Origin of the sequence: Cedecea neteri NBRC 105707 = ATCC 33855 (genome assembly GCF_001571265.1) — a bacterium.
In the GTDB taxonomy this organism is placed as follows: Bacteria; Pseudomonadota; Gammaproteobacteria; order Enterobacterales; family Enterobacteriaceae; genus Cedecea; species Cedecea neteri.
Genome location: NZ_BCTL01000003.1, coordinates 1 through 104102, shown reverse-complemented (window position 1 = coordinate 104102; position 104102 = coordinate 1). Strand labels below are relative to the sequence as shown.

General features: G+C 55.4%; 103 protein-coding genes and 1 tRNA gene. 40 read left to right on the top strand and 64 right to left on the bottom strand.

All coding sequences use genetic code 11. The annotated features are described in order from the left end of the window. Positions 1-148 precede the first annotated feature (148 nt). Genes cobB through lolC form a run of 5 tightly spaced genes read right to left on the bottom strand, consistent with a single transcriptional unit; the run spans position 149 to position 5051 of the window. On the bottom strand, positions 149-970 hold the full coding sequence (gene cobB, locus CNE01S_RS01800; protein ID WP_061272722.1) for a Sir2 family NAD+-dependent deacetylase: 822 nt from the start codon (positions 968-970) through the stop codon (positions 149-151). Between the two features lie 3 nt (positions 971-973). Beyond that, the gene (nagK, locus tag CNE01S_RS01795) at positions 974-1885 is read right to left on the bottom strand and encodes an N-acetylglucosamine kinase (protein ID WP_061272720.1); all 912 of its coding nucleotides are present in this window, start codon (positions 1883-1885) and stop codon (positions 974-976) included. A 25-nt stretch (positions 1886-1910) separates the two neighbouring features. Next, positions 1911-3155: a lipoprotein-releasing ABC transporter permease subunit LolE gene (lolE, locus tag CNE01S_RS01790; protein ID WP_061272716.1), complete on the bottom strand. Its 1245-nt coding sequence runs from the start codon at positions 3153-3155 to the stop codon at positions 1911-1913. Further along, a complete protein-coding gene (gene lolD, locus CNE01S_RS01785) occupies positions 3155-3859 on the bottom strand; it encodes a lipoprotein-releasing ABC transporter ATP-binding protein LolD (protein ID WP_038473571.1) in 705 nt (234 codons plus the stop codon). Before lolD ends, lolE begins: the two co-directional genes overlap by 1 nt. Then, on the bottom strand, positions 3852-5051 hold the full coding sequence (lolC, locus tag CNE01S_RS01780; RefSeq protein WP_061272712.1) for a lipoprotein-releasing ABC transporter permease subunit LolC: 1200 nt from the start codon (positions 5049-5051) through the stop codon (positions 3852-3854). The genes lolD and lolC overlap by 8 nt, the downstream gene beginning before the upstream one ends. 234 nt (positions 5052-5285) lie before the next feature. Here lolC and CNE01S_RS01775 point away from each other — a divergent pair, with 234 nt between their 5' ends. The 3 genes from CNE01S_RS01775 (at position 5286) to ldtC (ending at position 11096) form a co-directional block, all read left to right on the top strand. Continuing rightward, positions 5286-6350, top strand: coding sequence for an acyltransferase family protein (locus CNE01S_RS01775; protein ID WP_061272709.1), 1065 nt, complete (start codon positions 5286-5288; stop codon positions 6348-6350). A gap of 174 nt (positions 6351-6524) precedes the next feature. Then, positions 6525-9971, top strand: a complete 3447-nt coding sequence (mfd, locus tag CNE01S_RS01770; protein ID WP_061272707.1) for a transcription-repair coupling factor — start codon at positions 6525-6527, stop codon at positions 9969-9971. 150 nt (positions 9972-10121) lie between these two features. Then, positions 10122-11096, top strand: coding sequence for a L,D-transpeptidase LdtC (gene ldtC / locus CNE01S_RS01765; protein ID WP_061272703.1), 975 nt, complete (start codon positions 10122-10124; stop codon positions 11094-11096). Positions 11097-11201: 105 nt separating this feature from the next. Here ldtC and bhsA read toward each other — a convergent pair whose 3' ends face one another. Continuing rightward, the gene (gene bhsA / locus CNE01S_RS01760) at positions 11202-11459 is read right to left on the bottom strand and encodes a multiple stress resistance protein BhsA (RefSeq protein WP_045782100.1); all 258 of its coding nucleotides are present in this window, start codon (positions 11457-11459) and stop codon (positions 11202-11204) included. Positions 11460-11706: 247 nt separating this feature from the next. Here bhsA and CNE01S_RS01755 point away from each other — a divergent pair, with 247 nt between their 5' ends. Beyond that, a complete protein-coding gene (locus CNE01S_RS01755) occupies positions 11707-12342 on the top strand; it encodes a TetR/AcrR family transcriptional regulator (RefSeq protein WP_061272699.1) in 636 nt (211 codons plus the stop codon). Positions 12343-12497: 155 nt separating this feature from the next. Here the strand turns inward: CNE01S_RS01755 and CNE01S_RS01750 are convergent, their stop codons facing one another. Next, positions 12498-13388 carry a siderophore-interacting protein gene (locus tag CNE01S_RS01750; protein ID WP_061272697.1) on the bottom strand — a complete coding sequence of 297 codons (891 nt, stop codon included), beginning with the start codon at positions 13386-13388 and terminating at the stop codon, positions 12498-12500. Positions 13389-13403: 15 nt separating this feature from the next. Beyond that, positions 13404-14615, bottom strand: coding sequence for an MFS transporter (locus tag CNE01S_RS01745; protein ID WP_061272694.1), 1212 nt, complete (start codon positions 14613-14615; stop codon positions 13404-13406). A 132-nt stretch (positions 14616-14747) separates the two neighbouring features. On the opposite strand from CNE01S_RS01745, the gene iucA reads away from it, so the two are divergent. From iucA to CNE01S_RS01715, 6 genes are all read left to right on the top strand, one after another. Beyond that, on the top strand, positions 14748-16472 hold the full coding sequence (iucA, locus tag CNE01S_RS01740; RefSeq protein WP_061272731.1) for an aerobactin synthase IucA: 1725 nt from the start codon (positions 14748-14750) through the stop codon (positions 16470-16472). Then, positions 16473-17420, top strand: a complete 948-nt coding sequence (gene iucB / locus CNE01S_RS01735) for a N(6)-hydroxylysine O-acetyltransferase (RefSeq protein WP_061272690.1) — start codon at positions 16473-16475, stop codon at positions 17418-17420. It abuts the gene before it with no gap. Continuing rightward, complete coding sequence (gene iucC / locus CNE01S_RS01730) at positions 17420-19153, top strand: aerobactin synthase IucC (protein ID WP_061272687.1); 1734 nt, start codon at positions 17420-17422, stop codon at positions 19151-19153. Before iucB ends, iucC begins: the two co-directional genes overlap by 1 nt. Positions 19154-19156: 3 nt before the next feature. Further along, a complete protein-coding gene (iucD, locus tag CNE01S_RS01725) occupies positions 19157-20512 on the top strand; it encodes an NADPH-dependent L-lysine N(6)-monooxygenase (RefSeq protein ID WP_061272684.1) in 1356 nt (451 codons plus the stop codon). Between the two features lie 122 nt (positions 20513-20634). Continuing rightward, positions 20635-22836, top strand: coding sequence for a ferric aerobactin receptor IutA (gene iutA / locus CNE01S_RS01720; RefSeq protein ID WP_061272681.1), 2202 nt, complete (start codon positions 20635-20637; stop codon positions 22834-22836). A 130-nt stretch (positions 22837-22966) separates the two neighbouring features. Then, positions 22967-23986 (top strand): Gfo/Idh/MocA family oxidoreductase, encoded by a 1020-nt coding sequence (locus CNE01S_RS01715; RefSeq protein WP_061272680.1) that lies wholly within the window; start codon positions 22967-22969, stop codon positions 23984-23986. 45 nt (positions 23987-24031) lie between these two features. On the opposite strand, the gene CNE01S_RS01710 is transcribed toward CNE01S_RS01715, so the two are convergent. The 22 genes from CNE01S_RS01710 to yceD all read right to left on the bottom strand — a co-directional run bounded on the left by CNE01S_RS01710 (position 24032) and on the right by yceD (position 42678). Next, complete coding sequence (locus CNE01S_RS01710) at positions 24032-24568, bottom strand: glycine zipper 2TM domain-containing protein (RefSeq protein WP_061272677.1); 537 nt, start codon at positions 24566-24568, stop codon at positions 24032-24034. Between the two features lie 213 nt (positions 24569-24781). Then, on the bottom strand, positions 24782-26086 hold the full coding sequence (locus tag CNE01S_RS01705; RefSeq protein ID WP_061272674.1) for an NAD(P)/FAD-dependent oxidoreductase: 1305 nt from the start codon (positions 26084-26086) through the stop codon (positions 24782-24784). A 214-nt stretch (positions 26087-26300) separates the two neighbouring features. After that, a complete protein-coding gene (gene ycfP / locus CNE01S_RS01700; RefSeq protein WP_061272671.1) occupies positions 26301-26843 on the bottom strand; it encodes an alpha/beta hydrolase YcfP in 543 nt (180 codons plus the stop codon). Positions 26844-26864: 21 nt separating this feature from the next. Next, on the bottom strand, positions 26865-27890 hold the full coding sequence (gene nagZ / locus CNE01S_RS01695) for a beta-N-acetylhexosaminidase (protein WP_061272668.1): 1026 nt from the start codon (positions 27888-27890) through the stop codon (positions 26865-26867). Next, a complete protein-coding gene (thiK, locus tag CNE01S_RS01690) occupies positions 27878-28738 on the bottom strand; it encodes a thiamine kinase (RefSeq protein WP_061272665.1) in 861 nt (286 codons plus the stop codon). The genes nagZ and thiK overlap by 13 nt, the downstream gene beginning before the upstream one ends. Then, the gene (gene lpoB, locus CNE01S_RS01685; protein WP_061272662.1) at positions 28716-29357 is read right to left on the bottom strand and encodes a penicillin-binding protein activator LpoB; all 642 of its coding nucleotides are present in this window, start codon (positions 29355-29357) and stop codon (positions 28716-28718) included. The genes thiK and lpoB overlap by 23 nt, the downstream gene beginning before the upstream one ends. After that, positions 29354-29737, bottom strand: coding sequence for a YcfL family putative periplasmic lipoprotein (locus CNE01S_RS01680; RefSeq protein ID WP_061272659.1), 384 nt, complete (start codon positions 29735-29737; stop codon positions 29354-29356). Before CNE01S_RS01680 ends, lpoB begins: the two co-directional genes overlap by 4 nt. Positions 29738-29741: 4 nt before the next feature. Beyond that, positions 29742-30098, bottom strand: a complete 357-nt coding sequence (gene hinT / locus CNE01S_RS01675; protein WP_061272656.1) for a purine nucleoside phosphoramidase — start codon at positions 30096-30098, stop codon at positions 29742-29744. 332 nt (positions 30099-30430) lie between these two features. Beyond that, on the bottom strand, positions 30431-31864 hold the full coding sequence (gene ptsG, locus CNE01S_RS01670; protein ID WP_008453459.1) for a PTS glucose transporter subunit IIBC: 1434 nt from the start codon (positions 31862-31864) through the stop codon (positions 30431-30433). A gap of 301 nt (positions 31865-32165) precedes the next feature. Then, the gene (locus tag CNE01S_RS01665) at positions 32166-32960 is read right to left on the bottom strand and encodes a metal-dependent hydrolase (RefSeq protein ID WP_061272652.1); all 795 of its coding nucleotides are present in this window, start codon (positions 32958-32960) and stop codon (positions 32166-32168) included. A 10-nt stretch (positions 32961-32970) separates the two neighbouring features. Further along, positions 32971-33978: a DNA polymerase III subunit delta' gene (gene holB / locus CNE01S_RS01660; RefSeq protein WP_061272649.1), complete on the bottom strand. Its 1008-nt coding sequence runs from the start codon at positions 33976-33978 to the stop codon at positions 32971-32973. After that, a complete protein-coding gene (tmk, locus tag CNE01S_RS01655; protein ID WP_061272645.1) occupies positions 33978-34616 on the bottom strand; it encodes a dTMP kinase in 639 nt (212 codons plus the stop codon). The genes holB and tmk overlap by 1 nt, the downstream gene beginning before the upstream one ends. Beyond that, positions 34606-35628 (bottom strand): cell division protein YceG, encoded by a 1023-nt coding sequence (gene yceG, locus CNE01S_RS01650; protein ID WP_061272642.1) that lies wholly within the window; start codon positions 35626-35628, stop codon positions 34606-34608. The genes tmk and yceG overlap by 11 nt, the downstream gene beginning before the upstream one ends. A gap of 10 nt (positions 35629-35638) precedes the next feature. Beyond that, entirely contained in the window at positions 35639-36439 is an 801-nt protein-coding gene (gene pabC, locus CNE01S_RS01645) for an aminodeoxychorismate lyase (protein ID WP_061272639.1), read from the bottom strand. Between the two features lie 109 nt (positions 36440-36548). Beyond that, complete coding sequence (fabF, locus tag CNE01S_RS01640; RefSeq protein ID WP_061272636.1) at positions 36549-37790, bottom strand: beta-ketoacyl-ACP synthase II; 1242 nt, start codon at positions 37788-37790, stop codon at positions 36549-36551. A gap of 86 nt (positions 37791-37876) precedes the next feature. After that, on the bottom strand, positions 37877-38113 hold the full coding sequence (acpP, locus tag CNE01S_RS01635; RefSeq protein ID WP_004157115.1) for an acyl carrier protein: 237 nt from the start codon (positions 38111-38113) through the stop codon (positions 37877-37879). A gap of 154 nt (positions 38114-38267) precedes the next feature. Further along, on the bottom strand, positions 38268-39002 hold the full coding sequence (gene fabG, locus CNE01S_RS01630) for a 3-oxoacyl-ACP reductase FabG (protein WP_008453466.1): 735 nt from the start codon (positions 39000-39002) through the stop codon (positions 38268-38270). Between the two features lie 13 nt (positions 39003-39015). Further along, positions 39016-39945 (bottom strand): ACP S-malonyltransferase, encoded by a 930-nt coding sequence (gene fabD / locus CNE01S_RS01625; protein WP_061272633.1) that lies wholly within the window; start codon positions 39943-39945, stop codon positions 39016-39018. A gap of 17 nt (positions 39946-39962) precedes the next feature. Beyond that, positions 39963-40916: a beta-ketoacyl-ACP synthase III gene (locus CNE01S_RS01620; protein ID WP_061272630.1), complete on the bottom strand. Its 954-nt coding sequence runs from the start codon at positions 40914-40916 to the stop codon at positions 39963-39965. Positions 40917-40922: 6 nt separating this feature from the next. Then, entirely contained in the window at positions 40923-41957 is a 1035-nt protein-coding gene (gene plsX, locus CNE01S_RS01615) for a phosphate acyltransferase PlsX (protein ID WP_072279078.1), read from the bottom strand. Positions 41958-41969: 12 nt separating this feature from the next. Continuing rightward, positions 41970-42140, bottom strand: a complete 171-nt coding sequence (gene rpmF / locus CNE01S_RS01610) for a 50S ribosomal protein L32 (protein ID WP_038473647.1) — start codon at positions 42138-42140, stop codon at positions 41970-41972. 16 nt (positions 42141-42156) lie between these two features. Then, positions 42157-42678, bottom strand: a complete 522-nt coding sequence (yceD, locus tag CNE01S_RS01605) for a 23S rRNA accumulation protein YceD (RefSeq protein ID WP_061272624.1) — start codon at positions 42676-42678, stop codon at positions 42157-42159. A gap of 232 nt (positions 42679-42910) precedes the next feature. Between yceD and CNE01S_RS01600 the strand changes: the two genes are divergently transcribed. Next, positions 42911-43495: a Maf family protein gene (locus CNE01S_RS01600; RefSeq protein ID WP_061272621.1), complete on the top strand. Its 585-nt coding sequence runs from the start codon at positions 42911-42913 to the stop codon at positions 43493-43495. Positions 43496-43527: 32 nt separating this feature from the next. Here CNE01S_RS01600 and rluC read toward each other — a convergent pair whose 3' ends face one another. Further along, a complete protein-coding gene (gene rluC, locus CNE01S_RS01595; RefSeq protein WP_167549838.1) occupies positions 43528-44481 on the bottom strand; it encodes a 23S rRNA pseudouridine(955/2504/2580) synthase RluC in 954 nt (317 codons plus the stop codon). A 569-nt stretch (positions 44482-45050) separates the two neighbouring features. Between rluC and rne the strand changes: the two genes are divergently transcribed. The 4 genes from rne to CNE01S_RS01575 all read left to right on the top strand — a co-directional run bounded on the left by rne (position 45051) and on the right by CNE01S_RS01575 (position 49336). Beyond that, entirely contained in the window at positions 45051-48275 is a 3225-nt protein-coding gene (gene rne, locus CNE01S_RS01590; protein WP_061272618.1) for a ribonuclease E, read from the top strand. A 176-nt stretch (positions 48276-48451) separates the two neighbouring features. After that, positions 48452-48778, top strand: coding sequence for a TehB family protein (locus tag CNE01S_RS01585; RefSeq protein WP_061272615.1), 327 nt, complete (start codon positions 48452-48454; stop codon positions 48776-48778). Positions 48779-48797: 19 nt separating this feature from the next. Next, entirely contained in the window at positions 48798-49154 is a 357-nt protein-coding gene (locus CNE01S_RS01580) for a TehB family protein (protein ID WP_061272612.1), read from the top strand. Next, positions 49154-49336 carry a DUF1869 domain-containing protein gene (locus CNE01S_RS01575; protein WP_061272609.1) on the top strand — a complete coding sequence of 61 codons (183 nt, stop codon included), beginning with the start codon at positions 49154-49156 and terminating at the stop codon, positions 49334-49336. Before CNE01S_RS01580 ends, CNE01S_RS01575 begins: the two co-directional genes overlap by 1 nt. 88 nt (positions 49337-49424) lie before the next feature. On the opposite strand, the gene flgL is transcribed toward CNE01S_RS01575, so the two are convergent. From flgL to flgB, 11 genes are all read right to left on the bottom strand, one after another. Beyond that, on the bottom strand, positions 49425-50393 hold the full coding sequence (gene flgL / locus CNE01S_RS01570; RefSeq protein WP_061272606.1) for a flagellar hook-associated protein FlgL: 969 nt from the start codon (positions 50391-50393) through the stop codon (positions 49425-49427). Between the two features lie 14 nt (positions 50394-50407). Next, positions 50408-52063: a flagellar hook-associated protein FlgK gene (gene flgK / locus CNE01S_RS01565; protein ID WP_061272603.1), complete on the bottom strand. Its 1656-nt coding sequence runs from the start codon at positions 52061-52063 to the stop codon at positions 50408-50410. 75 nt (positions 52064-52138) lie between these two features. Further along, positions 52139-53083 carry a flagellar assembly peptidoglycan hydrolase FlgJ gene (gene flgJ / locus CNE01S_RS01560; protein ID WP_061272600.1) on the bottom strand — a complete coding sequence of 315 codons (945 nt, stop codon included), beginning with the start codon at positions 53081-53083 and terminating at the stop codon, positions 52139-52141. Next, the gene (locus CNE01S_RS01555; protein WP_061272597.1) at positions 53083-54180 is read right to left on the bottom strand and encodes a flagellar basal body P-ring protein FlgI; all 1098 of its coding nucleotides are present in this window, start codon (positions 54178-54180) and stop codon (positions 53083-53085) included. Before CNE01S_RS01555 ends, flgJ begins: the two co-directional genes overlap by 1 nt. A gap of 11 nt (positions 54181-54191) precedes the next feature. Further along, positions 54192-54887: a flagellar basal body L-ring protein FlgH gene (locus CNE01S_RS01550; protein WP_096754201.1), complete on the bottom strand. Its 696-nt coding sequence runs from the start codon at positions 54885-54887 to the stop codon at positions 54192-54194. A 55-nt stretch (positions 54888-54942) separates the two neighbouring features. After that, complete coding sequence (gene flgG, locus CNE01S_RS01545) at positions 54943-55725, bottom strand: flagellar basal-body rod protein FlgG (protein WP_039291854.1); 783 nt, start codon at positions 55723-55725, stop codon at positions 54943-54945. 30 nt (positions 55726-55755) lie between these two features. Next, the gene (locus CNE01S_RS01540) at positions 55756-56511 is read right to left on the bottom strand and encodes a flagellar basal body rod protein FlgF (RefSeq protein ID WP_061272591.1); all 756 of its coding nucleotides are present in this window, start codon (positions 56509-56511) and stop codon (positions 55756-55758) included. A 20-nt stretch (positions 56512-56531) separates the two neighbouring features. Beyond that, positions 56532-57782 carry a flagellar hook protein FlgE gene (gene flgE, locus CNE01S_RS01535; protein ID WP_061272589.1) on the bottom strand — a complete coding sequence of 417 codons (1251 nt, stop codon included), beginning with the start codon at positions 57780-57782 and terminating at the stop codon, positions 56532-56534. 26 nt (positions 57783-57808) lie between these two features. Continuing rightward, the gene (gene flgD, locus CNE01S_RS01530; RefSeq protein ID WP_045782044.1) at positions 57809-58507 is read right to left on the bottom strand and encodes a flagellar hook assembly protein FlgD; all 699 of its coding nucleotides are present in this window, start codon (positions 58505-58507) and stop codon (positions 57809-57811) included. Positions 58508-58518: 11 nt separating this feature from the next. Then, positions 58519-58923, bottom strand: a complete 405-nt coding sequence (flgC, locus tag CNE01S_RS01525) for a flagellar basal body rod protein FlgC (protein WP_061272587.1) — start codon at positions 58921-58923, stop codon at positions 58519-58521. Positions 58924-58926: 3 nt separating this feature from the next. Continuing rightward, positions 58927-59337: a flagellar basal body rod protein FlgB gene (gene flgB / locus CNE01S_RS01520; RefSeq protein WP_038473701.1), complete on the bottom strand. Its 411-nt coding sequence runs from the start codon at positions 59335-59337 to the stop codon at positions 58927-58929. A gap of 159 nt (positions 59338-59496) precedes the next feature. Between flgB and flgA the strand changes: the two genes are divergently transcribed. The 3 genes from flgA (at position 59497) to flgN (ending at position 60973) form a co-directional block, all read left to right on the top strand. Then, complete coding sequence (flgA, locus tag CNE01S_RS01515; RefSeq protein ID WP_061272584.1) at positions 59497-60156, top strand: flagellar basal body P-ring formation chaperone FlgA; 660 nt, start codon at positions 59497-59499, stop codon at positions 60154-60156. A gap of 95 nt (positions 60157-60251) precedes the next feature. Continuing rightward, positions 60252-60545 (top strand): flagellar biosynthesis anti-sigma factor FlgM, encoded by a 294-nt coding sequence (flgM, locus tag CNE01S_RS01510; RefSeq protein WP_061272581.1) that lies wholly within the window; start codon positions 60252-60254, stop codon positions 60543-60545. Positions 60546-60547: 2 nt separating this feature from the next. Further along, positions 60548-60973 carry a flagella biosynthesis chaperone FlgN gene (flgN, locus tag CNE01S_RS01505; protein ID WP_038473709.1) on the top strand — a complete coding sequence of 142 codons (426 nt, stop codon included), beginning with the start codon at positions 60548-60550 and terminating at the stop codon, positions 60971-60973. A 54-nt stretch (positions 60974-61027) separates the two neighbouring features. On the opposite strand, the gene CNE01S_RS01500 is transcribed toward flgN, so the two are convergent. The 5 genes from CNE01S_RS01500 to rimJ all read right to left on the bottom strand — a co-directional run bounded on the left by CNE01S_RS01500 (position 61028) and on the right by rimJ (position 65404). Further along, positions 61028-61510, bottom strand: coding sequence for a cold-shock protein (locus CNE01S_RS01500; RefSeq protein ID WP_039291841.1), 483 nt, complete (start codon positions 61508-61510; stop codon positions 61028-61030). A 77-nt stretch (positions 61511-61587) separates the two neighbouring features. Next, a complete protein-coding gene (gene murJ / locus CNE01S_RS01495; protein WP_061272578.1) occupies positions 61588-63123 on the bottom strand; it encodes a murein biosynthesis integral membrane protein MurJ in 1536 nt (511 codons plus the stop codon). Positions 63124-63236: 113 nt separating this feature from the next. After that, positions 63237-64160: a Gfo/Idh/MocA family protein gene (locus CNE01S_RS01490; RefSeq protein ID WP_061272575.1), complete on the bottom strand. Its 924-nt coding sequence runs from the start codon at positions 64158-64160 to the stop codon at positions 63237-63239. 2 nt (positions 64161-64162) lie between these two features. Beyond that, positions 64163-64810, bottom strand: a complete 648-nt coding sequence (locus CNE01S_RS01485; RefSeq protein ID WP_061272572.1) for a YceH family protein — start codon at positions 64808-64810, stop codon at positions 64163-64165. 3 nt (positions 64811-64813) lie between these two features. Then, positions 64814-65404, bottom strand: coding sequence for a ribosomal protein S5-alanine N-acetyltransferase (gene rimJ / locus CNE01S_RS01480; RefSeq protein ID WP_061272569.1), 591 nt, complete (start codon positions 65402-65404; stop codon positions 64814-64816). Positions 65405-65633: 229 nt separating this feature from the next. Here rimJ and mdtH point away from each other — a divergent pair, with 229 nt between their 5' ends. The 9 genes from mdtH (at position 65634) to CNE01S_RS01440 (ending at position 72407) form a co-directional block, all read left to right on the top strand. Continuing rightward, complete coding sequence (mdtH, locus tag CNE01S_RS01475; RefSeq protein WP_061272566.1) at positions 65634-66848, top strand: multidrug efflux MFS transporter MdtH; 1215 nt, start codon at positions 65634-65636, stop codon at positions 66846-66848. Positions 66849-66946: 98 nt separating this feature from the next. Further along, a complete protein-coding gene (locus CNE01S_RS01470; protein ID WP_061272563.1) occupies positions 66947-67507 on the top strand; it encodes a lipoprotein in 561 nt (186 codons plus the stop codon). Positions 67508-67659: 152 nt separating this feature from the next. Next, positions 67660-68706, top strand: a complete 1047-nt coding sequence (gene pyrC / locus CNE01S_RS01465) for a dihydroorotase (protein ID WP_061272560.1) — start codon at positions 67660-67662, stop codon at positions 68704-68706. Positions 68707-68781: 75 nt separating this feature from the next. After that, positions 68782-69027: a DNA damage-inducible protein I gene (gene dinI, locus CNE01S_RS01460; RefSeq protein ID WP_038473733.1), complete on the top strand. Its 246-nt coding sequence runs from the start codon at positions 68782-68784 to the stop codon at positions 69025-69027. Positions 69028-69334: 307 nt separating this feature from the next. Continuing rightward, entirely contained in the window at positions 69335-69589 is a 255-nt protein-coding gene (gene bssS, locus CNE01S_RS01455) for a biofilm formation regulator BssS (protein ID WP_061272558.1), read from the top strand. 129 nt (positions 69590-69718) lie between these two features. Further along, positions 69719-70840 carry an N-methyl-L-tryptophan oxidase gene (gene solA / locus CNE01S_RS01450; RefSeq protein ID WP_061272556.1) on the top strand — a complete coding sequence of 374 codons (1122 nt, stop codon included), beginning with the start codon at positions 69719-69721 and terminating at the stop codon, positions 70838-70840. Positions 70841-70886: 46 nt separating this feature from the next. Beyond that, positions 70887-71000, top strand: coding sequence for a DUF2770 family protein (locus CNE01S_RS24230; protein ID WP_072279077.1), 114 nt, complete (start codon positions 70887-70889; stop codon positions 70998-71000). A gap of 264 nt (positions 71001-71264) precedes the next feature. After that, complete coding sequence (locus tag CNE01S_RS01445; RefSeq protein ID WP_061272554.1) at positions 71265-71819, top strand: cytochrome b; 555 nt, start codon at positions 71265-71267, stop codon at positions 71817-71819. Positions 71820-71834: 15 nt separating this feature from the next. Then, a complete protein-coding gene (locus tag CNE01S_RS01440; RefSeq protein WP_061272552.1) occupies positions 71835-72407 on the top strand; it encodes a YceI family protein in 573 nt (190 codons plus the stop codon). A 33-nt stretch (positions 72408-72440) separates the two neighbouring features. Here the strand turns inward: CNE01S_RS01440 and trhO are convergent, their stop codons facing one another. Further along, positions 72441-73493: an oxygen-dependent tRNA uridine(34) hydroxylase TrhO gene (trhO, locus tag CNE01S_RS01435; RefSeq protein WP_061272550.1), complete on the bottom strand. Its 1053-nt coding sequence runs from the start codon at positions 73491-73493 to the stop codon at positions 72441-72443. A gap of 224 nt (positions 73494-73717) precedes the next feature. Here trhO and CNE01S_RS01430 point away from each other — a divergent pair, with 224 nt between their 5' ends. The 3 genes from CNE01S_RS01430 to CNE01S_RS01420 all read left to right on the top strand — a co-directional run bounded on the left by CNE01S_RS01430 (position 73718) and on the right by CNE01S_RS01420 (position 76487). Beyond that, positions 73718-74641, top strand: coding sequence for a Kdo(2)-lipid IV(A) acyltransferase (locus tag CNE01S_RS01430; RefSeq protein ID WP_061272548.1), 924 nt, complete (start codon positions 73718-73720; stop codon positions 74639-74641). A 150-nt stretch (positions 74642-74791) separates the two neighbouring features. Further along, on the top strand, positions 74792-76018 hold the full coding sequence (gene mdtG, locus CNE01S_RS01425) for a multidrug efflux MFS transporter MdtG (RefSeq protein WP_061272546.1): 1227 nt from the start codon (positions 74792-74794) through the stop codon (positions 76016-76018). A 94-nt stretch (positions 76019-76112) separates the two neighbouring features. After that, positions 76113-76487 carry a MysB family protein gene (locus tag CNE01S_RS01420; RefSeq protein ID WP_008453535.1) on the top strand — a complete coding sequence of 125 codons (375 nt, stop codon included), beginning with the start codon at positions 76113-76115 and terminating at the stop codon, positions 76485-76487. Between the two features lie 3 nt (positions 76488-76490). Here CNE01S_RS01420 and CNE01S_RS01415 read toward each other — a convergent pair whose 3' ends face one another. The 3 genes from CNE01S_RS01415 to mdoG form a co-directional block, all read right to left on the bottom strand. Continuing rightward, positions 76491-76712, bottom strand: a complete 222-nt coding sequence (locus CNE01S_RS01415) for a YceK/YidQ family lipoprotein (protein ID WP_409450381.1) — start codon at positions 76710-76712, stop codon at positions 76491-76493. Positions 76713-76818: 106 nt separating this feature from the next. Further along, positions 76819-79350, bottom strand: a complete 2532-nt coding sequence (mdoH, locus tag CNE01S_RS01410; RefSeq protein ID WP_061272544.1) for a glucans biosynthesis glucosyltransferase MdoH — start codon at positions 79348-79350, stop codon at positions 76819-76821. Next, positions 79343-80878 carry a glucans biosynthesis protein MdoG gene (gene mdoG / locus CNE01S_RS01405; RefSeq protein ID WP_096754202.1) on the bottom strand — a complete coding sequence of 512 codons (1536 nt, stop codon included), beginning with the start codon at positions 80876-80878 and terminating at the stop codon, positions 79343-79345. The genes mdoH and mdoG overlap by 8 nt, the downstream gene beginning before the upstream one ends. 295 nt (positions 80879-81173) lie before the next feature. Here mdoG and mdoC point away from each other — a divergent pair, with 295 nt between their 5' ends. Continuing rightward, positions 81174-82334 carry a glucans biosynthesis protein MdoC gene (gene mdoC, locus CNE01S_RS01400; protein WP_061272542.1) on the top strand — a complete coding sequence of 387 codons (1161 nt, stop codon included), beginning with the start codon at positions 81174-81176 and terminating at the stop codon, positions 82332-82334. 94 nt (positions 82335-82428) lie between these two features. Here mdoC and ymdB read toward each other — a convergent pair whose 3' ends face one another. The 9 genes from ymdB to csgB all read right to left on the bottom strand — a co-directional run bounded on the left by ymdB (position 82429) and on the right by csgB (position 90876). Further along, positions 82429-82959, bottom strand: coding sequence for an O-acetyl-ADP-ribose deacetylase (gene ymdB / locus CNE01S_RS01395; protein ID WP_061272540.1), 531 nt, complete (start codon positions 82957-82959; stop codon positions 82429-82431). 150 nt (positions 82960-83109) lie between these two features. Next, the gene (locus CNE01S_RS01390) at positions 83110-85326 is read right to left on the bottom strand and encodes a TonB-dependent receptor (RefSeq protein WP_061272538.1); all 2217 of its coding nucleotides are present in this window, start codon (positions 85324-85326) and stop codon (positions 83110-83112) included. Positions 85327-85515: 189 nt separating this feature from the next. Next, positions 85516-87453, bottom strand: a complete 1938-nt coding sequence (fhuB, locus tag CNE01S_RS01385; protein ID WP_082763178.1) for a Fe(3+)-hydroxamate ABC transporter permease FhuB — start codon at positions 87451-87453, stop codon at positions 85516-85518. Further along, on the bottom strand, positions 87444-88325 hold the full coding sequence (gene fhuD, locus CNE01S_RS01380) for a Fe(3+)-hydroxamate ABC transporter substrate-binding protein FhuD (RefSeq protein WP_061272534.1): 882 nt from the start codon (positions 88323-88325) through the stop codon (positions 87444-87446). Before fhuD ends, fhuB begins: the two co-directional genes overlap by 10 nt. Positions 88326-88438: 113 nt before the next feature. Then, entirely contained in the window at positions 88439-89044 is a 606-nt protein-coding gene (locus tag CNE01S_RS01375) for an outer membrane lipoprotein carrier protein LolA (RefSeq protein WP_061272532.1), read from the bottom strand. Positions 89045-89148: 104 nt separating this feature from the next. Next, positions 89149-89463: a YmdA family protein gene (locus CNE01S_RS01370; RefSeq protein ID WP_255212409.1), complete on the bottom strand. Its 315-nt coding sequence runs from the start codon at positions 89461-89463 to the stop codon at positions 89149-89151. Positions 89464-89577: 114 nt separating this feature from the next. Further along, positions 89578-89907, bottom strand: a complete 330-nt coding sequence (gene csgC, locus CNE01S_RS01365) for a curli assembly chaperone CsgC (protein WP_061272530.1) — start codon at positions 89905-89907, stop codon at positions 89578-89580. 57 nt (positions 89908-89964) lie between these two features. Beyond that, positions 89965-90378 carry a curli major subunit CsgA gene (gene csgA / locus CNE01S_RS01360; protein WP_061272528.1) on the bottom strand — a complete coding sequence of 138 codons (414 nt, stop codon included), beginning with the start codon at positions 90376-90378 and terminating at the stop codon, positions 89965-89967. Positions 90379-90423: 45 nt separating this feature from the next. Continuing rightward, positions 90424-90876, bottom strand: coding sequence for a curli minor subunit CsgB (gene csgB / locus CNE01S_RS01355; RefSeq protein ID WP_061272526.1), 453 nt, complete (start codon positions 90874-90876; stop codon positions 90424-90426). 777 nt (positions 90877-91653) lie between these two features. On the opposite strand from csgB, the gene csgD reads away from it, so the two are divergent. Genes csgD through csgG form a run of 4 tightly spaced genes read left to right on the top strand, consistent with a single transcriptional unit; the run spans position 91654 to position 93994 of the window. Next, entirely contained in the window at positions 91654-92304 is a 651-nt protein-coding gene (gene csgD, locus CNE01S_RS01350) for a biofilm master transcriptional regulator CsgD (RefSeq protein WP_061272524.1), read from the top strand. A gap of 5 nt (positions 92305-92309) precedes the next feature. After that, a complete protein-coding gene (csgE, locus tag CNE01S_RS01345; RefSeq protein ID WP_061272521.1) occupies positions 92310-92696 on the top strand; it encodes a curli production assembly/transport protein CsgE in 387 nt (128 codons plus the stop codon). A 9-nt stretch (positions 92697-92705) separates the two neighbouring features. Continuing rightward, positions 92706-93122 carry a curli production assembly/transport protein CsgF gene (csgF, locus tag CNE01S_RS01340; protein WP_008453564.1) on the top strand — a complete coding sequence of 139 codons (417 nt, stop codon included), beginning with the start codon at positions 92706-92708 and terminating at the stop codon, positions 93120-93122. A gap of 38 nt (positions 93123-93160) precedes the next feature. Beyond that, positions 93161-93994, top strand: coding sequence for a curli production assembly/transport protein CsgG (csgG, locus tag CNE01S_RS01335; RefSeq protein WP_061272519.1), 834 nt, complete (start codon positions 93161-93163; stop codon positions 93992-93994). Between the two features lie 44 nt (positions 93995-94038). Here the strand turns inward: csgG and CNE01S_RS01330 are convergent, their stop codons facing one another. The 4 genes from CNE01S_RS01330 to ghrA form a co-directional block, all read right to left on the bottom strand. Further along, positions 94039-94527 (bottom strand): DUF1097 domain-containing protein, encoded by a 489-nt coding sequence (locus tag CNE01S_RS01330; protein WP_061272517.1) that lies wholly within the window; start codon positions 94525-94527, stop codon positions 94039-94041. Positions 94528-94630: 103 nt separating this feature from the next. Next, positions 94631-95185 carry a TorD/DmsD family molecular chaperone gene (locus CNE01S_RS01325; protein ID WP_061272515.1) on the bottom strand — a complete coding sequence of 185 codons (555 nt, stop codon included), beginning with the start codon at positions 95183-95185 and terminating at the stop codon, positions 94631-94633. Between the two features lie 28 nt (positions 95186-95213). Next, positions 95214-95951, bottom strand: coding sequence for a phosphatase (locus tag CNE01S_RS01320; RefSeq protein ID WP_008453572.1), 738 nt, complete (start codon positions 95949-95951; stop codon positions 95214-95216). Positions 95952-96054: 103 nt separating this feature from the next. Then, positions 96055-96996 (bottom strand): glyoxylate/hydroxypyruvate reductase GhrA, encoded by a 942-nt coding sequence (gene ghrA / locus CNE01S_RS01315; protein ID WP_061272513.1) that lies wholly within the window; start codon positions 96994-96996, stop codon positions 96055-96057. Positions 96997-97199: 203 nt separating this feature from the next. Here ghrA and CNE01S_RS01310 point away from each other — a divergent pair. The 5 genes from CNE01S_RS01310 (at position 97200) to CNE01S_RS01290 (ending at position 103912) form a co-directional block, all read left to right on the top strand. After that, a tRNA-Ser gene (locus CNE01S_RS01310) sits at positions 97200-97287 on the top strand. Between the two features lie 322 nt (positions 97288-97609). After that, the gene (locus CNE01S_RS01305) at positions 97610-98179 is read left to right on the top strand and encodes a TetR/AcrR family transcriptional regulator (protein ID WP_061272510.1); all 570 of its coding nucleotides are present in this window, start codon (positions 97610-97612) and stop codon (positions 98177-98179) included. Positions 98180-98315: 136 nt separating this feature from the next. Further along, positions 98316-99437: an efflux RND transporter periplasmic adaptor subunit gene (locus CNE01S_RS01300; RefSeq protein ID WP_061272508.1), complete on the top strand. Its 1122-nt coding sequence runs from the start codon at positions 98316-98318 to the stop codon at positions 99435-99437. Further along, the gene (locus CNE01S_RS01295; protein WP_061272506.1) at positions 99437-102544 is read left to right on the top strand and encodes an efflux RND transporter permease subunit; all 3108 of its coding nucleotides are present in this window, start codon (positions 99437-99439) and stop codon (positions 102542-102544) included. Before CNE01S_RS01300 ends, CNE01S_RS01295 begins: the two co-directional genes overlap by 1 nt. 3 nt (positions 102545-102547) lie before the next feature. Then, positions 102548-103912, top strand: coding sequence for an efflux transporter outer membrane subunit (locus tag CNE01S_RS01290; RefSeq protein WP_061272503.1), 1365 nt, complete (start codon positions 102548-102550; stop codon positions 103910-103912). Positions 103913-104102 lie beyond the last annotated feature (190 nt).

Below are 104102 nucleotides of genomic sequence, written 5' to 3'. Positions count from 1 at the left end.
AAGTCACGGTGACTTCCCCGAGTCGTTCACCGGTGCAGTGGTGACATATGAAACAGGACAGGAAGTGAACGGAACCTTAGCCAGCCCTGCATAATAGTAGGCGTGTTTACTACCACACAGCTTCTTTTCGGAGTGAGGGGCTCCCCCACTACAACCCCTTCAAAAGCTTATCCACAAACTCCGGCACCACCTGGCTCGCCAGCCCGTAGTGCTTCTCTTCAAACTCGCTGCCGACCTGGCTTGGCTCCAGGTTCAGCTCCACGGTGTGCGCCCCCTGCAAACGCGCTTCGTGCACAAAGCCCGCCGCCGGGTAAACGTGCCCGGAAGTACCAATGGCAATGAAGTAATCTGCGGTGGCGATCGCCTGATAAATTTCGTCCATGCCCAGCGGCATTTCGCCGAACCAAACGATGTGCGGGCGTAGCGCGGAAGAGATCTGGCAGCAGTGGCAGCGATCTTCCGGCGTAATATCGCCCGTCCAGTCCAGCACCTGGCCGCTGCTGGCGCAGCGAACCTTCAGCAGCTCGCCGTGCATGTGAATCACGTTTTTACTGCCCGCACGTTCGTGGAGGTTGTCGATGTTCTGGGTGACCAGCACGAAGTGGTCCCCCAGCGCCTCTTCCAGCTTCGCCAGCGCCAGGTGTGCGGCGTTGGGCTGAATTTCAGGCTGCTGCAGCTGGTGGCGGCGCTCGTTATAAAAACGCTGCACCAGCGCCGGGTCGCGGGCAAAACCTTCCGGCGTTGCCACGTCTTCGACTCGGTGCTCTTCCCACAGCCCGTCGGCGGCTCTGAAGGTGCGAATGCCTGATTCGGCGGAGATCCCCGCCCCGGTCAGTACTACCACTCTTGGTCTGTCCATCGCTTCCGGCCCTATCCTGTCTCTGAAAAAGATGCGCTGACGCAAACGTTGGCGCAGCAGGCGTTTATTCTTCCGAAACCGGCTGAGCCGGTGCTGGCGACGAGAAAGCATGACTTACTCCGTGTAGTGGAGGAATGCCGCGCCACGCATACCGCCTGCGTCACCGTGGCGTGCCTGTTCAATACGCGGCACTGCGGCAACCGGCAGCAGGTACTTCGGCAAGCGCTCCGGCAGTTGGGCGTAGATATCGCTAAAGTTAGACAATCCTCCGCCAATCACCACCAGATGTGGGTCAATTGAGGTCAATAAGTTGCCGAGGCAGGCGGCCAGCAGCTCCAGGAAGCGATCCACGTGCTCGATGGCCTGCTCGTCGCCCTGGCGGTAGCGGGCAATGATCTCTTTCGCGTCCAGCGGCTCCTGGTAGAAGTGCTGCCACAGCCAGGCAAAGCCACGCCCGGAGAGGTAGTTTTCGATGCAGCCGTTTTTACCGCAGCCGCAGCGGGTGAAGGGAATGTCGCGCCCGAGAATTTCCAGCGCGTCCACCGGCAGGCGGGTATGGCCGAATTCGCCGGTGATGTAGCTGCGGCCGGTGACTGATTTGCCGTTGACGATGATACCGCCGCCGACGCCGGTGCCGAGGATCAGGCCCATCACCACCGGATAGTTAAGGAATTCGTCGTCCCAGGCTTCGGAAAGCGTAAAGCAGTTGGCGTCGTTGTCGATGCGCACGTCGCGATCGAGCATGGCGCTCAGGTCTGCACGAAGCGGTTTGCCGCTGGCGGCGGGAACGTTTGCGGCGTAAAGCGTGCCGTCGTCGGTTTCCGGCATGCCAGGAATGCCAATGCCGACCGAACCGCGGCAGTTAAACTTCTCGTCTGCCTGCGCCACCAGCCCGGCTACCGCGCCGAGGAAATTTTCGTAAGTGTCATGAGGAGTAGCAACCCGGGCTTCCCAAAGTAAACGCCGCTGCTGGTCGTAAACGCCGAGTGCAATCTTAGTGCCGCCGATATCAAATCCGTAATACATCGCTGCTCCCAAAAGTTAATTAATATTATTGTCCGCTTAGCACCCTTGCTGGATCGATATTGCTTGCGCGCCGGGCCGGGTACCAGCTCGCCAGAAGGCTAAGGACCAGCGCCGTCACCAGGACGTAAACCACGTCCAGCCAGTGCAGCTCAGAAGGTAAGAAATCAATGAAATAAATATCCCCGGACAGGAAATGGTGCCCGATGAGTTTTTCAATCGCGCCGATAATGTTGGTCAGTTGCCATGAGGCCAGCACGCCGACCACCACGCCGCTGACGCTGCCCAGCAGCCCGGCCAGCAGGCCGTACCAGACAAAGATCGCGCGGATCAGGCCGTCTTTAGCGCCGAGCGTACGCAGCACCGCGATGTCGCTGCTCTTGTCTTTCACCGCCATCACCAGCGTGGAAACGATGTTAAAGCAGGCGACGCCGATCACCAGCACCATCGCCAGGTACATGATGGCGCGGATCATCTGAATATCGCGATACATATAGCCGTAGGTATCAATCCAGCTGCTGATACGCACGTAAGAATTGGTTGCCAGTCCCGCGTCGCGCACCAGCTGCCGGGCGTTAAACACGTCATTCACCTTGATAGCTATCCCGGTGACGCTATCGCCCATATCCAGGTAGCCCTGGGCATCCTGCAGCGGCACCATCGCAAGGCTGTGATCCAGCTGGCCGCTCAGGGACAGAATACCGGCGATTTGCAGCCTGACGCGCTTCGGCTGCATCAGTTTGGTGCCGCCGTCGTTGTTGGGGATCATGATAGACACCCAGTCGCCCTGCTTCACCTTGAGCGCGTCCGCCACGCCTTTACCCATGATGATTTGCTGCTGCCCGGCCTTGAAGTTCGCCCAGGCATTGTTCTGGACGTATTGTGGCAGCGCGCTCAGCTGCGTTTCCTGCACGGGATCCACGCCCTTCACTTCAACGGCGCGCAGGTTTGCCCCGCTTTCCACCAGCCCGGTAAAACGAATATAAGGCGCGGCGGCCACGATGCCTTTGACGCCCTCCACCTCGGGCAACGCCCGCTGCCAGTTAGTAAAGGGCTGGTTCACCGGTTCAATGTCACCGTGGGGTACCACGGCAAGAATACGGTTTTTCAGCTCGCGCTCGAAGCCGTTCATCGCGCTCAGGCCGACGATCAGTACCGCCACGCCCAGCGCGATGCCGAGCGTGGAGATCACCGAAATCAGCGAAACCATGCCGCTGCGGCGTCGCCCGCGGCTAAAACGCAGGCCAATCAATAAAGAAAGCGGGGAAGCCATTACTGCGCTCCCATCAAGGTTAGCTCGTGGGTCAGGCGGCCATCGCGCATTTCCAGCTGGCGGGACATACGCTTAGCAAGCTGCAGGTCATGGGTGACAACCAGGAAAGCGGTGCCCTGGCGCACATTCAGCTCGCCCAGCAGCTCAAAAATACTGTCGGCGTTGCGAGCGTCCAGGTTACCGGTTGGCTCATCGGCCAGCACCAGGCGCGGGTTGTTCACCAGCGCACGGGCAATCGCCACGCGCTGACGTTCGCCGCCAGACAGTTCAGAAGGACGGTGGCTGCTGCGGTGATCCAGCCCAACGGCGGCCAGCATCTCCAGCGCGCGCTGCTGCACTTCTTCCGGCTTTTTCTTGCCGATAAGCAGCGGCATCGCCACGTTTTCCAGCGCGGTGAAGTCCGGCAGCAGGTGGTGGAACTGGTAAATAAAGCCCAGCTCGCGGTTACGCAATTCCGCCTTCGCCGCCGACGAGAGTTTGCTCATCGCCTGGCCGTTGAATACCACGTCGCCGGAGGTAGGCGTATCCAGCCCGCCCAGCAGATGCAGCAAGGTACTTTTGCCGGAGCCAGAGCTGCCGACAATCGCCATCAGTTCACCCGCGTTGATGCTGAAGCTGACATCGTGCAGCACATCCGTTTGCACTTTGCCTTCCTGATAGCGTTTGCACAGGTTGTCACACTGCAACAGGACAGAATTACTCATAACGTAAAGCCTCAGCGGGTTGGGTCGCGGCGGCGCGCCACGAAGGGTAAAGCGTGGACAGCAGAGCAATGGCCATCGCCACAATGGCAATCACCACGACCTGTAAAGGCTCGATAGCCACCGGCAGGGCCGCGCCATCGAGCAGGATGCCGATTACCGGCATTAAATTATTCAGCTGGCTGGCAAGCAGCGCCCCAAGCAAGGCTCCGAGCAGCGCGCCAATGACGCCTGCGCCCGCGCCCTGAACCATAAACACCGCCATGATCTGGCGGCGGGTCAGCCCCTGGGTTTGCAGAATCGCTACTTCGCCCTGCTTTTCCATCACCAGCAGACCGAGTGAGGTAATGATGTTAAACGCGGCGACGGCGACGATCAGGCTCAGCAGCAGGCCCATCATGTTTTTCTCCATGCGCACGGCCTGGAACAGCTCGCCTTTACGCTCGCGCCAGTCTTTCCATTCGGTGCCCTGCGGCAGCGTTTGCTGGCTCAGCACATCGACTTTGAGCGGCTCGGCAAGCCACAGGCGCCAGCCGGTGATATTGCCCGCCGGGTAACGCATCAGGCGCGAAGCATCCTGCTGGTTAACCAGCATCTGGTAGCCGTCGACTTCGCTGCTTGCCGCGAAGGTGCCAATCACGGTGAACAGACGCTGGCTCGGCAAACGTCCCATCGGCGTGAACTGGCTGGCGGACGGCACCATAATGCGGATGGTTTCCCCGCGCTTAACGCCCAGCGAACCGGCAAGCTGCTCGCCAAGAATGACGTTGTACTGCCCGGCCACCAGGTCAGCCTGCTTGACGTTGACCAGGAACGGAGAAAGAGGGTCTTTTTCGTCCGGCTGCACGCCCAGCATCACGCCCACGCCGACGCTGCGGGCGCTTTGCAGCACCACGTCACCGGTGGTCAGCGGCGCAATACGCGTCACGCCCTGAAGCTTCAGGGAATCAGCGGGAAGTTGTTGAGGATTGATGGAGCCGGACGGCGAGGTGATCAACGCCTGCGGCATTAGCCCCAGGATGTTGTTTTGCAGCTCGCGCTCGAAGCCATTCATTACCGAAAGGACCGTGACCAGCGCCATCACCCCGAGGGTGATGCCAATCGTCGACAGCCAGGAGACGAAGCGACCGAAGCGGTCCGCTGCTCGCCCACGCATGTAGCGCAGGCCTATAAATAACGCGACAGGTTGATACATGAAATCCGTCTTGTTGCGGGTTGCCTAAGCAAAGATCCGGGAAGTATACGACAGCTACCCGGCCAAATGAATTCCGTCGACTAAATTATTCCCGTTACATCTCAAGTGCCTGCACCTTTTCCTAAATTTACCAAATCAGCGCCAAAAACAGACAATTGGGGTCGAGATCGCGTCGATTTGACACCAGGATAACAGGCCAATCTTTACTGGAGCCCGTAACGACGTGGATATGGCATGAAGAAAAAGCAACTCTGGATCAACCAAATCAAAGGATTATGCATTTGCCTGGTGGTTATCTACCATTCGGTGATTACGTTCTACCCTCACCTCACTTCCCTCGGGCCAGGCCCGAATCAGTATGTCGCCAAGCTGTGGGTTTACCTCAATCTCTACCTCGCCCCCTTCCGCATGCCGGTGTTTTTCTTTATTTCCGGTTACCTGATAACCCGCTATATCCACGAAGTGAAATGGCGAGACAGCGTAGACAAACGCCTGTGGAGCATTTTCTACGTGCTGCTGCTGTGGGGCCTGATTCAGTGGGTCGCGCTGACGCACCTCAACCAGTGGCTGGCGCCAGATCTTGAGCGCAACCCGGCGTCGAACGCCGCCTATGCCGACTCACTCGGGCAGTTCGCTATCAGTATGGCAAAGGCCAGCACCAGCCTGTGGTATCTCTACGCCTTGCTGGTTTACTTTGTGATGTTTAAAGCGCTGCGCCGCTACCGCATACCGGTGCTGCTGGTGCTGATGGGCATTAACGTGGTCATCGCCTTTGTGCCGCTGCCGTGGTGGGGTCTGAACAGCGTGGTGCGTAATATGGTTTATTACGGCCTCGGCGCGTGGTTTGGCCCTTTGCTGATGGCCTGGATGAAGGACTTCCGCTTTTCGCAACACCCGTTTGTCTGCGCAGGCGTAGCCCTGGGATCGCTGGCGCTTTACTTTGTGAACGTGCCGCTGGTGATTTCGCTGGTGTCGATAGTGGCTATCCTGCGCGTGTTCTACCTGCTGAACGGCTGGCGCGAAGCACGTGAAGACGGCTTCCTGAATGTGGTTGGCTCCAATACGATTGCCATTTACACCACGCACCGCATTTTGATCGAAGCAATAAGCCTGCTCGTACTGGCGAAAATCAACAACGGTGCGTTTTCTGACACGCTGGTGCTGGCGATTCTGCTGGTCTATCCGTTTGTCAGCCTTGGCATTTGTACGCTGGTTGGCCTCGGCTTTCGCAAGCTTTCCGTGGCGCTGTTCGGCGACCTGTTTTTCTCGCCCCCCGCAAAAATTGCCGCCAGCCGGTAAACACCCGAGTAACCCGCCTGAGCGGGTTGCTTTTCTGGATCAGCGCCCCTATTTCGGTGATTCGGTTGCTTATACAAAGCGATCGGGGATAATAATATCCAACTGCTTATCAATGGCTCGCGCACCGTTTGCCCTCAGGCCGACGGCACAACCTACGAGATCCTGACGCTTTCTATGCCTGAACACTATCGCTATTCCTTACCCGTAAAAGCCGCAGAACAACGCCTGCTGGGCGAGCTGACCGGTTCGGCCTGCGCTACCGAAGTCGCCGAAATCGTTGAACGCCATAGCGGCCCGGTGATACTGATTGCTCCGGACATGCAGAACGCGCTGCGCCTGCACGATGAAATCACCCAGTTCACCGACAACCTGGTGGTCAATCTCGCCGACTGGGAAACGCTGCCTTACGACAGTTTCTCGCCGCATCAGGAAATCATCTCGTCGCGCCTGTCCACGCTTTATCAACTGCCGACCATGCAGCGCGGCGTGCTGATCATGCCGGTGAATACGCTGATGCAGCGCGTTTGCCCGCACAGCTTCCTGCACGGCCACGCGCTGGTGATGAAAAAAGGCCAGCGCCTTTCGCGGGATAACCTGCGCGCGCAGCTCGAACAGGCCGGGTATCGCAGCGTCGATCAGGTAATGGAGCACGGCGAGTTCGCCACCCGTGGCGCCCTGCTAGACCTCTACCCAATGGGCAGCGACCAGCCGTACCGCATTGACTTCTTTGACGATGAAATCGACAGCCTGCGCGTCTTCGACGTCGATTCCCAGCGCACGCTGGAAGAAGTTGACGCCATCAACCTGCTGCCGGCACATGAATTCCCAACCGACAAAAATGCCATTGAACTGTTCCGCAGCCAGTGGCGCGACAAATTCGACGTTAAGCGTGACGCCGAGCATATCTATCAGCAGGTCAGTAAAGGCACGCTGCCTGCCGGGATCGAATACTGGCAGCCGCTGTTCTTCAGCGAACCGCTGCCAACGCTGTTTAGCTATTTCCCGGCCAACACGCTACTGGTGAATACCGGCGATCTGGAAGCCAGCGCCGAACGCTTCTGGCTGGACGCGAACGCCCGCTTTGAGAATCGCGGCGTGGACCCGATGCGCCCTCTTCTGCCGCCGGAAGATCTGTGGCTGAAAACCGATTCGCTGTTTAGCGAGCTGAAAGCCTGGCCGCGCGTGCAGCTTAAAACGGACTCGCTGGCGAAAAAGGCCGCCAACGTGAACCTGGGTTACCAGGCGCTGCCGGATCTGGCCGTTCAGGCACAGCAAAAAGCCCCGCTGGACAGCCTGCGTAAGTTCCTCGAGTCCTTTACCGGGCCGGTGATTTTCTCGGTCGAAAGCGAAGGCCGCCGCGAGGCTTTGGGCGAACTGCTCGGGCGCATTAAAGTCGCGCCAAAACGCATTTACCGCCTGGAAGAAGCCGAAGGCACCGGCCGCTATCTGACGATCGGCGCCAGCGAGCACGGCTTTATCGATACCCTGCGCAACCGGGCGCTGATCTGCGAAAGCGACCTGCTGGGCGAACGCGTCAGCCGTCGCCGTCAGGACAGCCGCCGCACGATTAACCCGGACACGCTGATCCGCAACCTGGCCGAACTGCATGCTGGCCAGCCGGTGGTTCACCTGGAACACGGAGTGGGCCGCTACGCCGGGCTCACCACGCTGGAAGCCGGGGGCATTACCGCCGAATACCTGATGCTGACCTACGCGGGCGACGCCAAACTCTACGTCCCGGTTTCGTCTCTGCACCTGATTAGCCGTTACGCCGGTGGCGCCGACGACAACGCGCCGCTGCATAAACTCGGCAGCGATGCCTGGTCCCGCGCCCGGCAGAAGGCGGCGGAGAAAGTCCGCGACGTCGCCGCCGAACTGCTGGATATCTATGCGATGCGTGCCGCCAAAGAAGGCTTTGCCTTTAAGCACGACCGCGAGCAGTACCAGCTGTTCTGCGACAGCTTCCCGTTTGAAACTACGCCGGATCAGGCCCAGGCCATCAACGCCGTGCTGAGCGATATGTGTCGCCCGCTGGCGATGGACAGGCTGGTATGTGGTGACGTCGGCTTCGGCAAAACCGAAGTGGCGATGCGCGCTGCGTTCCTGGCGGTGGAGAACAACAAGCAGGTGGCGGTCCTGGTGCCGACAACGCTGCTGGCTCAGCAGCACTACGACAATTTCCGCGACCGCTTCGCCAACTGGCCGGTGCGCATTGAGATGCTCTCCCGCTTCCGCAGCGCTAAAGAACAAACGCAAATTCTGGAACAAGCCAGCGAAGGGAAAATCGACATTCTGATCGGCACCCACAAGCTGCTGCAGGCCGACGTGAAATGGCGTGATCTGGGGCTGCTTATCGTCGATGAAGAGCACCGCTTCGGCGTGCGCCACAAAGAGCGCATTAAAGCCATGCGTGCCGATGTGGATATCCTGACGCTGACCGCGACGCCAATTCCGCGCACCCTGAATATGGCGATGAGCGGCATGCGGGACCTGTCGATTATCGCCACGCCTCCGGCCCGTCGCCTGGCGGTAAAAACCTTCGTGCGCGAGTACGACAGCCTGGTGGTACGCGAGGCCATCCTGCGTGAAGTGCTGCGCGGCGGCCAGGTTTACTACCTCTTCAACGACGTCGAAAACATTCAGAAAGCCGCCGACAAGCTGGCCGAACTGGTGCCGGAAGCGCGGGTTGCCATCGGCCACGGTCAGATGCGCGAGCGCGAGCTGGAACGGGTGATGAACGACTTCCACCACCAGCGTTTTAACGTGCTGGTGTGTACCACCATCATCGAAACCGGGATCGACATTCCGACCGCTAACACCATTATCATCGAGCGGGCCGACCACTTTGGCCTCGCGCAGCTACACCAGCTCCGTGGCCGCGTCGGGCGCTCGCACCACCAGGCCTATGCCTGGCTGCTGACGCCGCATCCAAAATCCATGACCACCGACGCGCAAAAACGCCTGGAGGCCATTGCCTCGCTGGAAGATTTAGGTGCCGGGTTCGCGCTGGCTACCCACGACCTTGAAATTCGTGGTGCGGGTGAACTGCTGGGCGAAGATCAGAGCGGGCAAATGGAAACTATCGGCTTCTCGCTGTACATGGAGCTGCTGGAAAACGCCGTTGACGCGCTGAAAGAGGGCCGCGAGCCGTCGCTGGAAGATCTCACCAACAGCCAGACGGAAGTCGAGCTGCGTATGCCCGCCCTGCTGCCGGATGATTTCATTCCTGACGTGAATACTCGCCTGTCGTTCTACAAGCGCATCGCCAGCGCCAAAGGTGAGCACGAGCTGGACGAGCTGAAAGTTGAGCTTATCGATAGATTTGGCCTTCTGCCGGATGCAGCTCGTAATCTGCTGGATATCGCCGCGCTGCGCCAGCAGGCACAGAAGCTTGGCGTACGTAAGATTGAGGGCAATGAAAAAGGCGGCACCATCGAATTTGCGGAGAAAAACCACGTCGATCCGGTGTGGCTGATTGGCCTGCTGCAGAAACAGCCGCAGCATTACCGGCTTGACGGCCCGACCCGCCTGAAGTTCTTCCAGGAGCTTGAGGACAGGAAAACGCGCATGGACTGGGTGCGTAACTTTATGAACAGCCTGGCAGAAAACGCCGCGGCCTGATACCTCTGCGCCTTACCACCCGGTAAGGCGCAACGTTCTGTGACATTTACACATTCTTTGCAATCCCCAGGACTTCCCGACACGCTGCTCAGCGATAATTGGCGTTTGTCTGCCTCAAAAATTAGCCATTAAAATCGCAGGGTTTAAGCTATGTTTGCATCGCGTACTTTGTCTTTCCGCCGCTGGTTTACCGCCGCAGCCTTACTGGGCGCTGTCGTTATGGCGCTGCCCGCCAGCGCTAACGATTATCCGCTTCCCGCCGCCAACAGCCGCCTGATTGGCAAAAACCTGTTCCACCAGGTTGCCAACGACGGCGGATCGCTGGAGGCCATTGCGAAAAAATATAACGTCGGCTTCCTGGCTTTATTACAGGCTAACCCCGGCGTCGATCCTTACGTGCCGCGCGCCGGGAGCGTACTGACGATTCCACGCCAGATGCTGCTGCCGGACGTCCCACGCGAGGGCATCGTGATTAACCTCGCCGAGCTGCGCCTGTATTACTTCCCGGCTGGGAAAAATAGCGTCACCGTTTATCCGATTGGCATTGGCCAGCTGGGCGGCGACACGCTAACGCCAACAATGGTGACAAAAATTTCCGACAAGCGAGCGAACCCAACCTGGACGCCGACGGCCAATATTCGTGCGCGCTACCTGGCGCAGGGCGTAAAACTTCCGGCAGTCGTCCCTGCCGGGCCGGATAATCCGATGGGCCACCATGCAATTCGTCTGGCGGCGTTCGGCGGCGTTTACTTGCTGCACGGCACCAACGCCGACTTCGGCATCGGCATGCGCGTCAGCTCCGGCTGTATCCGCCTGCGCGACGGCGATATCAAAGCGCTGTTTAATACGGTGCCGGTTGGCACTTCGGTGCGGATTATCAACACGCCAATCAAAGCCTCCGTTGAGCCAGACGGCTCACGCCTGGTTGAAGTCCACCAGCCGCTGTCCAAAGCGATTGATGACGATCCTAAAGTCCTGCCGATTGTGCTGAATGAGCAGATGACCAAGTTCCGCAACGCGCCGCAGACCGATGCGCAGGTGATGGAACAGGCCATGGAGCATCGCTCCGGGATGCCGGTCAACGTCAATGCTCATACGGCTGAGCAGCCAGCAAACGAAATCTAGATTCAGGATTGATGCGTAAAAAAAGGCCCTGTCTCGCGACGGGGCCTTTTGCTTGCAGTGGCATATAACGAATAAGGTCAAACGTATTGAGGGTTAACGTCTGGCTTATTTATAGATGACGGCAGTACCGTGCAGGGTGTTCGGACCGTTAACGGAGGTAATACGGAACGATTTAGCGCCCATTGCATCGGCCTTCGCGGCCAACTGTTCTTCCAGGGAAGAGAGGTTGCTGCCCGCATCGGCGCTGATGTTGCCGACTTTTTGCTGGCCGGCAGGCGTAGCGGAAACTTCAACCGCCGCAAAGCTTGCGAATGAGAGTGAGCTAATAACGGCGGCAGCGAACAGCGTAGTTAAGGTTTTCATGATTTATGTCCTAAGCAGGTGATTGTTAGGTCGTTAAACTTAATTAGTTAACGATCGATAAATAAATCATAAACGTGATCTACATCACGCGTCAACACATTTTAATAACGATCGTTAATTAATTAAAAAAAGCGCTATTTTTCATCGTGATAAGAAATAATTATTTTTCATAACGTGGCGCTGGCTACCGCCGCCGATTATTTTTATAATAAGTGTTCACTAATTAGACAGAGGTTAAACGGCAGGTATGGCAACCGAGACATTAAGTTGCAGCAAAAAAAGCCGTGGCCGTCCAAAGGTGTTTGACAGGGAAGCAGCACTCGACAAGGCCATGACACTCTTCTGGCAGCATGGCTATGAAGCAACATCCATGGCGCATCTGGTAGAAGCCACCGGGGCAAAAGCCCCAACGCTCTATGCGGAGTTCAGCAACAAAGAAGGGTTGTTCCGCGCGGTGCTGGATCGCTACATCGCGCGTTTTGCGGCTAAGCACGAAGCCTGCCTGTTCTGTGAAGAGCAGACCATGGAGGCCGCACTGGAGAATTATCTCTCTGCGGTCGCGCAGTGCTTTACCGACAAAAGTACCCCATCGGGCTGCTTTATCATCTGTACCTCATCGGTGCTGGCCGCGTCGTCGGAAGACATTGCCGCGACGATAAAAGCCCGGCATGCCGTGCAGGAACAAACGCTGGTGCGTTTCCTTGAAATACGCCAGCAAAAAGGTGAGATCCCGGCAGAGCGCAATATCCGCTGCCTGGCGAAGTACCTGTGCTGCATCATTCAGGGGATGTCGGTCAGCGCCCGTGAGAACGCCAGCTATGAAGAGTTAATGCAGATTGTGAAAACCACGGTGATGTTAATGCCGCAGTTGAAGAAGATCTGATTCTGGGGCGGCCAATGGCCGCCTTATTTATACTTTAAATAATTCGAGTTGCAGGAAGGCGTCAAGACTGGGAATCCTCAGGAACATAGCTAACTATGTGACTGAGGTGAGCAGGTGCAGGCAACGCACCTGCAGCTTGAAGTATGACGAGTATATTAGCGAACGCGCCCTTTCGCCCAATAGGCCATAAAGTTGATGGCCTCATGCTCAACGCCGCGCTCGCCGATCAAATGGCGGCGCAGGAGCTTAACCACCGTCGACTCCGCCGCCACCCAGCCGTAAAACTCGTTACTGCCGGTGGTGGCTTTATCCCATAGCAGCTCGCCTTCCGCCTCTTCCTGGACGGCTTCATGATGGCCGCTTTCCGGCACCCTCGCCTGCATTTTTACTGCCTGAATCAGGCATTCACCGTGCGTCGCGGAGACGGTTTTGCGCGGCAGCCAGTTGATCTCAGCGAAGCCATAAGCGCTTAAGTCCACGCAGTCGCCCTCTTCCGGGACTTCAAAGAAAGCCTGCACCTTCGGAGGATGTGCCTGATGCGCGAGCATTTCCAGAATGCCGCGCGCGGCAGGCAGCGCGGTTTCATCGGCAACAATCAGCGCGTTACGCAACCCGGCAGGCGGCGTCCACTCATAGCCACCGCTGTCTTCCGGATGAGCTGCGTTAGGCGCCACGATCTGAATCGCATCGCCGGGCACCGAATTGATCGCCCATGCAGAAGCCGGGCCTTCGGTGCCATGGCTGACAAACTCCACGGTCACTTCCTGGCGGGCAGGATCAACATGGCGCAGCGTATAGGTGCGAATAATCGGGCGCTTCTCTTTCGGCATCCCCAGGGAAATTTGATACCACTGTCCCTCGGCGGGCAGCGACGGCGGCGTCCCGTCTTCGGAAGGAAACAGCATTTTAATGCGCTGATCCGGTGAGTCACATTTCATCTGTGCTACCTCCGGCCCGCTAAACACCAGGCTCAATAGCGAAGGCGACACGGCCGTTTTCCGCGCCAGTTGAACGTTGAACAGACGATAGCCCTGAACTCCAGCCATAACTTTTCCTTACGCTTAAATTGCAGAATGACGTGAACGGTGACGGCTGCGCCAGATAACGCCAGACACCACGGTAAATAACACGGCGGCCAAAAAGGCCACCATAATCAGCGCCGCGTCGGCCCCGGTTTTTGACACCAGCGGCACCAGCATGGCGCAAAGCCCGTAGCCGAGCGTGTGGCTGGTCGCAACCCAGCCCGCCCCGGCTCCGTCGGCAAGCTTGTCGTTCAGCAGCAGCTGATACGCAGGCGTCGCCAGCGCGGCCCCGAACGACAGCACCGCACAGCCAACATAAAACAGCCACAGCTGACCAGAAATCATCATTGCCAGACCGACGATCATCAGCAGTCCGGCGCTTAACAGCAGCGCCATCGGCGTCAGGTGCTGTGGCCGGAGAACACCAAACTGCGCGGAGAGCGAGGCCACCGCCGCCAGGCTAAGCAGCCACGCCACCTGGTGACTAATCGCTGCGGTATCCGTTGCAAACTGGCGGGCGAGCGCCGGAGAAAGCCCCAGCTGCATCAGGCTGACCGAGGCCGAAAGCAGCAAGGCACACAGCAGATAAGGCAGGCAATCCGGGCGAAGGCGAGCGCTTTTACGTTCGGCGACGGGCTGCGGCGGTGTACCCGGTAAACGCAACAGCATTACCAGCGCCAGCAGAGGCGCCACCATCAGAAGTCCCAGCGGGGCCAGTGGATGAATCGCCAGCATGCCGGCGGCGCAAAGCGGCCCAAACAGGCGGCCGCTGCTCAGCCCGGAGCTTATCGTCGCCAGCGCGGCCATGCGTTTGCCTTCCCCTGCACGCTGAAGCGCCCAGACCTGGCAGGCCGGTACCATCGCCGACACGGTCAGGCCGTAGATAACCCGCGCCACAATCAATATGCCAAGCCCGACGACGCCCGTTACGGCATTCGTTGCCAGCAGCAGGCTTCCCAGCCCCAGCAGCATAAAGCTTGCGCCATATCCTCCCAACGCCCAGAGCACCACCGGCTTACTGCCCAGGCGCGCAATCTGTTTCCCCCACCACGGCGAGGACGGCAAAAACAGCATCGACCCCAGGGTAAGCAGCGCCGCCCAGACGGACAGGCTCAAATGTGTCTGCATCACCAGCACCGGGATCGCAACCAGCAGGCCATTTTGCCCGACGCCAAGCAGCCCGGCGCTCAGCGCAAGTGGCCAGCAGGAAAGGGATTTTTGCGGCGAATCCGCCAGTTCAAGAGATGTCACAATGTTACTAACCCGTGGATTGATTGTGCGTATTTGTAAAATTTATTTTAGCGATTCTAACAATTGTTATTGATAATGAGAAACGTTATCGGCAGAATTCGCATTATCATAACGCGTGGAAACTGTTTGATGATGACTTTGCCAAATAAAACTCTGGCCTGGGATGTGGCCGCACAGTGCTTTCTTAATTCCCTTGTCCGTGAAACCAGCGACTGGCGACTGACCGACAGCCACCCAGCCGAACTCATTATCCCCCTGGGAGAACAGCAGGCGCTCCACTTCAAAGTGGCCTATTTCTCCCCCACCCAGCATCACCGCTTCGAATTCCCGGCTCGCCTGGTCAACGCCACCGGCAGTCAGCCGATTGACTTCGCCACCCTTTCCCAGCTGATTATTGACAAGCTCCAGCACCAACAAATGCTGCCGGCCACCGGCTGCGAGGCGTTTTATCAGCGCGTAATGGAAAGCCATGCCCACACGCAGCAGGCGATTGAAGCCCGTCATGACTGGAACGGGCTGCGCGAAAAAGCGCTGAATTTTGGTGAAGCCGAGCAGGCATTGCTGGTGGGACACGCCTTCCACCCGGCGCCGAAATCCCACGAGCCGTTTAACCAGCAGGAAGCCGAGCGCTACCTGCCCGACTTCGCCCCGCATTTCCCGCTCCGCTGGTTTGCCGTAGATAAAAGCTACCTGGCGGGTGAAAGTCTGCATCTCAATTTGCAGCAGCGCCTGACGCGCTTTGCCGCTGAAAATGCGCCGCAGCTGCTGAGCGAACTCAGCGACAATCAATGGCTGTTTCCGCTGCATCCCTGGCAGGCAGGCTATCTGCTGGAGCAGGACTGGTGCCAGCAGCTGGTCGCTAAAGGACTGGTGAAAGACTTAGGAGAGGCTGGAGCCCCGTGGCTACCGACCACTTCATCACGCTCGCTGTACTGCGCCACCAGCCGCGACATGATCAAATTCTCTCTGAGCGTGCGCCTGACCAACTCCGTGCGCACGCTGTCGGTAAAAGAAGTTAAACGCGGCATGCGCCTGGCACGACTCGCGCAAACTGACCGCTGGCAGACGATGCAGGCCCGCTTCCCAACCTTCCGCGTGATGCAGGAAGACGGCTGGGCCGGGCTGCGCGATCTGCACGGCAATATCATGGAAGAAAGCCTGTTTGCCCTGCGTGAGAACCTGCTGGTTGAGCAACCACAGAGCCAGACTAACGTGCTGGTCTCCCTGACGCAGTCTGCTCCCGACGGTGGTGATTCGCTGCTGGTTGCCGCGGTTAATCGCCTGAGCAGCCGCCTGGGGATTACGCCCAAACAGGCCGCACACGCCTGGGTCGAGGCGTATTGCCAGCAGGTGCTGAAGCCGCTGTTTACCGCCGAAGCGGATTACGGCCTGGTTTTACTGGCTCACCAGCAAAACATTCTGGTGGAGATGCAGCAGGATCTGCCGGTCGGGCTTATCTACCGCGACTGCCAGGGCAGCGCCTTTATGCCGCATGCTGCGGGCTGGCTAGACATGATAGGCGAAGCACAGGCGGAGAACGTCTTCACCCGCGAACAGCTTCTGCGCTACTTCCCTTATTACCTGCTGGTGAACTCTACGTTCGCCGTGACCGCCGCGCTCGGCGCCGCGGGCCTGGATAGCGAAGTGAACCTGATGGGCCGTGTACGCAGTGCGCTTAGCGCCGTGCGCGATGAGGTTACCCATAAAACCTGCCTCGACTACGTGCTGGAAAGCCCGCACTGGAACGTGAAGGGTAACTTCTTCTGCTACCTGCACGACCATAACGAAAACACCATCGTCGATCCTTCGGTGATTTATTTCGACTTTGTGAACCCGCTGCAGGCTCAGGAGGGCTGAATGTTTCAGGCATCTATTGTTCACGGCGGGCACGGGCTGCGCTGTGAAAAGCTCGATAAGCCTCTGAGTCTTGGCTGGGGCCAGGACGGCGGCGCGGTCTTGCACTGGCCGGGCGAACTGCCTGCAGGCTGGCTGCGTGATGCGCTGGATCAGATGTTCGTTGCGGCGCCGCAGCTTACTTCTATCGTGCTGCCTTATGCCGAATGGCGGGAAGAGCCGCAGGCGCTGGTGCTATTCGATTTGCTTAAAAGCGACATCGTTCACCGCGCGACCTTTTGGCAGCTGCCGCTGTGGCTGAGTGCTCCGGCTAATCAGGCTTCCGGCGAGATGGTGTTTGACGCTGAACGCGAAATCTATTTCCCGCTGCGCCCCGCTCGTCCGACGGGGGAAGTTTATCGCCGCTACGATCCGCGCGTTCGCAAAACGCTAAGCTTCCGCGTGGCCGATCCGGCGCAGGATGCAGAGCAATTTACCCGCTGGATGAACGATCCGCGCGTGGACTATTTCTGGGAGCAAAGCGGCTCGCTGGAGGTACAAACCGCGTACCTGGCGCGCCAGCTTACCGGCAAACATGCGTTTCCACTGATCGGCTGCTTTGACGACCAGCCGTTCAGCTACTTCGAAATTTACTGGGCAGCGGAAGATCGCATCGGCCGCCATTATCCGTGGCAGCCGTTTGACCGCGGCCTGCATCTGCTGGTGGGCGAGCAGCAGTGGCGCGGCGCGCACTATGTGCAAAGCTGGCTGCGCGGGCTGACTCACTACCTGCTGCTGGACGAGCCGCGCACGCAGCATACCGTGCTGGAGCCGCGCGCCGACAATCAGCGCCTGTTCAAGCATCTGGATGCTGCGGGCTATGTGACGATCAAAGAGTTTGATTTCCCGCATAAGCGCTCGCGCCTGGTCATGGCTAACCGCCACAACTTCTTTAGCGAGGTAGGCCTGTAATGAATCGCAAGGATTGGGATTTTGTTAACCGCCAGCTGGTGGCAAAAATGCTGGCCGAGCTGGAGTACGAACAGGTTTTTCAGGCCGAATCGCTGGGCGAAAATCGCTACTGCATCAGCTTAGCCGGTGCCGAATGGCACTTTAACGCCGAGCGCGGCATCTGGGGCTGGCTGTGGATTGATGCACAGACGCTGCGCTGCGCGGACGAGCCTGTGTTAGCCCAAACGCTGCTAATGCAGCTCAAGCCGGTGCTGTCGATGAGCGACGCTACCGTGGCCGAGCACATGCAGGATCTGTACGCCACCCTGCTGGGCGACCTGCAACTGCTGAACGCACGTCGTGGCATGAGCGCAGATAACCTTATCGATCTGGACGCTGACCACCTACAGTGCCTGCTCAGCGGCCATCCGAAGTTCGCCTTTAACAAGGGCCGCCGTGGCTGGGGCAAAGAGGCGCTGGAGCGCTATGCGCCGGAGTATGCCAACACTTTCCGCCTACACTGGCTGGCGGTGAAGCGCGAGCATATGGTCTGGCGCTGCGACAGCGAGCTGGATATCCAGCAGCTCATCGCCGCGGCGATGGACGAGCAGGAACTGGCCCGCTTTACGCAGGCGTGGCAGGCCAGCGGCCTGGATGACGGCTGGCTTCCGCTGCCGGTGCATCCGTGGCAGTGGCAGCAGAAAATCGCGCTGGATTTCGTGGCCGATCTCGCCGAAGGCAAGATGGTTTCTCTCGGCGAATTTGGCGACCAGTGGCTGGCCCAGCAGTCGCTGCGCACGCTCACTAACGCCAGCCGCCAGGGCGGTTTAGACGTCAAGCTGCCGCTGACGATTTACAACACTTCCTGCTATCGCGGCATTCCGGGCAAATACATTGCCGCCGGGCCGCTCGCCTCCCGCTGGCTGCAAAACGTGTTCACCACGGACAGCACGCTGGTGAAAACCGGGGCGGTTATCCTCGGCGAACCGGCTGCGGGCTATGTTTCTCATGAAGGCTACGCCGCGCTTGCCCAGGCACCTTATCGCTACCAGGAGATGCTCGGCGTTATCTGGCGCGAGAATCCGAGCCGCTGGCTGCTGCCGGACGAAACGCCGATTCTGATGGCAACCCTGATGGAGTGCGATGAAAACAATCGGCCGCTGATTGGGGCCTATATCGCCCGCTCGGGCCTGGACGCGGAAGCCTGGCTCACGCAGATGTTCCGCGTGGTGGTGGTGCCGCTGTATCACCTGCTCTGCCGCTACGGCGTGGCGCTGATCGCCCACGGACAAAATATTACGCTCGCCATGAAAGACGGCGTGCCGCAGCGCGTGCTGCTGAAGGATTTCCAGGGCGACATGCGTCTGGTGAAGGATGAGTTCCCGGAGATGGACTCCCTGCCTCAGGAAGTGCGGGACGTCACCGCCCGCCTGAGCGCCGACTATTTAATTCATGATTTGCAGACCGGTCATTTCGTGACGGTGCTGCGCTTTGTTTCGCCGCTCATGGCCCGCCTTGGCGTGCCGGAGAGACGCTTTTATCAGCTGCTGGCCGCAGTGTTGAGTGATTACATGCAGGAACACCCGCAAATGTCGGCGCGTTTTGCGCTTTTCTCACTCTTTAAGCCACAAATCATCCGCGTTGTGCTGAACCCGGTAAAACTGACCTGGCCCGATCAGGACGGCGGCAGCCGCATGCTGCCGAATTACCTCGAGGATCTGCAAAACCCGCTGTGGCTGGTAACCAGGGATTGAATTATGACAAACACTGTTGATTTTATTGGCGTAGGTATCGGCCCGTTTAACCTTAGCATTGCGGCGCTGTCTCACGAAGCAGAGGGATTTAGCAGCCAGTTTTTTGACAGCCGCCCTGACTTTGCGTGGCATCCGGGTATGTTAGTGCCGGACTGCCATATGCAGACCATGTTCCTGAAAGATTTGGTCAGCGCCGTGGCCCCCACCAGCCCGTTCAGCTTTGTGAACTACCTGGTGAAGCGCAAAAAATTCTACCGCTTTCTGACCACCGAGCTGCGTACCGTTTCGCGTGATGAGTTTTCGGACTACCTGCGCTGGGCCGCAGAAGGCATGGACAACCTGAAGTTTAACCAGACGGTTGAACGCGTTGATTTCGACGAGCAGCGCAAGCTGTTTGTGGTGCAGACCGGCGAGGGTGAAACGCTCGCGCGCAATATTTGCCTCGGCATTGGCAAACAACCTCACCTGCCGCCGTGCGTAAAAACCGCCACGCCGACCTGCTTCCACGCCAGCGAAATGAGCCTGCGCCTGCCGAATCTGGCCGGGAAACGCGTCACGGTTGTTGGCGGCGGGCAAAGCGGCGCAGACTTGTTCCTTAACGCATTCCGTGGCGCATGGGGCGAAGTTGCCGAAGTGAATTGGGTTTCACGCCGGAACAACTTTAACGCGCTGGATGAAGCCGCGTTTGCCAACGAATACTTCACGCCGGAATACGTCACTGGCTTTGTGGGCCTGAATGAAGACGCGCGGCAGAAAATGCTCGATGAGCAGAAGATGACCTCCGACGGCATTACCGCTGATTCGTTGCTGACTATCTACCGCGAGCTGTATCACCGCTTTGAAGTGCTGGGGCTGCCGCGCAATGCGCGCCTGCTGCCGAGCCGCTCGGTCACCGGCCTTGAAAGCCGTGGCCAGGGCTGGCAGCTGCTGCTGGAGCACCATCTGGACAAGGGCTATGACACGCTGGACAGCGACGTGGTGATTTTTGCCACCGGCTACCGCCCAACGCTGCCGCAAATGCTTTCGCCGCTGATGCCGCGCATGACGATGCTCGACGAGTGTAATTTCAAGGTGCGCGATGACTTTACGCTGGAGTGGAACGGCCCGGCCGGCAATAACATTTTCGCGGTCAACGCCAGCATGCAAACCCACGGGATTGCCGAGCCGCAGCTGAGCCTGATGGCGTGGCGCTCCGCCAAAATTCTGAATCGCGCGCTGGGGCGTGATTTGTTCGATCTCAGTACGCCGCCCGCGCTGATTCAGTGGCGCAGCGGCAGCCGGGAAAAACCGCAGCATACCGCTGCGTCCTTAACTCACTACTCCTCAAAATCATTCGAAATGCAGCCCGGCGCTAACTGAGTTTATCCCCCGGAACGCAGGCCGCTGCGGGACGGGGGTAACCGTTAACCCCGCGTCAAATTGAAGAATGACGAGGACACAGCATATTTGGGCCGATGTTTGTCAGCCCGTGTGAAGGAACAATGATGATAACCAAAAAGCAAACGCTTTGGGCGCTCAACCCGTTACTGCTCGCCATGATGGCGCCGGCAGTGGCACAGCAAGCCAGTGACGAGACGATGGTGGTTTCCGCCAACCGCAGCAACCGCACCGTCGCCGAAATGGCCCAAACCACCTGGGTGATTGAACAGGCCGAACTGGAGCAGCAGATCCAGGGCGGCAAAGAGTTTAAAGACGCGCTGGCCCAGCTGATCCCCGGCCTTGACGTCAGCAGCCAGGCCCGCACCAACTACGGCATGAACCTGCGTGGTCGCCCGCTGGTCGTCTTGGTTGACGGGGTGCGCCTCAACTCTTCCCGTATCGACAGCCGCCAACTGGACGCCATCGACCCGTTCAATATTGACCATATCGAAGTTATTTCCGGGGCGACCTCCCTGTACGGCGGCGGCAGTACCGGCGGGCTTATTAATATCGTGACCAAAAAAGGCCAGAAAGATACGCAGGTAGAGTTTGAGACCGGTATCAAGAGTGGGTTTAACAGCAGCAAAGACCACGATGAACGCGTCGCCAGCGCCATTTCCGGTGGGAACGACCATATTTCTGGCCGCGCCTCGATTGCCTATCAAAAATTCGGTGGATGGTATGACGGCAAGGGTGATGCCACTCTGCTGGACAATACCCAGACCGGATTGCAGTATTCCGACCGCCTGGACGTGATGGGCACCGGGACGCTGAACATCGATGAAAATCAGCAGCTGCAGTTAGTCACCCAATATTATAAAAGTCAGGGCGATGACGATTACGGCCTGGACCTTGGGAAAAATTTCTCAGCCATCAGCGGCGCGAGCACCCCTTACGTTAGCAAAGGCCTGAACTCGGATCGAGTCCCGGGCACCGAGCGCCACCTGCTCAGCATGCAGTATTCCAACAGCGATTTCCTCGGTCAGGAACTGGTGGGCCAGGTTTACTACCGCGATGAGTCGCTGCTGTTCTATCCGTTCCCGACGGTCAATGCCAGCAAGAAAGTCACGGCATTCTCCTCTTCACAGCAGGACACTAAGCAGTACGGCGCTAAGCTGACGATGAACAGCAAGCCTCTCGACGGCTGGCAGTTGACCTACGGCCTGGACGCGGACCACGAGCGCTTCACCTCTAACCAGATGTTCTTCGATCTGGCGCAGGCCAGTGCCTCCGGCGGCCTGAACAACCAGAAAATCTATACCACCGGCCGCTACCCGGCGTATGACATTAGCAACATGGCGGCGTTCCTGCAGTCCAGCTATGACATCAACGAGATCTTTACCCTCAGCGGCGGCGTGCGTTACCAGTACACCAAGAATGAAGTCGATGATTTCATCGGCTACGCGCAGCAGCAGCAAATTGCCTCTGGTAAAGTAAAATCCGCCGATGCTATCCCTGGCGGCTCCACCAACTACGACAACTACCTGTTCAATGCCGGCCTGCTGGTGCACCTCACCGAGCGCCAGCAAACGTGGCTGAACTTCTCCCAGGGCGTCGAGTTGCCGGATCCAGGTAAATACTACGGCCGTGGTACCTATGGCGCGGCGGTTAACGGCCACCTGCCGCTGACCAACAGCGTCAACGTAGGCGCCAGCAAACTGCAGGGCGTGAAGGTTGACTCCTACGAGCTGGGCTGGCGCTACACCGGCGACAACCTGCGCACGCAGATTGCCACCTACTACTCCCTGTCCAACAAAGAAGTGGTCCCCAATACCGACTTGACCATTAGCGTGAAGGACAATAAACGCCGGGTTTATGGCGTCGAAGGTGCGGTGGATTACTTTATCCCTGACACCGACTGGAGTACCGGGGCTAACTTCAACGTCTTAAAAACCGAGTCAAAAGTGAATGGCAGCTGGGAGAAGGTTACCGTTAAAAACGCCAGCCCATCGAAAGCCACCGCCTATATTGGCTGGGCACCGGACCCGTGGAGCCTTCGCGTACAGAGCACAACGTCGTTTGACGTCAGCGATAACGAAGGGAATGAACTCAAGGGTTACACTACGCTAGATTTGCTCGGCAGCTACCAGCTTCCGGTGGGCAAACTCAGCTTCAGCGTTGAGAACCTGCTGGACCGCGACTACACCACACTTTGGGGCCAGCGTGCGCCTCTGAATTACAGCCCGGGCTATGGCCCTGCTTCGCTGTATGACTACAAAGGCCGTGGCCGCACCTTCGGCATGAACTACTCCGTGCTGTTCTAAGCCTCTTCCTTGCCCGGCACCTGCCGGGCAAGTTCACACGCTTACCCTTCCTAACAGTTTATCCCTCGACCCGCGCAAAATAGTCTTTTAAAAATAAGGGATATTTACCTCTCTTATGACCGGAGACGATATGCAAATTGGGTTTATTGGCGTGGGCAGCGTAATAGAAACGGCCTACCTCCCAGCGATTCAGCGGCTTTCCCGGCGGGATGTGGTTTGCTACGGGTTTGATCCTGCGCCGCGTTATCATTCCGAATCCATTACGCTTTTACCGTCTTTGCCGCAGCTGTTGGCCCTGCCGCTGGATCTGGTGTTTATCACCACCTCGTCGCTCCAGCATCTGCCAATGCTTAAAAGCGTGCTGCAGCAAAGCCCGGTGCCCGTCGTGGTGGAAAAACCTGTCGCGGCCACGCTGCAGCAGCTTGATGAACTTGACGCCCTGCTATGCGACCCGGCCGTTGCCGCCAGGGTTCTTGCCCTGGATCACTGGATGGTGAGAACCGATGCGGCACGTTTTATTGAGCGCCTGGAAGATATCGACCGTATTGAGGGCTTTTTACTTGAGCCTAGCGGCTTTAATGCCGCCGGAGAGCCCGTCGCGCTCAATTTTGCCACCGGCGAGCCCGATACTCGCGAGCTGCGCCACCCGGACGGCGTTATCGTGGATATCGGCACGCACGTGCTGGCGATGATGCGGGAAACGCTGGTCCAGGCAGGTGCCGACGAGTCGCTGGCGCTTGAATTGTTGCTGGCCAAAGACCGGCTCGGCAACGGCATTTTGCCCGGCGACTTCACCACCGCTGAAGGCCAGGCGCTGCTGCGCGGGCAAATTGGCGGTATCCCCTGTGTGCTGCAGCTGAACAAATATGCCGGGCCAGCCGGCGGGCAAAAAGGAATAAATATCGTACTGAAAGACGGCAGAGTGATTGCCGTCGACCGGCGTGGCACAAAGGAAACGCTGACCGTAAACGGCGAACCCGAGCTGGATATGAGCGGGCCGCTTTACGACCGCTGCCTGGGAGAGGTTATTTTTGCGGGTAAAACGCTGTTTGAGCAGGCTCCGGAGGTAATCCCCGCCTTAACCCGGCGCAGGATCCAGGAAGTTAGGGCGCTGCTTACGCTGCAACAAACGCTACGTGGCGAGCACTAAAAACGCAAAACCCGCCGGATGGCGGGTTTTCTTTGAGGCTGGATATCAGGCTTTGTTCAGCACCAGCTGCCCTTTGTTGTCCAAAGGGATCTGAGTGCCGGGGTCTTTATCCATGCGGATTTTGCCCTGCTGATCGCCAATTTTGTAGGTCACATCATAGCCGAGCATTTTTTCTGATTTGTCATACACGGTCTTACAGCGCTGCTGGGAGGTGGTATAAGTATCCCCCTCCTGCATCGCGCCCTGCACCTGGTTCCCGGCATAACCGCCGCCGAGCGCCCCGACAACCGTGGCAACATCTTTCCCGCGACCACCGCCAAACTGATGGCCCAGTACGCCACCGGCCACCGCGCCCAGGGCAGAACCCAAAATACGGTTCTCATCCTGAACCGGTTTACGGTGCGTCACGGCCACGTTTCGGCACTCCTGACGCGGCGTTTTTACCGTTTCCTTGATTGGCGTCGCTGACACTACCTGTGCATACTGGGGACCACGGTCAAACACATTCAAACTGGCTACCGCAGCCACGCCCAGCGCAGCGGCCACGCCAATACCAATACCCGCTAACATTGATTTATTCACAGGACATCCTCCTGACCTTGTTGTTAACCTAATTTTGCACTGCGGTGACAGCTTTGAGAAATCAGACAACGGATCAAAAGTGCGGGATTGTGTGGTGATAAGACGTGTTTAAGACAACTCTGAGCCACCACTTAGGAATATGCCGAGTTTTATGCTGCTTGCGGGCAATAAAAAACCCGGCACGGTGGCCGGGTTGCGGAAGAAAGAGAGAACTTAGTGCAGCTTCAGGCGCGGGCGGATCACCCGGTTGATGCTGCCCACCAGCATCATCAGGCCGGTTTTGAAGTAGCCGTGCAGCGCAATCTGGTGCATACGGTACAGGGAGATGTACACGAAGCGGGCGATACGACCTTCTACCATCATCGAGCCGCGCATCAGGTTACCCATCAGGCTGCCGACGGTGGAGAATTTAGACAGCGAAACCAGCGAGCCGTGATCTTTGTAGCTGTAGGCTTTCAGCGGCTGGCCTTTCATCTGCGCCAGAATATTGGTCAATGCGCGGGAAGCCATCTGGTGCGCGGCCTGAGCGCGCGGCGGTACAAAGCCACCTTCAGGACGAGCGCAGGAAGCACAGTCGCCAATAGCGTAGATATCCGGGTCGCGCGTGGTCTGCAGCGTCGGCTCAACCACCAGCTGGTTAATGCGGTTAGTCTCAAGACCACCGATGTCTTTCATGAAGTCTGGCGCTTTAATCCCCGCCGCCCAGACCATCAGATCCGCTTCGATAAACTCGCCGTCTTTGGTGTTCAGGCCATGCGCTTCGGCGCTGGTGACCATGGTTTGCGTCAGCACGCGAACGCCAAGCTTGGTCAGCTCGCTGTGCGCGGCGGCGGAAATACGCGGCGGCAACGCAGGCAGAATACGCTCCCCGGCTTCCACCAGCGTGACGTTCAGCGCTTCGTTGGTCAGCCCTTTGTAGCCGTAGCTGTGCAGCTGTTTCACGGCGTTATGCAGCTCAGCGGACAGCTCAACGCCCGTCGCACCACCGCCGACGATAGCGATGTTAACTTTGCCGCTCGCGCCGAGGTTTGAGGAGTACTTCAGGAACAGATTCAGCATCTCAGAATGGAAACGACGCGCCTGGTGCGGGTTGTCGAGGAAGATGCAGTTTTCTTTTACGCCCGGGGTGTTGAAGTCGTTGGAGGTACTCCCCAGCGCCATCACCAGCGTGTCATAAGGCAGTTTGCGCTCAGGGACCAGCAGCTCGCCCTTCTCATCGCGCAGCTCGGCGATGGTCAGCGTTTTACTTTCACGGTTGATGTCCACCACGGAGCCCAGCTGGAACTGGAAATTGTGGTTGCGCGCGTGCGCCAGGTAGCTCAGTGCGTCCACGCCCTCATCCAGCGAACCGGTCGCCACTTCATGCAGTAGCGGCTTCCACAGGTGGCTGTGGTTACGGTCTACCAGGGTGATTTTGGCTTTTTTGCCGCGACCCAGTTTTTTACCCAGCTGAGTCGCCAGCTCCAGACCACCAGCCCCACCGCCGACAATCACTATTTTTTTCAATGGTGTAGTCAACTTGACCCCCTAAAATATTAACCAATTGTTAATTAAAAGTTATCTAAATAGCCTTTAATTAACAAAGGGTTACTGCACGTTTAACGCTTAACTTTATCGAGAATAACATGAAGGGTGCATTGGTCATACCAAAATTGATATACATCAATTTTTATGCCGAAAAGATAAACAAAAGGCCAGCACGAGGCTGGCCTGTTTTAGTGCGCGGGAAAAATCAGCCCAAAGTTTTAAAGGCCTTAATACGCTGTAGATGCGTGGAAATATTTTTGAATTTATGCGTCTGCTGCTCGTCCCAGACGATTTCGTAATAGTGATGCAGCGCTTCTGCCGTGCGACGGTTGTCCAGCGCTTCGTCGTTGCGGGAGAGGATAGCCAGGCAGCGATCGCGGTTCTTCTCGCGGAAGTTCTGCACGCACTTGGTGGTGATATCGGCGTACTCTTCCGGCCTGTTGATTTTCCCTTCCATGTTTTCATGGGGGTAAAGGTTCGGGTTGAAGATGACCTGCCGCATATCGCAGAGAAAACCGATACGTTCCGCCCAGAATCCGCCCAGCCCCACGCCGCAAATCAGCGGCCGTTCGTCGTCGGTGAGCTGCTGCATCTTGTCGACTTCTTTCAGCAGATGCTGCATGTCGTGCTTCGGATGCAGCGTGCTGTAGCTGATGAGCCTCACGTCGGGATCGATAAACTGAAGCTGCAGCACTTTTTCATGGTTACCGGGACTGTTTGAGTCAAAACCGTGTAAATAGATAATCATTGCACCCTCACGACCTGAATATTAGACGCCCGCCTTCTGAGCCTGCCACTGTTCGTGCAGCGCTTCCAGCTGCTGGTTCACCTGCTTCCAGCGATCGGATGAACGCAGCTCCTGGCGGGTAAATGAACCTTTATGATACAAACCTGTAACACGCTCTGCTTTGACCGGCGACAGGTTATCCAACACGCTCACCGCCCCTTTACGATTATTACAGACGAGGATCATATCGCAACCCGCATCCAGCGATGCCTGGCCGCGTTCGGCGTAGCTGCCCATGATAGCCGCGCCTTCCATCGACAAATCGTCGGAGAAAATCACCCCGTTAAAGCCCAGCTCTCCGCGCAGGACCGTTTTCAGCCAATACTCAGAGCCGCTCGCGGGACGCGGGTCAACTTCATCGTAGATAACGTGGGCAGGCATAATGGCATCCAGCTTGTTCTCGCTAATCAGCGAGGCAAAAATGCGCATGTCATGCTCGCGGATTTCCGCTTTAGGCCGTGGGTCGTGCGGCGTTTCTTTGTGGGAATCTGCCGTAACCGCGCCGTGCCCCGGGAAGTGTTTGCCGGTGGTTTTCATGCCAGCAGCATGCATCCCGTCGATAAAACGGGTTGCCATCGCCAGCGCTTTGGACGGATCTTCATGGTAAGAGCGCTCGCCAATCGCCGCGCTGATATGCCCGATATCCAGCACCGGCGCGAAGCTGATGTCGATATCCATGGCGATCATTTCGCTCGCCATTAGCCAACCAGCCTCTGCCGCCAGCTTGCCGCCCTCTTCCAGGCCGCGAAGTGCGGCAAAAGATTGTGCGGCTGGCAGGCGAGTGAACCCTTCCCGGAAGCGCTGCACGCGCCCGCCTTCCTGATCGACGGCCACAACCAGACGATTGCGTGAAGCTTCACGGATCTGGCGCACCAGCTCACGAAGCTGTTCCGGATCGTGGTAGTTGCGGGTAAAAAGAATCAAACCACCTACCAGCGGGTGCTGCAAAATTTCACGCTCTTCAGCATCCAGCTCGAAGCCGGCCACATCCAACATTACTGGGCCCAAAGTACTCTCTCCTGATGTTTGCTCGCCCGCAGCGCGCGCCATGCGTCGTCTGCCAGCGTAATAAAATGTTGCTCCCCGGTTTGCCGCCAGCGGCATTCATACCAGGACGCCATAAGTAACGTTATCCACGGTCGCCAGCGCGCAACCTGGCGACGAAGGGCAGCGACGCTGAGTGAAGAGCGGGCAGCATACAGAGCCAGCAGCGCTTCACCGTCGACTGCGTTCGCAGCCAGCACGGCGGCCAGCTCCAGCGCAATATCGCCATCCCCGGCGTACTCCCAGTCGATGAGCCCCAGGCGATTACCCGGTTGCCGCACCAGATTCCCCGCGTGAACATCCATATGTAGAGGTGCCAGCCGAAGAGGCCGGGGCTCCTTGCCGCGCTTCAGACGCTTTAATTCACGCAGCCAGGCCAGAGTTCGCCTGTTTGGGTCGCTTTCCTGCCAGTAAAACTCAAGCAGCGGGACCAGACTTATCCGCCAGCCAAAGCGCGGCTGCCGGTGAAGATAATACAATAAGCCCGTTAATTCAGTGAGCGGGGCCAGGTTCGGCAAAACCTCGCCGTCAAGCCAGCGGGTAAACAGCCAGCCTTCCGCCAGACACCAGGGCTCGGGTGCGATGCCGGCAGGCAACTGCCTGAGCGCGCGATGATGCCGTCGAAGGGAAATCCCCGGCAAGCGCTGTTCGGGCAGCTTTCTTGCCGTAAAGCTGCCTGCCACCGTCTCCACGCGATAACTTGTCCCGCTCAGCCCCTCAAGGGCAGAAACACAACCGGCGGCCTGAGCCGCCGGAAGATATCGAGTCACTACTGCATCGAGCGATGCTTTAGTTGGTTTGCTGAACAGCACCGCTACCCGACCAAATGATTTCGCCGGTTTGCACCAGCATCAGCTGCATTTTCAGCGTTGGCGTGTTCACGTTGCCGCTGGCGTTGGTGTAAAGCACGTACTGGGCGCCGGTGTTACGCGCAATGCCCATAGCCTTGCTTCGCGAGCCTAAGCTGTCCTGCGGAGAAAGCCCAAGCTGCTGTTTAGCCATTGAGAGCTGTTGCGCAGAGACCAGCGTAAACTTGTTGTTGTTGGCCAGCGCACCGCGTAAGGCTTCCGTCGCGCTGCTGGTTTGCAGGCTGCCGTTGGTGCGGTTGTTGACGCTGTCCACCAGCAACACGCTACCCGGCGTCACGCCATCAGCCTGCAGCATTTTACCAACCATGGGCTGCATGGCGCTGTTCCAGTCGTAGGTGCGAACCTTAGGCTGAGCCGGAATAGTGGGCTCTGGTTGTTCAACAGGGCCAGGCTGCGTCGGCACGGTCGGTACCGTTGGCACGGTAGGTTCCGGCTGTGCAGGTTGCTCTACGCCAGGTTTAGCCTCTTCTACCGGGGCAGGCTGTTCGCCACGATTAATACACCCGGTCAGGATCAGCGCCACCGCGGTGACGGCCAGATAACGATGAAGTCCCCTAATCAAAATTCGCTCCTTACAGAGAGAGAAAGACGTACTTTTTTGGCTCCCGGCCAGGCTGCAGTCGAGTCAATGCGCTGCGAAGACTGCCCCGGGAGGGTAACGGTACGCACTTTTTCAAGCGGGTGGATTTCCAGCCCTTTTGCATCGTACCAGTAGAAACGGTAGTACAGCGTGACCGGCTTATGCTGCTCATTATACAGCGATGATTCGGCCACCGTGGCACCGTTGCGCTGAGAGATATCCGGTTTTTCCGCGCTAATCCCGGCCGCCAACACCGCAGATTCCATGACCAGGGTTTGGTCGTTGTTCACCGGAATGGCAGGGCGAGAGCTACAGCCCGCCACCAGCAGCATCGCTAACAGACTCAGGGAAAAGCGCGACATAGGATCAGTCCTTATGCGCCAGCATTGGGCCAAGCGGACGGCCACCAAGCAGGTGCATGTGAATATGGTACACCTCCTGCCCACCGTGACGGTTGCAGTTCACGATCAGGCGGTAGCCGTCAGCGGCGATGCCTTCCTGTTCTGCAATTTTAGCTGCAACGGTCATCATGCGCCCCAGCGCAAGCTCGTGTTCAGCTTTTACGTCATTGGCGGTAGGAATAAGCACATTTGGAATGATGAGGATGTGGGTCGGTGCCTGAGGGGAAATATCACGAAACGCGGTGACCAGTTCATCCTGGTACACCACATCCGCCGGAATTTCACGACGAATAATTTTACTGAAAATAGTTTCTTCGGCCATGAGCTGTTCCTTGAAGGAGAAAACGGTGTTGGGAGTATGAGCGAGGCGCTCAATTGACTCAACCTTCTGCGCGCTTTTCTTTCGTTAAGTGCTGGCCTTTAAAACAAATTCGTCTTTTGTCAGCAACAAAAAAGGGAGGCTTTCGCCTCCCTCCGGGCGACTGACAACCCGCCGTCGAAAGAAGAAATACCAGACGGCTTGTTAAAAAACCGGAAAATCAATGCGTTGATTTTCGGCTGATAACCACAAAGAGGGAAAAACCACGCTTTTTCCCTCTTTGTCAGCAACAAAAAAGGGAGGCTTTCGCCTCCCTTATCGCTCCCCGAACAAACTTAGTTGTTACGGATCCACTCATCCATTTCGGTTTTCAGGTTATCGGACTTGGTGCCGAAAATAGCCTGAACGCCGGAACCTGCGACAACCACACCTGCTGCGCCCAGTTTTTTCAGGCCAGCCTGGTCAACTTTAGCCACGTCGGCCACGCTAACGCGCAGACGGGTGATACAAGCGTCGAGGTTAGTGATGTTTTCTTTACCGCCGAACGCGCTAACCAGAGCAGGTGCCATTTCGCTGGTGACGCCAGCGGTGGTTTCTGCGGTGGCGTCTTCACGACCCGGGGTTTTCAGATCCAGTGCCTTAATCAGTACGCGGAAGATGGTGTAGTACACGATCGCGTAGCAGATACCGACAATTGGGAACAGCCACAGCTTGCTGCTGTTACCGCTCAGCACGATGAAGTCAATCAGACCGTGAGAGAAGGACGTCCCGTCACGCATACCCAGCAGAATACAGATTGGGAATGCCAGACCCGCCAGAATGGCGTGAATGATGTACAGGATCGGTGCCACGAACATGAAGGAGAATTCGATTGGCTCGGTGATACCGGTCAGGAACGAAGTCAGTGCCGCGGAGATCATGATCCCGCCCACTTTTGCACGGTTCTCTGGTTTAGCAGAGTGCCAGATAGCAATTGCCGCAGCCGGCAGACCGTACATTTTGAACAGGAAGCCACCGGACAGTTTACCCGCAGTTGGGTCGCCTGCCATGTAGCGAGGAATGTCACCGTGGAACACCTGGCCCGCAGCGTTGGTGTATTCACCGATCTGCATCTGGAATGGAACGTTCCAGATATGGTGCAGACCAAACGGTACCAGGCAGCGCTCGATGAAGCCATAGATACCGAAGGCAACAACCGGGTTCTGGTATGCAGCCCACTGAGAGAAGGTCTGGATAGCGGTACCGATTGGTGGCCAGATGAAGGACAACACTACGCCAGTGAAGATAGCCGCCAGACCGGAGATGATCGGTACAAAGCGTTTACCGGCGAAGAAGCCCAGATACTCAGGCAGCTTGATGCGGTAGAAACGGTTGAACATGTAGGCCGCAATTGCACCGGAGATAATACCGCCAAGCACGCCGGTATCCGCCAGGTGTTTAGCTGCAATTTCTTCCGCAGGCAGATGCAGGACCAGAGGTGCCACCACGGCCATGGTTTTCACCATGATGCCATAGGCAACAACCGAAGCCAGGGCAGATACGCCATCGTTGTTAGTGAAGCCCAGCGCCACACCGATAGCGAAGATAAGCGGCATGTTGGCGAAGACTGAACCGCCCGCTTCCGCCATAACGTGAGAGACAACAACCGGCAGCCAGCTGAAGTTTGCAGACCCGACGCCCAGCAGGATACCTGCGATAGGCAGTACGGAGACTGGCAGCATCAGCGATTTACCCACCTTTTGCAGGTTAGCAAATGCATTCTTAAACATAATAGAGAGTGCTCCTGAGTATTTGTGCTTTTTTTGTACGCATTTACGCATCGAACCGGGGGGAGAACCGGTTCATAAACAGGACATCTAAGTGTCCTTTTATTTATTACGCAGAGTAAAATAAATAACGAAAACTTTGTTTGACGGCTATCACGTTTCTCAGCCAGTCGAGCGAAAAACTTTCATTAATTTACATAACACGCGTACAAATGGTTCAAAACGAGCGTGCACCGCTCATTTTATGGCGGTGCACTTTACTCGCTTAGGCTATTAATTACGAGCTTTAAAATAACTATGAATTTCAGAGAGATTGCAGGCGGGACAAGGGTATGTGGAACAAATCAGCAAAGTTCTGCGTAGTAGCGATGGCCAGTTCTTCCAGCGAAACGCCCTTCAATACGGCCATATATTCGGCAACATCACGCGTCATGGCCGGCTGATTTTCTTTACCGCGATGCGGCACCGGCGCAAGATACGGCGAGTCCGTTTCCACCAGCATTCTGTCCAGCGGGACATAACGCGCGGCGTCACGCAGCTGCTCGGCATTCCGGAAGGTAACTATCCCGGAAAAAGAGATGTAAAACCCCATATCCAACAGTTTCCCCGCCGTTTCTCTGTCTTCCGTGAAACAGTGTAGTACCCCACCGCACTCTGTCACTTTTTCTTCCTGCAGAATGCTCAGCGTATCGGCGCGGGCATCACGGGTGTGGACGATCACCGGTTTGTTAAGCTCGCGGCCAATACGGATATGGTTGCGGAATGACTCTTGCTGGCGCGGTTTGGTTTCCGGCGTATAGAAGTAATCCAGACCTGTTTCCCCCATCGCGATAACGCCAGGTTCGGCGGCAAGGCGACGAAGCTCTTCCACGTCGTACTCTTCGTCCTGGTTCAGCGGATGTACGCCACACGAGAAGGCCACGTTGTCACGATCCCCCACCAGCTCGCGCATTCCCCGATAACCGTCAAGGGTAGTAGCCACAGCCAGGCAAAACTTCACGTCCCTGGAGGCCGCTTTTTCCAGAACGTCATCAACGTTTTTATGCAGGGATTGATAATCCAGGCCATCGAGATGGCAGTGTGAGTCAACCAGAAACATAGTAATACTCTTAGAGATGATGTGAGTGAAGCAGTGCGCCGGGCTGGGCCTGACGCTCCCACGTAAGAAGACTTTCCGTGAGCAACAGCTCACGGTTAACACCCACCACGTTGAGCAGCGCTTCGCGACAGGTGAATAAATGATGTAAAAGGCCCTGCAATACGGCAGAAGAATACCGGGCGCTCAGGCCAGCGATTAACGGCTGCATATCAGCGTTTGTTAACCAGGCCCCTGCCCCCTGCTGCCACTTGAGGGCATCAACCAGAAGCGCGCACAGCCAGTGTACGCGGCGAGCAGCATCCTCATGATTTAATGCCGGCAAAAGCACCAGCATGTTGTTCGCTTCCCCTGCCTGACTGAGCTTCTCGCAAAGCTGCTGGCGGGCCTTCCACTGTTCGGGCTGTAAAAGAGCCAGCGCGGCGGCAGGTGCCCCGGAGCTAAGCCGTAACGCGGCCTGAAGTTCTTCTGCAGAAGCTGTTATCTCGCGTCCCAGCCACGCCAAAGCAAAACGCTCGTCCGGTGGCGCAAGGTGCCAGTAGAGGCAGCGGCTGCGCAACGTCGCGGGCAGGTGCGCGGGTTCGCGGCTGCTCAGAAAGAACCAGGTATTTTTGGGCGGCTCTTCCAGCGTTTTCAGCAACGCGTTCGCCGCGGCTTCGGTCAGCAGATCGGCATCTTTAAGCCAGACAACTTTTGCCCCGCCCTGCTGAGCGTAGCCGTAAAGCTTCTCGGTGATGCCACGCACGGCATCAATCCCGAGACTGGATTTGCCTTTTTCTACTTCAAGGGCGTAGCTGTCGGGGTGCGTCCCCGCCTGCATCAGCTGGCAGCTATGGCAATGGCCGCAGCTTTTATTGCCTTCCGGGCTTTGGCACATCAGCCAGCGGCACAGGGCGTAGATTAAGGCATCGTCCCCAAGGCCTGGCAGAGCATGAACCAGCAGCGCATGATGCCCGCGGCCGGCCTGATACTGGCCGATGAGCTGCTCAAACGCGCCGCGTAGCCACGGATACCATTTCACTATTGTTGCTCCCGGAACCAGCTCAGCACGGCCTCACGCACGGCCAGCGAGACGTCATCCAGCGGCCGCGTTGCATCGATGGTTTTGATGCGGCTGTCGCTGCCCGCCAGTTCCAGATAGCGATCGCGAGTGCGGTTAAAGAAGTCGATAGATTCCTGTTCAATACGATCAAGCTCGCCCCGGGCGCGAGCACGGCTCAGCCCGACTTCCGGCGTCACGTCGAGATAAATCGTCAGATCGGGATAAAAATCACCCAGCACGGTGTTACGCAGGGCCATCAGCAGGTTCTGGTCAATCTGACGTCCGCCGCCCTGATAGGCCTGGGTGGACAGATCGTGGCGATCGCCAATGACCCAACTGCCACGCGCCAGAGCGGGTTTGATCACCGTCTCTACCAGCTGAATGCGCGCCGCGTAGAACATCAGCACTTCAGCTTTATCGGTCACCTTTTCATCACCGATCCCGGCATTGTTGAGCGTCAATTCTCGCAGGCGCTCGGCAAGCGGCGTGCCGCCGGGTTCACGAGTGAAAGTCAGCTCACGGATACCCAGCTCTTTTAAGGTTGCGACGACCACGTTGTGAGCATTGGTTTTTCCCGCGCCTTCCAGGCCTTCGATGACGATAAATTTACTGTCCATTTTTATCCTTGAGAGCTTTGATATACACCTGCACCGCCTTGTTATGGCTGGCGAGGTTGGTGCTAAAGGTATGGCCACCCTTACCATCAGCAACAAAATAGAGATATGGCGTTTTCGCCGGATGCGCGGCCGCCTGCAAAGACGCCTCGCTCGGCACCGCAATCGGCCCCGGCGGCAGGCCGCTAATCACATAGGTGTTATACGGCGTGGCTGTCTCGAGGTCTTTGCGCGTTAGCTTACCATTATAGCTGTCGCCCATCCCGTAGATAACGGTAGGGTCAGTCTGCAGGCGCATACCAATACGCAGGCGGTTAATAAAGACCGATGCCACCTGGTCGCGTTCTGCGGCTACGGCAGTCTCTTTCTCGATGATCGAGGCCATGGCCACCAGATCGTTTTCGGTTTTATAGGGCAAGCCATCCACTTTGCTTTCCCAGGCTTTCTCCACCGCTTTGACCATTTTTTGATGCACGCGCTTAAGCAGAGCGACATCCGTGGTGTGGGCGGTGTACATCCAGGTATCCGGATAGAACCAGCCTTCAACCCATTCAGGGTGCTCAAATTTCAGCGTTTCTGCCACGGTGGCATAGCTGTCGTCTTTTAGCGTGTGCTGGATGTATGGGGCATCTCGCAGCTGCTCAAGTAAATCGCTCAGGCGCATACCCTCCACAAAACGCAGCGGGAACTGTGCCTCTTTTCCACTGGCCAGCAGGGTGAGCATGTCGGTAACCGTCATCCCGGGCGTGAGGCGGTATGTGCCAGCCTTAAATTTCGCCAACTCCGGCTCAACGCGCAGCAGCCACTGGAAAACACGCGGGCGTGTAATCAGTTTTTCTTCATAAAGCTGAGTGCCCAGAGCTAAACGTCCGGTGCCCTGCTTCAGGGTGAAAATGGTTTCCTGTTTGATCGGCAACGGCGCTTTTGCCAGCTGGCGCACCTTCCATATGCCTGCACCGGCGGCGATGCCAAGCACAATCAGCAAAACCATAAAGAAACGAAACATCTTTTTCATCGGTAATCGGTTACTCACAAAGTGGGGCTAAAAAACAGTAAAGTTCACGCGATGTGTAGTGCCAGTCCTGAGCCTGGTTCACCGGTACAACCGGCATTAGCGCATTGCAAACTATCACCTCATCCGCATCGGCCAGCGTTTCCGGGCCTTCACTGACCTCATGCAGCCGCCAGGGGGAACCGTTGAGGCAGGCAATAATGCGCTGACGCATCGTGCCATTCACGCCCGCGCCGTGAATACGCGGTGTGTAAACGTCATCGCCTTTGCGCCAGAATAAATTAGCCGCACAGCATTCCACCAGGCTCCCCTGACTGTCAAGAACCAGCGCCTCCTGGGCAGTCGTCTGTTCAAGATGCGTACGAATAAGAACTTGTTCAAGCCGGTTAAGATGCTTAAGACCCGCCAGGGAAGGATTAATGCCTATTCTCACCGGGCTGAGCGCCAGTCTAATCCCCTGCTCGCGCCAGGCGGAATAAAAGGCAGGGTAAGGCGAAAGAGAAAGCATTCGCGTAGGCTGCGTGCAGTTCGAAGCACTGTAACCACGCCCCCCCGTACCGCGAGAAATGATCACCTTGAGTACGGCGCTGGTTTCAGAGGCCGCGAGCATGCTCATCTCATCGTTGAGCCTGTCCCAGTCAACCGGCGCTATCATCAGCACCTCGCAGGCCTGCTGCAGGCGGCGAAGATGGTCAGCCTGAAAGCGAACGGCGCCGTCGATGACGCTTGCCGTGGTAAAACAGCCATCACCAAACTGAATCGCCCGGTCGTTTGCCGGGAGCGCGTCCTGCCACTGGCCATTAATAAGAAACATAGGGATTCCTCAGGAGACGGAAACGTAAGGTTGCCAGAGGGATTCGTGGACGACAAGAGGGGAATTCTGAACAGCAAAAGGGCCCGCAAGCGGGCCCTTTCAGAAACGGTTAGATCTTCTTGAAGATCAGAGAACCGTTAGTACCACCGAAACCGAAGGAGTTACACAGGGTGTACTCCATACCGCTAACCTGGCGTGCTTCGTGCGGCACAAAATCGAGGTCGCAGCCAACATCCGGGTTATCGAGGTTGATGGTTGGCGGAACGGCCTGATCGCGCAGCGCAAGGATTGAGTAGATGGACTCTACTGCACCCGCCGCGCCTAACAGGTGGCCGGTCATCGATTTGGTTGAGCTCACCATTACGCGGCTTGCATCAGCACCAAAGATAGACTTAACCGCCTGCGTTTCGGCTTTATCGCCTGCTGGCGTTGAGGTTCCGTGGGCGTTGACGTAGCCAACCTGCCCTGCGGAGATCCCTGCATCGCGCAGTGCGTTTTCCATCGCCAGCGCAGCACCTGCACCGCTTTCTGGTGGAGAAGTCATGTGGTAGGCATCGCTGCTCATACCAAAGCCAACAACTTCTGCATAAATTTTCGCGCCGCGTTTTTTCGCGTGTTCGTACTCTTCCAGTACGATGACGCCTGCGCCGTCGCCCAGTACGAAGCCGTCACGATCTTTATCCCACGGGCGGCTTGCCGCTTGCGGGTTGTCGTTACGGGTAGACAGTGCGCGCGCAGCACCAAAGCCACCTACGCCCAGTGGGCTACTGGCTTTTTCTGCACCACCTGCCAGCATTGCGTCAGCATCACCATAGGCAATGATACGTGCCGCATGGCCGATATTGTGTACGCCAGAGGTACAAGCCGTGGCAATGGAAATGCTCGGACCACGCAGACCCAGCATGATGGTCAGGTGACCTGCCACCATATTGACGATGGTTGAAGGCACAAAGAACGGGCTGATCTTACGAGGGCCACCGTTAACTAACGAGGCGTGGTTCTCTTCGATAAGCGTCAGACCACCAATACCAGAGCCAATTGCAGCGCCGATACGAGTCGCATTTTCTTCCGTTACTTCGAGGCCAGAATCCTGCATGGCCTGAATGCCAGCAACAATTCCATATTGAATGAATTCATCCATCTTGCGCTGATCTTTGCGCGAGATAATGTCTTCACAGTTAAAATCCTTTACTAAGCCAGCAAATTTCGTTGCATAGGCGCTAGTATCGAAATGGTCGATCAGGCTGATGCCACTCTGACCGGCAAGGAGAGCTTTCCAGGTAGACTCTACGGTATTGCCGACAGGAGACAACATGCCCAGTCCGGTCACAACTACACGACGCTTAGACACGTTTGTCCTCCAGGGAGGGAAAAAAATACTAGTGGGACAATTCAGATAAAACTCAGGCGGTCGAATGACCGCCTGGAGATGTTCACTTACGCCTGGTGACCGTTGATGTAATCAATGGCAGCCTGAACGGTGGTGATTTTCTCAGCTTCTTCGTCCGGAATCTCAGTATCAAACTCTTCTTCCAGAGCCATTACCAGCTCAACGGTGTCAAGAGAATCAGCGCCCAGGTCCTCAACGAAGGAAGCGGTGTTCACTACTTCTTCTTGCTTAACGCCCAGTTGTTCGCCAATGATTTTCTTAACGCGTTCTTCGATAGTGCTCATACTCTTAAATTTCCTATCAAAACTCGCTTTCGCGATGGTTTTCGTAGTGTATAAAATGTTGAAAAAGATGCAACCAAATCCCGGCTGGTCAAACCACGATTTTACGCTATTTTGCGGGCATTCGCCCAAATAACGCAAATATTTTTCACCGTGATTAAACCATATACATTCCGCCGTTGACGTGCAGGGTCTCACCAGAGATGTACCCAGCTTCGTCAGAGGCTAAAAATGCTACAGCACTGGCGATTTCATTTGCGTCGCCTAAGCGACCCGCAGGAACCTGCGCCAGAATACCCGCACGCTGTTCATCAGAGAGCGCACGCGTCATGTCCGTTTCAATAAAGCCCGGAGCAACAACGTTCACAGTAATACCGCGAGACGCAACTTCACGCGCCAGCGATTTACTGAAGCCAATCAAACCAGCCTTCGCCGCAGCGTAGTTAGCCTGACCAGCATTTCCCATGGTACCAACCACAGAACCGATAGTGATAATACGCCCATGACGCTTTTTCATCATAGCTCGCATTACCGCTTTTGACAGACGGAAAACAGATGACAGGTTGGTTTCGACAATGTCGTTCCACTCGTCCTCTTTCATGCGCATTAGCAGGTTATCGCGAGTGATGCCGGCGTTGTTCACCAGAATATCCACTTCGCCAAACTCTTTGCGAATGCTGTCCAGCACGGCTTCAATGGAAGCCGGGTCGGTCACGTTCAGCATGAAGCCTTTGCCGTTTTCGCCCAGATAATCGCTGATGGCCTGCGCGCCGCTTTCGCTGGTCGCAGTACCGATAACTTTTGCACCGCGAGCCACTAAGGTCTCGGCGATGGCACGGCCGATACCGCGGCTAGCGCCGGTAACCAGCGCAATTTTTCCTTCAAAACTCATGGTTTTCCTCGTTTTATTGTTCAAGCGCCGCTGACAGCGTTGCAGGCTCATTAATGGCCGTTGCCGTCATGGTGTCAACAATACGTTTGGTCAGCCCGGTCAAGACTTTACCTGGGCCCACTTCAAGCAGTTGGGAAACGCCCTGCGCCGCCATAAATTCTACGGATTTAGTCCACTGGACCGGGCTGTAGAGCTGACGTACCAGTGCGCTGCGGATAGCTTCCGGCGAGGTTTCGCACTTCACGTCAACGTTGTTCACGACCGGAATTGCCGGTGCGTTAAAGGTAATGTTTTCCAGCGCTGCCGCCAGCTTATCCGCCGCAGGCTTCATCAATGCGCAGTGGGACGGCACGCTAACCGGCAATGGCAGCGCACGTTTTGCGCCCGCGGCTTTACACGCAGCCCCTGCTCGCTCAACGGCTTCTTTGTTACCGGCGATCACCACCTGCCCCGGAGAGTTAAAGTTCACCGGAGAGACAACCTGCCCCTGTGCTGACTCTTCACAGGCTTTTGCAATAGAAGCATCGTCAAGTCCGATAATGGCAGACATCGCGCCAGTCCCTTCCGGGACGGCATCCTGCATCAGCTTGCCGCGCAGCTCAACCAGACGAACAGCATCGGCGAAATCAATCACGCCAGCACAAACCAACGCGGAATATTCGCCCAGGCTGTGGCCTGCTAACAGCGCAGGCGCTTTACCGCCCTGTTGCTGCCAAACGCGCCACAAGGCGACAGAAGCCGTCAACAGCGCAGGCTGAGTCTGCCAGGTTTTGTTCAGCTCTTCCGCAGGCCCCTGCTGGGTCAGCGCCCACAGGTCATAGCCCAGCGCGTCAGATGCTTCACGGAACGTCGCTTCAATCACCGGATAGCTTGCCGCGAGATCGGCCAGCATGCCAACGGACTGGGAACCCTGTCCCGGAAACACCATAGCAAATTGCGTCATGTCGAAAATTCCTTTAATCAAAAACGAACCAGTGCAGAGCCCCAGGTGAAGCCGCCGCCGAATGCTTCTAGCAATACCAGCTGACCGCGTTTAATACGGCCATCGCGTACCGCTTCATCCAGTGCAGCCGGGACAGAGGCAGCAGAGGTGTTGCCATGACGATCCAGGGTCACGACGACATTATCCATCGGCATACCGAGTTTCTTCGCGGTCGCACTGATGATGCGCAGGTTAGCCTGATGCGGCACCAGCCAGTCGAGCGCGGTGCGATCGAGGTTATTCGCGGCCAGGGTTTCGTCGACGATATGAGCCAGCTCGGTCACCGCAACTTTAAACACTTCGTTCCCGGCCATCGTCAGGTGAATTGAATTTTCAGGATTCACGCGATCGACGTTCGGGAGCGTCAGCAGATCGCCATAGCTACCGTCTGCGTGCAGATGAGTAGAAATGATGCCAGGCTCTTCGGACGCCCCCAACACAACGGCACCTGCGCCGTCGCCAAAAATAATGATGGTACTGCGATCTTCAGGATCGCAGGTACGAGCCAGCACATCAGCCCCGATCACCAGCGCGTTTTTCACCGCGCCAGATTTCACGTACTGATCGGCAATGCTTAACGCATAGGTAAAGCCGGCACATGCCGCCGCAACATCAAACGCCGGGCAGCCTTTAATCCCAAGCATCGCCTGGATTTGGCAAGCCGCGCTTGGGAAAGCGTGCGTGGAAGAGGTTGTCGCCACAACAATCAGGCCGATATCATTTTTATCAATGCCGGCCATGTCCAGTGCACGGAGCGCAGCTTCGTAACCCATGGTTGAAACAGTTTCATTCGGGCCCGCAATACGGCGCTCGCGGATACCTGTGCGGGTGACAATCCACTCGTCAGACGTATCAACCATTTTTTCCAGGTCAGCGTTAGTACGCACTTGTTCAGGCAGGAAGCTGCCGGTACCAATAATCTTCGTATGCATTTACGCTCAGTCACTCTTGGGTAATACAGATTCCAGGCGGGCAGCAATTCTGGTGGGAACTTGCCGCCGCACCGCCTGCACTGCCTGTTCAATCGCGACAGCAAACGCTCGCTGATTGGCCGCACCGTGGCTCTTAATCACCGTGCCGCGCAATCCTAACAGACAGGCGCCATTATACTGGTCGGGGTTGAGGTGACTGAATCGCCTTGTCAGGCGCTTTTGTAGCCACTTCTTCAATATAATCAGCCACCACGACCTTTTTTTTCCTTCCCCCTGCGATTTGAGCAGTGAAAGGAACATTCTGACAACACCTTCCATCGTCTTGAGTGTGACGTTGCCGACAAAACCGTCACAGACCAGAACGTCCGTCTTACCGGTGAGCAATTCGTTGGCCTCAAGGTATCCAATATAGTTCATTGAAGGCATTGTTTTTAATAATGCAGAGGCATCGCGGATGCTGTCCAGCCCCTTAGTCTCTTCTTCGCCGATATTCAGCAACGCAACGCGCGGACGAGGAATACCCAACACCTCTTCGGCCATTACGGAGCCCATAATGGCAAACTGCACCAGCATCGTGCTGTCGCAGTCAACGTTGGCGCCAAGGTCCAACACCACCGTTTTGCCTTTTTGCTGATGGGGTAAAACCGTCATCAGCGCAGGGCGCTCAATACCGTCTATCGGCTTAAGCAGTAATTTCGCAAGCCCCATCAGCGCGCCGGTATTTCCGGCACTGATACAGGCTTCTGCCCGCCCTTCTTTAACCAGCTCCAGCGCAACGCGCATTGACGACCCACGACTGGCACGGATCGCCTGAGAAGGTCTCGCATCACTGGCAATAACCGATTCCGCAGGAATAATCTGCAGACGCGAGCGTTGCTCGAAATCAGCTTTGGCAAGTAATGGCGTGATTGCGTCGGGATTGCCGACTAAAAGAAGATTAAGCGAAGAGTTAGAGTCCAGTGCCTGCAAAGCTGCAGGCACTGTCACGGAAGGACCGAAGTCCCCACCCATGGCATCTAACGCTAGGGTTAGACGTCTCAAGGTTGCGCCAGATTACTTGACGATAACCTTGCGGCCGCGGTAGAAACCGTCGGCAGTGATGTGGTGACGCAGATGAGTTTCGCCAGAAACTTTGTCCACGGACAGGGTGGCGGTGGTCAGCGCGTCATGGGAACGACGCATGCCACGTTTGGAACGGGTTGGTTTATTCTGTTGTACGGCCATGGACCTTACTCCTCAATTACTTACGCTTTAAACTGGCTAATACGGCAAATGGGTTTGGTTTTCCCGCCTCTGGAGGCAGTTCGCCAAAGACCATGTCCGCCTCGGACACTTCACAGTGTTCAGAATCATGCACCGGAACTACAGGCAGGCAGAGGATAACTTCATCTTCCACCAGCGCCCGCAGATCGATTTCACCGAATTCGTTAACCTCAATCGGCTCATACGCTTCCGGGAGTGCTTCAGCCTGTTCGTCAGAGCGGACCGGACTGAAACAATACGTTGTGTGAACATGATGCACGAACGGTTTCCCGCAACGCTGGCATTCGAGCGTTACCGTGACCTTTGCATCGCCGGTCAAGACCGCGAGGCGCTGGTTATCGATAGCGAATCTCATGGAGCATTCTACATCAGTGTCCACACTGACTACAGACTCGGCGATACGCTCAACCTGATCGGAAGCATACACTCCTTCGTAATCAAGGCGTTTTTGAGCCGTACGAACCGGATCAAGAGTCAGGGGTAATTTTACCTTTTGCATAGGGCGCGCATATTAACTTTGTAACGTCATAGAGTCAAAGAAAAAGGCCTGGAAACAGCGCCTTTTGCCATTTCTACCCTAAATAGTTTAAGTTGCAGGCAGACGCCCGGCTCAGGTAAGTGAGCACGGGTAACGGCTTTGCGGCTTAAAATATGACGGGTATATTCGCACACATTGCGGTGGCACAGTTTAAAATGCCTTCATCCAATTCGCTATCTTTAATGAAAAAAATATGAAACCTATTGTTCTGGCTTCCACCTCCCCTTTCCGCCGCGGCCTGCTTGAGAAACTCGGCATGCCTTTTATCACCGCCGCTCCGGAAGTCGATGAGACGCCGATCCCGGGGGAAGATGCCCGACACTTAGTGACTCGCCTCGCCCAGGCCAAAGCGCAGGCCTTAAGAGAACGTTTTCCCGATCACCTCATTATCGGCTCCGATCAGGTTTGCGTACTTAACAACCAAATAGCGGGGAAACCACACACGGAAGAGAAGGCCGTACAGCAGCTGTTGCTGGCCCGGGGCACTATTGTGACCTTTTATACCGGGCTGGCGCTTTATAATTCGGCCAACGGGCAGCTACAAACGCTGTGCGAGCCTTTTGACGTTCATTTCCGTCATTTAACCGAGGAAGAAATTCGCCGCTACGTGCAAAAGGAGCAGCCGCTGAACTGTGCCGGAAGTTTTAAAAGCGAAGGGTTGGGCATCACGCTGTTTGAAAGGCTGGAGGGAAAAGATCCGAATGCGCTAATCGGACTGCCGCTCATCAGCCTGTGTGAAATGCTGCGTAACGAAGGCTGTAATCCGCTGTTGGCGTAAAAAAATGCTCCGGCAATGCGGAGCATTTTTCTTTATTTGGCGTTGCGTAAAACCTGCAGGCAACGCTTTAGATTATTGTCCAACGGCGCTTCGATACGAATCACCTCCCCGGTATTCGGGTGGGTAAACTTTAGCGCGGCGGCATGCAGGAACAGGCGATTTAACCCGGTGCCCGCAAGCTGCTTATCAAACTCGCGGTCGCCATAACGGTCGTCAAAGGCAATAGGATGCCCGGCGTGGAGAGTATGCACACGAATTTGGTGCGTGCGCCCGGTGACGGGGCTGCAGCGAACCAGCGTCGCGAACTCGTAACGCTCTTCAACCTTAAAGCGCGTCTCAGAAGGCTTGCCTTCGCTATTCACCCTGACGATGCGCTCCCCGCTTTGCAGAATATTTTTCAACAGCGGCGCCTGCACTACTTTTACGTGCGACTGCCATTGTCCCCGCACCAGCGCAAGATAATCCTTCTGCATCCCTTTCTCACGCAGTTGCTCATGAAGAGAACGCAGCGCCGAGCGTTTTTTAGCAACCAGCAAAACGCCGGATGTATCGCGGTCAAGGCGGTGCACAAGCTCAAGGAAGCGGGCTTCCGGACGCAGGGCTCGCAGCCCTTCAATCACACCGAAACTCAGTCCGCTGCCGCCGTGAACCGCCGTACCGGAAGGTTTATTTAATACAAGGATGTGGTCATCTTCATAAAGAATGACGTCGCTCAGCGCGGCGACTTTTTGCAGATGTGGAGAAACGGCCTCTTCCTCGCGCTCAGCCACGCGCACCGGAGGGATACGTACCTCATCCCCGGCTTCCAGCTTGTACTCAGGCTTGATGCGTTTTTTATTTACCCGCACCTCGCCCTTACGCACGATGCGATAAATCATGCTTTTTGGCACGCCTTTCAGGCGGGCGAGCAAAAAGTTGTCGATACGCTGCCCGGCCTCATCGGCCGAAATTGCAACGATTTTTACTGATGGAGTCTCTGTTTTCATGGTCGGCGATTCTAAATAGCCCACGCGCATAGCGCCACTCATTTTTATGTGCTTAACTGACAATCTGTTCTGTTTTAAACCGTCCAGGCCGCCTTTTCTCATGCCCTTTGTGGCAAGGTTAAAATAGCGGTTAAAAAACTGTAAGAAACAGGACGCTAATAGCAAAAGTCATCTTGCTATAACAAGGTTAGCAGTGGAATAATGTTGCGGTTTTCCGTGTTGAATCTTGTTAGAGCAAGAAAGTTTGCGGAATACCCATTTTGCCTGAACGTCCATCCACGCAGCAATGGCGTAAGACGTATTGTACTTTCAGGCAGTTAGCGGGCTGCGGGTTGCAGCCTGACCGGTAATATGGAATCAACTCTTAAGAAATATTCTAAGGTTATTCCCACGATAATTGCGCTGTATTTCCGTATGAAATACAGGCAACCGACACTTTGCGCCTCTCAGCAAACGACAACCGTGAGGTTGGCGACACGCGTTTAGTCACGAGGCCATCGGTTCACTCCCGGTTAGCGTCACCATGCCCGCAGCTCTGTCGCCAATGTAAGAATAATGAGTAAGTTACGATGAAAAGAATGTTAATTAACGCAACTCAGCAAGAAGAGTTGCGTGTCGCCCTTGTAGATGGGCAACGTCTGTACGATCTGGACATTGAAAGCCCGGGACACGAACAGAAAAAAGCAAACATCTATAAAGGCAAAATCACCCGTATTGAACCAAGTCTGGAAGCGGCGTTTGTTGATTATGGCGCAGAAAGACACGGTTTCCTTCCTCTCAAAGAGATCGCTCGCGAATACTTCCCTTCGAACTACTCTTCCCACGGTCGCCCGAACATTAAAGACGTTCTGCGCGAAGGCCAGGAAGTGATCGTCCAGATTGATAAAGAAGAGCGCGGCAACAAAGGCGCGGCCTTAACCACCTTTATCAGCCTTGCGGGCAGCTATCTGGTGCTAATGCCAAACAACCCTCGCGCCGGCGGTATTTCTCGTCGTATCGAAGGTGATGACCGTACCGAATTAAAAGAAGCGCTTTCTTCCCTTGAACTGCCGGACGGTATGGGTCTTATCGTACGTACCGCAGGCGTGGGCAAATCTGCCGAAGCGCTGCAGTGGGATCTGAGCTTCCGCCTGAAGCACTGGGAAGCCATTCAGAAAGCCGCTGAGAACCGCCCTGCTCCTTTCCTGATTCACCAGGAGAGCAACGTTATCGTTCGCGCCTTCCGCGATTACCTGCGCCAGGACATCGGCGAAATCCTGATCGACAACCCGAAAGTGCTTGAGCTGGCTCGCCAGCACATTGCCGCGCTGGGTCGTCCGGATTTCAGCAGCAAAATTAAGCTCTACACCGGTGAAATTCCGCTGTTCAGCCACTATCAGATTGAGTCGCAGATTGAGTCCGCCTTCCAGCGTGAAGTCCGTCTGCCGTCCGGTGGTTCTATCGTTATTGATACCACCGAAGCCCTGACCGCCATCGACATCAACTCCGCGCGTGCAACCCGCGGCGGGGATATCGAAGAAACCGCTTTCAACACTAACCTTGAAGCGGCCGATGAAATTGCCCGTCAGCTGCGCCTGCGCGACCTTGGCGGCCTGATCGTTATCGACTTCATCGACATGACACCGGTTCGCCACCAGCGCGCGGTTGAAAACCGCCTGCGTGAAGCGGTACGCCAGGACAGAGCACGCATCCAGATCAGCCATATCTCGCGCTTTGGCCTGCTGGAAATGTCTCGTCAGCGTCTGAGCCCGTCTCTCGGCGAGTCCAGCCACCACGTTTGCCCTCGCTGTAGCGGTACCGGCACCATTCGTGATAACGAATCCCTGTCGCTCTCCATTCTGCGCCTGATCGAAGAAGAAGCGCTTAAGGAGAACACCAAAGAAGTTCACGCCATCGTGCCTGTGCCAATTGCCTCTTACCTACTGAACGAAAAACGTGATGCAGTAAGCGCCATTGAAAAACGCCAGGGTGGCGTACGCGCGATTATCGTGCCAAACGATCAGATGGAAACGCCGCATTACTCCGTCCTGCGCGTGCGTAAAGGCGAAGAAACCCAGACGCTGAGCTACATGCTGCCTAAGCTGCATGAAGAAGAGATGGCGATGCCATCCGATGAAGAGTACACCGAGCGTAAGCGCCCTGAGCAACCGGCCCTGGCCACCTTCGTGATGCCAGAAGTGCCACCGGCACCGCAGGAAGCTCCTGCGGATAAACCTGCCGCTGTGGCAGTGAAGCCAGTCGCTCAGCCAAAAGCCGATGCCGCTGCACAGCCAGGTCTGGTTAGCCGCTTCTTCTCTGCACTGAAAAAACTCTTCGCCGGCGATAGCGCTGCCGCTGAAGTGAAAGAAGTGAAGGAAGAGAAAGCGACCGGCTCTGATGCCCAGCGTCAGGATCGCCGTAACAATAACCGCCGTCAAAACAATCGCCGCGATCGTAATGAGCGCGGTGACCGTAACAACCGCGATCGTGATAATCGCGACAATCGCAATAACCGCGATGACCGCAATAATGAAACCCGTGAAGCTCGCGAACCGCGTGAAGGTCGTGACGAAAACCGTCGCAATCGTCGTAACGGCCAGCAGCAGAATGCGGAGTCCCGCGAAGTTCGTCAGAACGCTGTAGCCGCCGTTGACGATGCAGAAAAACAGCAGAAGTCCCGTGACGAGCAACAGCCTCGTCGCGAGCGCAACCGCCGTCGCTCTGATGAAAAACGTCAGGCGCAGCAGGAAGTCAAAGCCCTGCAGCAGGACAACGTTGTTGAACAAGATGCCGAGCAGGAAGAACGTACCCAGGTTATGCAGCGCCGTAAACCGCGCCAGCTGAGCCAGAAAGTTCGCTTCGAATCTGCTGATGCACCTGTAGTAGAAGAAACTCAGGCTGCACAGGTCATCACCGAGCAGACACCGATTGCACTGCCAGCGGTTGTTGAAGCTCCGGTTAATGCAGACCAGCAGGATGAAAACGGTGAAAACCGCGAAACCGCAGGTATGCCGCGCCGTTCACGTCGCTCCCCTCGTCACCTACGCGTAAGCGGCCAGCGTCGTCGTCGCTATCGTGATGAGCGTTACCCGGCGGTTTCTCCAATGCCACTGGCCGCGGCATGTGCCTCTCCAGAGCTGGCATCCGGGAAAGTGTTCATCACCTACCCTGTTGCTCGTCCACAGGATCAGCTTGCTCAGGAAGAGGCCTTCCAGGCTCACGAAGAGGTCCAGCACGTCAACGTTGCTGAGGCTGCAGCAGTAGAAGCCGTTGCCCCTGTAGAAGAAGCTCAGGTTATCGAGCCGGTGAAAGCGGTGGAAACCGTTACTGAACCTGCAGTGGTGGAAACAGCCCAGCCAGAAGTCATTGAAGCACCGGTGGCTGAACAGCCTCAGCCGGTTGCCGAAGTGGATGAAGCGCCTGCCACAGAAACCGTAGAACACGTTACAGCTGCGCAGGAAGAAACTGTTCAAGCTGTTGCAGAAGTCAGCGAACCAGCGCCGGTGACTGCAGAAGCTCCAGCGGTTGAAGAAGCGCCGGTTGCGGTGGTTGAAGAGGCAAAACCGATTGTGGAAGCAGCGCCAGCGGTAGAAGCCGCACCTGTGACGCAAGAGGTTAATGCCGAACCTGTTGCCGTTAAGCACGCTACAGCGCCAATGACCCGTGCCCCTGCTCCGGAATATACTCCGGAAGCACCGCGCCAAAGCGACTGGGTTCGCCCGGACTTTGGCTTCAGCGGGAAAGGCTCTGCCGGCGGTCACAGCGCCAGCCATCAGGCCACGGCGCCAGCCACTCGCCCACAAAGCGTGGAGTAATCTCCAGCGCTAAGTAAAAAGCCGGTCACCTGACCGGCTTTTTTATTTCCCCCGCTCAGACTGATAGGTGGAAGAAGTGCCAACCAATAAGGTGCATTTGAAATGCACTTTATGACAAAAACAAAAACTAATTGTATGATGTAATGCTTGCAGAACTTGTTGAGAAGGAACACTCCATGCTCCCTGTACCGCAAAACTGCATTCATACCCGCTCCTCTCCCTTCTGGGATAAAGACACGGCCCCCAGAGGCCTTTTTCACCGGCATCTCGATAAAGGCACTCGCCCCGGCGTATACCCCCGCCTGAGCGTCATGCAAGGAAAGGTTCGCTACCTGGGTTATGCCGATGCCACCACGCCCGAGCCGGAAACAGAACTGATCGTTGAAGCTGGCCACTTCGGCGTATTCCCGCCTGAGAAATGGCATCACCTCGAACTGCTCACCGATGATGTCATCTTCAACATCGACTTTTTTGTCGCCCCGGAAGTGCTCCGCTCAATGTAATGACAGAAGGAGTTTGATTATGCTGACTATTCCCAAAAACTATGTACATACCCGCGCCACACCGTTCTGGAGCAAAGAAACCGCTCCTGCCGCTTTATTCACTCACCACAACACAAAGGCAGGCGTTTTTGGTCGCCTTTCCGTGATGCAGGGCGCGGTAAAATATTTCGGATTTCCCGACGCGGAGGCAACCACTCCCGACGTGGAAATCGTGATTGAGGCCGGAGCTTTTGCTATTTCCCCGCCGCAGAAGTGGCACCGCATTGAGCTTCTCACCGACGACACTTATTTCAATATCGACTTTTTCGCCTCCCCTGAAGCGAAACTGGAAGGCAACGGCCTGGGTAAAGTGGTCAACAGCCAGAGGCACTTATGATGGGCAAAGCAACCTATACCGTCAGCGTTACCAACAACAGCAACGGCGTCTCGGTGGACTATGAGACCGAAAGCCCAATGACGCTGCTGATCCCGGACGTCGCCGCCGAAGTCGTCAAAGATCTGGTCAACACCGTCCGCGCCTATGACACGGAAGACGAACACGACGTTTGCGGCTGGTGAAATTTACACAAAAAAAAGCCCGCTCCGGGGTGCGGAAGCGGGCATATAAAGCGCGTTCAGTTTCATAACGCGCCCAAAACGTTGAAGACTATCGGCTATTAAGCTGGAAAAGCGACATGCCTTGCAAATCGGTGAAGACTTTATAAGAAGCCTGTAGCGCAGCCTGCTGCTGAACATAGTTAGACACGGTTGCCGTATAGTCCGCCCCAACCAGTTGACTCATCTGGTCAGTTTGCGCCAGCGCCCGTTCGCTACCCAGGTCATCCAGCTTGCTCAGCTCATTCAGTTGGGTCCCTAACTCAGCGCGCACGGTGGACACATTGCTCAGGGCATTGCCCAGGCCGCGGTTTGTTTTCGCGACGGCATCATCAAGGGCTTTCTTACCCGCATCATCCAACCCGGCCGCAGGAGTTTTCAAGGCTGCGATAGCGGAGTCCAGCATATTAAAGATGTTAGTCTCGCTCGGTGCACCATTGGGCTCCGGCGTGGCGTTACTGGAAATACGATTGAAGACATCATTGCCGGTATGGCCAATTGTCATGGTCCGGGCTGAGTCAACCTGCTGGGTAATCGGGAGCGTTCCGCCCTGATAAGTGATGCTACCTGCACCACCGCTAAACGGGGCCGCTTCGGTTTTATAACCAGCAAAAATATATCGACCATTCCCGTCGGTGCTGTTAGCCAGGTTCAGTATTTGGTTACGAATACCTTCGAGATCGGTTGCCAGTGAGGCACGGTCGTCATCACTCAACGTCCCGCTGCTGCCGGCATAAACAATCTTTTCCTGCGCATTTTGTATTGAAGAGACGGTTTGCTGCAAAACGCTCTCTTCCAGCGAAACCTTCTGGGTAGCAAAAGTACGCGCCAGTTTGTACTGGTCATTCATGGACTGGGCCTGGGAAAGCACCACCGCCTGAGACGCAGCGATAGGGTCGTCTGATGGCCGGTTAACGCGGTTACCGGTGCTCATCTGTTCGCCATAACTCAGCCATAAACTCTGCGCGTCGCTAATGCCGCGCATGTTCTGGTCATATAACATTTGGGTACTGATACGCATGATGCAGGCTCCCGTTAGCGAATGTTCAGCAACGCATCAAACAGCGTTGATGCAGTCTGAAGGACCTGGGCGTTAGCCATGTAGTACTGCTGGTAACGCTGCAGGTTGCCATACTCTTCATCGAGGTTAACGCCCGAGATAGATTGCTGCTGCTTGGTAAGCTGCGTCACTACGTTCCCCTGTGTCGTGCTGGTCACTTTCAGGCTTGCCGTCTTGTTACCCACGTCGCTGACCAAGGTCGCATACGCATCGTTGAACGACTTGTTGCCTTCGACCTGCTTGGAGTTCTGCAGATCCAACATCGCCTGGGCGTTGCGGTTATCGCTCTTGCCCGCGGCAGGATCGCTTGCCAGCGCCAGTTTCGCCTCATCTTTCACGGCCAGGCTCATGTTCACTACCGCATCGGATACAGGTTTAACGGTGAAGCTTTCGTTGTTGGCAGGCGTGCCGCTCACGCCAACTTTCAGTCCGTCAAAGTTCAGGCTAACGTTGCCGCCTGCATCCGTTGTCGTGCCTGGATTAATGTTGGCGTTGTCCGACAGACGGGTCACTTTCCAGTTCCCCCCCACAAATTCAACCTTGTAATCGCTGGCCTGAATCTGCTTGCTGTCGGTGGGAGTGGCGGTGAGCTGAGTGCCGCTGGTGTTGTGGCTATTGCTCACTACGGTTGGGCCACCGATAGTAAACAGATTAGTCCCTTTATCGCCGTTGGCATCATAGCCCTGCGTGTGCTGGCTGTTCATTGCCGTGGCAAAGGCTTGTGCCATCTGGCCCAGGCGGTTACGGGCGCTGTCCAGATCCTGAGTACGGAAGGTGAACAGCCCGCCCAGAGAACCGGTGTTCAGCTGGCTTTCTGGAATTTCTACTTTACCGGCAAGCGGGTCGACAAATGCCACCGTCGTGCGGGAAGGATCTGCGCTGGAGTTAACGGCCGCCAGTTGGTTAGCCGTGTCGCCCTGCACCAGGGTAATACCGTTGCCGATAGAGACGTTATAGGTGCCGCTATCTTGCACGCTCACGTCAACGCCAACGATCTGGTTTAGCTGGCTAACCAGCTGATCGCGCTGATCCAGCAAATCATTTGGCGCAGAGCCACCGCTGACGCCTTTCAGGCGAGAAATCTGGTCGTTGAGGTTCGCAATTTGCTTAGCGTAGGTGTTGATTTGGTCCACGCTGCTGCTGATAGAAAGGTTAACCTGCTTATCCTGATCGCGCAGGTACTGGTCGGTAACCTTAAACTGGTTTACCAGGCCATCCGCTTTCCCCAGCAACGCCTGACGAGCCGCCGGATCCTGAGCATTGCTGGTCAGGGTCTGCAAGCCGGAGAAGAAATCCTGCATGGTTTTTGACAACGAGTTGGTCGTCCCGGACAGAATGTTGTCAATTTTTGACATCTGCTGGTACTGGGTTGTCAGCCCGCTGCTTTGCGTCTGGGCCGCACGCAGCTGGTTAGTAATAAATGAATCGTACTCACGCTGCACGCCGTTAACATACACGCCATTGCCAATATAGCCGCCCCCGGTCAGGGTGCTTTTTGACTGGGACAGAATCGTCGTCTGGCGGGTATAACCGCTTACGTTATAGTTAGAAATGTTATTGCCGACGGTGCTTAATGCCGCCTGGGCAGCACTCAGGCCACTCATGGCGCTGTTAATCAGGCTATTGGACATGAAGGTTCCTTGATAGCGTGTGGTCAAAGGTTCTGCTACCTATTATCGGCAGCAGGCCACGGGACTTGAGTCTCTTCAGAACAAATTCGACAAATCAGTGCTGTAGGCTTTGGAGACCTTGTCGCTCATGGCTTTCAGCTGCTGGATCATGCCGGTCAATTTACGGGCGTAGTTCGGATCCGTCGCGTAACCGGCGTTTTGCAGCGCCTGAGCGCCCTGCTCTGCTGAAGGTGCATTGGTCACGGCAGCATAGCGCGGGTTTTTCGACAGTAAGCCAACGTAGTCAGAAAGCGCTTCAAGGTACGAGCTGTAAACGCGGAACTTCGCTTTCACCTTCTTCGCCTCACCGTTTTCAAATTCGGTGGTGGTGATTTCCGTGGTCGGCCCCTTCCAGCCCGGCGTCGCCTTAACGCCGAACAGGTTGAAGCTCGGCTCGCCTTTTTCGGTACGGATCTGACGCTGCCCCCAACCGGACTCCAGCGCGGCCTGCGCCAGAATCAGGTGGTGCGGAATACCGCTGGCTTCACTGGCTAAGCGCGCCGGCAGCGAGAGCTGCGCCAGGAAGTCTTTGCTGTCTCCGCTCATCGGTTCTTCGTTAGAAGGGGCACGAGGCACAGCCTGGCGTACCATTTGCGTTAGTGTCTGGTTCTGGTAGCTGGTGACCGTTTGCGGGTCGAGTTTCATCGGCACCTGGCCTGCGGTTTCCGACGGATCAACCTGCTCGTTGCTCATTTGCTTAACCATCGCATCCGCCAGCCCCAACCCTTTCGCACTCAGCTGCTGGGCTATCTGCTGGTCATACATGCTGGTATACATGCGCGTGGACTCGCTGCTGAAAATCCCGTCTTTCGGCAGCGCCTCACGCATGCTTTTTAGCATCATCTGCACGAACATCCCCTCCACCTGATGAGCCACCTCTTTCAGGTGCCCTTTCGGGTCTTGTCCGGCCTTCGCCTTTAAATCATTGAGCGAGTTAGCGTCAAACGCGGCATTAGCAAGTGAACGGGCATCGGTCAGCATTAGATGATTTCCAGTTTCGCACGCAGGCAGCCTGCGCTTTGCATGGATTGCAGGATAGACATCAGGTCGATAGGCGTTGCACCCAGCGCGTTCAGCGCACGCACCACGTTATTCAGGTTCGCGCTGGAATTAACGCGCTGTACCGAACCGCCGCTCTGGCGTAAATCAATCTGGGTTTGTGGCGTCACGACGGTCTGGCCACCGCCAAATGGCGTATTCGGCTGACTGACCTGATTTTGGCGATTTACGGTCACCGACAGGTTGCCCTGAGCAACGGCACAATTATCCAGCGTCACTTCGCGGTTCATCACCACGGACCCCGTGCGAGAGTTGATCACCACGCGCGCATCCTGCACCGGCATGCTCACTTCAAGGTTCTGGATATCCGCCAGCAGACGAACCTGAGAGCTACCGCCGCTTGGCACGCGGATTTGGATCGTGCGGCCGTCCAGCGCCGTTGCGCTGCCAAAGCCACGGGAACGGTTAATAGTGTCGGTGATCCGCTGGGCCAGGCTGAAGTCATCATCGTTCAGCTGCAGGTTGAGGGTGTTGCCGTTGCCGAAAGTACCGGCCAGTTCGCGTTCAATGACCGCGCCGCCGGTGATACGCCCGCCGTTAAGCTGGTTTACCTGGACGCTACTGCCGCCCGCTGCCGCGCCCGCGCCGCCTACCAGCACGTTACCCTGCGCCAGGGCATAAACCTGGTTATCCACGCCTTTGAGCGGCGTCATCAGCAGCGTACCGCCGCGCAGGCTCTTCGCGTTACCCATAGAGGACACCACAACATCAATGTTTTGCCCTGCCCGCGCGAAGGCCGGGTATTTTGCCGTCACCATCACCGCCGCCACGTTTTTCAGCTGCATATTGGTGCCGGTCGGCACGGTAATGCCCAACTGGGAAAGCATGTTGTTCAAACTTTGGGTGGTAAACGGCGTTTGCGTCGTCTGGTCACCGGTCCCGTCCAGCCCTACCACCAGGCCATAGCCAATCAGGGAGTTTTCACGCACGCCCTGCACGGTCGTCAGGTCACGAATGCGGTCAGCTGATGCATAAGCCGCGGTCAGCAGCACAACCAACCCGAATAAATATTTAACCATGGTACCCTCGCTTACATCGGCGATACGTTAAGGAAGAAGCGCTGCAGCCAGCCCATATTCTGCGCTTCATTAATGTAGCCGTTACCGACATACTCAATTCGGGCATCCGCCACCTGGGTCGACGCAACGGTGTTGCTGCCGCTGATGGTGCGCGGGTTCACTACGCCAGAGAAGCGGATAAATTCCGTCCCCTGGTTGATGGCAATCTGTTTTTCACCTACGACGTGCAGGTTTCCGTTGGCCAGCACCTGATCGACGGTCACCGTCAACGTGCCGCTGAAGGTGTTACTGGCGTTGGCGCCGCCTTTACCGTTAAAGCCATTGCTGCCGGAGGCATTCAGGTCAGCTTTCCCATCTCCCAACAGCCCCGCCGCAAAGGTCGGCACGGTCGCAAAACCAAGCGCTGACTTACCGTCACGGCTGGCATTCGCCGAAGAACTTTTACTGGCGCTAACATTTTCCTGAAGCTGGATGGTTAAGGTGTCGCCGATATTACGCGGACGACGGTCTTCAAACAGCGGCTGATAGCCGTAGTTCATCGGCTGTGCGGTCTGGAAAATCGAGCCGTTGATCGCTGGCGCAGGGCCAGGAACCGGCTGGGCAGATGTCGCCCCCTCAACCAGCGGTTTAGTAGGCACAAGGGCGCAGCCGCTTACGGCAAACACCAGACTCAGGACAACAGGACGGAGCACCATTGGGTTTTGCATTGCTTTCATCTTCAGGTCACGGCAGCCGACGCGCTTTCACGCGCCGGCACACGCCTTACATTTGCGTCAGTTTTTGCAGCATCTGGTCGGTCGTGCTGACCGCTTTGCTGTTGATTTCGTAGGCGCGCTGAACCTGGATCATGTTCACCAGCTCTTCAGCAACGTTTACGTTTGAGGTCTCAACATAGCCCTGATAGAGCAGGCCTGCGCCGTTCAATCCCGGCGTGGAATCGTTTGGCGCACCGGATGCCTGAGTTTCGGTGTAAAGGTTCTCACCGATACTTTCCAGGCCGGTATCGTTCATAAAGGTCGTCAGGTTCAGCTGCCCGACCTGTACCGGCGCGGTCTGCCCCTGTAAGGTTGCGCTCACCACACCGTCACGGCCGATAGTCAGGCTCAGCGCGTTAGCCGGCACGGTAATCGCAGGCTGCACCTGGAAACCGCCCGCCGTTACCAGCTGACCATTCTGGTCAACCTGGAAGGAACCGTCGCGCGTATAGGCCGCGGTGCCGTCCGGCAGCAGAACCTGGAAGAAGCCTTCGCCTTTGATGGCCACATCTTTGCTGTTGTCCGTTTTAGATAGGTTGCCCTGGCTGTGCAGACGTTCGGTGGCTACCGGGCGAACACCGGTCCCGATCTGTAAACCCGACGGCAGCGTCGTTTGCTCTGAAGACTGAGCCCCCGGCTGGCGAATGGTTTGATAAAGTAAATCTTCAAACACGGCGCGTTGACGCTTAAAACCGTTGGTGGAGACGTTTGCCAGGTTGTTGGCAATCACATCCATATTGGTTTGCTGTGCATCAAGACCCGTTTTGGCGATCCATAAAGAATTGATCATGTTTGAATCCTGTAATAAGTAAGCCGGGCGTTAGGTCATTTGCAGCAGCGTGTTAGCGCGCTGTTCGTTTTCATCAACGTTGGCGATAACTTTCATCTGCATCTCAAAACGGCGGGCGTTGGCGATCATGTCCGCCATTGCCTCTGCCGGTTTGACGTTGCTGCCTTCCAGTACGCCGGACATCACCTTAATGGTTGGATCGGCCTGCGCGATGGCACCGCGTGTCGCCTGAGCGGCGGGATTTAAACGAAACAGCCCGTCATCACCGCGCACCACCTCCTGCTGCGTGGCTTTCACCAGCTTCAGTCGGCCAATGGGCGCCACGGTATTCGGTGGGTCGCCCGGGTTCAGCGCGGAGATAGTCCCGTCCGCAGCAATGGTAAGCTGCGAACCTTCCGGCACCGCAATTGGGCCACCCTCGCCGATAACGGGCCGGCCACCGATGGTCAACTGACCGGCAGGGCTGACCTGAATGTTACCGTTGCGGGTATAACCTTCTCCGCCGTCCTGCGTCTGCACCGCCAGCCAGCCATCCTGCTGCAAAGCCACGTCCATCGGGCGCGAGGTGTAGTCCAGCTGGCCTGGCGTCATATCGGCCCCTGGCGTTGAGGCAACGACCAGGGTACGGGTTGGCAGAGAAAGCCCTTCAACCGGGACAGCACGCAAAGCGTTAAGCTGCGCGCGGAAACCCGGTGTCGAAGCGTTTGCCATGTTGCTCGCCGTGACTGACTGTTGATTCAGCGTCTGGCTGGCAGCGCCCATGGCGGTGTAGATTGCATGATCCATTAAGCCGTCCCTTCAGGCGCTTAGCGCAGGTTAACCAGGGTGTTGAGGATCTGGTCCTGGGTTTTGATGGTCTGCGCGTTCGACTGATAGTTACGCTGCGCGACGATCATGTTGACCAGTTCTTTACTCAGATCCACGTTCGAAGACTCCAGCGCTCCGCTGGTCAGGGTCCCGAAGTTCCCCGTGCCCGCGAGGCCCAGCAGCGCAACGCCGGAAGAGTTGCTCGCGGTCCAGACGTTATCGCCCTGGGACTGCAAACCTTCAGGGTTAGCGAAGTTGGACAGCACGATTTGCCCCAGCAGCTGGGTCTGCTCGTTGGAGTAGTTCCCGACCACGGTGCCATCGTCGTTAATCTGGTAAGACGTCAGGTCACCCGGCTTATAGCCGTTCTGGTTGGTCGCTACGATGTTGTTAGACCCGGTGTTCTGCTGCATGGAGTTCTGGAAACTCAGCGCGAAAGTAGCAGCCGTCGCGCCATTGGTGACGCCGGTCGTCACGTTAATGCTGTTTGGCAGCGTATTCGGGTTTGGAATCGGATCGGCGGCATTGGCAGTAATCCCCTGCAGGTTGCCGTTATTGTCGAAACGCATAAACCCTTGTGAGTTGAACGTGGAACCCGCAACGGAGGAGTCTTTGGTGTAGACCTGCCAGGTATTGTCTGCGGTCTTCACGTAGTACACGTCCATGCCGTGGGCGTTACCCTGGCTGTCGTAAACGGTTACCGTGCCCTTCTTGTTGTAGCTGTTGGCATTGGTTGGATCGAACGTCGCCACTGTTGGCAATTTGTCGGTGGAGTTCAGGTTGATCTGCTGGGACGCGGTAGTGGTGGTTTTCGCCGCCATCAGCGTGTTTGGCACGGACAGACCTACCGGGTTGGCGCCCTGCTGAATGGTTGGCGGCGTACCGGTTGCCGGGTAGCCAGTCAGCTGCAGGCCCTGCATGTTCACCAGGTTACGGTTTTCGTCCAGCTTGAACTGCCCGTTACGGCTGTAGAACACGGAACCGGAGCTGTCGACCAGGCGGAAGAAGCCGTTCTGGCTGATAGCCACGTCCAGGCCACGGCCGGTGTTGGTGGTAGTACCGTCGCCAAAGTTCTGGGTCACGCCCGCGACTTTAACGCCCAGGCCCACTTTAGAGCCTGCAAACATATCGGCAAAAGAGACCGAGCCGGATTTAAAACCGTAGGTGGCGGAGTTGGCAATGTTGTTACCAATCACGTCCAGGTTGGTGGCCGCAGCATTTAAGCCGCTGACCGCTTGAGAAAACGCCATGTCTTACTCCTGCTTAGGTTATAGGCTTAAATAATTTGCCTGATTGCATCGAGGGTCGTAGAACCGTAGGTCCCGAGATCCAGTTTGAGGCCATCTTTGCCGTTGATAACACCGCTCACCATGGCGAAGTTCAGCGGCTGAGCCACCAGCTGTGTCCCACCGTTCGTGGCATTGATCGCCACGGTGTAAGAGCCGTCCGGCACGTTGGTGCCGTCGTTGGCGCTGCCGTCCCAGGTAAAGGTATGCACCCCGGCACTCAGCCCACCGATCTCGATAGTACGAACCACTTTGCCGTCTTTATCGGAGATAGTGGCCGTGACTTTGTCCGCCGCCTGCTGCAGCTCAACGCCAAACGGCGTGGTGCTGATGGTGTTGGTTTTTGAATCGGTCCCCGCCAGAATTTTGTTGCCCGGGATCATCACGCCATGGCCAATCAGGGCGCTGGCCTGCAGAGACTGGTTCTGATTGATCTGACCGGAAACCGATCCCAGCGTGGTATTGAGTTTTTCGATACCGCTAACGGTACTGATCTGCGCCAGCTGCGTAGTCAGTTCGTTGTTCTGCATAGGGTTGGTCGGATCCTGGTTTTTTAACTGCGCAACCAGCAGGGTCAAAAAGCTCCCCTGCAGGTCGGCAGCGCTATTGCCCGTCAGGCTGTTTTTGGATGCGCCAGCCGTAGGATCAACATTGTTAGTCGGATCGTTCATTTTGACTGCAATGGACATATAGGCTCCTGTTACTGACCGAGAGTGAGCGTTTTCATCATCATGCCCTTCACGGTGTTGAGCACTTCGACGTTGGCCTGATAACTGCGGGAGGCGGACATGCTGTTGACCATCTCCCCGACCACATCAACGTTAGGCATACGCACATAGCCGCGTGCATCCGCGAGCGGGTTACCCGGCTGGAACACCAGCTTGTCCGGCGCGTCGCTCTCAATCACATTGGTCACTTTAACGCCACCGGTCGCCGCGCCAGGTGCAGCATCCACCTGGAAAACGACCTGTTTTGCGCGGTAAGGCTGGCCGTCAGGTCCGGTGACGCTGTCGGCGTTAGCAAGGTTACTTGCCGCCACGTTCATGCGCTTGGACTGGGCCGTCATAGCCGAACCGGCGATGTCGAAAATATTGAGTAAGGCCATCGATTATCCCTGTAGCACCGACATCATGCTTTTGATTTGCCCGCCAAGCACCGTAAGGTTTGTTTGGTAATTCAGGCTGTTATCGGCAAACTGCGTACGTTCACGGTCCATATCGACGGTGTTACCGTCCATGGCGGGCTGGTCAGGTACGCGGTAGAGGAGATCGAGCGACGGAGTGGAGTGGGTTTGTGCCGGGATATGGCGTGCCGAAGTGAGCGCCAGAGACATGCCGCCTCCTTCAACGCGTCCGCGCTCCATCACTTTTTTCATTTCACTGGCAAAGTCGATATCGCGCGCCTGAAAGCCCGGCGTGTCGGCATTGGCGATATTCGCGGCCAGAATCTCTTGGCGCTGGGCACGCAAATTAAGCGCTTCTTGCTGAAATCGCAGTGCGGCGTCCAGTTTATCGAGCATGCTTCCTCCATAGTCCATAGAATTAGGAATCGTCCGAAAGCTTAAAGCGCCTTACGCGTACGCGATGGGTGGAATAAACGCAAAATACGTCGCTATTTATCGCCTTGATCAAAACGGCTCGCGGTTAAAATCACCGCAATCTGAATACGGAGAAGCGCGATGAGAAGCCTGAAAATCTTGAGCGGCATAGCCAGTTTACTGGTCAGTCAGTTGGCCCTGGCGAGCGCACTTGATGGGCCGCTGACTGAGTATTTCCAACAGCGGCTGGCCGGGATCAGCAATGACGTTAGCGTCAAGGTGAAAACGCCGGATGCTCAGCTTCCCGCCTGCCCTCAGCCAGAATTCTCAACGCCCGGAAATGCCAAACTGTGGGGCAACGTCAGCGTCATGGCTCGCTGCGGCAGCGACAAACGTTTTATCCAGGTTCAGGTGATGGCCACGGGTCAGTATGTGGTTGCCAGTCGCCCCATTGCCCGCGGGGCAAGAATCGATGCCAATAGCGTGCAGTTAACACAGGGACGCCTTGACCAACTGCCGCCACGCACTATGCTGGATCTCGGCCAGGCGACGGACGCGGTTTCGCTCCGGGATATTGCGCCCGGGCAGCCGGTCATTCAGACGATGGTGCGCCAGGCCTGGCGGGTGAAAGCCGGCCAGCAGGTTCAGGTGATTGCCTCCGGCGAAGGCTTTAGCGTCAACGGTGAAGGCAAGGCGCTGAATAACGCCGCCGTCGCGCAAAATGCCCGCGTTCGCATGTCTTCAGGGCAGGTGGTGAGCGGGACGGTGGATGCTGATGGGAATATTCTGATTAATCTATAATCTTTTTAAAGATTCCGCGGCGACTGCCGATAGTACTATCAACAAATGATACTGACTGGCTCTTACGCCGCGAGCCCCTCGATGAGGAGAGAACAATGAGCATTGATCGCACGTCGCCACTGAAACCGGTAAGCACCGTACAACCGCGTGAAACCAGCGATCCACAGACGCTGAAAAGCCGTCTTGAAAAATCTGCAACCGCCAACAGCACCAGCGTAAAGTTGAGCGATGCGCAGGCCAAACTGATGCAGCCTGGCACCGGCGATATCAACATGGAACGCGTTGAAGCGCTGAAGACGGCTATTCGTAACGGCGACCTGAAGATGGATACCGGCAAAATCGCCGATGCGCTGATCCAGGAAGCCCAAAGCTATTTGTCGAGTAAATAACGGTGAGTCGTCTGTTAGAAGTGCTGGACCAAATGACCGCAGTGTTGAATTCACTGAAAGAAGTGATGGATGCTGAACAGCTGCAGCTTTCCGCAGGCCAGATAAATAGCAACGCGCTGCAACGTATAACTGAAGATAAAAGCTCGCTGCTGGCTACGCTGGATTACCTGGAGCAGCAGCGTCGCGCAGAGCAAAATGCCGGGGCGGTAACCAGCCTGGATGTCAGCCAGCGCTGGCAGACGATTACGCAAAAAACCCTGCATTTGCGGGACATTAACCAGCACAACGGTTGGTTACTGGAAGACCAGATGGCGCGCAATGAGCAGGCTATTGCCGTGTTAAAACCGCATCAGGCACCGGATTTCTATGGCGCCGACGGGCAGGCAACGTCGCAGGGCAACCGCGGCGGTAAAAAAATCACTATCTGATTTTCCCACCAGATGAAAACTGCTGGTCAACACTCTCCTTGACCAGCAGCTTGTTTATTTCAGCGATTTCAAGACTTTTACCGTAGCCTCAATATCAATCTCATCCTCTGAGAAGAGATGCGTTTCGCCCTGGAAAGTGGTCACGGCCAGTTTTTTCACCGTACGCATTTCCCCTTCTTTTTTCTCTGCCTTTGGGCGAATGCTGTTCATCAGCAGGCCAACCGACAGCACCGCATTTTCTTTATCAATCTTCCCGTCCGCAGGTTCTTCTTCGCTGTACACCACGAAAGATTTGATCGAGGTGATTTTAAGCCGCTCGCCCGCAATAAACAGATGCTTGCTCTCGGGCTCCACTTTCACGGCAAACGCCGACAGCCCTTTATTATTGGTCCCCGGCTCGAAGGTCACCGACGCGTCCTTTTTGATAAGCTCCGGGTTGGCGACTTTAATCACATGGAAATAACGGTTTTCGCCGTTTTCATCTTTAATAAATCCGAAGCCCTTGTCTTCGAACCAGGTTGTGATTATTCCTCTCATCGCTCTGTCACCTAATTAACCTTTCAACATATAAAGAATAGGGTGGCGTGACGAAACCGTCATCCACCCAGAAAAAATCAAAGCGTGCGGCGGGCGAAATCTTTCAGCCTGAAGCCCAACAGCAACAGCGTCGCAAAATAAGCGACAACGCCGGCTACCACAACCGCCATCAGCCGCAGCAGACGATAAGGCATATTGCCTAAATCCCAGGCAGGCATGACGTACATCAGCCCAACCAGTACCGCCGACATCACCACCACCGCTGCTACCAGGCGCAGCAGGAACGGCGTCCAGCCCGCCTGCGGCTTGAAGATATCCTGTTTACGCAACTGCCAGTAAAGCAGCGAGGCGTTAATACAGGCCCCCAGACCAATCGACAGCGAAAGCCCGGCATGTTTCAGCGGGCCGATAAACACCAGGTTCATCAGCTGGGTCAAAATCAGCGTCACGATGGCTATCTTCACCGGCGTTTTAATGTCCTGCCGGGAATAGAAGCCCGGCGCCAGCACTTTCACCACGATAAGCCCCATCAAGCCAACCGAGTACGCGACCAGCGCGCGCTGGGTCATCAGGGCATCAAAAGCAGAGAATTTGCCGTACTGGAACAAAGACACGGTCAGCGGTTTGGCCAGGATACCCAGCGCCACGGCGCTCGGCAGCGCTAGCAGGAAGCAAAGACGCAGCCCCCAGTCCATCAGGCGAGAATACTCATCGTGGTTGCCGGTGGCAAAGCTCTTCGCCAGCGACGGCAGCAAAATTGTGCCTAACGCCACGCCTAAAACACCGGATGGGAACTCCATCAGGCGGTCAGCATAATACATCCATGAAACCGAACCGGACACCAGGAACGAAGCAAAGATGGTGTTGATGATCAGTGAAATCTGGCTGACGGAAACGCCGAGGATCGCCGGGCCCATCTGCTTGATAACCCGCATAGCGCCGGCGTCTTTAAAGCTGATACGCGGCAGCACCAGCATGCCAATCTTCTTCAGATGCGGCAGCTGATAGGCCAGCTGTAATACCCCCCCTACCGTTACCGCCCAGGCCAGCGCCAGAATCGGCGGGTTAAAGTGCGGGGCAGCAAACAACGCAAAGCCAATCATGCTGAGGTTAAGGAACGTCGGGGCGAACGCTGGCACAGAGAAGCGGTTCCAGGTATTGAGAATCGCCCCCACCAGCGACGCCAGTGAAATCAATAAAATGTACGGGAAGGTAATGCGCAGCAGGCTTGAGGTCAGCGCGAATTTATCCGCCGTGTCGGCAAAGCCCGGGGCGGTAACCAAAATAACCCACGGCGCGGCAAGCATGCCGAGTACGGTGACCAGCGCCAGCGCAAGGGTCAGCAGCCCTGAGACGTAGGAGACAAAAACGCGGGTAGCGTCTTCACCCTGTTTACTCTTGTATTCGGCAAGAATCGGCACAAACGCCTGGGAGAAAGCGCCCTCGGCAAAGATACGCCGCAGCAGGTTCGGCAGCTTAAATGCCACGAAGAAGGCGTCCGTCGCCATTCCTGCCCCAAATACCCTCGCCACAATAGCGTCTCGCGCAAAGCCAAGCACGCGTGAAAACATGGTCATCGAGCTGACGGCCGCCAGCGATTTTAATAGGTTCATTTATTCTGTTATTCCACAAACATTAACGCCTGCGGCGCAGGCGTTAATGGATGATGACAAGTCGGCATAGTCTACCGATACGGGGCCGAATTGCTACCGTGATATGTTACAGCTTATTCGCTAATTGCCTCGCGCCAGAGCTTCTCCACGACGCGCTGCGCCAGCAGAGCCTGCTCGCCGGAGGTTTCCGGAACCGTCTGATTCGCCACGCAGTCGATAAAGTGACGCGCACACCCCGCAAAGCCGCGCTGTTCCAGCGTAGTTTGCCAACTAGGAATCGGCTGTTCCACCACGCCAGCGCCGCATTCTTCACGCCACTGACGCATGTCTGTCACCTCATACAGCCCGCCGTCCGTCACCGCCTGAACCCACTCACGCTGGCTTCCGGCACGGCGATGCATGCTGGTGGTCACGCTCAGGTTGCCCTGGCTGAAATGGTGTTCGGCGTACAGCATTTGTCCCGACTCGTTGGTTTGCAACGTCCCGCTTTGCAACTGAGCAGCACCGCCCCCAAGCCAGAGCGCGGTATCCACCACGTGAAGATAGTCATCAAGCAGCGTGAAGCGCAGATCGCCCGGGCCGACGCTGTCGCTGCGGTGTTTATCCATGCGCAAAGACGCCCCGGCAGAGAGCTTTGCTTTTAACTGCTGGTAGCGTGGGGCAAAACGGCGATTAAAGCCCACCATCAGGGTACGCTTTTTGCGCTCGGCAAGTTCCACCAGCTTTTCAGCATCGGCGAGGTTTTCCGCCAGAGGCTTATCCACGCAGACGCTGACGCCGGCGTTGAGCAACTCATTCACTACCGCGTAGTGGGAGCTGGTAGCGCTATGCACAAAAACAGCGTCGCACTGCGCCGCCAGATCGCTGAGTGACTCGATATACGGCATGCGCCAGGTTTCGCACACTGGTAATGCTTTCGCTTTGGTCGGCGAAAATGCGCCCACCAGCGACCAGTCGTTGGATGCGCCAAGAACCGGCAGCCAGGCTTTCTGCGCGATCCCCCCCAGCCCAACCACACCAATACGTAATTTCGTCATCCTTAATCCCCCAGGTGTGCCAGCAATGAATCCAGACGCTGTTTAAGTTCGGCGACTTCAGCTTCCAGCGAGTCCACTCGCGCGCTGAGATCGTCCGAAACCGGGCTGACGCTTTGCCCGGCAACCGCATGAGCTTCAACCTCACCGCTAAAAAGATGCATATAGCGGCTTTCGCGTTTGCCGGGCTCTCGCGGCAGGCGCACAACAAATGGCCCGTCTTCACGGCCCGCCAGCCCTTCCAGCGTGGCTTCTACCTGCGCCATATCGGTGAACTCGAACATTCTTCCGGCACGGCTGCGAAGCTCACCCGGCGTTTGCGCTCCGCGCAGCAGCAAAGTCGTGACCACCGCCACTTCTGCTGGCGTCAGCTTTAAATTACCAAACTCTGAGTTGCAAAAACGCTGCTCGTATTTCGTCACGCGGTTGCCAAACCCGCTGACGGTTCGCAAATAATGGTTTTTGACCAGCCCGTCCAGCGTGTCCTGGACGTCGTGCTCTTTCAGATCCATCACCGGTTCACGGTTTGTTTTCTGATTACAGGCGGTGACCACGCCGTTGACGGACATTGGATATTGCTCTGGCGTAGTGAGCTGTTTTTCCAGCAGGCTGCCGATGATGCGGGCTTCAATCGCCGTTAACTGATATTTCATCTTTTAAACTCCACGACCTGGGGTCCAGTCTTGATTAACCAGCGCGGTGAGAACGTGATCCCGCCATACGCCGTCAATCAGCAAATAATCCTTTGCGTAGCCCTCTTTTTCGAAGCCCAGACGCGCCAGAAGATCGCCGCTGCGCTGATTATGCGGCATATAGTTGGCCATAATGCGGTGCACGTTCTGGCTACGTTGCATGTAGCGAATAGCGCTGGTCAGCGCCTCATGCATTAACCCCTGCCCCTGCCATTTTTCGGCGATGGAGTAACCGAGGTAGCAGGCGTGGAACGAGCCGCGCACGACGTTGGAAAAGTTAGCCACGCCAATGACCTCTTTTTCTTCCGGGTCGAGCAGCGCAAAGTAGTACGCGCTGCCCTGTTTGTGCATTTCTCCGATCATGCCCAGCCTTGCCTGCCAGCCCGAAGGATAGCAGTAGCTTTCATCCCGAATGGGTTCCCAGGGTTTCAGAAATTGGCGATTTTCGGTGTAGTAATCTGCCATACGCCAGGCATCTCGCTCATGGACCAGACGCACCACCAGTCGGTCAGTCACCAGGCGAACTTTTGGTGCGTTACTGCGGTAGCCAAACATGTTTATTCCACTCCTTCATCCCGGTTGACGGGGCACATCTTGTTACTATACCTGTGCCTGGCCGTCGTGTGAAAACAACAACATGACGCAACATCACTTTTTTCGATGAAAGCCTTGAATCAAACTCGTTGCACGATAAAAAAATATTGTCCTGCATCAGGTATTAAAAGCCCGGAGGGCAAGCGAGAATAAGTGCTTATCGCGTTTAATTAAGTTCCCTGGAGGGGAGATGTCGCGGGTGGCGCAGGCAAGGAGCCTGGGTAAATATTTCCTGCTGCTTGATAACATGTTAGTGGTATTGGGCTTTTTCGTTGTCTTCCCTTTGATTTCCATCCGCTTCGTTGACCAGTTAGGCTGGGCCGCTTTGATGGTCGGGATTGCCCTGGGCCTACGCCAGTTTATCCAGCAGGGGCTGGGCGTCTTCGGCGGCGCAATTGCCGACAGACTGGGTGCCAAGCCGATGATTGTCACCGGTATGCTGCTGCGCGCCGCGGGTTTTGCCACCATGGGCATCGCCACTGAACCCTGGATGCTGTGGCTTTCCTGTCTGCTCTCCGCCATTGGCGGGACGCTGTTCGACCCGCCCCGTTCGGCGCTGGTCGTCAAACTGGTTCGCCCTCAACACCGGGGCCGCTTCTTCTCAATCCTGATGATGCAGGACAGCGCGGGCGCGGTGATCGGCGCTCTGCTGGGTAGCTGGCTGTTGCAGTATGATTTTCGTCTGGTGTGCGCCGTCGGTGCCGTAATGTTTGTCCTGTGCGCGGCGCTTAACGCCTGGCTGCTGCCGGCCTATAAGCTTTCAACTATTCGTACCCCAATGCGCGAAGGCATGGGCCGCGTGTTCCGGGATAAACGCTTTATTACCTACGTCCTTACGCTCACCGGTTATTACATGCTGGCGGTGCAGGTCATGCTGATGCTGCCGCTGATGGTCAACGACATTGCCGGTACCGCGTCGGCGGTGAAATGGATGTACGCCATTGAAGCCGCGCTTTCGCTGACGCTGCTCTACCCTATCGCTCGCTGGAGTGAAAGGCGCTTCCGCCTGGAGCAACGCTTAATGGCAGGCCTGGTGCTGATGACGGTAAGCCTGATGCCTATTGGGCTTACGTCCAACTTACAGCAGCTTTTCGCCCTGATTTGTACCTTCTACATCGGCTCAATCATCGCCGAGCCCGCCCGGGAAACGCTGAGCGCCTCGCTGGCGGATGCCCGCGCTCGCGGCAGCTACATGGGGTTTAGCCGTTTAGGGCTGTCGCTGGGCGGCGCGCTGGGCTATACCGGCGGCGGCTGGCTGTTTGACGCGGGGAAAGCGCTGCAGCAGCCGGAGCTGCCCTGGGCGATGCTCGGGATTATCGGCTGTATTACCCTTGCCGCCCTGTGGTGGCAGTTCAGCCTCAAACCGGTGGAACCGACGATGTTCGAGCCTGGTGGCCAGGGGTAAATCCTCCTTTCATCTTTTTCCTGTAGCCGCTAACGCCGTGCCGCATTATGCTGATTAACGCAAGGCACGGCATTGGAGCCGCTATTTTGAGGAAGCCTATGAAGAAGATTGTTTTTGCCGCAGCATTGATGCTTAGCGGCCTGCTCTCCGGATGCAACCAGTTAACGCAGTACAGCGTGAGTGAACAGGAAATCAACCAGTCGCTGGAAAAACACAATAACTTCTCGAAGAACATTGGCCTGCCCGGCGTGGCTGAAGCCCATGTGGTGTTAACCCATTTAGTCAGCCAGATTGGACGGGAAGAGCCGAATAAAATTACCCTGACCGGCGATGCCAATCTCGACATGACCTCGTTGTTTGGTAACCAGAAAGCCATTCTGAAGCTCAAGCTGAAAGCGCTGCCGGTGTTCAATAAAGAGCAAGGTGCCATCTACCTGCAGGAAATGGAGGTCGTTGACGCTCAGGTCGAACCGCAAAAAATGCAGAGCGTGCTGCAGACCATGATCCCTTACCTTAACCAGTCCCTGCGCAGCTACTTTAATCAGCAACCTGCTTACATCCTGAGCGAAGACCGCAGCACCGGCGAGTCGCTGGCGAAGAAATATGCCAAAGGCATTGAAGTGAAACCCGGTGAAATAATCATTCCGTTAACGGAATAGCCCCCGCCCCTCAGAGCCGTTATGCGCTCTGAGGGTTTTGTGCAACATGTGCAACATAAGGGGTGCAAACGATAACGTTTCCCCTTATCCTTAGTGCCCGGCATAAAACCAGCCCTTGATGACTGATTTCCCTCTCACGCCGGAGCACATTGATGACCGCATTACCTCAGGTATTAAAAATCCGCCGCCCAGATGACTGGCATATTCACCTTCGTGACGGTGAGATGCTGAAAACCGTGGTGCCTTACACCAGCCAGATCTATGGCCGTGCGATTGTCATGCCCAATCTTGTGCCTCCTGTTACCAGCGTGGACGCCGCTATCGCTTATCGTCAGCGCATTCTTGATGCGGTTCCGGCCGGGCAAAAGTTTGAACCGCTGATGACCTGCTATCTGACCGACACATTGGATCCCAACGAAATCGAACGCGGTTTCAATGAAGGCGTGTTTACCGCCGCCAAGCTTTACCCGGCGAACGCCACAACCAACTCCGCTCACGGCGTAACCAGCACCGCAGCGATCCTGCCAGTGCTTGAACGTATGCAGAAAATTGGCATGCCGCTGCTGGTTCACGGCGAAGTCACCCATGCTGACATCGATATTTTCGATCGCGAAGCGCGCTTTATTGAAACCGTCATGGAGCCGCTGCGTCGCCAGTTGCCTGAGCTGAAAGTGGTGTTTGAACATATCACCACCAAAGATGCCGCCCAGTATGTGAAAGAAGGCAACTCGCTGATTGGCGCGACTATCACGCCTCAGCACCTGATGTTTAACCGTAACCACATGCTGGTGGGCGGAATTCGTCCGCACCTTTATTGCCTGCCGATTCTGAAACGCAGCGTCCACCAGGAAGCACTGCGCGAGCTGGTCGCGAGCGGCTGCGATCGCGTGTTCCTCGGCACCGACTCTGCGCCACATGCACGTCACCGCAAAGAAGCCAGCTGCGGCTGCGCAGGCTGCTTTAACGCGCCTTCCGCGCTGGGTGCCTATGCAACGGTATTCGAAGAAATGAACGCGCTGCAGCATTTTGAAGCTTTCGCTTCGCTGAACGGCCCGCGCTTCTACGGCCTGCCGGTCAATGAAGAACACATCGAGCTGGTCCGCGTGGCTGAGAAAATGCCGGAGCTGATTGAAGCCGGTGACGACAGCATTGTGCCGTTCCTGGCGGGTGAAGACGTGGTCTGGTCAGTTAAAGGCTAAATTTTTCAACGCCCCCTGTTGCTTACTGGAAATTTAACCTGTATAAATATCCAGTATATTGTACAGGGGGTTGTTATGCGTATTGAAGTGACTATAGCCAAAACCACACCGTTGCCAGCCGGGGCCATCGACGCCCTTGCCAATGAGCTTTCCCGCCGTATCAATCAACATTTTCCCGACACCAGCAGCGAAGTGCAGGTACGTTATGCCTCAGGCAATAACCTGTCCGTGCTGGGCGGTGCCAAAGAAGATAAAACGCGAATCAGCGAGATCCTCCAGGAAACCTGGGAAAGCGCTGACGATTGGTTCTCTGCCGACTAATACCCTCAATTATGTTGGTACTTTTTTTGCCGGGTGTCGCCATCCGGTTTTTTTTATTCCTTGCCTTACCTTGATTTGCTTATTTTTTAAACTCCCCTCCAAGCCTTTCTTATCTTTCTTTTAGATAATCTCAGAATAGCCTGTCGATTTATTGTTCGTTTTTTCTGAATAATGCGGAAAAAGTGTTACCAGGTAATTATTTCATCCCCATGAAGGCCGTAGTATTGATATACTTAAGTCGCTTCACGATAAATCACGCATGAACCTCACTAGTCGTTGTCTTTAAACACGTATAAAAGGGGTTATGATGGAAAAAAATAGTGATGTTATTCAGACTCATCCCCTCGTCGGATGGGATATCAGCACCGTCGATAGCTACGACGCCATGATGCTGCGCCTGCATTACCTGACATCCAATACTCAGAAGCACGATGAAACAGAGATAGGCCAGACGCTCTGGCTGACCACCGATGTCGCCCGGCAATTTATTTCCATCCTTGAGGCCGGGATAGCCAAAATTGAATCCAGTGATTACCAGGAAAGCGATTATCGCAAGCATTGACGACACATGCTTAACAATAGCTACAGGCACCCAACAGGGTGCCTTTTTTATTTTAAGCACCACCGTCAATTGCATCGTTCCGGTGAATTAATTACCCTGCTACAGATAATTTTCCACAGAGAAAAGCTTATGAACTACGACCTCATCATTGTCGGCAGCGGTTCCGTCGGTGCCGCCGCAGGCTGCTATGCAACACACTCGGGCCTGAAAGTCCTGATGATTGACAGCGGCCACCCGCCTCACGATCAGGGCAGCCACCACGGCGATACCCGCCTGATGCGTCATGCTTATGGCGAAGGTGAAAAATATGTCCCATTGGTTCTGCGAGCGCAAAAGCTGTGGGATGCCCTGGCTGAAGCCAGCGGCGAGAAGCTCTTTCATCGCACCGGGGTCATTAACCTGGGGCCGACTGATTCGCCATTTATTCGCAATGTTGCCGCCAGCGCAGAAAAATTCTCCCTGCAGGTTGAAACGCTGGACGCCGCCGCCATTTCCGCCCGCTGGCCGGAGATTGCGGTGCCTGAAAACTACGTTGGCCTGTTTGAACCGGACTCCGGCGTATTGAAAAGTGAACTTGCCATCGAGACCTACATCAACCTTGCTAAACAAGGTGGTAGCGCTCAGCTGTTTAACTGCAAGGTCACGGATATCCGCCACGGCGACGACGGCGTGACGGTCGTGACCGAAGAAGGTGAATATCATGGGAACAAGCTGCTGGTCAGCGCCGGTACATGGGTGACCAAACTGCTGCCTGACCTGCCGGTCAAGTCGGTACGCAAAATCTTTGCCTGGCACCAGGCCGATGGCCGCTACAGCGAGAACAACAAATTCCCGGCGTTTGCCGCAGAAACACCGAACGGCGATCAATATTATGGCTTCCCGGCGGAAGACAACGAGCTGAAACTGGGCAAGCATAACGGCGGGCAGCTGATTGACTCGCCCGAGCAGCGTAAACCCTTTGGTGCCGTCGCCAGCGATGGGTCTGAAGTGTTTCCTTTCCTGCGCGAATTTTTACCCGGCATCGGCTGCTGCCTGCACGGTAAAGCCTGCACCTATGACAATTCGCCGGATGAAGATTTCATCATCGATACCCTCCCCGGCCATGACAACACGCTGATCATTACCGGGTTGAGCGGGCACGGGTTCAAATTTGCCTCCGTTTTAGGCGAAATTGCCTGCCAGTTTGCTTTGGGTCAAAAACCCACCTTTGATTTATCTCCGTTCGTACTTTCTCGCTTCAAAACAGCGTAGAATCCCCGAGTGGCGGGCACTTCCGCCACTTTTACCCGGGGCCATCATGATTCGCTTTATTCAATTTTTAACCAACAATATTCGCGAACACTTTATTCTGTATCTTATTCTCTGGGCAACGCTTGCACTTCTCGACCTGGCTTATATTTATTTCTTTTGACTATTCACGCTCAGGTTATATTGACAAATGTTGACGTAAAATTAATAAAATATAGTTTCACGGCAAATAATTCACTGCCAACTAATATCCACTCCAATCAAAACGATTATATTCATTCGACTCTACTGAACGCCTTCCGCAAGTGTCATTCAAAAAAAACAGACATACAATAAATATATATCGAAATAAGAATATTTATGTTGATCTGCTGTTAACGGAACGCCTATGTTTTAACTTCTTTAGAAAACACATGGACGCATAAATATGCAATGGCGAAACTCATCCGAACGCTACGGACATTTTTCGGTTCTGCTTCACTGGCTTGTCGCCGCCACGGTTTACGGCATGTTTGCGCTCGGACTGTGGATGGTTACGCTGGGCTATTACGACGTCTGGTACCATAAAGCACCAGAAATACATAAGAGCATCGGCATCTTGTTAATGTCTGCTCTGGTGATTCGTCTTCTCTGGCGTTTTATATCGCCGCCGCCGCCACCGTTAAAAAGTTATTCACGCCTGACGCGTATCAGCGCGCTTACTGCACATATTTTGCTGTATGCATTATTGTTCGCCATTTTGCTGAGCGGGTATCTGATTTCAACGGCTGACGGTAAACCTATTAGCGTTTTTGGCTGGTTTGATGTGCCCGCCACGCTGACGGACTTCGGGGCACAGGCCGACCTTGCCGGGACAATTCATCTCTGGCTGGCGTGGACCGTGGTGATTGTTTCTCTGCTCCATGCCCTCGCGGCCCTGAAGCACCATTTTCTAGATAAAGATGCCACCCTCAAGCGCATGCTGGGGAAAGCATCCCGTTAACTATGGAGTAAGACAATGAAGAAAATCCTGCTGGGAGCCACCTTAAGCGCTCTGTTATTCACCACCGGTTCTGCCGTTGCTGCTGATTACAAAATTGATAAACAGGGTCAGCATGCGTTTGTGAACTTCCGCATTCAGCATCTCGGCTACAGCTGGCTGTACGGCACCTTCCGTGATTTTGACGGCAGCTTTACCTTTGACGAAAAAAATCCTGCGGCGGATAAAGTGAACGTCACCATCAACACCACCAGCGTTGATACTAACCATGCCGAACGTGACAAACACCTGCGTAGCGCTGAGTTCCTCAACGTCACGAAGTTCCCGCAGGCCACCTTCACCTCAACGGAAGTGAAGAAGGACGGCGAGACGCTGGATATTACCGGCAACTTGACGCTGAACGGCGTGACAAAGCCGGTCACGCTGAAAGCGAAGCTGATTGGCCAGGGTGACGATCCGTGGGGCGGCGTGCGCGCGGGGTTTGAAGCCGAAGGTAAAATTAAGCTGAAGGAATTCAATATCACTCAGGATCTGGGCCCTGCGTCACAGGAAGTTGACCTGATTATTTCTGTCGAAGGCGTGCGCCAGTAAAAACACATCCCCCGGCGAACCGGGGGATTTTTATTACTTCTCCGGATCAGGAATACCCAGGGTGGTATTCAACATCCCACGAGATTTATTGAAGATCTTATTCCCGTTTTCGCGGCCAGCCCGGCGGCGGCGCTGTTCTTCGGGAGACAACGCCAGCTCATCACGGCAAATTTCACTGCAACAGCCAGAGAATTTCTCAGCGCAGGCCGGACACTGAATAAACAGCAGGTGGCAGCCGTCATTCTTGCAGTTGGTGTGGCTATCACACGGCGTCCCGCATTGATGGCAATGAGCGATCACATCGTCAGAAATACGCTCGCCCATGCGCTCATCGAAAACAAAGTTTTTCCCAACAAAGCGCACCGGTAAACCTTGCTCACGCGCACGACGCGCATATTCAATAATCCCGCCTTCAATGTGATACACATTTTGGAAGCCGTTATGGCGCATCCAGGCGCTGGCTTTTTCGCAGCGAATGCCGCCGGTGCAATACATGACAATTTTCTTCTCTTTGTCATTCTGCATCATATCCACGGCTTTCGGCAGCTGTTCACGGAAGGTGTCGGCCGGAATTTCGACGGCATCCTCGAAGTGCCCCACTTCATATTCGTAGTGGTTACGCATATCGATAAATACCGCGCTCGGATCGTCAAGCATGGCGTTCACATCTGCGGCTTTCAGATATTCACCCACATCGCTTGCATCAAACGTAGGATCATCAATACCGTCAGCAACAATACGGTCACGCACTTTCATGCGCAGCACCCAAAAGGATTTGCCGTCATCTTCAAGCGCAATATTCAGGCGCAGATTATTTAATGCCGGATGGAAGGCGTAAATCGCCTCGCGGAAGGCATCAACGCGGCTTTCCGGAACGCTAATCTGAGCGTTGATCCCTTCATGCGCCAGATAGACACGTCCAAACACGTTGAGGCTCAAAAACAGCTGATAAAGCGCATCACGCGTGGCCTGCGGCGCTTCAATAGTGAAATATTTGTAGAATGAGATGGTCGTGCGCGGCTCGGTTTCGGCAAGCATGCGCTCGCGCAGCTCCTCATTCGATACGCGGTTGTGTAACACTGGCATGGTGTTCGCTCGCAATCGTTGGAAAAAAGTGGGCTGCATCATAAAGCAAATAACGCTTATTTACATCCCCACGTTTTACGCTACATTTTGCTCACTCAACGACATTCGCGGCAACAATAGATGAAATATCAGTCACTCTGACGCCGCTTATTTTGGCTCTGCGCCAAAAAATGTCACAATGGAATGATTAGAAGATCCGGCAATTGCCGTCACAAAGGTTTTACATGACGAACTTACCGCAATTCTCTCGTGCGTTGTTGCACCCGCGCTATTGGCTCACCTGGCTGGGTATTGGCTTTTTATACCTACTGGTACAACTCCCCTACCCGGTACTTTACCGCATCGGCTGCGGGCTGGGCCGGCTGGCAAAACGCCTGATGAAACGCCGCGCGAAAATAGCCTACCGCAACCTTGAGCTCTGTTTCCCGGAAATGAGCGAGGAAAAACGCGAGCAAATGGTGGTCGCCAACTTCGAGTCCGTCGGCATGGGGCTGATTGAGACGGGTATGGCCTGGTTCTGGTCCACCGAGCGCATCAATAAATGGTGCCACTACGAAGGTGTCGATATTGTTAAAGGCATCGAAAAAACGGGCCAGGGTATTTTGCTGATTGGCATTCACTTCCTGACGCTGGAACTTGGCGCTCGAATTTTCGGCATTAAAACGCCGGGCATCGGCGTCTATCGCCCCAATGACAATCCGCTGCTGGACTGGCTGCAGACCTGGGGACGCATGCGTTCCAATAAGAGCATGATTGACCGTAAAGATCTGAAAGGCATGATCCGCGCGCTGAAAAATGGCGACATCATTTGGTACGCGCCGGACCACGATTACGGTCCAAGAGGCAGCGAGTTTGTGCCGTTCTTCGCCGTTGAACAAGCGGCCACCACCACGGGAACCTACACGCTGGCTAAACTCTCCGGCGCCTGCGCTGTCCCCTTTGTTCCGCGCCGCCTGCCTGACGGCAAAGGCTACGAGCTGACGATTATACAGCCAGAACTCAACCCGCCGCTTGAAAGTCCAGAACAGACCGCGCGCTGGATGAACAAAATCGTCGAGAAGTGCATCCTGATGGCACCGGAGCAGTATATGTGGCTGCATCGCCGCTTTAAGACGCGCCCGGAAGGGATGCCCGACCGCTACAAATAACGCCTAAAAGCCGCCTTTTCAGGCGGCTATTTTTTGCCGATCGTTTGATCGAAAAAGCCCTTTGATTTGCCAGCCCAATGCCAACAGGCGCATAATTAGCAGAGTAATAATTCCCTCTCTTTTCTTTGGCACTGGCAACTTCGGAGCGGTATGACTCCCCCTGACAGCACTATCAACTGGAAGCGTAATCTGGCCGTCGTCTGGGTTGGCTGCTTCCTGACCGGCGCAGCCTTCAGCCTGGTCATGCCGTTCCTTCCGCTTTACGTTGAGCAACTCGGGGTCACCGGCCACAGCCAGCTGAACATGTGGTCCGGGCTGGTCTTCAGCATTACTTTTCTGTTTTCTGCCGTGGCATCCCCTTTCTGGGGCGGGCTTGCCGACCGTAAAGGCCGAAAACTCATGCTGCTGCGTTCCGCGCTCGGGATGTCTATCGTGATGCTGTTTATGGGACTGGCGCAGAATATCTGGCAATTCCTGGCGCTACGGGCTCTGCTCGGCCTGCTCGGTGGGTTTGTGCCTAATGCCAACGCTCTGATAGCCACCCAGATACCGCGCCATAAAAGCGGCTGGGCGCTCGGCACGCTTTCTACGGGTGCGGTCAGCGGTGCGTTGTTAGGCCCGCTGATGGGCGGTCTGATGGCTGACAGCTACGGGCTTCGCTCGGTGTTCTTTATCACCTCGCTGGTGTTGTTTATCTGCTTTGTGATGACGCTATTCTTTATCCGTGAGTCGTTCACGCCGGTGTCGAAAAAAGATATGCTGCACGCCCGCCAGGTGCTGACCTCATTAAAAAATCCCCGCCTGGTGCTGAGCCTGTTTGTCACCACGATGATCATACAAGTTGCCACTGGCTCTATCGCGCCGATTTTAACGCTCTACGTGCGCGATCTGGCCGGTAACGTCAGCAATCTGGCGTTTATTAGCGGGATGATTGCATCTGTGCCTGGCGTCGCGGCATTGATCAGTGCTCCAAGACTCGGCAAGCTAGGCGATCGCATCGGCCCGGAAAAGATCCTGATTGGCGCGCTGCTGATCTCCGTTCTGCTGCTCATCCCTATGTCGCTGGTACAAAACCCGTGGCAGCTCGGGATCTTACGCTTCTTGTTAGGTGCCGCCGACGGCGCGCTGCTCCCCGCCGTGCAAACGCTGCTGGTTTACAACTCTTCGAACCAAATCTCAGGCCGGATTTTCAGCTATAACCAGTCCTTCCGCGATATTGGCAACGTCACCGGCCCGCTGCTCGGGGCCGCCGTTTCCGCCAGCTACGGCTTCCGCACCGTGTTTCTGGTCACCGCCAGCGTGGTGCTGTTTAACGCCCTTTACTCGTGGATGACGCTACGTCAACCCGCCGAACGAGTCCGTATTCCGGGAGAGTGAATCTCAGACTTGCAGATTTGCCAACAGCGTCAACAATTAACTGGAAATCGTAACGGAGCAGCCGCTCCCCGACCTTTGCCACAAGGAGATGCCCATGAGCATGTATGCAACCCTGGAAGAAGCCATTGATGCCGCGCGGGAACAATATCTTGCCGATAACCCGAGCGTGGATGAAGAGAGCGCCAGCGTCGAGCAGTTCAATTTCCAGAAGTACGTTTTACAGGATGGCGACATCATGTGGCAGGCCGAGTTCTTTACCGACGACAGCGAGGAAGGCGAATGCCTGCCAATGCTCAGCGGTGAAGCAGCGCAAAGCGTGTTTGACGGTGATTTCGATGAGATTGAGCTGCGCCAGGAGTGGCTGGAAGAGAATACGCTGCACGAATGGGACGAAGGTGAATTTCAGCTTGAGCCGCCGCTGGACACCGAAGAGGGGCGCACGGCGGCAGACGAGTGGGATGAGCGCTAGTCGCTATTCATAAGGCCCGTGGCTGGCGTCAATCGGCAAGAGCAAAGTGTCAAAGATCAGCGAAAACGGCAGGTCGAGCACGGTGATATAACGCCATGCGCCTTCGCGTACATCCCAGCGCACGCCGGGGTAATATTGGTTTCCGTGCCCCTGCCCCGGCACCGTCCGGCTAATAATGCTGCCGCAGCCGCTCAGCAGAAACGCCATCATCAGTACCGCAATTATTCTACCCACACACGCTCTCCTGTTCGGAAGCGCTGAGTATAACCATCGCCGGATAAAAGGCAAAAAAATGCCGACCCTGAGGTCGGCATTGTCACTTAGCTGCGGCTTACTTTGACGTCAGCGCCAGCGGGTTAAGCTGCAGCTTCCTGTAGCTGTCAACCCAGGAGGAATAGCGCTCCGGGTTCGCCCACACGCGATAATGCAAACGCGACATGGTCATCGGGTCGCTCAGCAGCACCAGGCGGCGGTCGCGATTGAGTTTGTCCGGCGTTTCGTTCAGCGCCTGCTCAACGTGACGGTCACGGGCAATCTCCAGCACCAGACTCTTACGGTGGCGAGCCGTTGCCATCGCCGTGCTCAGGGCGTTAAACGACGGGTTAAACACCGCGTGCATAAAGCCATCGTCCAGCGTGCGGCTGCGGTTCAGCTCCAGATAGTTCTCGGTGTCCACCAGCACCTGCGGCGGAGAATACTCTTCCGGGATCAGGAACAGCTTCCAGCGCTTGGTGCGCAGGCCGAGGGTCGCCCGGCTCGAGAGCACGGAAACGAACGGCGACAGGATCAGTGAGAAGACAATCGGTGCCAGCCAGAACAGGAAACGCAGATCCAGCCAGGCCATGCCCACCGCCCAGACCAGACCCAGCAGCAGTTGAGAACCGTGGCGCATGAAGGCTTCACCCCAAGGCGTGGAGTCATCGTCACGCTGCGGTGAGTTCCAGACCACTTCCCAACCCAGGAACGCGCTGACCACAAACACGGTGTGGAACAGCATACGCACCGGCGCCAGCAGCACGGAGAACAGCACTTCAAGCAGCAGTGAACAAGTCACACGCAGGAAGCCGCCATACTCTTTAGAGCCTTTGCACCAGATAAGAATAATGCTCAGCAGCTTAGGCAGGAACAGCAGAACCATGGTCGAGGCAAACAGCGCAATCGCCAGTTCAGGACGCCACTGCGGCCAGACCGGGAACAGCTGCCGCGGCTGGAGGAAGTACTGCGGCTCAGTCAGTGCGTGGACAACCTGCAGGGCGGTAGACAGCGCCAGGAACATAAACCACAGCGGGGCAGACAGATAGGACATGACGCCAGTCAGGAACACTGCACGGTGAACCGGGTGCATGCCCTTAACCAGGAACAGACGGAAGTTCATCAGGTTGCCCTGGCACCAGCGGCGATCGCGTTTCAGCTCGTCCAGCAGGTTCGGCGGCAGTTCTTCGTATGAACCAGGCAGATCGTAAGCAATCCACACGCCCCAGCCGGCACGGCGCATCAGCGCAGCTTCAACGAAGTCATGGGAAAGAATTGATCCGGCAAAGTTACCTTCACCCGGCAGCGGCGCCAGCGCACAGTGTTCAATGAACGGCTTCACGCGAATAATGGCGTTGTGGCCCCAGTAGTGGGATTCCCCCAACTGCCAGAAGTGCAGGCCCGCAGTGAAGAGCGGCCCGTAAACGCGGGTGGCGAACTGCTGGCAGCGCGCGTACAGCGTATCCATGCCGGAGGCTTTTGGCGAAGACTGAATAATACCGGCCTTCGGGTTCGCTTCCATCAGGCGCACGAGGTTAGTCAGGCAATCACCGCTCATGACGGAGTCGGCGTCCAGCACCACCATGTAGCTGTACTGGTTACCCCAACGGCGGCAGAAGTCATCGATGTTGCCGCTTTTACGCTTCACACGACGACGACGACGGCGGTAGAAGATCTGCCCTTCGCCCTGCACTTCCGCAATCAGCTCCATCCAGGCTTTTTGCTCCGCAACGCAGATATCCGGGTTGTAACTGTCGCTCAGGATATACACGTCGAAGTGCGCCTGCTGCCCGGTGGCTTTGACGGATTCCCACGTCGCCCGCAGGCCAGCAAACACGCGATCTACGTCTTCATTACAAATCGGCATGATAAGCGCGGTACGGTGTTCAGGGTTGATGGGCTCATCCCCCACCGTGGACGCAGAAATGCTGTATTTATCTTTGCCCATCAGCAACTGCAGGAAGCCCATCAGCGCGGTCCAGAAACCGGCAGAGACCCAGCAGAACAGCACGGCAAACAGAATAAGGATGCCGCTTTGCAGGATGTACGGCAGCAGTTGCATGAAGGAGACCCACAGATCCTGGCCCCCCATGTCCGCCGGGTTAATCAGCGCCCAGCCCTGATACGGAAGAATCGTCTTCATATACCAGGTCGCGACCACGGTTTGCGCCAGCGTGAGGATCAGCAGGATGTAGCGTCGAATAGTGCCGACGGTACGCCATTTCTGCTCAGAGGCCTCTTCTTCTTTAGACGAGAACTTAGACTTCGTTTCACGTCCAAGCAGGCGATCCCAGAAGCGGCCAATCGGGTTGGTACGCCACGGGTCCGGGAACATAGAAGCTCGCGTCGCTTTCGGCATGGCCTGAAGCTGAGTGCGCCCTTCATCATCGGTAATCAGCTGTTCGCCGCCGAGGGAACCCGGCCAGCTCGCCTCAAGACGCGCTTTTACCGAAGCCAGGGGGGAATCATCCGCACGTTCAAAAGGGTGATGCTGCGCATCAAGCGCCTCATGCACCGCCTGAAGGTCAGATGTCGGCAAAGCCGCCTTCTGCTCAGCAGAAAGCGGGAGTGCTTCGATGTAGTCGTGCGAGAATTCAGTAGACTTATTCATTGGCAGGCAGCTGGTAGCTCCAGGTTTCACTCAATGTCTGCTCGCCGTTAACCAGCGCAGCACGCATTTCCGTCGTCTTCTTCTCGTCTTTCAGCTTCACGCGCAGCGTTAAACGCCAGCCTTTGTTGACCGGGTTATAGCGCACCTGGCTGTCAACGATTTCACCGTTATCGCCAATGCTGGTCTGTGCGGTGACCGGCGTATCGGCTGGCAGTTTTTTCATGTCTGCCCCGGTAAAGTCCACCACAAACGCGATGGTGCCGTCCGGCTGGCGGATCAGGTTAGACTGCTTCACATCCCCGGTAGAACGGCGAGTTTGCAGCACATACGCGTTATCCGGCGCATGCATTTTGTCTTCGTCGCGGCTAAAGGTGATGGTGTACTTAAAGTTCATCTCTTTGCCAGGATCCGGCAGCTGGTCTGGCGTCCAGTAAGCAACGATGTTGTCATTCGTTTCGTCGTTGGTTGGGATTTCAACCAGCTCTACGCGACCTTTGCCCCAATCCCCGACCGGCGCAACCCACGCACTAGGGCGCTGATCGTAGCGATCGTCTAAATCTTCAAAGCGAGAGAACTGACGGCCACGTTGCAGCAGGCCAAAACCAACCGGGTTTTCCGTGGCGTAAGAACTGACGGCCAGGTGTTTCGGGTTGTTCAGCGGACGCCAGATCCATTCGCCGTTACCGGCATGAATAGACAGGCCGTTAGAGTCATGCAGCTCCGGACGGAAGTTAGTCGTTGGGGACGGCTGATTTGGCCCGAACAGGAACATACTGGTCAGCGGCGCGACGCCCAGTTTGCCCACTTTGTCACGCAGGTAAACTTTCGACTGTACGTTCACCACGGTATCGCGCCCTGGGGTGATAACAAAACGGTAAGCCCCGGTCGCTCGTGGGGAATCAAGCAGTGCATACAGGGTTAACGTTTTATCCGTTGGTTTCGGACGTTCAATCCAGTATTCGCGGAAACGAGGGAACTCTTCGCCAGAAGGCAAAGCGGTATCAATCGCCAGACCACGGGCGGACAGGCCATACACCTGGCCGGCGCCAATTACGCGGAAGTAACTCGCTCCGAGCATGCTGACAATTTCGTCGTTCTTATCTTTGCTGTTGATCGGATAGAGCACTTTGAACCCGGCAAAACCGAGATCTTTTACGGTGTCTTTATCGTGCTTTACATCACCGAAGTTAAAATAGTCCGGGTTGTATTTGATCTGATGCACCGCGGTGGCGGTCACTTCGTTAATGGTTACCGGCGAGTCGAAGTACATACCCTGATGGTAGAACTCGAGCTTGAATGGGGTCTTGATGTTGTTCCAGTAAGCTTTATCGTGATTAAACTGGATCTGCTGGTAGTCCGCGTATTTCATCTCACGGAATTGCGAAGGCAGGTTGCTTTTCGGTGCTTCGTAGCTCTTGCCCGCTAAGGTTTTCGCCTGTTTTGCGACATCGTCGATAGTGAACGCCCAAACCGAGGTGGTATAAAGGGACAACATTACCGCAGCGCCAAGCCAGGACACTTTCATCATATTTGCTTTATGTTTCATATTAACCAGCACATCCCCCTTTGTGTGCTTAAATCAATCTATCCATTTTAATGGAAAGTTTTGCTTTCCGACAACCAAATCACCGCTTTGTTCAGCGTACTGGCTCAGGGTTTAAGCAAAATAAAGACAACTGCTTACGCTTTAAGAGTTCATCCTGGCGACAGGATGACATGCTTAGTGTAGGGTTGCCACGAATATGTAGACTGAACTGGACTTTTAGCCTGATGGGATAGGGTCTTAAGGATAAGACGAATAGTCTGAAAATGTCTGGAGTATTATGAGTAACGCACCGCAACAACGTGAGTTTTTCCTGGATTCTATCCGGGCATGGTTGATGCTATTGGGCATCCCGTTCCACATTTCGCTTATCTATTCGAGCCACCACTGGCACGTGAATAGTGCGATGCCCTCTGCGAGCCTGACGCTATTTAATGACTTTATTCACGCGTTTCGTATGCAGGTTTTCTTCGTTATTTCCGGCTATTTTTCCTACATGCTATTTCTACGCTACCCGCTGAAACGCTGGTGGACCGTGCGCGTAGAGCGGGTCGGCATCCCGATGCTCACCGCGATACCGCTGCTGACGCTGCCTCAGTTCATGATGCTGCAATACATCAACGATAAAGCCGGCTTGTGGCATACGCTCACCGGTTATCAAAAATACAATACGCTGGTGTGGGAGCTTGTGTCTCACCTGTGGTTTTTACTGGTCCTGGTGATATTAACGACCCTGGGCATGGTTTTGTTTCAAAAAATTAATAATTTTATAATTCGAAACGAAAAGAATAATAATTCACCAATTACCCTGGGAAAACTCTCACTTTTATTTCTTGGCTTCGGCATTTTATATGCCGCTATTCGCCGAACTATTTTTATTATCCACGCGCCGTTATTAAGCGACGGGCTGTTTAATTTCGTGGTAATGCAAACGCTGTTCTATCTGCCGTTCTTTATGCTCGGCGCGCTGACGTTCAAACGCGAGTCGCTGAAAATCCTGTTCACCACGCCTTCACGCTGGAGCCAGGTGGGCGCGGTCTTTGCGTTTGCTGCTTACTTATTAAACCAGCGCTACGGCAGCGGCGATGCCTGGATGTACGAAACAGAAAGCGTGATCACCATGCTGATGGGGCTATGGATGGTCAACGTGGTGTTTTCGCTGGGCTATAAAATGCTGAATTTTAAATCTGCGCGAGTGACCTATTTCGTTAATGCATCGCTATTTATTTATCTGGTACACCATCCGCTCACGCTGTTCTTCGGCGCGTTTATCACGCCGCACATCACGTCCAATATTTTAGGCTTCTTCAGCGGGCTGGTCTTTGTGGTTGGCATTGCGCTGCTGCTCTATGAGCTGCACCTGCGCATTCCCCTGCTTCGCTTCCTGTTTTCAGGCAAGCCGAAGGAGAAAGCGGCTACGCCACAATCATTTGCGGGATAACACACGAAAGGCCGGTCATTAACACCGGCCTTTGTTATCTCTGCGCCAGGAATCTTAGCCGCCGTAGATTGAAGTTTTATGAAACTGTTGTGATTTATTTATGACACTCAGCTGCAATCTGCTGATAAATCTGCGTGTTTTCATCATCAAAGCAGACAAATACCACACGCTCCGGCAGCGGCCGCTGGCCAATGTATTTGTAAACAACATCCCATGCTATCCGCGCGGCTTGAGCCTTTGGGAAGCCGTACACGCCGGTGCTGATTGCAGGGAAAGCAATTGATCGATAGCCGTTAGCGGCGGCCAAATCCAGACTATTGCGGTAGGCCAGTTCCAAAAGCTCAGCTTCGTTCTGCTCTCCACCGTGCCAGACCGGCCCTACGGCGTGAATCACCGCTTTTACCGCAATGTTCCCGGCTTCAGTGATCACCGCATGGCCAGGGGCGCATTCGCCCTGCAGCTGGCGTACCGCTTTACAGGCTTCCAATAGCGCAGGCCCGGCGGCGCGATGAATCGCCCCATCCACTCCCCCACCGCCCATCAGCGAAGGGTTTGCCGCGTTGACGATCACATCGACCTCAATCTGCGTGATGTCACCCTGGATTACCTGTATGCGTTCACTCATTAACCATTCTCCAACTGTACTTTGCCGTAGTCTATTCTCGTCAGACGGGGCGCGTACATGACTATTATCGTTTCCGGACATTTCAACTGTTGAAAATGTCCGGATATCAGTCACAAAAAACCCCGCCTTAACGGGGCATTTGTTATTGGATTAGAAATCAACAGTCATAGAAAGTTTCAGCGTGCGTGGGTCACTTTGCGTAATATACGATCCGCTGTCGTCGATAGAGGCCCAGTATTTCTCGTTGGTGACATTTTCGACGTTGGCGCGCCAGGTCAGCGTCTGCTCGTTAACCTTCATGCTGTAACGCACACCAAGATCGAGCCTTGTCCAGCCGTTCAGCCTGAGGCTATTGTCGACGTTGGCGTATTGTGAGCCGGTACGGAGCAGCGTCCCCGTCGCAGTCAGGTTCTGCACCCACGGCAGATCCCACTCCCCGCCCACGGACCAGGAGTAGCGCGGTACGCCAATCGCGTCCTTACCGTCGTTTGTCCCGCCGTTAGTCTTCACCATTTCTGGCTCAAGCCACAGGGCACTTCCCAGCAGCCGCACGCCATATACCGGCTCGCCAAAAACATTCAGCTCCATACCGCGGCTGCGCTGCTCGCCATACAGGCCGTAAACATTGTTGCTGTCGATCATTCCCACCGGCTTTTTGATCTCAAACAGCGCCAGGCTGCCGCCCACGCGGCCAAAGTCCATCTTCACGCCGACCTCGTTCTGCTTCGACTGCACAACCCCGACCACGTTACCGGCATTGGTTGCTTTAGACGTTGCCGTAGGCCCAGGCTGCAGCGCTTCGATGTGGTTGGCGTAGAAAGAGACTGGCTCCCACGGCTTCACCACCAGGCCATACACCGGCGTAACCTTGAAAGCGTCAAAGCGCGATTTCTGATCTTCTACCCCCGTATAGCTGTAGTTGCGGACCCGTACTTCCTGGCGACGAGCGCCCACGGTTAACAGCACCTTATCGTCCAGCGCGGAAAGCGTATCTGAAAGCGAAACGCCGCTAGTTATGGTGCGGCTCCGCTGGGTTGGATCGTCCATATTGCTGCCAGAAGCGACGGTCGGAAAACGGCTGAGGTCGAGATAAGACGGATCGTAGATATTATTCCCGACGGCGGTCTTACCGGATGACATGGTGTAGGCCGCGCGGGTTTTACGATAAACGCCGGAATAGCCGAGGTTCACGCTGTGGCCGATAAAGCCGGTATCGAATTTCCCCCGCACGCCGCCCATGCCGGAGAAAGCGTCGGCGATGTAGCGCGTAGAAAGACGGGTCTGGCTGGTGTTGCCCTTGTTATCAACAAACTTAGGCACGCTGTAATTACCGCGCTCGTCGGTTTCGCTGGTGCCCAGCGCGCCATAAAGCGTCCAGTTGTCCTGCAGATCATACTCGCTGTGCAGGGCGGCAAAACGGCTGTTCATATCCGAATAAACCCACGGCTGCCCGTAGTTTGTACGGTTATCCGGCACGTCAGGCATCTCCGTAATCGCCCCAACGCCAACGCCGATACGCCCATTATGCACCGTCATTTTCTGATAGCCACCGTCAAAGGAAGTCCGCAGCTTATCGCCTTTGTAATCCAGCCCGACGCTTGCCAGCGACGTTCTGTCCTTCTGGCCATGAACTTCGCTTTCGCCCTCGCGGTGAAGCAGGTTAACGCGGGCACCAAACTGATCGTTATCGCCAAATCTGCGGCCGGTATCCAGCGTGCCGCCTACCTGCGAGCGCCCGGTATAATCCACGCCAAGCTGGGTATGCGGTTCACTTCCCGCACGCTTAGGCTCGATATTGATAGCCCCACCCACGCCAGATCCGCCCGGCGGCACGCCGTTTAGGAAAGCCGTGGAACCTTTAATAACCTCCACGCGCTCCGCAATAGCCGTGCTCGTTATCTGACGTGGCAGCACGCCGTAAAGTCCGCCGTATGAAATATCGTCGCCGTCGAGCAAGAAACCACGAATGCGGTAGGATTCGCCGAAGTTACCGTAGCTACGCACGGGCTGAATAGTCGCGTCATTGCGGATAATGTCGCTGATAGTATTGGCCTGCTTGTCCTCAATCATTTTGGAGGTATAACCGATGACGTTAAACGGCACGTTGCGAGCATCCTGCTCACCGAGCATGCCCAGACGGCCGCCGTTGGCCACCTGCCCTTCCAGATAAGCAGGCACCAGCTCGTTACCGCCCGCGCTGAACTGAGTCTCCGGGGTCGCAGTAACGGTAATGGTCTCTTCTTTGACTAAAGCTTTTTGCTGAGGATTTTCCTGTGGGGCAGCGGCAACAGGCATGCAGGCGGCAGCGATCAACGCCGCAATCAGGCGAGGTTTAAACCCGGCCTGATGAGAAGGTTGGTGAGGCATCGAAATTTCCTGGTAAAATAAAAACAATTAATGAGAACGATTATGATTTTGATCGTGATTATCGTTTCATCATTAAAAATTGCAAGAAAAATGCCCGGAGAGACGTTGGCCAGCATAAACGCCTGGCCACGTAAATCGATGAGAATTAAAAAGCAGCTACGCCCGGAACAAGCCTGCTTTTAGTGCCAATCACGCTTTGCGCAATAGCCAGATAAAATACGGCGCACCACACAACGTGGCTAACAACCCCGCCGGGATCTGGAACGGGAAGATAAGACTTCGGCCCAGCCAGTCGGCCACCAGCATCAGTCCGGCCCCGATGGCTATCGCCACGATAAGCTGGGGCATTGCACGGCGAAAGCCGAGCATCCTCGCCATGTGCGGTGCCATCAAGCCAACAAAACTTAGCGGCCCAACACACAGCGTTGCCGTAGCGACTAATCCGGCAGCCAGAACCAGAATGCTGATACGCGAACGGCTCAGGGCCACGCCCAGCGCCTGCGCAGCTTCGCCTCCCAGCGGCAGAATAGTCAGCCAGCGACGCACCAGCGGCGTAAGCCCTATGAGTACCAGCGCCATGCCGCCGCTCACCAAAGCCTGTTGCCCGGTGACTTTCCAGGTGGAGCCAGATAGCCACGTCAGTACCGCGCCGCTACGAGGATCTCCGCTGGCCAGATACAGCGTGAGCAGCGTGGCAAAGACGGTACTCAGCGCAACGCCGGTCAGCAGCAACCGGCCCGGTGCCAGCCCCGTTCGGGCTAAAACGAGCATCGCCAGCAGCGTGAGCGCCGCGCCTGCAAACCCTGCCGGCAGCTGCCATGCGCTGACGTCGCCGGGCACCAGAAATATCAGTAACACGATGGCGCAGGCCGCGCCTGAACTCACGCCCAACACCTCAGGACTTGCCATAGGATTACCGGTCATTTTTTGCACCAGCGTACCCGCCGCCGCGAGCATTGCGCCCGCGGCAATCGCCGACAGCACTCTCGGCCAGCGCCACTGCCACATTTCCTGTATGCCGATAAACCAGCCTGCGCTCTCCCGCCCAACGCCCAGCGCCAGTAAGGCCATCAGCGCCAAAACAACAGTAATCAGTAACGCCGTACGAGGGGAAAGCCGGCGTTCCGCAGCCGCACTGGCATCATCAGAAGCCGCCAGACGCTGATGGCGCAGGCGAGGCAATAGCCACAGCATTAAAGGCGCGCCAACCAACGCCGTCACGGCTCCGGTCGGCAACTCTTGCCAATAGCTTTCAACCCAAATAACCAGCTGATCGCTCAGCAACAGCAGCAGTGCCCCCGTCGCCATCGAAGCCAGAAGCTTAGGCAGCAGGCGCCTTACGCCAAACATCCCGGCCAGAACCGGTGCAAACAGGCCAATAAAGCCGATCACACCCACCACGCTGACCAGCATCGAACTCAGCAGCAGCGCCAGAAACAGCCCGCCAACTCTAACCAAAGCCAGCTTCATACCCAGCCCACGCAATACCGTGTCGTCCAGGGCCAGCATGCCCAGCGGACGAATCATCGAGACGATGAGCACCAGCACGGCCAGCAGCCTTGGCCAGAGAAACTCCACGCCAGCCCAGTCGTACTGGTTCAGCATCCCGCTGCTCCAGATAAACAGGTTTTGCAGGCGTTCATGGTTGAACAGCACGAGGAAACTTTTCACTGCCCCGCAATACAGTCCCAGCACAAGTCCGGCAAGGATCAGCGTGACCGGCGACATGCGTTTACCCCAAGCGGCACCCAGCACAATGCTGCCTACGGCCATTGCGCCAGCCAGCGCCGCAAGCTGTTTGCCGGTTTCCCCTGCTCCCGCCAAAAACAGCGTCGCAAGCGTCAGCCCCAGCTGCGCCCCGGCCGCGACGCCAAGGGTTGCCGGCTCGGCCAGAGGATTGCGCAAAATATGCTGAAACAGACAGCCGGCCAGCGCCAGTCCGGCACCGGTGAGCAGCGCCAGCGTTGTTCGCGGCAGCAGGCTGTAATGAAAAAGCATCTGCGAAACATCCGTGACCTGCGGCAGGGTTATCGCCTGCCACCAAAGGCCTGCGGGCAACATTTGCTGGAAGTTGTAGCCGGTCAAAAACAGCGTGAAGGCACAGAGTAAAAGCAGGATTATGCGCACAATGCCTCCGGCAGGAGCTGGCAAAAACGCAGCGCCGAAAAACTACCGCCGTAAAACCATACCGCGGGCAGCAGGTGCAACTGGCCCTCGCGCACGAAGGGCATCACCTGCCATAGCGCAGATTTGGCCACCGTTTTGACCGGATCGTCATCACCGTGCATAAAACACAGCGCCGTGACGTTCTCCAGCCTGACCAGAGTTTCAATGCCCACCACGGCACTCCCCCAGGCATTGGTTTTCCCGTCCCAGGCGTTCCGCATTCCCAGCCGCTCCAGCAGGTCGTTAAACAAACTGTTGTGGCCAAAGATCATCACCCGACGGCTATCAAGAAATGAAAACATCACCAGCGGCTTAGGCTGACCCGGCAGCTTTTCGCGGGTGGCGGCAATCTGTTGGTGAAAATGAGTCAGATGCTCCGTGGCCTGCTGCTCCCGCCCTAAAAACTGCCCGAGCCTCAACAGATCTTTTTCCAGCAGTGCCAGCGGGCGGCCAGAGGCATCATTAAAGGCCGTCGACCAGCAGGGGGCAATAGATGTTAAATCTGACTCTGCCGGACCGAAGCCTTTAGAAATCAAAAAGAGAGAAGGATTGAGACGCTGCATCAGCTCGCGGTTGGGTTCATTTCGCAGCCCAACATCGACGACGGTATCAGGCAGCTTGGGCTCCCCTACCCAGCGGTGATAATTACGCTTATCGGCAATGGCCATCGGCACGATCCCGAGCGCCAGCAACATTTCGACCGGGCGCCATTCCAGGGCAATAATACGTGCAACATCAAAGCGGCGCGCTTCAGCCTGGCAGGGAAGAACTGCCGACAGAGGCAGCAAGGAAGCAAACGCCAGCAGGCGTCGACGGCTGAGAGAAACATCCATATAAATAGCAATAGTTATCGTTCTAATTAAGTTTTACACATTATGCCGCTGCTCACCGACAACGCAATCAAAAACTCAGCCAGCGGCCCATGTCCCACCGCCGGTGGCATTAATTAAAAGACAAAGCGTTTGCGCTCATCCTGACTCAGCGTACGGGGTTCAAACTGATAATGCGTGAGCGTTATCTCCGTAGAGTTACCCTCCACATCATTAAGCTCAATCCGGTCAATCGACTTCTCGCCATACAGCGTAATGGAACGGAACAAGCCACTGAGCGTTTCCCCAAAAGGAATTAATACCAGCCGCCATTTCCCCTCTCCCTGGTCGGAAAATTCGCTGATGAAATCTTTCTCAAGCGTTTTTCGGTCGATATAGAACAACCGGCGCAACAGTTGGTTGAACTGGAACATCTGGGGGTTACTTTCCGCGGTCACGGCCTGAGGCGGCTGATTGCCCATCACCTGAATCATCCGATTTGCCCCCACAACCAGCTTCATCGGGAAAGGCTGACGCTGCTGCCACCACAGCCCTTTATGCTTAGAGACCACAATCCGCCCGCTGGAATGCAGCGGCTGCGCCATGCCTTTTATCTGGCGCTCCTGCTCGAACTGCGCCCGCATTACCGGGACGGCGGCAAATCGCTTCTGAATGTCATCCAGCGTCACCGCTCCGGCCGCCTGCGCCGCCAGCAGAAGACAAAGAAACAAACTTTTTATCACAGCAGTAACCCTATACGTTCAACCTAAATCGTTCCGTATTAGTTTACTCTGCCAGGTGGCCTGAAACCAAAAATACGCGGCCCGTTTTAACACGGGCCGTAAAGTTATTGATAGGTAACGTACAGCACGGCTGTTTTGTGCTGCGGGTCGAGGTATTGCACGCGGGTTTGCATCGTACTGTCATTATGAAGGGTTACGCCATCCAGGGCGCTGAGGGCAACGGTCTGAGTGACGGGCTTGCCTTTTTCGGTGCAGGTCATGGCGATATTGGTACTGGCAGGTGTCCACTGGCAGCCGCCTTCTACTATTTCACCTCGAAAATGGATAATGCCTGAGGATGCGGCCTGAGAAACCGGTGAAACCGCGATGCCCAGCGCCAGACAAAGCAAATACTTCTTAAAACTTGCTTTCACGTTCATTACTCCTCGATTGCTGTCGTCCCTGAAGGTTATCGGCAGAAAATCAAAGATAATTAAACAGTGATCCATGTTTTTTGTTCTTGCAATACCTCTGTCACATATATTTGTTGGCCGTCAAGGATTGCCCGATTTATGCCACTGTTGCTCAAGGTGAAAGGCTTTACCGTCACTCAATGTCACGGTGACCGTGACGCTGTCGCCGGGGTCAATATTCAAACTTAGCTGCGACAGATCAACGGCCTCATGCGCTTTAATAAACAGTTCACTGCTTTGATGGCTGGAGCTTTGCCCCGACGAGCCCGTTTTGTTTGCCACCAGCGTCATTGTGCATTGGCAATCCGCCGCCAGCGTGGCGACAGGCGTTATCGTGTATATGTTTTCCTGCTGCCGGGTATTAAACGTCAGCTGACTCGAGAGCGCGGCAAGCAATACCAGGGTATGCATACAACCTCCAAAGAAAAACAGGGCCCGGGGCCCTGTTTTCGCGATAACCAGGTCGCTTTAGTACTGAGAAGCCGTGGCGTGATTGCCGTTGCCGAACTGGGTGACGGCCACCAGAGAGCTTGATGCCGTCTGGTTAACCACAGCCCCGTTGTTGGTCCCGAACTGCTGAACATCAATCTGTGCGTTTTTACCGTTCCACTGGCTCAGGGTGGCATTGTTACCGTAGCCGTCCTGCAGCAATTTAATATCGCTGCTGTCAGAGCCCTGGCCAACTTTTGCACCATTAACCGTGCCCAACTGTTTAATTTCGGTCTTCGAATAGAAAGCATTCGACTGCAGTGCTGTGGCATTATTTCCGTTACCTTGCTGATATATTTTCAAGGTCGAGTGCTGAGCCTGTTGCGGATAGGTAGCCATTGCCCCTGCAGAAACAACCAATGCTGCTAATGCTGCCACTTTGAAAAGATTCATACTAAAACCCCCATCGTATTGATAGTTTCAGCCCAAATGTTTTGCTTATCGCTGAATAATGCGAACCGCCATTTGTGACTGGTTTTGCACAACAACTGCTGACTTCTGGGTACCGTATTGGGTAATGTTCGCTTTATTACCAGCACCTCGCTGAATAATCAGCGCTGCATTACCAAATGAATCCTGTTTTATACTCGCATCGTTGGCGACGCCCTCTTGCGAGATATAAGCAAGGTTATAACTACCTGATTGATCGATGTTTGCCCGGTTTCCCGAACCGTTCTGTACTATCTCAGATAATTGCCGCTGACCTCGCTGAGTCACCGCCGCATTATTATTACTGCCGTACTGGCCAACAATCGTTGTTTGATTAAATTGAGGATTGCTCAATTCATTAACAGCAAAATTGTATTCGGAGGAAGCAAGATCGTTACCCTGTGCCAGGCAGTAATGAGACAGCCCCATAAACAACATCGTTAAAACCCAATGTATTTTCATTTGTCACCCTGAACCTAATAATGCCGGAACATTATGACGCGTAAGGCAGTAAAATTATTCATAACGAACCAACCATAATTTGTTATTGCTCCGTTACGAAAATGAGTATGTTACGGCAGGCATTTTAAATATCTCATGCATGGGTGGTATTTTGCATTATCAAATTCACACCAAAGTATTAATACGGAATAAAATAGACCAAATCACTCGTTGCAACTACCTGATCCAGGGATCGGATAATCATTAGCACCCTTATTTAAAGTCACCTTTTATGTCACTGACTTAGCAAGACTTAGGTGATACTTAGCCAGTTTATGCAAAATCATCGTCACCAGACATAGATTTCTTAAGCGGAACGGCTAAAAACCAGGAACGCTGTTTTTAAAAATATGAATGACGTTAAACAAACAAAAACACAAAAAATAAAATACTTTAAATACAATCATTTATCTTTTGATCCGAAGAAACATTGACTGTACATGCAATTCTAAGAGTACAACTTTCGCCTTAAATCTAAATAGATAAAAAACCAAAAAGAAACATTTTAATATCTATAGTAACATTTGGTTACATAGTTAACACTTGCTTTAATATATCGAATCGCTAAATTGAAAACAGATAGTAACTCTTTCGTAAAAAATCCCTTTGCGACCGGAAATGATTATTTCGGCGATTAAAAACATTTAACATACAGCACTGTCGCGAATCTCGATATCTCAGGGAGAATTAATTTCCATTAATTCAAACGGTAGCGACAAAACCAGGTGGAGTTTCATCATGTATAATGAAGTCCATGCCCTAAAGGGCCCCACGTTATTGTTAATTACGAAACCCTCTCTTCAGGCTTCAGCTTTATTACAGCATCTCCGCGCTTCGTTAGAAATAAATGGGCGAGTTCACAACATTCAACGTCCACTGGATGACTTCGCCAGTAATGTTCTGATTTTATTTGATATGGCGGAAACAGACAAAAAGACCATTCTGTTTTGGCAGGAAAAACTCAGCCGTAAAAACAGTCAGATAAAATTATTGTTGCTCAACACGCCGGAAGAATATCCCTTCAGAGAGATCGAAAACTGGCCACATATCAACGGCGTGTTTTACTTTGCGACTGAAGAACCCAAAGTCGTTGAGGGGCTGCGCGGGGTATTGGAAGGAGAATGCTATTTCTCTCAGAAGCTTGCCAGCTATCTCATCAGCCATTCCGGGAATTATCGTTTTAATAGCACTGAGTCCTCACGCTTAACGCAGCGTGAAAAGGAAATTCTGAACAAGCTGCGCGTAGGCTCCTCCAACGTTGAAATCGCCCGCTCGCTGTTTATCAGTGAGAACACGGTCAAAACACATCTGTATAACCTGTTCAGAAAGATAGCCGTCAAAAACCGCACCCAGGCAGTGTCCTGGGCGAACGATAACCTTCGGCGATAAACACCATGAAACGCTCAGCCATTTTTGTCCTGGCGGCCTGCTGGTGCGCAATGAGCAGCGTTCACGCCGAAGAAGTCGAGATCCCTGGGCTGTTGACGGACCATACCGTCACTTCGGTGGGCCACAGTTTCTATCGCGCCTTCAGCGATAAATGGGAAAGCAATTATACCGGCAATTTAACCATCAACGAACGCCCCAGCGCCCGCTGGGGGAGCTGGATAACCATTACCGCCGGTCAGGACGTTGTTTATCAAGCATTTCTTTTCCCCACAAAACGCGATTTCGACAAAAACGTTGAAGTTGCACTGGTCCATACCGATGAGGCGCTTAAACGCAGGTTGATCGATAAGCAATTATTGAGTACCAGCGATTTAACCCACGATGAATTCTAGGAGACGATGATGCGTATTTATCATGCCGTACTGCCCGTGCTGCTATTTACGCCGCTGGCCTGGGGCGGAAATATGGTGTTCCAGTTTGTTAACCCCAATTTTGGCGGCAACCCCAATAACGGCGCCTATTTGTTAAATTCAGCCCAGGCGCAAAACTCTTATAAAGATCCCAGCTACAGCAGCGATCTCGGCATTCAAATGCCCAGTGCGCTGGATAATTTCACCCAGGCGCTGCAGTCACAGGTGCTGGGCGGCCTGTTAACCAATATCAATACCGGGAAGCCGGGGCGCATGGTCACCAATGATTTCATCGTTGATATTGCCAATACCGACGGGCAGCTTCAGCTCAACGTCACCGACCGAAAAACCGGCAAAACATCAACCATTCAGGTATCCGGCCTGCAGGCAAACTCCACGAATTTTTAGTGGCTTAAAATCATAAAACCTCTCCAAGGATCAACATTATGCAGCGCTTACTTCTGATTGTGGCGGTGTGCTTATTAAGTGGTTGTTTAACGGCCCCGCCAAAAGAGGCCGCCAAACCAACGCTATTACCGCGCGCGCAAAGCTACCTCGACCTGACGCATTTGCCCGAAGCAAAAGGGAAGCTTTATGTCTCGGTCTATAACATTCAGGATGAAACGGGCCAGTTCAAACCCTACCCTGCCAGCAACTTTTCTACCGCCGTGCCGCAAAGCGCAACGTCCATGCTGGTGACCGCGCTGAAAGATTCTCGCTGGTTCATCCCGCTTGAACGGCAGGGGCTGCAAAACTTGCTTAACGAACGCAAAATTATTCGCGCCGCACAGGAAAACGGCACCGTTGCCGATAACAACCGCGCTCCGCTGCACTCGCTGATGGCGGCCAATGTGATGATCGAAGGGTCTATCATTGGCTACGAGAGCAACGTGAAGTCAGGTGGCGCGGGCGCTCGTTACTTTGGTATTGGGGCAGACACGCAGTACCAGCTGGATCAGATTGCCGTTAACCTGCGGGTGGTGGACGTCAGCACTGGCGAAGTCCTGTCGTCAGTCAACACAAGCAAAACGATTCTGTCATACGAAGTGCAGGCTGGGGTCTTCCGGTTTATTGATTACCAGCGCCTGCTGGAAGGTGAAATAGGCTATACCAGCAACGAGCCGGTCATGCTATGCCTGATGTCCGCCATTGAAACCGGCGTTATCTATCTGGTTAATGATGGCATCGACCGTGGGCTGTGGGACCTGCAAAACCCCGCTGATATTAACAACCCGGTGCTGGTGAAGTATAAAGAGCTCTCTACTCCGCCGGCCTCCTGATGGCCGGTTTCGTTGAATAAAAAAACCAGCTTTCGCTGGTTTTTTTATTCGCTAAGCAATGAGCCTGTTTTAGGTTTTAGCTTCTCTCGCCTTGCGGCAAGCCACAGCCCGCTGTTTTTCATGGCAAAGCCAAACACCAGACCTAAAAGCAGCGAAGGCACAACGTTGTGCCACTCGCCCTGGTTGGCAAACGTTGCACAGGCCCCGATAAACGTCCCAGGTACAAACGACAGCAGAATATGGCGCGCCTGGATACACATCAGGAAGGCCACCACGCCGGTCATGATATAGCCCAGGATTTCAGCATGCGGCGCCAGCGCGCTGCCGTGAATAATCACCAGCGCCCAAAGCACGCCGCTGCACAGGGTACACAGAGAAATAAAAAGCCCCTTCATACCGCCCTGCGGACAGGCAAAATAGGCGGTACAGCCGAGGAAACCGGCCCAGCCTAACAGGCCGAGACTCACCGCAACCCAGCCCCAAAGGCCAGAGAGAATACCGGTGGTAATTGCAAGTGGAATAAGTGTCTTCATGGCGCCGTATCATAGCAGAGGCTTAGCCCCTCACTACGATCTGGCGCACATTTTTTGTAAATCAGAAATCAGCGTTGCATTTTAATTGTGATTTAAATCACAATTATTCCTCTTCTGATTCCTGTAACTCATCGCGCATGGCCTGCAGCGCCTCACGGCTGATCGCCGCCAAAGTACGGTAGAATGCCGTTGTCGCATGGGCTTCAACTTTGCCAAGGAAAGTCCCGCACCACGGCATCAGATAGTCATCAAACAGCGTCACCTGCGCTTCAAATTCATCTTCCTGAGACTGATCTTCAAGCCACGAGGCCGCCAGTAATAGCGTTCCAAAATGATCGGCCGGCGACTCGCCCAGCGGCATGCCACGCTGCTTCAGGAACTGACGCACTTCGCCTTCATCACTGCCCTCTTCCCAGGCGGAACGGAACGGCGGCACGCTGCACTTTTCCCCGACAAACAGCGCATTAAAGTCGGCCGCCAGTAGCTGCGGATCGCAGCTGTTTTGCAGTCGGCCCAACAGTTCATCCTGCTCCAGTGGCCAGCTTGCCGCCAGCTTCCCTTCACGGATCAGCGTAAAAAGAGGCACCAGCAGGGGATCCTGCGGCTGGCGATAAAATAACGATCCGAGTACGCGGCAAATAATTGAAAACTCATTCATGACTGGCTCTATCCATTACGGGTGTTAATTACAGTGTGGCAAATTCAGCAATTGGCGCCATCCCACGAGCTTCCAGGAAGCCCAGCAGGCGCTGCGGAGAAACGTTAAGGATCCGCTCTTCCGGGAAATTGATTTCATCAAGAATTTTACGGCATTCGGTAAAGTCCCCCAGCGTAAAAGCAGTGTGGGAGTCAGATCCTAACGCCAGCCAGCCACCGGCATCGCGCACGGCTTCGGCAATGGCGCGGCAGTTCGGGCCGCTACCAATGCGGGAGTGGGTAAACGAAGAGTTGTTCAGCTCAAGCGCGACATTGTACTTCGCCGCCGCCGCCGCAACCGCCGGAATATCGATTTCGAATTTAGGGTTACCCGGATGGCTGATGATATGGACGTCACCGTTTGCCATCGTCGCGATCATCGCTTCGGTGTGGGTGGCTTTATCTTTTGGCGGGAACACTGGCTCATGGAAGCCCGCGATAATTAAATCCAGCGCGTCCAGCATCGGGCCGGTGCAGTCGATTTCCCCGGCGGTGTTTTTAATGTTCGACTCAATACCGCGCAAAATACCGACGCCATCGACCAGCCGTGGCCAGATACGCATATTAATAAAGTGCCAGTAATGCGGCGCATCCGCCATATCCGGACCGTGGTCGGTAATAGCGAACAGCTTGATACCTTTGGCTTTAGCAACGGCAATATAGTCGTGGAGGGTACTGTAGGCGTGGGTGCTGGCAACGGTATGCATATGCAGGTCAACGGGATACATGGCTTTCTCCTTTTCTATTTTGACTTAAGGATACCAGCAATCCATGACAATTTTTAGCCTGCTTCTGGAAGGTTATCAGCCCGACCAAAGCCGGGCTTTATGCTTAATAACCGTGCTGCAGTGATACTTCGCCGGAGACGGCTTCACCGTTTTCCAGTTGAGTAATCGTTTTTGCAATATAGGTAATCGCCTCATCAGGACGAGTTACCGCTGCAACATGCGGCGTAATCGCAACGCGGGGATGCGCCCATAGCAGGTTATTTTCCGGCAGCGGCTCTTTAGAGAAGACATCCAGCATTGCGCCTTTGAGCTGCCCGGTATCCAGCGCCGCAAGCAGATCGGCCTCGACCAGGTGAACGCCGCGCGCGAGATTTATCACGTAAGCATCTTTAGCCAGTTGGCTCAACAATTCACGATTGATGATGCCGACGGTTTGCGGCGTATTAGGCAGCAAGTTGATCAACACGCGGGTTCCGCCTAAGAAGGCAGGCAGCGCTTCAGCACCGGCAAAACTCTCTACGCCAGGGAAATCTTTCTTGCTGCGGCTCCAGCAGCGAACCGGGAAGCCCCAGGCCACAAGACTTTCCGCCACTTTCCCACCCAGCACGCCAGCGCCAAGGATCCCGATAGTGAAATCCTCACGACGATAATCGTCCAGTGGCTGCCATTGCCCCTGCTGTTTTTGTCTTTGGTAATCGTCAAAACGTCGGAACCAGTGCAGCACCTGGCTGACCGCATATTCCTGCATCTGCAGCCCCATCCCCGTGTCTTCGAGGCGGAACAGCGGCACGCCGTCGGGCAGCATGTCAGGATGAGCCTGAAGTTTACTGAGAATAGCGTCAACTCCTGCCCCCAGCGCAAATACGCCTTTAAGCCCTTTGCGGCCGCTAAGCATTTCCACTGGAGGATGCCAGACAAGGGCATAATCTGCGGGCTGCTGGTCCCCCTGCTTCCATTGGCGAACGCGCGCGCCAGGTAAAGCCTGCTGAAGGCGATTCAGCCAGTACTCGGTGTCAAAAGTGGGGTGATGAAAAATAATGTCCATACTGCCTCCTTTTTTTCTTAGGCTTACGCGAATTGGGATGCCATGCAAGCCCTAATGCAATAAAAAGCAGCATCTTGTGATGGTTTAAGAATCAAGTTGGATGAAGTTTGGCTAAACGCACCAAAAACATGAAATTAGCATTGACGGCGAAGGCCATTTTCCCTAAATTAGCGCCCGTTCCAGCAGCGCTGGAGCGACAATATGGTGAGGTGTCCGAGTGGCTGAAGGAGCACGCCTGGAAAGTGTGTATACGGCAACGTATCGAGGGTTCGAATCCCTCCCTCACCGCCATATTTAAAGAAGAGCTCGCATGCAAATGCGGGCTTTTTTTTCGCATATACATCGCCTTCTCACCTCTATCTCCTCTATCTCCTCGCCCTATTAACCTTGTTATTTACCAGCCTACTTTTAATCATTTCAGCAGACAAACCATTATTAAATTAAAGGTTAATGGCTCTGTATTCCCCTTTAGCATTGCTCGCCAAAAAATTACCTCGATTAAAAACAGCCAGTTATAAACAAACTAAAAAAAATCTTTCCAACACTTCATTGCGACGTATAATTAACACAAATGAGAACGATCACTCTCATAAATTAAAATACGGAGTCAGCAATGAGCAGCAAGCTTGAAGCCCGGCACAAAGCCCGCCAAAACGACATTATTGCCGCCGCCAGGCGCTGCTTCACCAGCAGCGGTTTTCACTCGGCCAGCATGTCGCAAATTGCCACGGAGGCACAGTTAAGCGTCGGGCAAATTTATCGCTACTTCAGCAATAAAGACGCCATCATTGAAGCGATTATTCACCGTATTATCGATAAACGTATAGCCGACATGTCGGATAAGAGTCCGACGGATATTATTCCTAATCTTCTCGCCAGCCGAATTAGCCTCAATGAAGAAGATGACACTTTAATGCTTGAGATCTCGGCCGAAGCCACGCGCAACCCGCAGGTAGCCGCCTGGCTTAAAGAAGCCGATGAACGTATTTTCAAAACCGCTTGTTTACACCTTAAAAAAGATCACCCGCATTTAACCGAAGAGCGCGTGCGCTGCAGCGTTGAAGTCACGGCTGTGATGATGGAGGGCACGATTTATCGCCGCCTAACGTCGCAGAAAGTTGAACCCCAGGCCATGGAAAAAGTGTATCGCGAAATCATTAATATGCTGATTGGCATTAACTAGTTTTATTTAAACCAACACCAGGGGAATAACACCGCCCCTAACTTTATTTTTTCCGAATATTCGGAGAGAGACGAGTGCCTGAAACTTTATTCCTTGCGCAATTGCGAGGCGGACATCCTTCACCCTGAGAAAAGAGATGAAATATATTCAAACATCTGTAGTCACATTATTTCTCCTGAGCGGATGTAATAATGAAGATATATCGGCACCGGCACTTCCCTTCCCGGAAGTGGGGATTACGACATTGGCCAGCCAGCCTGTTTCCGTTATTAGCGAGCTTACCGGGCGAACCGCGGCCGCAATGAGCGCAGAGGTTCGCCCGCAGGTCACCGGCATTATCCAGAAGCGGCTGTTTAATGAAGGGGATAACGTTAAAGCTGGCCAGCCGCTTTACCAGATTGATCCTGCCAGCTTCCAGGCCGCTTACAACGAAGCCGCCGCCTCACTAAAACAGGCACAGGCGTTGGTTGTTGCCGATTGCCAGAAAGCCCGGCGCTATGGGCAATTAGTGAAAGAAAACGGCGTCTCCCGACAGGATGCTGACGATGCGCAGTCCGCATGTAATCAGGACAAGGCCAGCGTGGAATCGAAAAAAGCCACGCTGGAAAGTGCGCGAATCAACCTCAACTGGACAACGGTCACTTCCCCCATCGCCGGGCGAATCGGGATATCCTCCGTTACGCCAGGTGCGCTGGTCTCGGCTGAGCAGGAAAGCGCCCTGGCCACCGTTCGCGGGCTAGACACCATTTACGTGGATCTCACCCGCTCCAGCGTGGATTTGCTGCGTCTGCGCAAGCAAACGCTGGCGACAAACGCCAACACACTGAGCGTCTCTTTGCTGCTAGAAGATGGCAGCACCTACGCGCAAAAAGGTCGCCTTGCACTGACGGAAGTTGCCGTGGATGAATCAACCGGTTCCGTCACCCTGCGGGCCGCTTTCGCCAACCCTCAGCAGCAGCTTCTGCCCGGCATGTTTGTCCGTGCCCGGGTTGATGAAGGCATCATGAATAACGCAATCCTTGCCCCGCAGCAGGGCATTACCCGCGATGCCAAAGGCAATGCCACCGCGCTGGTTGTTGATGCGGAAAATAAAGTCGAGCAGCGGACGCTGGAAACTGGCTCTACCTACGGTGATAAATGGCTAGTGCTCAGCGGGCTGAACAACGGCGACAGGCTAATCGTTGAAGGCACCGGCAAAGTGAGCGCCGGGCAACAGGTCAAGCCCGTTGAAATAACCCAAGACGGAGGTAAAGCCTGATGTTCTCCACCTTCTTCGTCCGTCGTCCGGTTTTTGCCTGGGTTATTGCGATTCTCATTATGCTGGCCGGGATGCTGGCTATTCGCACCCTGCCGGTCGCCCAGTATCCCGATGTGGCCCCTCCCGCCATTAAAATTTCCGCCACCTACACCGGCGCCTCGGCTGAAACGCTGGAAAACAGCGTGACTCAGGTCATAGAACAACAGCTGACCGGGCTGGATAACCTGCTCTATTTCAGCTCCACCAGCAGCTCGGACGGCTCCGTTAGTATTACCGTCACCTTTGAACAGGGCACCGATCCCGATACTGCCCAGGTTCAGGTGCAAAACAAAGTGCAGCAGGCCGAGTCCCGCCTGCCAAGCGAAGTGCAGCAATCCGGCGTGACGGTAGTGAAGTCCCAAAGCAGCTTCCTGATGATCATGGGCGTTTACGACGAGCAGGATAAAGCCAACAGTTCGGATATCGCCGACTGGCTGGTCAGCAACGTTCAGGATCCTATGGCCCGCCTGACCGGCGTCGGCAGCCTGCAGGTGTTCGGCGCCGAATATGCCATGCGTATCTGGATGGATCCGGCAAAGCTGGCTTCTTATTCCCTGATGCCTTCGGATATTCAAACGGCGATTGAAGCGCAGAACGTTCAGGTTTCCGCCGGGAAAATTGGGGCGCTTCCCTCTCCGGACACCCAGCAGCTCACCGCCACGGTTCGCGCTCAGTCGCGGCTGCAAACCGTCGAGCAGTTCAAAAATATTATTGTGAAGAGCGAGTCCAACGGCGCAGTCGTACGCATTTCCGATGTCGCACGGGTTGAAATGGGCAGCGAGGATTACACCTCCATCGCCAAACTGAACGGCCGCCCGGCAGCAGGGATTGCGGTGATGCTTGCGCCCGGCGCAAACGCCCTGGACACGACTACGCGCGTGAAAGAGAAAATCGCCGAGTTTGAGCGCAGCATGCCGGAGGGCTACAAAATTGCCTTCCCTAAAGACAGCACTGAATTCATTAAAATCTCCATTGAGGATGTGATTCAAACGCTGTTTGAGGCCATTCTGCTGGTGGTCTTCGTGATGTACCTCTTTTTGCAGAACGTTCGCGCCACGCTGATCCCTGCGCTGGCGGTACCGGTCGTCTTGCTGGGGACTTTCGGCGTGCTGGCCCTGTTCGGATACTCCATTAACACGCTGACGCTGTTTGCCATGGTGCTTGCTATCGGCCTGCTGGTGGACGACGCCATCGTGGTGGTGGAAAACGTTGAACGCATCATGCGTGATGAAGGGCTCCCGGCGCGCGAGGCCACAGAAAAATCCATGGGTGAAATCTCCGGTGCCCTGATAGCCATTGCCTTAGTGCTGTCCGCCGTCTTTCTGCCAATGGCGTTTTTTGGCGGCTCCACGGGCGTGATTTACCGCCAGTTCTCGGTGACCATCATTTCTGCGATGGTCCTGTCGGTGATTGTTGCCCTGACGCTTACTCCGGCGCTTTGCGGTAGCGTCTTGCAGCACACCACATCGCACAAACGCGGCTTTTTCGCTGGTTTTAACCGCCTGTACCGCACCACCGAGCGCAGCTATAAACGCCGTGTGATCGACACTCTCCGTCACTATGTCACCGTCATGCTGGCTTATGTTGCCATCTGCGGCGCAATGGGGCTGGTGATGTGGAAACTGCCGGGCAGCTTCCTGCCCGTCGAGGATCAGGGTCAGATCATGGTGCAGTGGACCTTGCCGCCGGGTGCAACGGCCGTGCGCACGGCGGAAATCAACCGCAGCGTCACCGACTGGTTCCTGACCAAAGAAAAAGCCAATACCAACGTCATTTTTACCGTTGATGGCTTTAGCTTCAGCGGTAACGGGCAAAACACCGGCATGGCTTTCGTGTCGCTAAAAAACTGGTCCGAGCGTGAAGGTGAAGAGAATACGGCCCAGGCTATCGCCCTGCGAGCCACGAAAGAGCTCAATACCCTGCGGGATGCCTCGCTGTTTGCCATGATCCCGCCGTCCGTCGACGGGCTGGGCAGGAGCAATGGTTTTACCTTCGAGCTGCTTGCCAATGGCGGAACCGACCGTGACGCGCTGTTTACCCTGCGCAACCAGCTTATTGCCAAAGCGAATCAGGACCCGGGTCTGCAGGCCGTCCGCGCCAACGATCTGCCGCAAATGCCGCAGCTTCAGGTGGATATCGACAGCAATAAAGCCGTCTCGCTTGGACTTTCGTTGAGTGAGGTTTCCTCTACGCTTTCCAGCGCATGGGGCGGTACCTACGTGAATGATTTTATCGATCGCGGCCGGGTGAAAAAGGTCTACATCCAGGGCGAAAGCGATACCCGCGCGACCCCTTCCGACCTGGGAAAATGGTTTGTGCGCAGTGAAAACCAAAGCATGACGCCTTTCTCCGCGTTCGCCACAACCCGCTGGCAGTATGGCCCGGAAAACCTGGTGCGCTACAACGGCTCGGTAGCCTTCGAAATTCAGGGGGAAAACGCCGCCGGGTACAGCTCCGGCGTGGCAATGGAAAAAATGGAGGCGCTGGCCAACAGCCTGCCAGCCGGTACAAGCTGGGCATGGAGCGGCCTCTCCCTGCAGGAAAAATTGGCCAGCGGTCAGGCACTCAGCCTGTATGCGGTGTCTATCCTGGTGGTGTTCCTGTGCCTCGCCGCGCTGTATGAAAGCTGGTCCGTGCCGCTGTCGGTGATTCTGGTGATTCCTTTGGGGCTCCTTGGCGCCGCGCTTGCCGCGTGGATGCGTGACTTAAGTAACGACATTTATTTCCAGGTTGCGCTGCTTACCACGATTGGATTGTCGTCTAAAAACGCCATTTTGATTGTGGAATACGCCGAAGCTGCCGTAAATGAGGGATATTCACTTTCTCATGCAGCGCTTCGTGCAGCGCTGACGCGCCTGCGTCCCATTATCATGACGTCGCTGGCGTTTGTCGCCGGGGTCACGCCGCTGGCCGTCGCCACCGGGGCGGGCGCAAACAGCCGTATCGCCATCGGGACAGGGATTGTGGGCGGCACGCTGACCGCTACCCTGCTCGCGATTTTCTTTGTTCCTCTCTTCTTTGTGCTGGTGAAACGCCTGTTCGCCGGTCAACGTCGTGCGAAGGGGTAAACCATGATTCGTCTCTCCATTATCCTGCTGGCGCTGCTCAGCACCGGCTGTGTTTCGCTGGATCCTGATTATGAGCGCCCTACGGCCCCTATTCCAGCCACGCTGCCGGGCACCAATGGTGAATCCCGCGCGGTGGTGGGCCACTGGCAGCAGGTGGTTAAAGATACCCGCCTGCAACAGGTGGTGGGCATGGGGCTTAACAGCAATCGCGATGTGCAAAAAGCGATTGCCGATATTGAGGCCGCCAGAGCCCAGTATGGCGTTCAGCGTGCGTCACTGTTTCCCACGCTCAATGCGGAGTTAAGCTCCACGCGCAGCCGCACCACAGAAAGTGGGCTGACTTCCAGCGCACAGGCCGACGGCACAGTGACCAGCTTTGAGCTTGATTTATTTGGCCGCAACCAAAGCCTTTCCCGGGCGGCAAGAGAAACCTGGCTTGCCAGCGAATTTACCGCACAAAACACTCGTCTGACGCTGGTGGCCGAGTTAACGACGGCGTGGATCACGTTAGCTGCCGATAGCAGCAGTCTTGAGCTGGCAAAGCGGACGATGTCCAGCGCGGAAGGATCGCTGAAGATAGTGCAAAGGCAGCAGCAAATTGGTACCGCAGCCGCAACGGATGTTTCATCGGCCCGCAGCGTTTACCAGCAGGCGCGAGCCAGCGTCGCTAATTACCAAACGCTGGTGATGCAGGATAAGAACGCCATCAATCTGCTGGCGGGCGGCAGCGTGCCGCAGTCATTACTGCCCGGTACGCTGGAAAGTCTGAATGAAAACACCATCACGTTAGTGCCTGCGGGGGTCTCTTCATCCGTGCTGCTTGCGAGGCCGGATATTCAGGAAGCAGAGCACAACCTGAAGGTGGCCTACGCCAACATCGGTGCGGCCCGGGCCAGCTTCTTCCCCTCAATCTCGCTAACCGCCAGCGCAGGAGTGGGCAGCGACTCACTCTCCTCGCTGTTTAACCACGGGATGCAGGTTTGGTCATTTTCACCGTCCATCTCGCTGCCGCTGTTTACCGGCGGCAGTAATCTGTCGCAGCTGCGCTATGCCGAAGCAGAGAAGAAGGGGCTGATCGCGAGTTACGAAAAAACGATCCAGAGCGCGTTTAAAGACGTTTCGGATGCTTTAGCTCGTCGCTCAACGTTAAACGAAGAGCTGGATGCCCAGCGTCAGTATGTGGCAGCCGAGCAGCAAACCTTTGATCTGGCGATGAAACGCTACCAGGCAGGCATCGGCGATTATCTGACGGCCTTAACGGCGCAACGCACGCTGTGGAGCGCACGCCAGTCGCTTATCTCACTACAACAAACGGAACTGGAGAACCGCATTACGCTCTGGCAATCGCTGGGAGGCAACGCCAGTTAGCACGACGCTTGACCCTCTCCCGCCCAAAGGGATTTGCCGGGCGGGAGCTTTTTCTGATGAATTTGCCTTAAAACCGCCCTAACCGCTCAGACCTTAACCGAACGCAGCATAATCCATAAATTAGGCTTGACCGAATCGGGCTGACTCCCTATAGTAGCGCCCCGTTGCCCACCTAAGGTGTGCAGCAAAA

Bases quoted from the DNA above. Each gene is read 5' to 3' on its own strand.
- cobB (WP_061272722.1), bottom strand. From the start codon at position 970: ATGCTTTCTCGTCGCCAGCACCGGCTCAGCCGGTTTCGGAAGAATAAA.
- nagK (WP_061272720.1), bottom strand. From the start codon at position 1,885: ATGTATTACGGATTTGATATCGGCGGCACTAAGATTGCACTCGGCGTT.
- lolE (WP_061272716.1), bottom strand. From the start codon at position 3,155: ATGGCTTCCCCGCTTTCTTTATTGATTGGCCTGCGTTTTAGCCGCGGG.
- lolD (WP_038473571.1), bottom strand. From the start codon at position 3,859: ATGAGTAATTCTGTCCTGTTGCAGTGTGACAACCTGTGCAAACGCTAT.
- lolC (WP_061272712.1), bottom strand. From the start codon at position 5,051: ATGTATCAACCTGTCGCGTTATTTATAGGCCTGCGCTACATGCGTGGG.
- CNE01S_RS01775 (WP_061272709.1), top strand. From the start codon at position 5,286: ATGAAGAAAAAGCAACTCTGGATCAACCAAATCAAAGGATTATGCATT.
- mfd (WP_061272707.1), top strand. From the start codon at position 6,525: ATGCCTGAACACTATCGCTATTCCTTACCCGTAAAAGCCGCAGAACAA.
- ldtC (WP_061272703.1), top strand. From the start codon at position 10,122: ATGTTTGCATCGCGTACTTTGTCTTTCCGCCGCTGGTTTACCGCCGCA.
- bhsA (WP_045782100.1), bottom strand. From the start codon at position 11,459: ATGAAAACCTTAACTACGCTGTTCGCTGCCGCCGTTATTAGCTCACTC.
- CNE01S_RS01755 (WP_061272699.1), top strand. From the start codon at position 11,707: ATGGCAACCGAGACATTAAGTTGCAGCAAAAAAAGCCGTGGCCGTCCA.
- CNE01S_RS01750 (WP_061272697.1), bottom strand. From the start codon at position 13,388: ATGGCTGGAGTTCAGGGCTATCGTCTGTTCAACGTTCAACTGGCGCGG.
- iucA (WP_061272731.1), top strand. From the start codon at position 14,748: ATGACTTTGCCAAATAAAACTCTGGCCTGGGATGTGGCCGCACAGTGC.
- iucB (WP_061272690.1), top strand. From the start codon at position 16,473: ATGTTTCAGGCATCTATTGTTCACGGCGGGCACGGGCTGCGCTGTGAA.
- iucC (WP_061272687.1), top strand. From the start codon at position 17,420: ATGAATCGCAAGGATTGGGATTTTGTTAACCGCCAGCTGGTGGCAAAA.
- iucD (WP_061272684.1), top strand. From the start codon at position 19,157: ATGACAAACACTGTTGATTTTATTGGCGTAGGTATCGGCCCGTTTAAC.
- iutA (WP_061272681.1), top strand. From the start codon at position 20,635: ATGATGATAACCAAAAAGCAAACGCTTTGGGCGCTCAACCCGTTACTG.
- CNE01S_RS01715 (WP_061272680.1), top strand. From the start codon at position 22,967: ATGCAAATTGGGTTTATTGGCGTGGGCAGCGTAATAGAAACGGCCTAC.
- ycfP (WP_061272671.1), bottom strand. From the start codon at position 26,843: ATGATTATCTATTTACACGGTTTTGACTCAAACAGTCCCGGTAACCAT.
- CNE01S_RS01680 (WP_061272659.1), bottom strand. From the start codon at position 29,737: ATGTCGCGCTTTTCCCTGAGTCTGTTAGCGATGCTGCTGGTGGCGGGC.
- hinT (WP_061272656.1), bottom strand. From the start codon at position 30,098: ATGGCCGAAGAAACTATTTTCAGTAAAATTATTCGTCGTGAAATTCCG.
- ptsG (WP_008453459.1), bottom strand. From the start codon at position 31,864: ATGTTTAAGAATGCATTTGCTAACCTGCAAAAGGTGGGTAAATCGCTG.
- CNE01S_RS01665 (WP_061272652.1), bottom strand. From the start codon at position 32,960: ATGTTTCTGGTTGACTCACACTGCCATCTCGATGGCCTGGATTATCAA.
- tmk (WP_061272645.1), bottom strand. From the start codon at position 34,616: ATGGACAGTAAATTTATCGTCATCGAAGGCCTGGAAGGCGCGGGAAAA.
- yceG (WP_061272642.1), bottom strand. From the start codon at position 35,628: ATGAAAAAGATGTTTCGTTTCTTTATGGTTTTGCTGATTGTGCTTGGC.
- pabC (WP_061272639.1), bottom strand. From the start codon at position 36,439: ATGTTTCTTATTAATGGCCAGTGGCAGGACGCGCTCCCGGCAAACGAC.
- acpP (WP_004157115.1), bottom strand. From the start codon at position 38,113: ATGAGCACTATCGAAGAACGCGTTAAGAAAATCATTGGCGAACAACTG.
- fabG (WP_008453466.1), bottom strand. From the start codon at position 39,002: ATGAGTTTTGAAGGAAAAATTGCGCTGGTTACCGGCGCTAGCCGCGGT.
- fabD (WP_061272633.1), bottom strand. From the start codon at position 39,945: ATGACGCAATTTGCTATGGTGTTTCCGGGACAGGGTTCCCAGTCCGTT.
- CNE01S_RS01620 (WP_061272630.1), bottom strand. From the start codon at position 40,916: ATGCATACGAAGATTATTGGTACCGGCAGCTTCCTGCCTGAACAAGTG.
- rpmF (WP_038473647.1), bottom strand. From the start codon at position 42,140: ATGGCCGTACAACAGAATAAACCAACCCGTTCCAAACGTGGCATGCGT.
- yceD (WP_061272624.1), bottom strand. From the start codon at position 42,678: ATGCAAAAGGTAAAATTACCCCTGACTCTTGATCCGGTTCGTACGGCT.
- CNE01S_RS01600 (WP_061272621.1), top strand. From the start codon at position 42,911: ATGAAACCTATTGTTCTGGCTTCCACCTCCCCTTTCCGCCGCGGCCTG.
- rluC (WP_167549838.1), bottom strand. From the start codon at position 44,481: ATGAAAACAGAGACTCCATCAGTAAAAATCGTTGCAATTTCGGCCGAT.
- rne (WP_061272618.1), top strand. From the start codon at position 45,051: ATGAAAAGAATGTTAATTAACGCAACTCAGCAAGAAGAGTTGCGTGTC.
- CNE01S_RS01585 (WP_061272615.1), top strand. From the start codon at position 48,452: ATGCTCCCTGTACCGCAAAACTGCATTCATACCCGCTCCTCTCCCTTC.
- CNE01S_RS01580 (WP_061272612.1), top strand. From the start codon at position 48,798: ATGCTGACTATTCCCAAAAACTATGTACATACCCGCGCCACACCGTTC.
- CNE01S_RS01575 (WP_061272609.1), top strand. From the start codon at position 49,154: ATGGGCAAAGCAACCTATACCGTCAGCGTTACCAACAACAGCAACGGC.
- flgL (WP_061272606.1), bottom strand. From the start codon at position 50,393: ATGCGTATCAGTACCCAAATGTTATATGACCAGAACATGCGCGGCATT.
- flgK (WP_061272603.1), bottom strand. From the start codon at position 52,063: ATGTCCAATAGCCTGATTAACAGCGCCATGAGTGGCCTGAGTGCTGCC.
- flgJ (WP_061272600.1), bottom strand. From the start codon at position 53,083: ATGCTGACCGATGCCCGTTCACTTGCTAATGCCGCGTTTGACGCTAAC.
- CNE01S_RS01555 (WP_061272597.1), bottom strand. From the start codon at position 54,180: ATGGTTAAATATTTATTCGGGTTGGTTGTGCTGCTGACCGCGGCTTAT.
- CNE01S_RS01550 (WP_096754201.1), bottom strand. From the start codon at position 54,887: ATGCAAAACCCAATGGTGCTCCGTCCTGTTGTCCTGAGTCTGGTGTTT.
- flgG (WP_039291854.1), bottom strand. From the start codon at position 55,725: ATGATCAATTCTTTATGGATCGCCAAAACGGGTCTTGATGCACAGCAA.
- CNE01S_RS01540 (WP_061272591.1), bottom strand. From the start codon at position 56,511: ATGGATCATGCAATCTACACCGCCATGGGCGCTGCCAGCCAGACGCTG.
- flgE (WP_061272589.1), bottom strand. From the start codon at position 57,782: ATGGCGTTTTCTCAAGCGGTCAGCGGCTTAAATGCTGCGGCCACCAAC.
- flgD (WP_045782044.1), bottom strand. From the start codon at position 58,507: ATGTCCATTGCAGTCAAAATGAACGATCCGACTAACAATGTTGATCCT.
- flgC (WP_061272587.1), bottom strand. From the start codon at position 58,923: ATGGCCTTACTCAATATTTTCGACATCGCCGGTTCGGCTATGACGGCC.
- flgB (WP_038473701.1), bottom strand. From the start codon at position 59,337: ATGCTCGATAAACTGGACGCCGCACTGCGATTTCAGCAAGAAGCGCTT.
- flgA (WP_061272584.1), top strand. From the start codon at position 59,497: ATGAGAAGCCTGAAAATCTTGAGCGGCATAGCCAGTTTACTGGTCAGT.
- flgM (WP_061272581.1), top strand. From the start codon at position 60,252: ATGAGCATTGATCGCACGTCGCCACTGAAACCGGTAAGCACCGTACAA.
- CNE01S_RS01500 (WP_039291841.1), bottom strand. From the start codon at position 61,510: ATGAGAGGAATAATCACAACCTGGTTCGAAGACAAGGGCTTCGGATTT.
- murJ (WP_061272578.1), bottom strand. From the start codon at position 63,123: ATGAACCTATTAAAATCGCTGGCGGCCGTCAGCTCGATGACCATGTTT.
- CNE01S_RS01490 (WP_061272575.1), bottom strand. From the start codon at position 64,160: ATGACGAAATTACGTATTGGTGTGGTTGGGCTGGGGGGGATCGCGCAG.
- CNE01S_RS01485 (WP_061272572.1), bottom strand. From the start codon at position 64,810: ATGAAATATCAGTTAACGGCGATTGAAGCCCGCATCATCGGCAGCCTG.
- rimJ (WP_061272569.1), bottom strand. From the start codon at position 65,404: ATGTTTGGCTACCGCAGTAACGCACCAAAAGTTCGCCTGGTGACTGAC.
- mdtH (WP_061272566.1), top strand. From the start codon at position 65,634: ATGTCGCGGGTGGCGCAGGCAAGGAGCCTGGGTAAATATTTCCTGCTG.
- CNE01S_RS01470 (WP_061272563.1), top strand. From the start codon at position 66,947: ATGAAGAAGATTGTTTTTGCCGCAGCATTGATGCTTAGCGGCCTGCTC.
- pyrC (WP_061272560.1), top strand. From the start codon at position 67,660: ATGACCGCATTACCTCAGGTATTAAAAATCCGCCGCCCAGATGACTGG.
- dinI (WP_038473733.1), top strand. From the start codon at position 68,782: ATGCGTATTGAAGTGACTATAGCCAAAACCACACCGTTGCCAGCCGGG.
- bssS (WP_061272558.1), top strand. From the start codon at position 69,335: ATGGAAAAAAATAGTGATGTTATTCAGACTCATCCCCTCGTCGGATGG.
- solA (WP_061272556.1), top strand. From the start codon at position 69,719: ATGAACTACGACCTCATCATTGTCGGCAGCGGTTCCGTCGGTGCCGCC.
- CNE01S_RS24230 (WP_072279077.1), top strand. From the start codon at position 70,887: ATGATTCGCTTTATTCAATTTTTAACCAACAATATTCGCGAACACTTT.
- CNE01S_RS01445 (WP_061272554.1), top strand. From the start codon at position 71,265: ATGCAATGGCGAAACTCATCCGAACGCTACGGACATTTTTCGGTTCTG.
- CNE01S_RS01440 (WP_061272552.1), top strand. From the start codon at position 71,835: ATGAAGAAAATCCTGCTGGGAGCCACCTTAAGCGCTCTGTTATTCACC.
- trhO (WP_061272550.1), bottom strand. From the start codon at position 73,493: ATGCCAGTGTTACACAACCGCGTATCGAATGAGGAGCTGCGCGAGCGC.
- CNE01S_RS01430 (WP_061272548.1), top strand. From the start codon at position 73,718: ATGACGAACTTACCGCAATTCTCTCGTGCGTTGTTGCACCCGCGCTAT.
- mdtG (WP_061272546.1), top strand. From the start codon at position 74,792: ATGACTCCCCCTGACAGCACTATCAACTGGAAGCGTAATCTGGCCGTC.
- CNE01S_RS01420 (WP_008453535.1), top strand. From the start codon at position 76,113: ATGAGCATGTATGCAACCCTGGAAGAAGCCATTGATGCCGCGCGGGAA.
- mdoH (WP_061272544.1), bottom strand. From the start codon at position 79,350: ATGAATAAGTCTACTGAATTCTCGCACGACTACATCGAAGCACTCCCG.
- mdoG (WP_096754202.1), bottom strand. From the start codon at position 80,878: ATGATGAAAGTGTCCTGGCTTGGCGCTGCGGTAATGTTGTCCCTTTAT.
- mdoC (WP_061272542.1), top strand. From the start codon at position 81,174: ATGAGTAACGCACCGCAACAACGTGAGTTTTTCCTGGATTCTATCCGG.
- ymdB (WP_061272540.1), bottom strand. From the start codon at position 82,959: ATGAGTGAACGCATACAGGTAATCCAGGGTGACATCACGCAGATTGAG.
- CNE01S_RS01390 (WP_061272538.1), bottom strand. From the start codon at position 85,326: ATGCCTCACCAACCTTCTCATCAGGCCGGGTTTAAACCTCGCCTGATT.
- fhuD (WP_061272534.1), bottom strand. From the start codon at position 88,325: ATGGATGTTTCTCTCAGCCGTCGACGCCTGCTGGCGTTTGCTTCCTTG.
- CNE01S_RS01370 (WP_255212409.1), bottom strand. From the start codon at position 89,463: ATGAACGTGAAAGCAAGTTTTAAGAAGTATTTGCTTTGTCTGGCGCTG.
- csgC (WP_061272530.1), bottom strand. From the start codon at position 89,907: ATGCATACCCTGGTATTGCTTGCCGCGCTCTCGAGTCAGCTGACGTTT.
- csgA (WP_061272528.1), bottom strand. From the start codon at position 90,378: ATGAATCTTTTCAAAGTGGCAGCATTAGCAGCATTGGTTGTTTCTGCA.
- csgB (WP_061272526.1), bottom strand. From the start codon at position 90,876: ATGAAAATACATTGGGTTTTAACGATGTTGTTTATGGGGCTGTCTCAT.
- csgD (WP_061272524.1), top strand. From the start codon at position 91,654: ATGTATAATGAAGTCCATGCCCTAAAGGGCCCCACGTTATTGTTAATT.
- csgE (WP_061272521.1), top strand. From the start codon at position 92,310: ATGAAACGCTCAGCCATTTTTGTCCTGGCGGCCTGCTGGTGCGCAATG.
- csgF (WP_008453564.1), top strand. From the start codon at position 92,706: ATGCGTATTTATCATGCCGTACTGCCCGTGCTGCTATTTACGCCGCTG.
- csgG (WP_061272519.1), top strand. From the start codon at position 93,161: ATGCAGCGCTTACTTCTGATTGTGGCGGTGTGCTTATTAAGTGGTTGT.
- CNE01S_RS01330 (WP_061272517.1), bottom strand. From the start codon at position 94,527: ATGAAGACACTTATTCCACTTGCAATTACCACCGGTATTCTCTCTGGC.
- CNE01S_RS01325 (WP_061272515.1), bottom strand. From the start codon at position 95,185: ATGAATGAGTTTTCAATTATTTGCCGCGTACTCGGATCGTTATTTTAT.
- CNE01S_RS01320 (WP_008453572.1), bottom strand. From the start codon at position 95,951: ATGTATCCCGTTGACCTGCATATGCATACCGTTGCCAGCACCCACGCC.
- ghrA (WP_061272513.1), bottom strand. From the start codon at position 96,996: ATGGACATTATTTTTCATCACCCCACTTTTGACACCGAGTACTGGCTG.
- CNE01S_RS01305 (WP_061272510.1), top strand. From the start codon at position 97,610: ATGAGCAGCAAGCTTGAAGCCCGGCACAAAGCCCGCCAAAACGACATT.
- CNE01S_RS01300 (WP_061272508.1), top strand. From the start codon at position 98,316: ATGAAATATATTCAAACATCTGTAGTCACATTATTTCTCCTGAGCGGA.
- CNE01S_RS01295 (WP_061272506.1), top strand. From the start codon at position 99,437: ATGTTCTCCACCTTCTTCGTCCGTCGTCCGGTTTTTGCCTGGGTTATT.
- CNE01S_RS01290 (WP_061272503.1), top strand. From the start codon at position 102,548: ATGATTCGTCTCTCCATTATCCTGCTGGCGCTGCTCAGCACCGGCTGT.